This window comes from Shimazuella soli (assembly GCF_022511585.1).
Classification (GTDB): Bacteria; Bacillota; Bacilli; order Thermoactinomycetales; family Thermoactinomycetaceae; genus Shimazuella; species Shimazuella soli.
On record NZ_JAKWBN010000001.1, the window covers coordinates 687,861 to 802,662 of the forward strand.

General features: G+C 38.8%; 128 protein-coding genes, 2 riboswitches and 1 other annotated feature (2 of these 131 only partly in view). Of the genes, 86 read left to right on the top strand and 42 right to left on the bottom strand.

What is annotated here, in order from left to right:
* Together MK805_RS03710 and MK805_RS03715 are read left to right on the top strand one after the other, a co-directional pair.
* On the top strand, window positions 1-1,134 hold the final stretch of the coding sequence (locus MK805_RS03710) for a DEAD/DEAH box helicase family protein (protein WP_240873846.1). It extends 2,229 nt beyond the left edge of the window; only the last 1,134 of its 3,363 coding nucleotides appear in the window; its start codon lies off the left edge, out of view; the stop codon is at window positions 1,132-1,134.
* Between the two features lie 589 nt (window positions 1,135-1,723).
* The gene (locus tag MK805_RS03715) at window positions 1,724-2,203 is read left to right on the top strand and encodes a phosphonate C-P lyase system protein PhnG (protein WP_240873847.1); all 480 of its coding nucleotides are present in this window, start codon (window positions 1,724-1,726) and stop codon (window positions 2,201-2,203) included.
* 206 nt (window positions 2,204-2,409) lie between these two features.
* Here the strand turns inward: MK805_RS03715 and MK805_RS03720 are convergent, their stop codons facing one another.
* Window positions 2,410-3,249, bottom strand: coding sequence for an SDR family NAD(P)-dependent oxidoreductase (locus tag MK805_RS03720; protein ID WP_338057479.1), 840 nt, complete (start codon window positions 3,247-3,249; stop codon window positions 2,410-2,412).
* A gap of 110 nt (window positions 3,250-3,359) precedes the next feature.
* Here MK805_RS03720 and MK805_RS03725 point away from each other — a divergent pair, with 110 nt between their 5' ends.
* Window positions 3,360-4,334 (top strand): helix-turn-helix transcriptional regulator, encoded by a 975-nt coding sequence (locus MK805_RS03725; RefSeq protein ID WP_240873849.1) that lies wholly within the window; start codon window positions 3,360-3,362, stop codon window positions 4,332-4,334.
* Between the two features lie 175 nt (window positions 4,335-4,509).
* Here the strand turns inward: MK805_RS03725 and MK805_RS03730 are convergent, their stop codons facing one another.
* The 4 genes from MK805_RS03730 to MK805_RS03745 form a co-directional block, all read right to left on the bottom strand.
* Window positions 4,510-4,710, bottom strand: a complete 201-nt coding sequence (locus MK805_RS03730; protein ID WP_240873850.1) for a hypothetical protein — start codon at window positions 4,708-4,710, stop codon at window positions 4,510-4,512.
* A 62-nt stretch (window positions 4,711-4,772) separates the two neighbouring features.
* Window positions 4,773-5,153, bottom strand: a complete 381-nt coding sequence (locus MK805_RS03735; protein WP_240873851.1) for an SHOCT-like domain-containing protein — start codon at window positions 5,151-5,153, stop codon at window positions 4,773-4,775.
* Between the two features lie 12 nt (window positions 5,154-5,165).
* A complete protein-coding gene (locus tag MK805_RS03740) occupies window positions 5,166-5,534 on the bottom strand; it encodes a DUF2089 domain-containing protein (protein ID WP_240873852.1) in 369 nt (122 codons plus the stop codon).
* 245 nt (window positions 5,535-5,779) lie between these two features.
* Window positions 5,780-7,003 (bottom strand): serine hydrolase domain-containing protein, encoded by a 1,224-nt coding sequence (locus MK805_RS03745; protein ID WP_240874271.1) that lies wholly within the window; start codon window positions 7,001-7,003, stop codon window positions 5,780-5,782.
* A 449-nt stretch (window positions 7,004-7,452) separates the two neighbouring features.
* Between MK805_RS03745 and MK805_RS03750 the strand changes: the two genes are divergently transcribed.
* Window positions 7,453-7,962 (top strand): endonuclease domain-containing protein, encoded by a 510-nt coding sequence (locus MK805_RS03750; RefSeq protein WP_240873853.1) that lies wholly within the window; start codon window positions 7,453-7,455, stop codon window positions 7,960-7,962.
* Between the two features lie 86 nt (window positions 7,963-8,048).
* Here the strand turns inward: MK805_RS03750 and MK805_RS03755 are convergent, their stop codons facing one another.
* Window positions 8,049-9,356, bottom strand: coding sequence for a helix-turn-helix domain-containing protein (locus tag MK805_RS03755; RefSeq protein ID WP_240873854.1), 1,308 nt, complete (start codon window positions 9,354-9,356; stop codon window positions 8,049-8,051).
* Between the two features lie 377 nt (window positions 9,357-9,733).
* On the opposite strand from MK805_RS03755, the gene MK805_RS03760 reads away from it, so the two are divergent.
* Window positions 9,734-10,069, top strand: coding sequence for a hypothetical protein (locus MK805_RS03760; RefSeq protein WP_240873855.1), 336 nt, complete (start codon window positions 9,734-9,736; stop codon window positions 10,067-10,069).
* 156 nt (window positions 10,070-10,225) lie between these two features.
* Here the strand turns inward: MK805_RS03760 and MK805_RS03765 are convergent, their stop codons facing one another.
* A complete protein-coding gene (locus tag MK805_RS03765; protein ID WP_420833050.1) occupies window positions 10,226-11,437 on the bottom strand; it encodes an MFS transporter in 1,212 nt (403 codons plus the stop codon).
* 293 nt (window positions 11,438-11,730) lie between these two features.
* On the opposite strand from MK805_RS03765, the gene MK805_RS03770 reads away from it, so the two are divergent.
* Complete coding sequence (locus MK805_RS03770) at window positions 11,731-12,312, top strand: TetR/AcrR family transcriptional regulator (protein ID WP_240873857.1); 582 nt, start codon at window positions 11,731-11,733, stop codon at window positions 12,310-12,312.
* Window positions 12,313-12,359: 47 nt separating this feature from the next.
* On the opposite strand, the gene MK805_RS03775 is transcribed toward MK805_RS03770, so the two are convergent.
* The 3 genes from MK805_RS03775 to MK805_RS03785 form a co-directional block, all read right to left on the bottom strand.
* Complete coding sequence (locus MK805_RS03775; RefSeq protein ID WP_240873858.1) at window positions 12,360-12,671, bottom strand: helix-turn-helix domain-containing protein; 312 nt, start codon at window positions 12,669-12,671, stop codon at window positions 12,360-12,362.
* Window positions 12,672-12,678: 7 nt separating this feature from the next.
* Window positions 12,679-13,179: a hypothetical protein gene (locus MK805_RS03780; RefSeq protein WP_240873859.1), complete on the bottom strand. Its 501-nt coding sequence runs from the start codon at window positions 13,177-13,179 to the stop codon at window positions 12,679-12,681.
* Window positions 13,180-13,400: 221 nt separating this feature from the next.
* Window positions 13,401-15,056 (bottom strand): YndJ family transporter, encoded by a 1,656-nt coding sequence (locus tag MK805_RS03785; protein WP_338057473.1) that lies wholly within the window; start codon window positions 15,054-15,056, stop codon window positions 13,401-13,403.
* A gap of 342 nt (window positions 15,057-15,398) precedes the next feature.
* Between MK805_RS03785 and MK805_RS03790 the strand changes: the two genes are divergently transcribed.
* The 8 genes from MK805_RS03790 to catA all read left to right on the top strand — a co-directional run bounded on the left by MK805_RS03790 (window position 15,399) and on the right by catA (window position 21,218).
* Window positions 15,399-16,214 carry a polysaccharide deacetylase family protein gene (locus MK805_RS03790; RefSeq protein ID WP_240873860.1) on the top strand — a complete coding sequence of 272 codons (816 nt, stop codon included), beginning with the start codon at window positions 15,399-15,401 and terminating at the stop codon, window positions 16,212-16,214.
* 223 nt (window positions 16,215-16,437) lie between these two features.
* The gene (locus MK805_RS03795) at window positions 16,438-17,334 is read left to right on the top strand and encodes a restriction endonuclease (RefSeq protein WP_240873861.1); all 897 of its coding nucleotides are present in this window, start codon (window positions 16,438-16,440) and stop codon (window positions 17,332-17,334) included.
* Between the two features lie 176 nt (window positions 17,335-17,510).
* On the top strand, window positions 17,511-18,059 hold the full coding sequence (locus MK805_RS03800) for a TVP38/TMEM64 family protein (RefSeq protein ID WP_240873862.1): 549 nt from the start codon (window positions 17,511-17,513) through the stop codon (window positions 18,057-18,059).
* 44 nt (window positions 18,060-18,103) lie between these two features.
* The gene (locus MK805_RS03805; RefSeq protein WP_240873863.1) at window positions 18,104-18,373 is read left to right on the top strand and encodes a hypothetical protein; all 270 of its coding nucleotides are present in this window, start codon (window positions 18,104-18,106) and stop codon (window positions 18,371-18,373) included.
* Window positions 18,374-18,459: 86 nt separating this feature from the next.
* Window positions 18,460-18,975: a hypothetical protein gene (locus MK805_RS03810; protein ID WP_240873864.1), complete on the top strand. Its 516-nt coding sequence runs from the start codon at window positions 18,460-18,462 to the stop codon at window positions 18,973-18,975.
* Between the two features lie 129 nt (window positions 18,976-19,104).
* Window positions 19,105-19,929: a slipin family protein gene (locus MK805_RS03815; RefSeq protein WP_240873865.1), complete on the top strand. Its 825-nt coding sequence runs from the start codon at window positions 19,105-19,107 to the stop codon at window positions 19,927-19,929.
* Between the two features lie 105 nt (window positions 19,930-20,034).
* Complete coding sequence (speD, locus tag MK805_RS03820) at window positions 20,035-20,421, top strand: adenosylmethionine decarboxylase (RefSeq protein WP_240873866.1); 387 nt, start codon at window positions 20,035-20,037, stop codon at window positions 20,419-20,421.
* A gap of 146 nt (window positions 20,422-20,567) precedes the next feature.
* Window positions 20,568-21,218 (top strand): type A chloramphenicol O-acetyltransferase, encoded by a 651-nt coding sequence (catA, locus tag MK805_RS03825; RefSeq protein ID WP_240873867.1) that lies wholly within the window; start codon window positions 20,568-20,570, stop codon window positions 21,216-21,218.
* 42 nt (window positions 21,219-21,260) lie between these two features.
* On the opposite strand, the gene MK805_RS03830 is transcribed toward catA, so the two are convergent.
* Window positions 21,261-21,851 carry a dienelactone hydrolase family protein gene (locus MK805_RS03830; RefSeq protein ID WP_240873868.1) on the bottom strand — a complete coding sequence of 197 codons (591 nt, stop codon included), beginning with the start codon at window positions 21,849-21,851 and terminating at the stop codon, window positions 21,261-21,263.
* A gap of 226 nt (window positions 21,852-22,077) precedes the next feature.
* Between MK805_RS03830 and MK805_RS03835 the strand changes: the two genes are divergently transcribed.
* Window positions 22,078-23,124, top strand: a complete 1,047-nt coding sequence (locus tag MK805_RS03835) for an alpha/beta fold hydrolase (RefSeq protein ID WP_240873869.1) — start codon at window positions 22,078-22,080, stop codon at window positions 23,122-23,124.
* A 22-nt stretch (window positions 23,125-23,146) separates the two neighbouring features.
* Window positions 23,147-23,749: a TetR/AcrR family transcriptional regulator gene (locus MK805_RS03840; protein ID WP_240874275.1), complete on the top strand. Its 603-nt coding sequence runs from the start codon at window positions 23,147-23,149 to the stop codon at window positions 23,747-23,749.
* Window positions 23,750-23,793: 44 nt separating this feature from the next.
* Here MK805_RS03840 and MK805_RS03845 read toward each other — a convergent pair whose 3' ends face one another.
* Window positions 23,794-24,276, bottom strand: a complete 483-nt coding sequence (locus tag MK805_RS03845) for a PH domain-containing protein (RefSeq protein ID WP_240873870.1) — start codon at window positions 24,274-24,276, stop codon at window positions 23,794-23,796.
* Window positions 24,277-24,416: 140 nt separating this feature from the next.
* Complete coding sequence (locus MK805_RS03850) at window positions 24,417-25,340, bottom strand: DMT family transporter (protein WP_240873871.1); 924 nt, start codon at window positions 25,338-25,340, stop codon at window positions 24,417-24,419.
* Window positions 25,341-25,461: 121 nt separating this feature from the next.
* Here MK805_RS03850 and MK805_RS03855 point away from each other — a divergent pair, with 121 nt between their 5' ends.
* The gene (locus MK805_RS03855; protein WP_240873872.1) at window positions 25,462-26,310 is read left to right on the top strand and encodes a LysR family transcriptional regulator; all 849 of its coding nucleotides are present in this window, start codon (window positions 25,462-25,464) and stop codon (window positions 26,308-26,310) included.
* Window positions 26,311-26,380: 70 nt separating this feature from the next.
* Here the strand turns inward: MK805_RS03855 and MK805_RS03860 are convergent, their stop codons facing one another.
* Genes MK805_RS03860 through MK805_RS03870 form a run of 3 tightly spaced genes read right to left on the bottom strand, consistent with a single transcriptional unit; the run spans window position 26,381 to window position 28,828 of the window.
* Entirely contained in the window at window positions 26,381-26,668 is a 288-nt protein-coding gene (locus MK805_RS03860) for a hypothetical protein (RefSeq protein WP_240873873.1), read from the bottom strand.
* Window positions 26,669-26,679: 11 nt separating this feature from the next.
* A complete protein-coding gene (locus tag MK805_RS03865) occupies window positions 26,680-28,074 on the bottom strand; it encodes a radical SAM protein (protein ID WP_240874282.1) in 1,395 nt (464 codons plus the stop codon).
* A complete protein-coding gene (locus MK805_RS03870; protein ID WP_240873874.1) occupies window positions 28,031-28,828 on the bottom strand; it encodes a prolipoprotein diacylglyceryl transferase in 798 nt (265 codons plus the stop codon). The genes MK805_RS03865 and MK805_RS03870 overlap by 44 nt, the downstream gene beginning before the upstream one ends.
* Window positions 28,829-28,972: 144 nt before the next feature.
* Window positions 28,973-29,048: a sequence feature (ribosomal protein L21 leader region), on the top strand.
* A gap of 12 nt (window positions 29,049-29,060) precedes the next feature.
* Here MK805_RS03870 and rplU point away from each other — a divergent pair.
* The 5 genes from rplU to obgE all read left to right on the top strand — a co-directional run bounded on the left by rplU (window position 29,061) and on the right by obgE (window position 32,139).
* Complete coding sequence (gene rplU, locus MK805_RS03875; protein ID WP_240873875.1) at window positions 29,061-29,372, top strand: 50S ribosomal protein L21; 312 nt, start codon at window positions 29,061-29,063, stop codon at window positions 29,370-29,372.
* 1 nt (window position 29,373) lies between these two features.
* Complete coding sequence (locus MK805_RS03880) at window positions 29,374-29,700, top strand: ribosomal-processing cysteine protease Prp (protein WP_240873876.1); 327 nt, start codon at window positions 29,374-29,376, stop codon at window positions 29,698-29,700.
* 25 nt (window positions 29,701-29,725) lie between these two features.
* Complete coding sequence (gene rpmA / locus MK805_RS03885) at window positions 29,726-30,034, top strand: 50S ribosomal protein L27 (protein WP_240873877.1); 309 nt, start codon at window positions 29,726-29,728, stop codon at window positions 30,032-30,034.
* 85 nt (window positions 30,035-30,119) lie between these two features.
* The gene (locus MK805_RS03890) at window positions 30,120-30,824 is read left to right on the top strand and encodes a Spo0B domain-containing protein (RefSeq protein ID WP_240873878.1); all 705 of its coding nucleotides are present in this window, start codon (window positions 30,120-30,122) and stop codon (window positions 30,822-30,824) included.
* A 4-nt stretch (window positions 30,825-30,828) separates the two neighbouring features.
* Window positions 30,829-32,139 carry a GTPase ObgE gene (gene obgE, locus MK805_RS03895; RefSeq protein WP_240873879.1) on the top strand — a complete coding sequence of 437 codons (1,311 nt, stop codon included), beginning with the start codon at window positions 30,829-30,831 and terminating at the stop codon, window positions 32,137-32,139.
* A gap of 52 nt (window positions 32,140-32,191) precedes the next feature.
* Here obgE and MK805_RS03900 read toward each other — a convergent pair whose 3' ends face one another.
* Both MK805_RS03900 and MK805_RS03905 read right to left on the bottom strand, forming a co-directional pair.
* Window positions 32,192-32,356: a hypothetical protein gene (locus tag MK805_RS03900; protein ID WP_240873880.1), complete on the bottom strand. Its 165-nt coding sequence runs from the start codon at window positions 32,354-32,356 to the stop codon at window positions 32,192-32,194.
* A gap of 214 nt (window positions 32,357-32,570) precedes the next feature.
* Window positions 32,571-33,047 carry a low molecular weight protein-tyrosine-phosphatase gene (locus tag MK805_RS03905; protein ID WP_240873881.1) on the bottom strand — a complete coding sequence of 159 codons (477 nt, stop codon included), beginning with the start codon at window positions 33,045-33,047 and terminating at the stop codon, window positions 32,571-32,573.
* 123 nt (window positions 33,048-33,170) lie between these two features.
* On the opposite strand from MK805_RS03905, the gene pheA reads away from it, so the two are divergent.
* Together pheA and ilvE are read left to right on the top strand one after the other, a co-directional pair.
* A complete protein-coding gene (gene pheA, locus MK805_RS03910; RefSeq protein WP_240873882.1) occupies window positions 33,171-34,043 on the top strand; it encodes a prephenate dehydratase in 873 nt (290 codons plus the stop codon).
* 71 nt (window positions 34,044-34,114) lie between these two features.
* Window positions 34,115-35,014: a branched-chain-amino-acid transaminase gene (gene ilvE / locus MK805_RS03915; RefSeq protein WP_240873883.1), complete on the top strand. Its 900-nt coding sequence runs from the start codon at window positions 34,115-34,117 to the stop codon at window positions 35,012-35,014.
* Window positions 35,015-35,067: 53 nt separating this feature from the next.
* Here the strand turns inward: ilvE and MK805_RS03920 are convergent, their stop codons facing one another.
* Genes MK805_RS03920 through MK805_RS03930 form a run of 3 tightly spaced genes read right to left on the bottom strand, consistent with a single transcriptional unit; the run spans window position 35,068 to window position 37,748 of the window.
* The gene (locus tag MK805_RS03920; RefSeq protein ID WP_240873884.1) at window positions 35,068-36,060 is read right to left on the bottom strand and encodes an ABC transporter permease; all 993 of its coding nucleotides are present in this window, start codon (window positions 36,058-36,060) and stop codon (window positions 35,068-35,070) included.
* On the bottom strand, window positions 36,044-36,961 hold the full coding sequence (locus tag MK805_RS03925) for an ABC transporter ATP-binding protein (RefSeq protein WP_240873885.1): 918 nt from the start codon (window positions 36,959-36,961) through the stop codon (window positions 36,044-36,046). Before MK805_RS03925 ends, MK805_RS03920 begins: the two co-directional genes overlap by 17 nt.
* Before the next feature lie 16 nt (window positions 36,962-36,977).
* Window positions 36,978-37,748, bottom strand: a complete 771-nt coding sequence (locus tag MK805_RS03930) for a GDSL-type esterase/lipase family protein (RefSeq protein ID WP_240873886.1) — start codon at window positions 37,746-37,748, stop codon at window positions 36,978-36,980.
* A gap of 154 nt (window positions 37,749-37,902) precedes the next feature.
* On the opposite strand from MK805_RS03930, the gene MK805_RS03935 reads away from it, so the two are divergent.
* From MK805_RS03935 to yajC, 15 genes are all read left to right on the top strand, one after another.
* Window positions 37,903-38,409, top strand: a complete 507-nt coding sequence (locus MK805_RS03935; RefSeq protein WP_240873887.1) for a LysM peptidoglycan-binding domain-containing protein — start codon at window positions 37,903-37,905, stop codon at window positions 38,407-38,409.
* Window positions 38,406-39,374 carry a phosphotransferase gene (locus MK805_RS03940; protein ID WP_240873889.1) on the top strand — a complete coding sequence of 323 codons (969 nt, stop codon included), beginning with the start codon at window positions 38,406-38,408 and terminating at the stop codon, window positions 39,372-39,374. Before MK805_RS03935 ends, MK805_RS03940 begins: the two co-directional genes overlap by 4 nt.
* 58 nt (window positions 39,375-39,432) lie before the next feature.
* Window positions 39,433-40,290, top strand: a complete 858-nt coding sequence (locus MK805_RS03945; protein ID WP_240873890.1) for a nitrilase-related carbon-nitrogen hydrolase — start codon at window positions 39,433-39,435, stop codon at window positions 40,288-40,290.
* A 1-nt stretch (window position 40,291) separates the two neighbouring features.
* A complete protein-coding gene (locus MK805_RS03950; protein ID WP_240873892.1) occupies window positions 40,292-41,146 on the top strand; it encodes an NAD+ synthase in 855 nt (284 codons plus the stop codon).
* Window positions 41,147-41,184: 38 nt separating this feature from the next.
* Complete coding sequence (locus tag MK805_RS03955; RefSeq protein ID WP_240873893.1) at window positions 41,185-41,940, top strand: YebC/PmpR family DNA-binding transcriptional regulator; 756 nt, start codon at window positions 41,185-41,187, stop codon at window positions 41,938-41,940.
* A gap of 153 nt (window positions 41,941-42,093) precedes the next feature.
* Entirely contained in the window at window positions 42,094-42,702 is a 609-nt protein-coding gene (locus tag MK805_RS03960) for a class I SAM-dependent methyltransferase (RefSeq protein WP_240873895.1), read from the top strand.
* A gap of 72 nt (window positions 42,703-42,774) precedes the next feature.
* Complete coding sequence (locus MK805_RS03965; RefSeq protein WP_240873896.1) at window positions 42,775-43,779, top strand: polysaccharide deacetylase family protein; 1,005 nt, start codon at window positions 42,775-42,777, stop codon at window positions 43,777-43,779.
* 74 nt (window positions 43,780-43,853) lie between these two features.
* The gene (locus MK805_RS03970) at window positions 43,854-44,726 is read left to right on the top strand and encodes a YitT family protein (RefSeq protein WP_240873898.1); all 873 of its coding nucleotides are present in this window, start codon (window positions 43,854-43,856) and stop codon (window positions 44,724-44,726) included.
* Between the two features lie 82 nt (window positions 44,727-44,808).
* Window positions 44,809-45,360, top strand: a complete 552-nt coding sequence (locus MK805_RS03975) for a hypothetical protein (protein WP_240873899.1) — start codon at window positions 44,809-44,811, stop codon at window positions 45,358-45,360.
* 26 nt (window positions 45,361-45,386) lie between these two features.
* Entirely contained in the window at window positions 45,387-45,860 is a 474-nt protein-coding gene (gene ruvC / locus MK805_RS03980) for a crossover junction endodeoxyribonuclease RuvC (RefSeq protein WP_240873901.1), read from the top strand.
* Window positions 45,861-45,878: 18 nt separating this feature from the next.
* Entirely contained in the window at window positions 45,879-46,463 is a 585-nt protein-coding gene (ruvA, locus tag MK805_RS03985; RefSeq protein WP_240873905.1) for a Holliday junction branch migration protein RuvA, read from the top strand.
* Between the two features lie 5 nt (window positions 46,464-46,468).
* Window positions 46,469-47,473, top strand: coding sequence for a Holliday junction branch migration DNA helicase RuvB (gene ruvB, locus MK805_RS03990; protein WP_240874284.1), 1,005 nt, complete (start codon window positions 46,469-46,471; stop codon window positions 47,471-47,473).
* A gap of 43 nt (window positions 47,474-47,516) precedes the next feature.
* Window positions 47,517-48,545: a tRNA preQ1(34) S-adenosylmethionine ribosyltransferase-isomerase QueA gene (queA, locus tag MK805_RS03995; RefSeq protein ID WP_240873906.1), complete on the top strand. Its 1,029-nt coding sequence runs from the start codon at window positions 47,517-47,519 to the stop codon at window positions 48,543-48,545.
* Between the two features lie 82 nt (window positions 48,546-48,627).
* Complete coding sequence (gene tgt / locus MK805_RS04000; RefSeq protein ID WP_240873908.1) at window positions 48,628-49,764, top strand: tRNA guanosine(34) transglycosylase Tgt; 1,137 nt, start codon at window positions 48,628-48,630, stop codon at window positions 49,762-49,764.
* 12 nt (window positions 49,765-49,776) lie between these two features.
* Window positions 49,777-50,151 carry a preprotein translocase subunit YajC gene (gene yajC, locus MK805_RS04005; protein ID WP_338057474.1) on the top strand — a complete coding sequence of 125 codons (375 nt, stop codon included), beginning with the start codon at window positions 49,777-49,779 and terminating at the stop codon, window positions 50,149-50,151.
* Between the two features lie 15 nt (window positions 50,152-50,166).
* Here yajC and MK805_RS04010 read toward each other — a convergent pair whose 3' ends face one another.
* A complete protein-coding gene (locus MK805_RS04010) occupies window positions 50,167-50,547 on the bottom strand; it encodes a TIGR04086 family membrane protein (protein ID WP_240873911.1) in 381 nt (126 codons plus the stop codon).
* Window positions 50,548-50,681: 134 nt separating this feature from the next.
* On the opposite strand from MK805_RS04010, the gene MK805_RS04015 reads away from it, so the two are divergent.
* Window positions 50,682-51,365, top strand: coding sequence for a DUF421 domain-containing protein (locus tag MK805_RS04015; RefSeq protein WP_240873912.1), 684 nt, complete (start codon window positions 50,682-50,684; stop codon window positions 51,363-51,365).
* Here the strand turns inward: MK805_RS04015 and spoVB are convergent.
* The gene (gene spoVB / locus MK805_RS04020) at window positions 51,362-52,921 is read right to left on the bottom strand and encodes a stage V sporulation protein B (protein WP_240873913.1); all 1,560 of its coding nucleotides are present in this window, start codon (window positions 52,919-52,921) and stop codon (window positions 51,362-51,364) included. The genes MK805_RS04015 and spoVB overlap by 4 nt on opposite strands.
* 146 nt (window positions 52,922-53,067) lie before the next feature.
* Here spoVB and MK805_RS04025 point away from each other — a divergent pair, with 146 nt between their 5' ends.
* The 6 genes from MK805_RS04025 (at window position 53,068) to MK805_RS04050 (ending at window position 59,363) form a co-directional block, all read left to right on the top strand.
* Window positions 53,068-53,355 carry a post-transcriptional regulator gene (locus MK805_RS04025; protein WP_240873915.1) on the top strand — a complete coding sequence of 96 codons (288 nt, stop codon included), beginning with the start codon at window positions 53,068-53,070 and terminating at the stop codon, window positions 53,353-53,355.
* Window positions 53,356-53,509: 154 nt separating this feature from the next.
* Window positions 53,510-54,742, top strand: coding sequence for a protein translocase subunit SecD (secD, locus tag MK805_RS04030; RefSeq protein ID WP_240873917.1), 1,233 nt, complete (start codon window positions 53,510-53,512; stop codon window positions 54,740-54,742).
* The gene (gene secF, locus MK805_RS04035; RefSeq protein ID WP_240873919.1) at window positions 54,732-55,631 is read left to right on the top strand and encodes a protein translocase subunit SecF; all 900 of its coding nucleotides are present in this window, start codon (window positions 54,732-54,734) and stop codon (window positions 55,629-55,631) included. Before secD ends, secF begins: the two co-directional genes overlap by 11 nt.
* A 99-nt stretch (window positions 55,632-55,730) precedes the next feature.
* Window positions 55,731-58,040, top strand: coding sequence for a single-stranded-DNA-specific exonuclease RecJ (recJ, locus tag MK805_RS04040; protein ID WP_240873921.1), 2,310 nt, complete (start codon window positions 55,731-55,733; stop codon window positions 58,038-58,040).
* A 4-nt stretch (window positions 58,041-58,044) separates the two neighbouring features.
* Window positions 58,045-58,557 (top strand): adenine phosphoribosyltransferase, encoded by a 513-nt coding sequence (locus MK805_RS04045; protein ID WP_240873922.1) that lies wholly within the window; start codon window positions 58,045-58,047, stop codon window positions 58,555-58,557.
* Window positions 58,558-58,715: 158 nt separating this feature from the next.
* Window positions 58,716-59,363, top strand: a complete 648-nt coding sequence (locus tag MK805_RS04050; RefSeq protein WP_240873923.1) for an FMN-dependent NADH-azoreductase — start codon at window positions 58,716-58,718, stop codon at window positions 59,361-59,363.
* Between the two features lie 52 nt (window positions 59,364-59,415).
* Here MK805_RS04050 and MK805_RS04055 read toward each other — a convergent pair whose 3' ends face one another.
* On the bottom strand, window positions 59,416-59,571 hold the full coding sequence (locus MK805_RS04055; protein ID WP_240873926.1) for a hypothetical protein: 156 nt from the start codon (window positions 59,569-59,571) through the stop codon (window positions 59,416-59,418).
* Window positions 59,572-59,680: 109 nt separating this feature from the next.
* Between MK805_RS04055 and MK805_RS04060 the strand changes: the two genes are divergently transcribed.
* From MK805_RS04060 to MK805_RS04080, 5 genes are all read left to right on the top strand, one after another.
* Window positions 59,681-60,964: an anti-phage deoxyguanosine triphosphatase gene (locus MK805_RS04060; RefSeq protein WP_240873927.1), complete on the top strand. Its 1,284-nt coding sequence runs from the start codon at window positions 59,681-59,683 to the stop codon at window positions 60,962-60,964.
* 115 nt (window positions 60,965-61,079) lie between these two features.
* Window positions 61,080-61,340: a hypothetical protein gene (locus MK805_RS04065; protein ID WP_240873929.1), complete on the top strand. Its 261-nt coding sequence runs from the start codon at window positions 61,080-61,082 to the stop codon at window positions 61,338-61,340.
* 159 nt (window positions 61,341-61,499) lie between these two features.
* Entirely contained in the window at window positions 61,500-62,279 is a 780-nt protein-coding gene (locus MK805_RS04070; protein WP_240873931.1) for a transporter substrate-binding domain-containing protein, read from the top strand.
* A 112-nt stretch (window positions 62,280-62,391) separates the two neighbouring features.
* Window positions 62,392-63,072, top strand: a complete 681-nt coding sequence (locus MK805_RS04075) for an amino acid ABC transporter permease (protein ID WP_240873932.1) — start codon at window positions 62,392-62,394, stop codon at window positions 63,070-63,072.
* A 12-nt stretch (window positions 63,073-63,084) separates the two neighbouring features.
* The gene (locus MK805_RS04080; protein WP_240873933.1) at window positions 63,085-63,831 is read left to right on the top strand and encodes an amino acid ABC transporter ATP-binding protein; all 747 of its coding nucleotides are present in this window, start codon (window positions 63,085-63,087) and stop codon (window positions 63,829-63,831) included.
* A 358-nt stretch (window positions 63,832-64,189) separates the two neighbouring features.
* On the opposite strand, the gene MK805_RS04085 is transcribed toward MK805_RS04080, so the two are convergent.
* Both MK805_RS04085 and MK805_RS04090 read right to left on the bottom strand, forming a co-directional pair.
* Entirely contained in the window at window positions 64,190-65,011 is an 822-nt protein-coding gene (locus tag MK805_RS04085; RefSeq protein ID WP_240873935.1) for a YqhG family protein, read from the bottom strand.
* Window positions 64,999-66,711 carry a DEAD/DEAH box helicase gene (locus MK805_RS04090; RefSeq protein ID WP_240873937.1) on the bottom strand — a complete coding sequence of 571 codons (1,713 nt, stop codon included), beginning with the start codon at window positions 66,709-66,711 and terminating at the stop codon, window positions 64,999-65,001. Before MK805_RS04090 ends, MK805_RS04085 begins: the two co-directional genes overlap by 13 nt.
* 233 nt (window positions 66,712-66,944) lie before the next feature.
* Window positions 66,945-67,048, top strand: a riboswitch (glycine riboswitch).
* A gap of 145 nt (window positions 67,049-67,193) precedes the next feature.
* Here MK805_RS04090 and gcvT point away from each other — a divergent pair.
* The 3 genes from gcvT to gcvPB are packed head-to-tail and all read left to right on the top strand — an operon-like array spanning window position 67,194 to window position 71,088.
* On the top strand, window positions 67,194-68,294 hold the full coding sequence (gene gcvT / locus MK805_RS04095; protein ID WP_240873938.1) for a glycine cleavage system aminomethyltransferase GcvT: 1,101 nt from the start codon (window positions 67,194-67,196) through the stop codon (window positions 68,292-68,294).
* Complete coding sequence (gene gcvPA / locus MK805_RS04100) at window positions 68,291-69,640, top strand: aminomethyl-transferring glycine dehydrogenase subunit GcvPA (protein WP_240873939.1); 1,350 nt, start codon at window positions 68,291-68,293, stop codon at window positions 69,638-69,640. Before gcvT ends, gcvPA begins: the two co-directional genes overlap by 4 nt.
* Window positions 69,637-71,088: an aminomethyl-transferring glycine dehydrogenase subunit GcvPB gene (gcvPB, locus tag MK805_RS04105; RefSeq protein WP_240874286.1), complete on the top strand. Its 1,452-nt coding sequence runs from the start codon at window positions 69,637-69,639 to the stop codon at window positions 71,086-71,088. Before gcvPA ends, gcvPB begins: the two co-directional genes overlap by 4 nt.
* A 14-nt stretch (window positions 71,089-71,102) precedes the next feature.
* Here gcvPB and MK805_RS04110 read toward each other — a convergent pair whose 3' ends face one another.
* Entirely contained in the window at window positions 71,103-72,632 is a 1,530-nt protein-coding gene (locus tag MK805_RS04110; RefSeq protein ID WP_240873941.1) for an MDR family MFS transporter, read from the bottom strand.
* A 212-nt stretch (window positions 72,633-72,844) separates the two neighbouring features.
* Between MK805_RS04110 and MK805_RS04115 the strand changes: the two genes are divergently transcribed.
* Window positions 72,845-74,251 (top strand): MATE family efflux transporter, encoded by a 1,407-nt coding sequence (locus tag MK805_RS04115; RefSeq protein WP_240873942.1) that lies wholly within the window; start codon window positions 72,845-72,847, stop codon window positions 74,249-74,251.
* 109 nt (window positions 74,252-74,360) lie between these two features.
* Here the strand turns inward: MK805_RS04115 and MK805_RS04120 are convergent, their stop codons facing one another.
* Complete coding sequence (locus MK805_RS04120; RefSeq protein ID WP_240873943.1) at window positions 74,361-74,798, bottom strand: Dps family protein; 438 nt, start codon at window positions 74,796-74,798, stop codon at window positions 74,361-74,363.
* Between the two features lie 134 nt (window positions 74,799-74,932).
* On the opposite strand from MK805_RS04120, the gene MK805_RS04125 reads away from it, so the two are divergent.
* The 5 genes from MK805_RS04125 to MK805_RS04145 all read left to right on the top strand — a co-directional run bounded on the left by MK805_RS04125 (window position 74,933) and on the right by MK805_RS04145 (window position 78,658).
* Window positions 74,933-75,730 (top strand): lipoate--protein ligase family protein, encoded by a 798-nt coding sequence (locus MK805_RS04125; protein ID WP_240873944.1) that lies wholly within the window; start codon window positions 74,933-74,935, stop codon window positions 75,728-75,730.
* 63 nt (window positions 75,731-75,793) lie between these two features.
* Entirely contained in the window at window positions 75,794-76,537 is a 744-nt protein-coding gene (locus tag MK805_RS04130; RefSeq protein ID WP_240873945.1) for a metallophosphoesterase, read from the top strand.
* Window positions 76,538-76,628: 91 nt separating this feature from the next.
* On the top strand, window positions 76,629-77,084 hold the full coding sequence (locus tag MK805_RS04135; RefSeq protein ID WP_240873946.1) for a hypothetical protein: 456 nt from the start codon (window positions 76,629-76,631) through the stop codon (window positions 77,082-77,084).
* A gap of 90 nt (window positions 77,085-77,174) precedes the next feature.
* Window positions 77,175-77,636, top strand: a complete 462-nt coding sequence (mntR, locus tag MK805_RS04140; protein WP_240873949.1) for a transcriptional regulator MntR — start codon at window positions 77,175-77,177, stop codon at window positions 77,634-77,636.
* A gap of 65 nt (window positions 77,637-77,701) precedes the next feature.
* Window positions 77,702-78,658, top strand: a complete 957-nt coding sequence (locus MK805_RS04145; RefSeq protein WP_240873950.1) for a patatin-like phospholipase family protein — start codon at window positions 77,702-77,704, stop codon at window positions 78,656-78,658.
* Window positions 78,659-78,711: 53 nt separating this feature from the next.
* Here the strand turns inward: MK805_RS04145 and MK805_RS04150 are convergent, their stop codons facing one another.
* The 3 genes from MK805_RS04150 to MK805_RS04160 all read right to left on the bottom strand — a co-directional run bounded on the left by MK805_RS04150 (window position 78,712) and on the right by MK805_RS04160 (window position 81,189).
* Entirely contained in the window at window positions 78,712-79,767 is a 1,056-nt protein-coding gene (locus MK805_RS04150) for a coiled-coil domain-containing protein (RefSeq protein ID WP_240873952.1), read from the bottom strand.
* A 167-nt stretch (window positions 79,768-79,934) separates the two neighbouring features.
* The gene (locus MK805_RS04155; RefSeq protein ID WP_240873953.1) at window positions 79,935-80,201 is read right to left on the bottom strand and encodes a hypothetical protein; all 267 of its coding nucleotides are present in this window, start codon (window positions 80,199-80,201) and stop codon (window positions 79,935-79,937) included.
* 19 nt (window positions 80,202-80,220) lie between these two features.
* Entirely contained in the window at window positions 80,221-81,189 is a 969-nt protein-coding gene (locus tag MK805_RS04160) for a DUF1385 domain-containing protein (protein WP_240873954.1), read from the bottom strand.
* A gap of 119 nt (window positions 81,190-81,308) precedes the next feature.
* Between MK805_RS04160 and aroQ the strand changes: the two genes are divergently transcribed.
* The 10 genes from aroQ (at window position 81,309) to MK805_RS04210 (ending at window position 90,090) form a co-directional block, all read left to right on the top strand.
* A complete protein-coding gene (gene aroQ, locus MK805_RS04165) occupies window positions 81,309-81,749 on the top strand; it encodes a type II 3-dehydroquinate dehydratase (RefSeq protein ID WP_240873955.1) in 441 nt (146 codons plus the stop codon).
* A 2-nt stretch (window positions 81,750-81,751) separates the two neighbouring features.
* Complete coding sequence (locus MK805_RS04170; protein WP_240873958.1) at window positions 81,752-82,822, top strand: M24 family metallopeptidase; 1,071 nt, start codon at window positions 81,752-81,754, stop codon at window positions 82,820-82,822.
* Window positions 82,823-82,843: 21 nt separating this feature from the next.
* Window positions 82,844-83,401: an elongation factor P gene (efp, locus tag MK805_RS04175; protein ID WP_240873959.1), complete on the top strand. Its 558-nt coding sequence runs from the start codon at window positions 82,844-82,846 to the stop codon at window positions 83,399-83,401.
* A gap of 201 nt (window positions 83,402-83,602) precedes the next feature.
* Complete coding sequence (locus MK805_RS04180; RefSeq protein ID WP_240873960.1) at window positions 83,603-84,430, top strand: HAD family hydrolase; 828 nt, start codon at window positions 83,603-83,605, stop codon at window positions 84,428-84,430.
* Between the two features lie 50 nt (window positions 84,431-84,480).
* The gene (locus MK805_RS04185) at window positions 84,481-85,734 is read left to right on the top strand and encodes a PTS ascorbate transporter subunit IIC (protein ID WP_240873963.1); all 1,254 of its coding nucleotides are present in this window, start codon (window positions 84,481-84,483) and stop codon (window positions 85,732-85,734) included.
* A gap of 31 nt (window positions 85,735-85,765) precedes the next feature.
* Window positions 85,766-87,085, top strand: a complete 1,320-nt coding sequence (locus tag MK805_RS04190; protein ID WP_240873964.1) for a glucose-6-phosphate isomerase — start codon at window positions 85,766-85,768, stop codon at window positions 87,083-87,085.
* Between the two features lie 84 nt (window positions 87,086-87,169).
* Window positions 87,170-87,279, top strand: a riboswitch (TPP riboswitch).
* Window positions 87,280-87,338: 59 nt separating this feature from the next.
* Window positions 87,339-88,328, top strand: coding sequence for an ABC transporter substrate-binding protein (locus MK805_RS04195; protein ID WP_255724462.1), 990 nt, complete (start codon window positions 87,339-87,341; stop codon window positions 88,326-88,328).
* Between the two features lies 1 nt (window position 88,329).
* On the top strand, window positions 88,330-88,626 hold the full coding sequence (locus tag MK805_RS04200) for a thiamine-binding protein (protein WP_240873968.1): 297 nt from the start codon (window positions 88,330-88,332) through the stop codon (window positions 88,624-88,626).
* Complete coding sequence (locus MK805_RS04205) at window positions 88,613-89,368, top strand: ABC transporter permease (protein WP_240873969.1); 756 nt, start codon at window positions 88,613-88,615, stop codon at window positions 89,366-89,368. The genes MK805_RS04200 and MK805_RS04205 overlap by 14 nt, the downstream gene beginning before the upstream one ends.
* Complete coding sequence (locus tag MK805_RS04210; protein ID WP_240873971.1) at window positions 89,365-90,090, top strand: ABC transporter ATP-binding protein; 726 nt, start codon at window positions 89,365-89,367, stop codon at window positions 90,088-90,090. The genes MK805_RS04205 and MK805_RS04210 overlap by 4 nt, the downstream gene beginning before the upstream one ends.
* Window positions 90,091-90,205: 115 nt before the next feature.
* Here the strand turns inward: MK805_RS04210 and MK805_RS04215 are convergent, their stop codons facing one another.
* Window positions 90,206-90,808, bottom strand: a complete 603-nt coding sequence (locus tag MK805_RS04215; protein WP_240873972.1) for a DUF2238 domain-containing protein — start codon at window positions 90,806-90,808, stop codon at window positions 90,206-90,208.
* Between the two features lie 97 nt (window positions 90,809-90,905).
* Here MK805_RS04215 and MK805_RS04220 point away from each other — a divergent pair, with 97 nt between their 5' ends.
* Window positions 90,906-91,376: a GNAT family N-acetyltransferase gene (locus MK805_RS04220; RefSeq protein ID WP_240873973.1), complete on the top strand. Its 471-nt coding sequence runs from the start codon at window positions 90,906-90,908 to the stop codon at window positions 91,374-91,376.
* A 1-nt stretch (window position 91,377) separates the two neighbouring features.
* On the opposite strand, the gene MK805_RS04225 is transcribed toward MK805_RS04220, so the two are convergent.
* The 4 genes from MK805_RS04225 to MK805_RS04240 are packed head-to-tail and all read right to left on the bottom strand — an operon-like array spanning window position 91,378 to window position 94,659.
* Window positions 91,378-91,833, bottom strand: coding sequence for a DUF441 domain-containing protein (locus MK805_RS04225; protein ID WP_255724463.1), 456 nt, complete (start codon window positions 91,831-91,833; stop codon window positions 91,378-91,380).
* Between the two features lie 57 nt (window positions 91,834-91,890).
* Window positions 91,891-92,601: a 2-phosphosulfolactate phosphatase gene (locus tag MK805_RS04230; RefSeq protein ID WP_240873974.1), complete on the bottom strand. Its 711-nt coding sequence runs from the start codon at window positions 92,599-92,601 to the stop codon at window positions 91,891-91,893.
* Window positions 92,598-93,368 carry a phosphosulfolactate synthase gene (gene comA / locus MK805_RS04235; protein ID WP_240873975.1) on the bottom strand — a complete coding sequence of 257 codons (771 nt, stop codon included), beginning with the start codon at window positions 93,366-93,368 and terminating at the stop codon, window positions 92,598-92,600. Before comA ends, MK805_RS04230 begins: the two co-directional genes overlap by 4 nt.
* Before the next feature lie 40 nt (window positions 93,369-93,408).
* Window positions 93,409-94,659 (bottom strand): MFS transporter, encoded by a 1,251-nt coding sequence (locus MK805_RS04240; protein WP_240873977.1) that lies wholly within the window; start codon window positions 94,657-94,659, stop codon window positions 93,409-93,411.
* Between the two features lie 122 nt (window positions 94,660-94,781).
* Between MK805_RS04240 and MK805_RS04245 the strand changes: the two genes are divergently transcribed.
* Complete coding sequence (locus MK805_RS04245) at window positions 94,782-95,177, top strand: CD1247 N-terminal domain-containing protein (RefSeq protein ID WP_240873979.1); 396 nt, start codon at window positions 94,782-94,784, stop codon at window positions 95,175-95,177.
* 441 nt (window positions 95,178-95,618) lie between these two features.
* On the opposite strand, the gene MK805_RS04250 is transcribed toward MK805_RS04245, so the two are convergent.
* Complete coding sequence (locus MK805_RS04250) at window positions 95,619-96,128, bottom strand: hypothetical protein (RefSeq protein WP_240873980.1); 510 nt, start codon at window positions 96,126-96,128, stop codon at window positions 95,619-95,621.
* A gap of 444 nt (window positions 96,129-96,572) precedes the next feature.
* Here MK805_RS04250 and MK805_RS04255 point away from each other — a divergent pair, with 444 nt between their 5' ends.
* The 10 genes from MK805_RS04255 (at window position 96,573) to MK805_RS04300 (ending at window position 104,215) form a co-directional block, all read left to right on the top strand.
* Complete coding sequence (locus MK805_RS04255; RefSeq protein ID WP_240873984.1) at window positions 96,573-97,868, top strand: helix-turn-helix domain-containing protein; 1,296 nt, start codon at window positions 96,573-96,575, stop codon at window positions 97,866-97,868.
* 129 nt (window positions 97,869-97,997) lie between these two features.
* A complete protein-coding gene (gene spoIIIAA, locus MK805_RS04260) occupies window positions 97,998-98,957 on the top strand; it encodes a stage III sporulation protein AA (RefSeq protein WP_240873992.1) in 960 nt (319 codons plus the stop codon).
* Complete coding sequence (gene spoIIIAB / locus MK805_RS04265) at window positions 98,945-99,463, top strand: stage III sporulation protein SpoIIIAB (protein WP_240873994.1); 519 nt, start codon at window positions 98,945-98,947, stop codon at window positions 99,461-99,463. The genes spoIIIAA and spoIIIAB overlap by 13 nt, the downstream gene beginning before the upstream one ends.
* Window positions 99,464-99,475: 12 nt before the next feature.
* Window positions 99,476-99,682: a stage III sporulation protein AC gene (spoIIIAC, locus tag MK805_RS04270; protein WP_160802473.1), complete on the top strand. Its 207-nt coding sequence runs from the start codon at window positions 99,476-99,478 to the stop codon at window positions 99,680-99,682.
* A gap of 16 nt (window positions 99,683-99,698) precedes the next feature.
* The gene (gene spoIIIAD, locus MK805_RS04275; protein ID WP_240873997.1) at window positions 99,699-100,088 is read left to right on the top strand and encodes a stage III sporulation protein AD; all 390 of its coding nucleotides are present in this window, start codon (window positions 99,699-99,701) and stop codon (window positions 100,086-100,088) included.
* Between the two features lie 11 nt (window positions 100,089-100,099).
* Window positions 100,100-101,290 (top strand): stage III sporulation protein AE, encoded by a 1,191-nt coding sequence (gene spoIIIAE / locus MK805_RS04280; protein WP_240873999.1) that lies wholly within the window; start codon window positions 100,100-100,102, stop codon window positions 101,288-101,290.
* Window positions 101,291-101,294: 4 nt separating this feature from the next.
* Window positions 101,295-101,915, top strand: a complete 621-nt coding sequence (spoIIIAF, locus tag MK805_RS04285) for a stage III sporulation protein AF (RefSeq protein ID WP_240874001.1) — start codon at window positions 101,295-101,297, stop codon at window positions 101,913-101,915.
* A gap of 11 nt (window positions 101,916-101,926) precedes the next feature.
* Entirely contained in the window at window positions 101,927-102,508 is a 582-nt protein-coding gene (gene spoIIIAG / locus MK805_RS04290) for a stage III sporulation protein AG (RefSeq protein ID WP_240874003.1), read from the top strand.
* 13 nt (window positions 102,509-102,521) lie between these two features.
* Window positions 102,522-103,082, top strand: coding sequence for a SpoIIIAH-like family protein (locus tag MK805_RS04295; protein WP_240874005.1), 561 nt, complete (start codon window positions 102,522-102,524; stop codon window positions 103,080-103,082).
* A gap of 179 nt (window positions 103,083-103,261) precedes the next feature.
* Complete coding sequence (locus tag MK805_RS04300) at window positions 103,262-104,215, top strand: hypothetical protein (protein ID WP_240874006.1); 954 nt, start codon at window positions 103,262-103,264, stop codon at window positions 104,213-104,215.
* Window positions 104,216-104,266: 51 nt separating this feature from the next.
* Here the strand turns inward: MK805_RS04300 and MK805_RS04305 are convergent, their stop codons facing one another.
* Window positions 104,267-104,467 carry an alpha-crystallin domain-containing protein gene (locus MK805_RS04305; protein ID WP_240874008.1) on the bottom strand — a complete coding sequence of 67 codons (201 nt, stop codon included), beginning with the start codon at window positions 104,465-104,467 and terminating at the stop codon, window positions 104,267-104,269.
* 370 nt (window positions 104,468-104,837) lie between these two features.
* Here MK805_RS04305 and MK805_RS04310 point away from each other — a divergent pair, with 370 nt between their 5' ends.
* Entirely contained in the window at window positions 104,838-105,347 is a 510-nt protein-coding gene (locus MK805_RS04310) for an SRPBCC domain-containing protein (protein WP_240874009.1), read from the top strand.
* 265 nt (window positions 105,348-105,612) lie between these two features.
* Complete coding sequence (locus MK805_RS04315; protein ID WP_240874011.1) at window positions 105,613-106,074, top strand: NUDIX hydrolase; 462 nt, start codon at window positions 105,613-105,615, stop codon at window positions 106,072-106,074.
* A 99-nt stretch (window positions 106,075-106,173) separates the two neighbouring features.
* On the opposite strand, the gene MK805_RS04320 is transcribed toward MK805_RS04315, so the two are convergent.
* Window positions 106,174-106,725, bottom strand: a complete 552-nt coding sequence (locus MK805_RS04320; protein WP_240874013.1) for a TetR/AcrR family transcriptional regulator — start codon at window positions 106,723-106,725, stop codon at window positions 106,174-106,176.
* A gap of 468 nt (window positions 106,726-107,193) precedes the next feature.
* A complete protein-coding gene (locus MK805_RS04325) occupies window positions 107,194-110,199 on the bottom strand; it encodes a hypothetical protein (RefSeq protein ID WP_240874015.1) in 3,006 nt (1,001 codons plus the stop codon).
* A gap of 386 nt (window positions 110,200-110,585) precedes the next feature.
* Between MK805_RS04325 and MK805_RS04330 the strand changes: the two genes are divergently transcribed.
* Both MK805_RS04330 and MK805_RS04335 read left to right on the top strand, forming a co-directional pair.
* Window positions 110,586-111,986: a hypothetical protein gene (locus tag MK805_RS04330; RefSeq protein WP_240874016.1), complete on the top strand. Its 1,401-nt coding sequence runs from the start codon at window positions 110,586-110,588 to the stop codon at window positions 111,984-111,986.
* A 19-nt stretch (window positions 111,987-112,005) separates the two neighbouring features.
* On the top strand, window positions 112,006-112,404 hold the full coding sequence (locus tag MK805_RS04335; RefSeq protein ID WP_240874018.1) for an Imm1 family immunity protein: 399 nt from the start codon (window positions 112,006-112,008) through the stop codon (window positions 112,402-112,404).
* Between the two features lie 175 nt (window positions 112,405-112,579).
* Here MK805_RS04335 and pepF read toward each other — a convergent pair whose 3' ends face one another.
* The gene (gene pepF, locus MK805_RS04340) at window positions 112,580-114,373 is read right to left on the bottom strand and encodes an oligoendopeptidase F (protein WP_240874020.1); all 1,794 of its coding nucleotides are present in this window, start codon (window positions 114,371-114,373) and stop codon (window positions 112,580-112,582) included.
* Between the two features lie 191 nt (window positions 114,374-114,564).
* On the bottom strand, window positions 114,565-114,802 hold the 3' portion of the coding sequence (locus MK805_RS04345) for a hypothetical protein (RefSeq protein WP_240874022.1). It continues 56 nt past the right edge of the window; only the last 238 of its 294 coding nucleotides appear in the window; its start codon lies beyond the right edge, outside the window; it ends in the stop codon at window positions 114,565-114,567.

A 114,802-nucleotide genomic window follows, 5' to 3' on the forward strand; every position in this document is an offset into this window, starting at 1 on the left:
ATTGAGTTTTTCCGGGTAAATGAGAAGGGTATTGAAGGAAAAATAGCTCCAAGTTTGAGTGAGCAAATATTTGCTTTAAAAGTCGATATAATTAAAGAATTACAGTCATTGGATTATCAAGAAGAAGACTACATTGCCTATCGTAATGAACTCATCGATGATTGTATTCAACATCTTAACGAACTAAATGAAGACCATTTTCGTGTTCGTCAACAGATTAAAAACATTCATCATTTTAAATATCGAACAAATTGGAATGCATTAACCTCGATCGATGCACATAATTTGAAAAAATTTGTTGCGCCACTCATTCTTACGAATAAAGGGGAAGAACTACAGAAAAGGTTTGATCTCATAACCTATGGTCTCAAGTTAGCTAGATTGCAAGGAGTGAAAAACTTACGAGCTCATCGTGTAATCGAGATTGCAAAGGATTTATCCAAGATGGGCAGTATTCCACAAGTTGTAGAGCAAAAAGAGATCATCAAAGAAGTTCAGACTCCGGAATTTTGGCAAAAAGCAGATATCTTTTCATTAGAAATAGTACGATTATCCATGCGTGATTTGGTTCGGTTTTTAGAAAGAGAGTCCCAACAAATTTTTTATACCAATTTTAAAGATGAAGTCTTAGAAGTACATGAAGGTAAGGAAATTCCAGGAAGCTTTCAATTTAAAGCGTATCACCAGAAAGTAAATGAATACTTACAAGAACATCAAGACTTGCTTCCTATCTATAAAATTCATCACAATAAAGCTTTAACCAAACAAGATATACAGACACTGGAAAAGATTTTATGGGAAGAACTAGGGACAAGGAAAGATTACGAACGAGATTTTGGGAAAACCCCAATTGCAAAATTAGTGAGAAAAACAATTGGTCTAAACCAATTAGCTGCAAATGAAGCATTCTCTGAGTTTTTATCAGATGAACAATTAAATGCTAATCAAGCCCGCTTTGTCAAACTAATCATTGATTATGTGGTGAAAAATGGCTGTTTGGAAAAGAAAGTTCTCCAAGAAGAACCTTTTCGAACACTGGGTAGTATCGTAGAACTATTTAAGGGTAACGAAGAGAAAGTCAGAAGAATTATTTCTACGATTGATTGGATAAATGGAGATCGTGAAAGAGCTTAAAGTGTATACAATCCTACTATAAATATTACTAAATCCCCACAAACAAGAAATTTTTTGTGGGGTAATTTTATATTTCTATTTGAACTTTAACTCACATTATAAGACCTATCAATTAAGTGTTTAGCCTTATTAAAATCATCTTTACTTGAAATCGTAACCACTAAGTCACCTGTGATACGGTTGCCAATATCATGAACATCACGGGTAAAGCCATGTAATCTTTCATTGTTGCAGTTTGGACTAATATGCAACGGTTTCCTATTTTAGCTAATATTGAAAATATAATCACATTATGGTTAGATAAAAGTATGTCTGTTTTGATCTGAGGGAAATATGTGCTCCTCGCTGTGGAACATGATGTTCTCGGCTTGAGTTGAGCTGCATGTTTGCTCGATCGCGTTATCGTGAAAACAGCTGCCTTTGGCAGGAACCAGCGATAGCAGCGCAGGTAGAGGGCTTTTGCTATCCCTGCACAACATTTAACTTTTCGTCTACCTAGGGTAGACACTGTGGACGGTAGCCAGTGTGCCAAGCATCTGGCCGTGTGCGACGTGACTGATCTCCCTTTATTAAAAGGGGGAAATAATGTATGGAAAAACAAACGAAAGTTGTTGACCAACAGTCATGTCAAGAAGTAGAGGGAATAACACACCTGGTAAAAACGATCGAGGCGAAAGATGCCAAAATCGACTCACTGCTCGCTGATAAGAATGAGTGGGAGAATCGGGCACTTGAAGCCGAGGCTCAATTGCAATTGACTGCACAGGAACTCGCTGCAACAAAAGTCGAGTTCCAACAGCAGCAAGCAGCAACAAATGAGTGGGAAAACCGGGCCATCAAAGCCGAGGACGCATTAGCAAAAGCGAACTATGGTAAATGGTGGAAATTAGTGTTACATTGGGTTGGAACGATGATCCTGACAACCATTGTTGGGAAAGCAATCGAAAACGGTTCTACCCAAACAATAAATAAGATCGCACCGCTGTTTCCAGTCGATACGATCTTATCCATCCCCTACGAATACGCGGTTCAGGCCTGGCAGCTAGTAACCCGTATATTCGTAGGTTAACACATATTTGACGGGGGATCGGTCACGTCGCACGCGACCTGATCACCGTCCACACTAATTTTATAAGAAGCAGAGATTACTGTCAAGAAATCTATTGGAATATATTGGTTTACAATGTAATTAGCAACCTTTGCACTATTACCCATACAAAGGCTGCTTTTTTGTTATTAAACTTTCTTTTGAGAGAGTAATGCGTAAAATAGCGACTATATAGTAAATGGAGGAATGTACCGGCCGTCGATGTCCGTAAATCCATATTCCTTTGCTAGATCGCCAACCTTTAACACTTGCCCGCTCTTGTCCATGATTTTTGGATCATTTGCTAAGGCTGTGATAGCACGTCCGATATAATGAGGGCTTTCTGTATTTTTCAATGCATCGATTTCCTGCCAGTGCTGTTCATCCGTTTGAAAGCCTAATAGTACGAGTTCTGTTCTCATCCATCCCGGTGAAACAGCCACTACAGGGATATGATCTTGTTTTAGTTCGATAGACAAGCCGTACGCCATGCGGGTTAGTGCGTTTTTGGCTAGATCGTAATAAAAGGTTCCAGTGTATTTATCTTGATCCCAAAAAGTCGTATGGACAATGAGTCCATGTTGCTGCTCACGGAGTAATGGAATTGCAAAATAATTGGTTGCAAGTTGCGCGCGAACGCCGGCAGTAAACATGGTATCCCATTGTTTTAATGAAAAATCCCAAAAAGGTTTGGCCTTTGCATCACTCCAAAGATCGTGTCCGCCCCATACGTTATTCACTAAGATATCGAGCTTGCCTTGTTCGCTGCGAATTTGGTTTATCACTGCTTCTGTTTCTGCGTCATTGGTATGATCACAACGAACAGCGATCCCTTTCCCGCCTGCTTCTTCTATTTGGGAGACGGTATCATCAATTGTTCCAGGCCAGTTGTTTGTGGAAGATCCTTTGCTACTGCGTCCCGTAACATAGACGGTTGCTCCCGCTTTCCCTAATTCGACAGCAATACTGCGCCCTGCTCCTCTGCTTCCTCCTGTTACAAGAGCAATCTTTCCCTCTAATGGCTTCATGTAGTCAATCCTTTCAAGTGAGATAGCTTCATCATAACGAAGAATTCTTGACAACTTGTGTCATATTTCATTAAATATATACACTTCATCTCTATAAAAAGGAGAGTAGTATGAGAGGCGATCGACTGATATCTATTCTTTTGTTATTGCAGTCACAAGGCCAAATGACAGCCAGAGAATTAGCAGAGCGATTAGAGGTTTCCGAACGAACGATTTACCGAGATATGGAGGCCTTAAGCGGAACGGGTATTCCTGTTTTTGCAGAGCGTGGCAAAAATGGCGGCTGGTCATTACTAGAAGGTTACCAGACAAATTTAACAGGCTTAAAAGAGTCCGAAATACAAGCCTTACTTGTTTCCCCATCGGTACAATTGCTTGACGATCTGGGTTTAACTCATTCTTCTCATGAAGCCAGAAACAAACTTATTGCCTCGCTGCCTTTTCGTTATCGAGAAAGTGCCAATGAGGTATGGAATCGAATTCATGTGGATACAAGTACATGGCGGCAGCAGCGAGAAAAAATCGAGTCATTTGAAGTCCTGAAAAACGCGATATGGAAAGAAAATAAATTAGAATTACATTATCAGAGGGCAGACGGAAAAACGAGTATTTTGCTTGTAAAACCCTTGGGATTGGTAGCCAAAGGGAACCGGTGGTACTTTATCGCTTCTAAAGATAATGATGAGATTCGAACTTACCGAGCATCACGGATTCAAGCAGCGAAACCTGTAAAGGAAACATTTGAAAGACCAAAAGACTTTGATCTAGCGGGGTATTGGAGGGATGCCGTAAAAGACTTTGTAGAAAACTTGCCAAAATATGAAGTGCGGGTGGCGGTCAGTCCGTCTATCTTACCGAGACTGACATTTACCGATCGATTTGTGCAAATGGTGGAAAGGGAAGATAGAAATGAGGATGGTTGGATATCTGTGAAGCTTTCCTTCAACACCGAAGAGGAAGCAAAGGGGTATATATTAGGGTTTGCAAATCAAATGAAAGTACTGGAGCCTAGAGAATTACATGATAAAATTGTTGAGATGGCTGAAGCTGTTGTGGCGTTTTATAAACAAGGGGAGTTTAAATAAAACATAAATGAAATGGAACGGAATGTATCTTTATCAAACAGACAACTGTTGTAAACTGCCAACACTTGAAATGACACAAATGAACGGCAATAAACTGTACCTTATCGTATGAAGGGTACAGTTTTATGTTGGCTGCCTGCTGTATCTTACTTGATTGTTCTTCCGAAAATCGCTCCTATAAGCGAATGACTACTCCATTCCCATCTTTATCTTCGATATCGACTATTGTTACACCCTTATATTTCTTTAGTTCGGAGAGGACAGGCTGAAGAGTCTGCTTGTCCAACAAAGGAATAGGGAAGGTGATGTTTTTTGTTCCTTTGTTTATCGCTCTCCAAAGCCATTTGCTGCAAAGAACCAAGCTTAATAGATGCAATGTGGAATATGGGAGAGGGATGGTATAGCGTTTTTTTTCCGCTCGAATGACTACCTTTATCATTATTCGATTACAACTAGCACAGTGTCATTATTCGCAGAGGTAATATCTACAATTTGTCCTTCTGCTTCGTTTTCTATGGCATGGATTAACAAATCCATATCGATCTCTTTCACATATTTTTCGGACTCGGGGAATTTTTCTGCGATATGATGACCTGCTTTTAGTATTGTTTTCACAAGATTAAGCGGTATGTTGATGTTCACTTTGTCCCCCTCAGCAGAATTGACTCTGATTCTCAGCATTTTTTTCAAATAGCTTGCATGAGACGAAGCGTTTGAAGGTTTTTCATCCTTTAGCAATTCGATCAGTTCGGCACCTTTTTCCGCTGTGATTTTCTCCTCTTGTACCATTGTCAATATTTTAGCGATCTCTTCTTTCATCTTGGCTCACTCCTATCCTTTTTTTAACATCTCCACTGCTTCTTCTGGGCTGATATCCCCTTTTTCCAGTAAAGAGACGATTTCTTTTTTGTTTACATCATCTTGTTTCTTTTGTGGTGAATGTCCTAAAACCGCTATAATTTCATCCAATTTTCCACGGACGGTAGGGTAGGAAATACCTAACGCTTTTTCCACTTCTTTGATATTGCCGCGGCAGGTTAAAAAGATTTCAATAAAGTGAAGCTGTTCTTTTGCTAAGGTAGCTAATTTGGAAAGCTGAAATTCATTTTCGATCGTAGTGTGACAGTGTGTACACTGTAGACGTGTGATTTGCAGCTGCTGACTGCAAACCGGGCAAGTAGTAATCATTGGAAATGCCATATCGGTTCTCCTTTCTTATTCACATTATATAACGTAATATTGATAATATCAATATTAAAATTGATATATTTAATTATTTTTATTCATTTGATTAATTTTGTTGTTAATCGGATGAACGACATCTGATTTGCTGTCCTGATTTTCAAATCTAAACCTTCATTAATAACATTTGAAGGTTTAGATTTTACATTATACAGTGAAGAAGAAAGTCATTTTTATTGAGCATGATTCTAACTCATTCCGCATTAGTCTTCGATTGCCTGATAGACCGTGCTCCAGAAGTCATTGATAAGATGCATGGAATCCAGGGTAGAAAACCCGACCTGAGTTAGCAGAATTCCGGTGAGTTGGTTGACCCTGTCTGCGTAGACAGTGGTGCCGGTACCGCCGTCCCAGCCGAACTGACCGATAGGCGCGTAGTCACCGCGATAGGTGCGCACCGCCATTCCAAAGCCCCATCCGCCCTGTAAACCCTGGCCGGACGTTAGGTGGGCGATGTTTCTATACATAGTGTCCCGTGCAGCTTGTTGCTTAGATGTGAGGCAATTGGTGGTCATCAGCTCGACTGCTGGTTGGGACAAAATTCGTTCGCTTCCGTGCATCCCGTTATTCAACAACATTTGAAAGAAGGCGTGATAGTCGTCGACAGTGGAGACCAGCGCACATCCTTGGAACGCCGGAGGCTGACTTGCTCTTCCGCCTGCTGCCTCGTCCCAAATAAGGAACTCTCCAGTCTGCGGGTCGGGTCCGTAGAGGGGCGGCAGTCGATCGATTTTGCTGCTGGGCACATGGAAACCGGTGTCTTTCATCCCCAGCGGATCGAGGATGCGTTCGCGCAGGAACGTTTCCAATGGCTGCCCCGTGACCCTAGCGACAAGCACGCAGAGTACCTCGTTGCTGAGGTCATACTGCCATCGCTCTCCGGGCTGGTACGACAGAGGCAGCTCCCCAAGGCGACGCATCCACTCGTCTGGATCGGGTGCCGGTCCGGACGCCACGCTTAAGTCTGTTTTCTCGAAGATCGCGGCTCTGATCGGGGAGCTCATCAACTCGAAATCCATTCCAAGCCCAAATGTGGAGGTCAACAGGTCTCGTACGGTGATCGGACGCCGTGCCGGCACAGTCTCGTCTAGCGGACCATCGGGCCGTTTCAGCACCTGCCGGTTGGCTAGTTCCGGCAGCCACTCATCCACCGGGTTGTCCAGCCGCAGCTTGCACTCATCGAGTAGGATCATCATCGCCGCCATCGTAACCGGCTTGGACGTCGACGCCATCCGGAAGATCGTATCCCGACGCATCGGAGTGCCACCATCATGGCGCATCGTGCCAAGCGCTTCGACGTGTGTCTCACCGTTTCGGCTGACTAGGGCGACGAGACCTGGAATCTTCCCTGAATCGACATGCCGTGCCAGCACGTTGCGGATTTTTTGTAGTCCTGTTCTGGAGAACCCTTTGTTGTTTTGTCTCATTATGAATTTTTCCTTTATTCTATCGATTTCAGAATTTATATAATTTTCCGATATAAAATTTTGCATTTGTTTCCCTCTCTTTGCTTTTTCATTAGTTCTATGTTTACCAATGTTCTTTTCTTTTATTGGTCCAGGTTTACCCTTGAATCTGATGTAGCAGATCATCGCAAAACCATCAACATCATGGTTCCGTGAGTCGTCCTCATAACTGAATAATTACTTCATTTCCATACTTATCTTCCACATCGGTTCTCCTTTCTTAATCGCATTATATAACTACTCATTAAATATATCAATATTCAAATTGATAATATTAATTTATTTTATCATATATTTTATAAATCTAATTTTATTGATTAATATATCCTTTTTTATACTGAATCCTTGTCATTTAACATAAAAATAGACCGAATATATAGTATTATGAGATAAGGAGGTGTAACATTTAATTGAATAAAGAGAGTAAAGTGTATAAAAAGTATAGAGTTATACGAAGAAAGTATATTGAATTCAAGCGTTCTGTGAAAAGTAAAATGAAAATTCCCTTTTACCCGTTTTTAGCAGTAAGATTTTTATACGAGCAATGGAAGCTGGGACATGCTCCTTCGCTTGATATGCTGATGTTTCAAACCGACAGCCCGCTGGAGAGGATGCTTTACTATGAGCTGCGGTATTTCTACAAAGGGCAAATTGCACCACAACATCCCTTAGGACCATACTGGATTGACTTTGCGATTCCAAAACATAAGTTAGCACTGGAATGTGATGGGTATCCATATCACTCAAGTGAAAAAGCACGTCTGCATGATCGAAATCGAGATGCTTATATGAAACGTGTCGGCTGGAAAGTGATGAGGTTTACTTATAAGGATTTATGTAAGGAGAATATAGCCCAGACGATGCAACAAATACATGATTATACGATGAGAGCGACGCCAAAGCAGAAAAAAGCAAATTAGGTCAGACAAAATAAAGAAAGCCATCAGACATTTCGTTGTGTTCTGAATGGCTTAGTTAACTTTTTTCATTTAGTTATGGAGGTTCACTATCCAATGTTTTCCCCTCCTTTAAGTAATAACAGTTTTTGTACTTCTTCTAGTGAGCGGATATATCTATCCTTCTCACCAGCTTTTTTCCAACAATCTGCCAAATGTACGAGGATTACTTCAAGATAGTTTTCTAAATGATAATCTTTTGCAAGATTTTTTGCTTCTTCATAGTAAAGAACGGCACTTGGGAATTTACGTTGGTTTGATTCAAAATCAGCAAATGACATCAAAGCAAAGCAATATCTTGGTGCATCTTTTGATTGTTTTCCTTCTTTTATTGCTTTTTCAAAGTAATCTCTCGCTTTTTCTACTTGTTTTTGTTTACTATAAAGTAACCCAAGGTGTGTGTAAGTGGAAACAAACAAGTTATTTCCTTCGATTTTCTTTTTGATTTTGAATTCAAGAGCTAGTAAATATATTTGCTCTGCATTTCTATAGTCTTCTAGATTAGTTAAAATGTTACCCCAAGTGGTAAGAAGCTCTACAGCTCTTCGATAACTTTTATTTTTACTAGCTAACCTGTAACCTTCGACAGCATATTTTATTGCTTTATTAAAGTCTTTTTTTCGGTTTAATAAAGATGCTTTGATTTCGTACATATTTAAAAGTACTTCTAAACCAGAGAGCTCAGCATACTCGTCCCACAGTATATCTAAGGTATGTAAGGCATCATCAATCCGATTTAATTTTTCGAGATATATCACTTTTCCAATCATCAAGAAAAACTTAATTTCGGCTCTTTCACCATTGGAATCATATCCATCTAACCCCAACTGAACATAATGTAGTGCAGCTTTTAGGTCATTTTTCTGAAAAAAACTAATCCTAGCCAGTTCCTTATAAGCAGAAGCGATGAGATTAGAGGTAAAATCTTTTTGCTTGGCAGCTGTTTCCACTACTCTCTCCAAATACTTGCGGGAACGATCCCAATTTTTCCGGTTAAAATAATACAAGCCTTTGAGAAAGTATACTGTACTTAGCATTTCTCCTTGTTTTTCTAACTTGCGCAGTTCGGCAAGCAGGGAGCTGTCTTCCAAATGGAGTTGAATTTTGGATTCCAGTAAAGATAAGTGCATCTGAAGTTGCGAATGTGATTTTTGTTGGTGTTCCACGAGATGAGGAAACTGTGCTGGTTGAATCCCTAGTTTTTCACAATAACGATGTAGTTTGCTTTCTTTGACACTCTTGCCTTGCTCGATAAAACTTATGGTAGCGGAAGAGAGACCTTTTTCCACAAGATCGGCGATTCGTAAGCCTTTTTCTTTGCGTATAGCGCGCAGTGCATTTCCCATTTGCCTTGACATGCTGATAACCCTCCTGATTCGGTTACCCAATTTTATTGTAAATTTTTTTAAAAAATTTCGCCACCTTTTGTTAAAAACCTTCTTTTTCTTCCATATCTTAGAGTTTGGATTCTTATTTTTGGGAAGATATTGCTCGCTTTTGGTTTGTTTGTATCTATATTTAGAAAGGAAAATGGATGTTTTCTCTAAAAAAGGTAAATTTGCAAATTATTTTCTGAATATTGTACAATGCAATCAGCTTGTTTTTAGATGGTTTATGAGTCCGCCTTAACTCTATTCATTTGATTGTTCTATCTGTTTTTCGGAATTTATTTTTTTAGAATATTCCATATTTGGGTAGAGTGTTACGGTTGGAAGCAAAAGAAAGGGGAACAAAAATGGCACTAAAACTAATTGTAGAAGGTTGCAGAGACAAGGTGAGAGAATTCGTGGATTTCCTTAAGATCAGCCCGCATTGGCGGCTTTATAGCGGATCGAAGTTGTCATTGGGGAAAGAAGAGATGAGGATTGATTATTACTTTGATAAACAGCCGCAAAATAAGCTTTCTCTAACGGATAAACCGATCAGTAAACTCACTCTTCAAAGCAGTGATGGGAAGAGAATAGAGATCACATTACTTGGAGCACAGATAGTGGAGATGTGCGAAGGGATCACTTATATTCATGGGACAAACTATGATATCTATGCTGGGAAAGCAAAATCTATGGATTGATGGTGATGTTTTGTATAACAACTTAAGATAGAAGTGGAATGATATTTTTATAAAGTTTTTGTTTTAAAAACGCTATTCTTTCCTTTTTTTGAGTCAGATAGAAAGAATAGCGTTTTCTAGTATAAGGAATGAATTATAAATTTTTGAATTTATAATTCATTCCGTTGATTTTCGTGTAATCATCCAAAATAAGAGGGCGATGATACTAAAAGAAGCTCCCAAAAGACAGACACCATCCCATCCAAATTTATCATACATAGTAGTGGAGGATATGGAACCTAATGCACTGCCGATGGAATAAAAAGTCATGTATGCAGCAGTAAGTCTGCTTCTTGCTTCAGGGCGTAGGGCTAAAATAAAACTTTGGTTGGTAACATGTACAGCTTGTATTGCGAGGTCTAGCAGGATGATACCAATCACTAATGCAAATAGAGAGTAGTTTAAAAGGTCGATGAAAACCCATGAGGAAACTAATAATAAAAGAGCGATTCCTGTGGTTCTTTGTCCTAATCCTCGATCTGCAAGCTGTCCAGCTTTCGCAGCTGCAATAGCTCCAGCTACTCCAGCGATGCCAAAAGCTCCAATAATCGTATGGGAAAGAGAGTGCGGTGGTGCACTCAGAGGCATCACCAAGGAAGTCCATAAAGTACTAAAGGCAGCGAATATAAATAAGGCTAAAATGCCTCGAATAAGCAGAATTTTTTCCTCAGCAAATAATAAGAGAACAGAGCGCAATAACTTCGGATAAGGCAAAGGAGATTGTTTATATGTTGTATTTGGCAGTTTTTGTGAAAGCAAGATAGCGATCAAAAACATAAGGACAGCTGAAGTAAAGTAGACTGCACGCCACCCTCCTAAATCTGCAATAATACCGGAAATGGTTCTGGCTAATAGAATACCTATCACAATTCCACTAGTCACAAAGCCCACGATACTTCCGCGTTCCGATGGAGAAGATAGAGTGGATGCATATGCAACGATGGTTTGCGTAATCGTCGCTAGTACCCCAACGACAGCGATTCCGAAGAAAAAGATAATTTCAGAAGAGGAGAAGCCGATGACTACAAGAGTAGCACACATTAGTACCATTTGACTGAGAATAAGACGACGAGGGTTAATCAAATCCCCGAGCGGGACAAGGAATATCAGGCCGACAGCGTAAAAGACTTGAGTGACCGTAATCACCATCCCGATGGTGGAGGGATGAATATGAAAATCATTTGCTATCGAATCAAGCAGCGGATGAGCATAATAGATATTTGCAACAGCTAATCCGCAAGCGATCGCTAATAATACTTTCCGATAAGGTGTGATAACAGATTCGGCACCGGATGTTAAAAGATTTGCCTCTGTATCTTTGTGCTTCATTCGATTCGTTGATATTTTTTTGGCAAACATATTATCTTTCTCCTTTCTAATTTTCATACCGATTGGTATGAAAATTCCCCAACAATAAATCATATTGATTTGTGTGTCAAGTGGATAGCATGCGATTAAAATGGAGAATAGGGAAGTATATTTGTCTCTAACTTGACAACAAAGTTCATTTTTGTTAAAATTTTTTGTACCAATCAGTATGTATTTTTTCGCGTATTTGAATATCTGATTAAAAAAATAGGGAAAAGGCTTAACCTGATTTGAAAATAAATGAGGGAAATAGGATGGGGCGAAAACGTGAATTTGATGAGGAAAAAGCATTAGACGCTGCGATGCAGGTTTTTTGGAAGAAAGGCTATCACGCTACATCATTGAGTGATCTGACTACAAATATGGAATTGCAGCGGCCTAGCATCTATTCAGCATTTGGTGATAAAGAAAAATTGTTTGAAGCAGCACTGCGTAACTATACAAAATTACACATTTCTCATATTCGTTCAAAACTTCAACATAACAAGTCGGTGAAAAATGCAATTCGGTTATTTTTTGAGGATTTGGTGGAAGGAGAATATCAAGGGAATCAGAACAAGGGATGTTTTTGTATCAATACCATGGTAGAACTTGCCCCGCATGATGAGAAGTTTGAGATTTTGACAAGGGAGCACCAAATGTATCTTTCTGTCCTTTTCCAGGAAATGATACAAAAAGGTATTCAATCAGGTGAGTTCCACAAAGATTTGGATGCAAAAGCATTAGCGCAAACCTTAGTTGTTTCTTTGATCGGGATTACTGTTTTGATGAAATCGCGTCCTGAACGCTCGTTTATTGATAATGCAATAACGAGTACTTTGTCATTGTTGAAATAAGATAGCAAAGAGCGACCTTGATCCTTAGGCCGCTCTTTGTCCACTGCTCAGGAATCAGATTTTTCCCCAAAATCTACTTCCACTCTTTTCATACCTAGTGTTTGCAACACTTTATCATACGTTTCACTTGTGATTCCGGGGGTTCCACCCTCGATTCTAGAGATGGTTGTTTGTGTAATAGAGTGACCAGTTACTTTTTTTACTTGTTGAGCTAGTTGGTTTTGTGTCCAGCCCAGTTGGATACGGCGGTCAAAAATAAGGTTTCTCATCTGTACAGGGAAACTTTCCATAAACTCGTTCATCTTTGGCGTCTGGTCAATAAAACTCATCAATTCTTGATGAGTGGTAGGCTTTTTCATCGCTCTATCATCTCCCTATATATTTTATAGGATTACGAATAAAATCAGCGTGCATTTGCAGGGATTTTGTTACCATTTTGGTGAATAATTTACTAGATTTTGATTTCAACATCATAGATTCGGTGCAGCAAACATACTGTATTCCGTTATGTTGATGAGTAAAAAACAACATTCGAAAAAAGTAGCTTTCTTTTTTGCTGTCCGTTGGAAAATGATCTTCATTTACTTGAAGTTCCAAGAGCGGCGGGCTGTGATCTAATCGTCTGACGATATTAAGAGTAACTAAAAATCTATTCGATTCTGTGGTCACAAATTGATAATCTTGAAATGCATCCCATTCGGGAATCCCGTGTTTCTCCATATCCCGCAAACCCAATCGAATTAATGGCAAGAGACGAAGACATGGTTTATCACCAGCATTTGCTTTTTGAGCCATGGTATAAATGGTATCTAAAGCTGGCTGATCTCCGTTATTGTTACGTAGATAAATTACTTTGGCTTTATTCATATTATATGATACAGGATTTAAATTGTCAGAAAAAATAAATCCTGATTGTTATACCCTCCTTCTTTCGAACGATATTTTTGTGCAGGAGCATAGAGAAAGATTATGCAATATTTTATTAGAAATAATCAAAAATTACAAAATTAATTTTTAATGTGTTTGGTAATTTTGCCAAAACGTAAATAGCGAAAAAGCGACAACGTAATGTAGTTGTCGCTTTTTCGCTATTTTGCAATCATTTCATATTCCAGATTAAGAACTTTCACTCCGAAAAACCAAAAGCGATGAGTCATTTGCAATCTTCCATAATCATCAACCCAAATGATAAGATTTTCGTTGAATGGGATACGGAAAGAAAAGTTTTTTGTCATGAGATAATGACCCTCGTCACCATCTCCTCCTCTTCTCGGTACCGAAGTGCATTGCAGGGAACCATTTATACCATGTTCCAGTCGATAGAACGTTGCTCGATTGCAGTTAGGTACAGGCATAGTGAAGTGCACATACCGTTCACCATCATATTCATGCTCAGAATAAATACCAGCGATAAAAGTTTCATCGGAGTCTTGATAAGAACAAATCCAAGCATTTAGTTTTCGATTCCAATATTGGTGATGGTTATTGATACTGATGATTTTACTGTCTAACTTTCTTATTCCCTCGCCAGGAGAGGGGATATTTGCTTGTTGAATTTTATTCGACAATGCTTTATGTAATTTTTCAAAGAGCCAAGCCCCTTTGGTCCAATGGGCGTGAAGAGAAATATCATATAATGATGTATTTTCCATAAAAGAGATTACTTTTGGATGGAGCTGATCAATCATAAGGTCGCTTCTTCTGTACCTTTCCAGCTTTGTTAAGATACCAGCATGGGAAACAATTTCTTCTTCATATCCATTTTCTTTTAAGAAATTTTTACCGATAAACCATGTTCCATTGATGTTGATTTGGGGGAGTTGATATAAATTTCGTCTTTCTAATGGTTTTCGGTAATACCATCCAATAAGTCCTAATGCAAATCCAAATACAATCGGAATTTGATAATAATAGACCCAACTGTTTGTTCGAATCCATGTAAGTCCTTGCAATTGGTAAATACCATTGATAACGGACAAAATGGAGGTGGCGATTAATATAATGGCAGATAGTTGTATGCAGAGAGTAGCAATAAAATTCTTTTTCTCGGTGTGGAACAAGATAAAATAACCATATGCTATCATGCACAACGTATAAATCCATAACCCTATGTTCTGAAGCCAGGAATTGCTGAGCATGCCAATTCCGATGAGCAGAGGGCTGACTATTAAACCAATAACAGCACCTCGATACAAAAGACAAAGTTTTTTATCGATCAGAAGTATCCTGCCTGTCCATCCAATAAAGAGGGTAGATAATACCGCGGTAAACTGAAAATGGAAAGTGGCGGCTTGATAAAGATAAGTGATGCTCGGATGGCTAGAGAAGCAATACATAGTGAGTGTAATGCCGCCGATGAAAGCATATAAAAAACTTGTGTCAACCGCATTTTCTTCCATGACATAATATCCCCGTTCCACAAGCCGTCTGATTCCATAACCAAATAGAGCAAATGAATAGATCAGCCAAACGATTGACAATATTTCACAGAATGCGCTTCCAATCGGAAATAACAATGCTGCTCCCATGATGATGGCAAAATATAGGTGGTATTTGGATAGAAGAGTATGATATCTGGAACTTTCTCCACTCATTCTTTTTATGGTAGGGACTAAAGCGAGTGAAGCGGGAATGAAGAGAAAAATAGAAAAGAACAAAAATCTTCCAAAGCCAGAAACCATAATAATAAATAATAGACATAAAAGGAAAGAAATTAGTGAACTTCTTAATAAGTAATTTTTCATATAAATAAATATCCTTATCCTTTTTCTGAATAGTCTACCATAAATAAAAGGAAGTAGATATGCAACTTAGTAAAAAAACATGACAAAATTTACGAGGTCTGAAAAGCAGGAAAATTCGTTTTCTCATTGGTGGTTTAATAGCGGATCGAAACTGCCGTTGAGGAAAAAACTTATGTAAAAGATGGAAAAATGGAGAAGTCTAAAAGTATAGAATCTTGGATGGTTGGCTGTTTCAAAGAATCAGGACGAATAAGTACTTTCTGTGTATAATACTATTATTATAAATAAGCTTTTGGTAGAATATTCTTAGTTCGGAAAATATCAAAATAGGAGATCTAACCGATGGTTCGGAGTTTATTAGCTGTAAGTAGTTTATTTCTGCTTTTACTTTCAAGTGGTTGTATGAATTTAGAAGCAGCAAGCCCTACTAAAACAGAAAAAACAATCATGCTATCTAATAATCATATGCAAAAAGCAGATGCTTTTCATGAGCAGCCACTTTCTCTAGCAGAGATTCAGTATGGGAAAAATTCTGTTTATTTTAATGGAAGCCGCAGTAAGAAATGGGTCGCTCTTACCTTTGATGATGGTCCAGATGATATTTATACTCCAGCAATACTGCGAATACTGAACAAATATCATGTTCATGCCACGTTCTTTTTAATTGGTCAAAAAGCAGCACAATATCCGAATATCGTAAAACAAATCGTTGCTGATGGAAATATAATCGCGGACCATTCTTGGGATCATCCTTTGTTACCAAAACTATCTAATCAAAAAGTACTATCTGAGATAGATCGTTGCAGACAACAATTGAAACAAATAACAGGTAAGGATGTAGCTATCATGCGTCCTCCTTATGGGGCGATTAAAGGAAAAAAACAAGTTATTCTAAGGGATGGATTTCAAATTGTGGATTGGGATGTGGATACACTTGATTGGAAACCCGGCAGGACTCCTGAGCAGATCCTTAATAGCATTAAAAAAGAATTAAAACATGGAAGTATTATTTTAGATCATAGCGGTGGCGGAAATCGGTCGGCAACTGTAAAGATGCTGCCTGCTCTGATTCAATATTTGAACTCCAAAGGTTATCAAATGGTAACAGTTGATCAGATGTTACACATCCCAGCTTATAAGTTAAATGAAACTAATTGATAGCAAGGTAAAGTATAGTCTCTTGAAAGTTAAATGGTCCTCGTTAGCTGAGTCTTTCATGCAAACATAGGCTGCTAAAAATGAAATTATAGTAAAGAAAAAGCGAGCTAATTACAAGCTCGCTTTTTCTAATGGATTTCTTATTATATAATATAATTCAAAAATTCAATTTAAATGTAAACTGGAATAAATAATTATCAGAAAACATAAAGGAAGTCGAAAGATGGCAATACCAAAATTTGAAGACATTTTCCTCCCATTCCTCCGAACTTTATCCAATCAAAAAGTACATACGTTAAAAGATGTAAGAGAGAAGCTGGCCAGACGGTTTCGATTGACACCAGAAGAGCGGGAAGAACAAGTATCGAGCGGGTCGAAACGTTTTGATAATCGAGTCGCCTGGACAAAAGCCCATCTGATAAAAGCATCTTTGGTAGATAGTCCAGAGCGGGGAAAATTACAGATCACCAAGCGAGGTTTAGATTTACTAGCAGAAAAGCCTAAAAAGCTAAATGTTAGAATTTTAAAAGAAAGATATTTTGAATATGCAGAGTTTCGACGGAAAATTCGGACTTCGGAAGAGGAGATGCAAACAGAGGTAGAAGAGACCAATACGCCAGAAGAAGTTTTGGAAACTGGCTATAAACAACTTCGTAAAGCATTGCAACAAGATCTCCTCGACAAAATCAAGGACTGTAGCCCGTATTTTTTTGAAAAATTAGTGGTCAACTTGTTAGTTGCGATGGGATATGGCGGTGCGCATGAGGAAAAGCTGGGATTAAGTCGTGACGGTGGGATTGATGGGATGATCAAGGAGGACAAGCTGGGTTTAGATGTGATTTATATTCAAGCAAAGCGGTGGAGTAACCCCGTTGGTCGCCCAGAGTTACAGGCATTCGCAGGAAGTATTCTCGGTCGTTCCGCCCAAAAAGGAGTGTTTATCACCACATCTCGTTTTACAAAGGATGCAGTCGATTATGTCAAACATCTTAATCAAAAGATTATTTTAGTGGATGGGGATCAGTTGACGGATTATATGATCGATTTTAATGTTGGGGTACACGAGACTGCGAGATATGTAGTGAAAAAGATTGATACGGATTATTTTTTAGATGAATAATATTATACATATCTGCGTCCCTTGACATTGTCAGGGGGCGTGGAACAGTTCGGTCGGGTTTAAAAAGTTTCTATATATAACTGGAGTAGTGAGAATGAAATTTTTTATAAAAAAGGATGTTATCTATTTTAAATCTATATAAAATGGAGGGTATAGCTGATATAAGGAGATTATAGATGCAGCAGCAGTTTGCGCAGTTTCTTTATACTTATAAAGATTTTGCTATCCTACTTAGCATTTTGATCAATGTTATAATCAGTATCATTGGTTTCATCCCAAGTGTTTTTCTTACAGCAATCAATATCAAGCTGTTTGGACTGGCAGGAGGTTTTACCTTATCTTTGATCGGGGAAGCGTTGGGAGCTTTGATGTCATTTTGGCTCTATCGCTTAGGATTCCGCAAGTTTGTGGAAGCCAAAGTTTCTTCTCATCCAAAGGTTCAGCAGCTTTTATCTGTAAGAGGGAGAGAAGCTTTCCTCCTCATTCTTTCTCTTCGTTTGATACCATTTATCCCTTCTAGTTTGGTTACATTGTATGCAGCATTAGGGAGTGTTTCATGGATACTATTTGCCTTTGCTAGTACAATCGGAAAGGTGCCTGCGTTGGTTATGGAGGTATACTCAGTAAATGAAGTGATGAAGGGTTCTTTGTTAGGGAAAGTGATTGTTGGCCTTTTGGTTTTAGGCATACTTGTATATGTTTGGAGATTGAAAAAACGCAAGTAAAGTAGAGAGAGATTTTCCTTTTACAAAGGAGTAGGGGGTACATCATGAAATACAAAACCGTTTTTTTAAAAGTTACGGATACAGGTAGAATGATCGATGAAGATTATCTGTTAGAACTAAACGAGAAAATACCAGATCTAGAAATAGATGCAGATATTTCTTTGCCAGATAATGATTATTATGTGATGAATAAATTTTATGACCTTCTTCTTGATGACGAAGAGGATGAGTGGGTATTTACGACTTACTATGGTGTAATCGATCAGGATAGCTGGGACGACAAATCACAAAATTCTTCAGCAGCTCCTATATAGTATTAGGAGGGCTTTGGCAAATTTTGCGCTTTTTCTAAAACACTCTTATAATAAATAATAGAAATTAAAAAATGGAGGATGTTTCGTTGTCCAAAAAATCGAACGCTACTACATCCATGAAACAAAATAGTAAAGTGGAATACCAGTTTAAGAAGAGTGTTTTTTTTCCTTGGACAAAGGTAAAGATGAGTTTAGCCAACAATCAGCTTCAGGTTATAGATAGAAAAAGGTTACTATGGATGATTCCTATTGGACAATATAACGAAAAATCATATCCTCTGCAGTATATTTCAAAAGTAGAGGCGAAGTATGGCTTTGGTTTGTATGCATTTCTTGCAGGTATATTGCTTCTTTATTTTTACCTCACTATGGTAGTTAATAGTTTGGTCACAGATGTTATCGTTGGACTTGTATTTATCTTTGTGTTTTCTTTTTTTCTCATTTCTGGATTGTATTGTCTCTCAAAAGGACTAAGTTATAAGCTATATTTGATAAATAATGAAAAAAAGAAACAAGCAACAACCATTGATATTTCCTATTGGGAAAAAGAAAAATTGCAAGAGTTTGTGAATGAGATCAACAAAGCGATAAAAAAACATTGAGACGAGCCCTCTTTCTTTGAAGTGGGCTCAATTATTTATATCACAAAATTGTGAATAATTATGAGTTGAAAGCCTTTTCTTTATATTATCATGAGAGTATACCACTTTAAGCATAAAGGAGTTGACTGTATGTACACCCTACTTTTGCCGCTTGTGATTATTATCCTCTTTTTTATCTTCATTTCCTTACGAGTGATCCAACAATATGAACAAGGTGTAGTGATTCGTCTAGGACGCTATGCTCGTTCTTTAAATCCCGGTGTGAGATTTGTATTCCCATTGTTTGAGTCGGTCAAAAAAGTAGATATGCGGATTCGAGTAGAAAATGTAGAAAATCAAGATATTATTACAAAAGATAGTGTCCCAGTAACAATCAATGCTGTCGTTTACTACCAAGTAGTGGATGCTCAGAAAGCACTCCACGGGGTAGAAAATTATAAGAAAGCGACTTCGACTGTGGCACAAACCGTGCTCCGCTCTAATTTAGGAGCGCATACGATGCAAGAAATGTTAACAGAACAGAAAAAGTTAGATGATCTATTGCGAAAAACATTAGATGAATCCACAGAACCATGGGGAATTAAAGTTACTGGTGTAGAGATACGGTCGATGGATCTTCCAGAAGGGCTGCGTCGTGCGATGGCAAAAGAAGCAGAAGCAGAACGTGAGCGAGTAGCCAAAGTTATTACTGCCAAAGGGGAATTCGAAGCTGCTGAAAGATTAGCAGATGCAGCTAAAGTCATTAGTCAACATCCTGTCGCTATGCAATTGCGTACTCTACAAACCATGACAGAAATCGCCGCAGAGAAGAGTAGTACCATTTTATTTCCATATGAAATGGCTAGTTTGGCCAGCTTATTTCAAAAATCATCACAAGATGAACCGACAACACTATCGGATGTCATCCAAAAAAATAGCAAATTAAATGATTTTGATGATCTAATGGAAAACTAGATGTTCAAGTACCCTCGGTGTAATACAACGAGGGTGCTTTTTCTGTGACTTACGATTCAAAGGTAACAGGGCGTAGGAAATCGTCGCTACAACCACGGAGTATGGGTGTCGCAAGAGTTTAATACGTTCGGCAGGGAAGTCGTGTTGGACGTCAAGGGTGTCGACTTTCAACTCCTCAACAATGTGAGGGAGTTGGAACAACAGTTAGTCGATGCGGCTGAGGAGTGTGATGCCACGGTTGTAGGAGTGCTGCCTGTGAAATTCAACCCGCAAGGTGCTACTGTTGCCGTGGTGCTGTCCGAGAGCCACTTGACCATCCACACATACCCTGAAAAAGGATTTGCAGGGCTCAACTGCTACACATGTGGCAGCTCAGTCGATCCGGAGCTAGCGATCCGATACCTGATCGAGGTGATGAAGCCGAACTCGTATTCTGGAGTGCTGATCTATAGGGGTCAGGAAGGGCCTTTGAAAGTGGTCCCATTTGAATAGGCGATGAACTTTGAAGGGACTGGTGCTGTCTTCGGTGGTGCCAGTTCCCGACTTTTCATATTGGAAATTCAAAGGATGAGGTTGTTGGTTAAAGCAGTGGATAAAAGCCTCCTAATCTAAAACAGAAAGGCTTAGGAGGCTGACATATGAAATTTCATGTGATCGATAGAGAGAACTGGGAAAGAAAACCTTATTTTGAGCATTACTTGACCCAAAAATGTACGTTTAGTTTGACTGCTAATATTGATATTACTATTCTGCTTGAACAACTTTGTCAGAGAAAGCTCAAGTTTTATCCTGCTTATCTCTATATGATCAGTAAGACTGTAAACGCTCATATTGAGTTTCGAACTTGTTTTAATGGTGAAATCCTTGGATATTGGGATGAGATGCTACCATGCTATACCATTTTTCATCAGGATGATAAGACATTCTCTGCGATATGGACGGAATACTCCGATGATTTCTGTATGTTTTATAAGAACTATGAGTCGGATAGAAAAGAATATGGGAATCGTCAAGGTTTATTTACAAAAGAAGGTATGCCTCCAAATGGTTTCCCTGTATCGATTGTTCCCTGGACAAGTTTTACAAGCTTTAACCTCAATATAAACGGGAATGATGATTTTTTACTACCTATCGTTACGGGAGGGAAGTACTTTCAGCAAGACAAGAAGACTTATCTTCCTCTGTCTTTACAGGTACATCATTCAGTTTGTGATGGATATCACGCTAGTAAATTTATCGAAGAGTTTCAAGAACTAGCCAATAATTGTCAACAGTGGTTAAGGGTCTAAAGAAACGGACACTCTTGATATACATGGGAGTGTCCTTTTTTACTATGTTCCCATCAATTCTGAAAAAAATTCAATGGCTCGATCCGTTTGATTTTTCGCTTCGATTTCTTGATACACTGGGTTATAGGGATCAGCAAAACCGTGAGACGCAGGAACTATGTTGATTTGAATGTTTTCTAGGGACATAAGTTGTTCGCTCATCTTTCTTACATCAAAACTTTGCTCTTTTTCTGGATAGATTAAAAGAACAGGGCAACCAGGCACTTCTTCTATATAATTGCGTATCCTTGATCCATAAAAGCCAACAAATCCTTTCACTTTTTTATTTCGATGACTGACTCGCCAACCAACTGTTGCTCCTATACTGTATCCCCAAAGAAGAAATTGCTCATATTTTTCATCTAAAGTATGAAGAAAGCTGTCTATCCGCTCTGTAGCTTGATCAAAGCCAACTTCATTTACAAAAGAGGAGTATGCTTTATCATGCTCGGAATAAGGATATGTTTGTTGGTTTGTAAGAAATGAAGGTGTAAACACAGGCAGGCAGAACGTGTGATGTAGGTTTTGTCCTGCCTTTTGGATAAAAGTATTCACTCCATATATTTCATGCAGGCAGATAATTGCTGTTTTCATTTAATGACCCTCTTATTTTTTCTTTCTATTGTATCAAATATAAAAAACCTTAAGGCCAAGTGTGACAGATGATAGAGTTAACAATGTACATTTTATAAAAATTAGTTGATCTAAAAAATATAATGAGAAAAAGTGTTGACATTTTCATCTGACGGGCGTATTCTGTACTTATAGATGAATGAATAATTCATTCATTACAAAATGCACAGAAAAGAGGAAAACAACAATGAGTAATCTATTCGCTTCTCTGATCTTCCGTAAACGAAATCAACGGAAAAATGAAAGACTTTTGCAAATCCATACTCCAAACGGCATAGAACAGAACAACTTTATTACCATAAATGGAATCGAACAGTGGGTATCGATACGTGGAGAAAATCGCGATAATCCAATTTTGTTTTTTGTTCATGGTGGACCGGCTTCGAGTTACTCTATTTTTAGTCCATTGCTGCGATATTGGGAAAAACATTTTACTATCGTTCAATGGGATCAGCCAGGGGCAGGGATGACATTTAGTCGAAATGGTGTAGAAAGAACTGGGAAGCTTTCCTTTGAGCGACTCGCAACAGATGGGATTAAGGTGGTAGAATATGTTCTGGAGGAACTCAGACAAGATAGATTGATTTTGGTAGGCAGCTCAGCCGGTAGCTTGACAGGAGTAATGATGGCAAAACGTCGTCCTGATCTCTTCCATGTTTATGTCGGTACAGATCAAAATTCACCAGACCCAAATCACATTGGTTATCAGGCGATTATCGAAGCACTCACCAAAGCCGGTGATAAAAAAGGATTGGAGTTAGTCGAGAAAATGGGAGCTGATCCTGCGAATTGGAATCAAAAAGATTTGGAAAAACGACATCAACATGTGATTAAAGCGATTAAAAATGTCCCTAATATGATTATGGATTTAGTATTACCTGCAATGTTGGCCTCTCCTATGCATTCATTTCGGGATATCCTAGACTATTTCAAAGGGATGAGCTTTTCTTCTCATGCGTTATTTAACGAATTAATTCATTTTGATGGACATCAGTTGGAAAAAGACTTTGAACTTCCTGTCTTCATCTTCCAAGGAGATAGCGATATTATCACCCCTACGGAGACAGCACGAGCGTATTTTGAGGCATTGAAAGCACCACATAAAGAGTTTGCTCTTATCAGACGGGCTGGTCACCTTGCTTGTTTTGCCCGACCCGAACAATTTTTAGAAGAACTTATCACCCGTGTTTTGCCATATGTAAAACAGAAACAAGGGATAAAAAAAGCCCAATAAAGAAGAAAGGAATCGATTGGATGTGTCACCACTTAACAAGCAACAATTGGAGCAAATAAGAGATGAACGTCAAGAACAGATCAAGCAGGCTGCGTTAAAAGTTTTTGCTCGAAAAGGCATATCTGGAACCAAAATGAATATGATTGCTGAGGAAGCTGGAGCCAGCGTCGGATTAGCTTACCGTTATTTTAAATCAAAAGAGGAGCTTTTCACGATTTTGGTTCAAGAATTATTGGAGAGTGCAAGTGAGGAGATTGATACCACTGAGTATTTACCAGGTACCCCCTTTGAACAGATTCAAGCATTGACGCAAAATATGTTGGATGAAAACCGTTATGCTTTTATGTTTATATACCAAGCTCGAAAAGCAGAAAGTGTACCTGAGAAGGTAGAAAAACTTTTGGAGCAATACTCTGCTGATGCCTTGTTGGAACGATTGGTGCCTATTTTTGAAAAAGGGCTGCAATTGGGACAGTTCAACGAAGGCGATGCAAGACAACTGCTCTCTTGGTATTTACTTGTGATAAACCAACTTCTCACCCAAGAAAACGGACATAAATCTTATGGAATGCCAAATGCAGCGTTTTTGATGAGAATGATACAACACCCCTCATATAAAGCATAAAACAGAACGATCTTTTGGAACGTTCTGTTCTTCTTTTTGCTTGTCTAAAAAGAGTTGATGGGTTTGTATTTCTCGATTTCACTTAGTATTACGTTCACGTTTTCATTCAACATTTTGACAGGGATAGTTCCAATGATGGATTTGTCTTTCCCCTTGATACGGATGAGTTTTGTTCTATTAAATCTATTATATCGAATCTCTTTGATCTGTTCCCATGGAGTAAAAAGTTGTTTGCTTTTTAAACCTAAAACAGTTATTCCTTCATCTGTAATAGTAAGCAGGGGTTCAGTTACATTTAAATAGTTGAGATGAATACGTAGACTGATGAAGGAGACAATACTCATTATCAAGAAGAAACAAAAAGGGATAATCAAAATCCATCTTTGACTTTCCATCGTATTATTGAGATTTACTAGACCAACCAATGCACTAAGTATAAATAAGTCAATGACACTCATTAAGATTGAAAGGAATAAGCTCGATATCAACATTCGAATCCTTTTGCTTCGATTTTGAAAGATTTGCATGTTCTGTCTCTCCCTACACATTCCCTTGTGTTTATTTATCCTTTAAATAATAATCTCTATTTTAGGGATCTGTCTATATCAGAGTTCACCGAATTAAAAGAAGACTTGAACTCGTAAGGTTCAAGTCTTCTGATGCGTTTTCAAGAAGTGGTTGTTTGGGACAAATGGGAAGTAGATAGGGTATCGGTTGGCTGAATTGTTTGTTTCTTAGCAGGTCTGTTAACAAGATAAATGCCCACCCCAATAAAGACTGCACCAAATCCTACATACCAATGAAGTACTTCATTTAAAATGAGCCAGCCGCCAATCGTACCAATTAAAGGTACAAGGAATAGAAATGAACTGACTTTTGCTGGGTCATTATTTCCGATTAAGTAGAACCAAGTGACAAATTGGACGATGGAGCTCATGATGATCAAGTAAATCATCACAAATAGAAGCTCAGGAAGAGCTACAGCATGAATGTCAAACATGGGTTTTTCTAAGAACATACTGGCGATGAGCAGAAAAATGCCCCCAAAGCCCATCTGATAGGCGGTCATTACCCATGTATTTATTGTTTTTCCCCAATGCTTGATCAACAGGGTAGCAGTAGCCCAAAAAATCCCTGCTAACAATGCAATTAAGTCACCTGATTCAAATTGCAACTGCATACCTTGGGTTAAAAATACACCGGCAAATCCCAAGAGGACACCAATCCATTGTAGGGCTCTGTATCTTATTCCCAACAACAAAAATTGGATGATAACTAACCAGATCGGATTGGTGGAAGAAAGGATGGATGCATTGCCGGATGTGATTGTACGCATGCTGAAGTAGATCATCCCTAAAACCAGCGTGCTTTGAAATAATCCGATAATAGCTATTTTCATCCACGGTACGAATTGCTTTGGATGTGGTAATTTCCATATAAAAGGTAACATGAGGAGAAAAGCACCCAAAAAACGGATACTCAAAAGTAAATAAGGAGAAGAAAATGCTAATCCCATTTTGCCAATTGGATAATTTAAACCAGCTACTAAGGTTGTAATTAAAATAAAAAAAATAAAAGAAGATCGCTTCATGAAAATCCCTCATTCCGTATTGGTTATGATATAATCCTATATGTATATAATCATCATGTAAAATGATTTAATTTGATATATATAATCAAAAAAAGTGATATCAAAGAAAGGAGGAGACAGAATGGACAGCAAAGACCTTCGGATTTTTCATACAGTAGCACAAGAGAAGAGCATTACAAGAGCTGCAGAAGTTTTAGGTTATGTCCAGTCCAATGTGACTGCTCGTATCCGTCAATTGGAAAAAGAAGTGGGGATACCTTTGTTTTACCGGAGTAAAAAAGGGATGATTTTAACAAAAGCAGGTCACAATCTATTGGAGTATTCCGGAAAAATCATTCATTTATTAGATGAAGCTTTAAAATCTGTTCAATATACTGCTGCCCCTTCGGGTCCCTTAGTGATTGGTGCTTTGGAAACGACAGCTGCTGTGCATATGCCGAAATTACTGAAAGCATTTTTGCATCAATATCCAGAAGTGAAATTATCTTTGTGTATTGGTCATACGAATGATTTAATGGAAAAAGTGCTGGATTATCGTTTGGACGGAGCTTTTGTCAATGGAAAAGTGGATCATCCAGATTTGGAGCAAGTGTTGGTATTTAAAGAGGAACTGGTTTTGGTTTCGGAGAATTCAACAGCAGAATTATCTGATTTAATGTCAAAACCGATGCTTTTTTTAGGAAGAGGATGTTCGATGCGTGATCGTCTGGAGCAGTGGATGGAAGAAGAAGGAATAGAAGATACAAATATCATGGAATTTGGGACGTTAGAGGCTATACTAGGAGGGGCGTCTGCAGGTTTAGGTGTTTCCTTGCTTCCAAAATCAGCGGTGAAAATGATGGAAGATCAAGGACTAGTTTGTACACATCCTATCCCAGATCACTATCGACACTCTCATATTTATTTTGTCTATCGAAAAGACTTATTTCAAACATGTGCATTCGAAAAATTTCTAGAGCATATTGGTTAAATTAATCATGTTTTTATTTCTGTGAATAAAAACAAACGGCATAGTAGTATGCCGTTTGTTTAAATAGTGGTTATATTACGGAGTTTAGTACCATAAAGCAAGAAAAGAAGGTCAATAAAATAATGACTGCTGCGGATAGTAAAATTCCTTGTACTCGTTCTTTTACTTTGAAATGAATGATTGTATATATCGGTACTAGGATAATGAGATTAAGGATAGAAGAAATACCAAAGCAAATTCCCCAAGATTTTTCTTCTTGTCCGAAAAAGAAATATAACCCTACAGCAATAACGAGATATGGAATGAACGGAATAAAAAACCATTTCTTGAACTCATTTTTCCGGTACTCGGATGACATCATTTACCTCCTTAAAGTTGCTGTAGTTCTTTTAACTTTTCCTCTTTTTCATCGCGATAAAATAGATTGAAAGTATCAAAAGGGATGATTCTTCCATCTGGATGAGCAATATGAACACAAGACTTTTTCACGGATCTGACATCTAGATCGTATGCATCCATAAACTGCATGATTATAACGCGAAACACATTGTCATATGCAATTTCTTTTGGAGCACTTACCAATGGTAAACAACAGAGTAGCTGTTTTAAGGAAAGTGCTGAAGTATGGGGAGAATGGTTGGTAGAGAATAGTTCAAAGATACGGGCTTTTAATTCCTCATCTCGTTCAAAAACAATGGTATTTCTTCCGCCTTGAAGCAAAATATTTGGATCGATCAAACGAGTCAATGGTATGGGTTCATCTTCTGTTTTAAGCGCGTAGCCCATCGCTAAACAATCTGGGTGACAGGGAACAGGAAGCATGTCTTCATTTTGAAAAAGTTCGGATTGATCAATAATCATTTGTCGTACTTCACTAAGTGTTAGGCGATCAGTAGCTGGATCATAATCTTGTAGGCGACCAGCTGCTTGAATTGGTTGGAATGTAACACCACGAACCGCTTTTTGACTTAAGCCGTATTGGATGATTTTGCCGATTTCTTTATCGTTTAATCCTTTTTTCAAAGTGACGACGAGGGTTGTAGATAAATTAAATTCATTGAGATGATCGATTGCTTTTTTGCGAACTTCTCGTAAGTCTACTCCTCGGAGTTCTTTTAATGCTTCTTTTTCAAAGCTATCAAATTGCAAATATATTTCAAATCCTGGTAAATAGGCGGCAAGTCGTGCAGCAAATTTGCGATCAGCAGCAATTTTTAATCCATTGGTATTTACCATAATGTGTTTAATCGGGCGGGTTTTTACCATGTCTAAAATCTCAAAAAAATGAGGGTGAGTAGTGGGCTCCCCTCCACTAATTTGAACGATATCAGGTTCTCCTTCATTTGCAACGATTGCGTCGAGCATTTTTTCGATCTGCTCTAAAGAACGCCATGTTTGCCGTTTGGGAGAAGATTCTGCATAGCAGATAGGACATTCTAAATTGCACTGATCAGTTACTTCTAAAAGAGTCAAGCAACTATGTTGTTCATGATCTGGGCATAAACCGCAATCATAAGGGCATCCATATTTAATAGGAGTATTCCAACGTTGAGGCATTTCAGATGGTTTGATAAATTCGCGACAACGCTTGTAATATTCAATATCAGTAGAGATAAGGACTTTTTCGGGGCCATGGTCTTTGCATCGTTTTAGCATATATACATTGTCATCTTGAAATATAACCTTTGCTTCTACTTTTTGTAGACATTTGGAACATACACTATTGGTTAGTTCGTAAAACAGATATGGACGGTTTTTTGGCATCATTATGCTCCTTCTCTATTTTCCATTTCCCCCACTGCCAAAGCTTATAGCAGTAGTAAATCAAACCGATAATACAAGCCAGTTGAATATTATTCAGTCCTAGATAAGGATGTGGAGTGGGTTTGATAAAATCCACCACAAGCCTCCATAATAAATAGCTCGTCATAAACAATTGAAATAATAAGCCATCAGGAAAAGCGAATTGTTTTTTTAATAAGAAAAAACAAAGTGCGGTTATCATGAGAAAAGCAATTTCATATAGCTGGGTAGGATGACGTAGGATACCATCACCAAAGTCAACGCCTGTCCACCATGTGGTAGGTGTACCATACGTGTGGTCCGACAATCCAGTTAAAAAGCAACCGATTCTGCCAATGGACATTCCCATCAATAGTGGAAAAACCATATCATCTCCAGTTGATTTTGTTATACCAATTTTTTTTTTGGTCCATTCCACACCAATTAACCCACCCAGTAACCCACCTACAATTGTTTTTCCTTCCATTAAGTATTGGAAGTTATCCCAAAAGTGCATGGTCTTTGCGGGATCTTCTAGTAAGCAGAGTACTTTTGAACCAATCATGGCACCGATTGCAGCACCAACTACAACCCACATGGCCTGCATCGTTGTCAGACGTTCTTTGCTTCGAGTATAAAGGTAAATGCGAAACCCAATAAAATAAGCAAGGGATTCCATGAGAAGATGAGGGTGGATGGAGAATGGACCAATGGAAAACATAAAAGGGAATTTCATTTTTTGAACTCCTTTTTTGTGTGTTACATTGAAAATTATATCATTTCTTATTTCGATTTTGATGAGAAATAAATGTCTATCATACAGGTGTAATCTGAAATGATGGATGTTTTCATTGACTCTTTCACCTGATCCGTGGTATCATATTGTCTGTTACCGCACAGAGTAGGGTTTAAATGGATCAGTTCCTCCCTCACTTTTGGCGAGTCTTCATGATAGAGGAGGTTAAAAGATGTACGCATTGATCGAAACAGGCGGCAAACAATACCGCGTAGAAAAAGATAGTGTGCTCTTTATTGAAAAATTGGATGCAGCTGAGGGAGATACCGTTACCTTTGATAAGGTTTTGCTTATTTCCAATGAAGGAAATGTACAAGTAGGTAGCCCTGTAGTGGAAAATGCAAAAGTGACCGGTAAAGTATTGAAACAAGGACGGTCCAAAAAAATTACCGTCTTTAAATATAAGCCTAAAAAGAACTACAAGAAAAAGCAAGGCCATCGTCAACCATTTACACGTGTTGTAATCGAATCTATCGAAGCGTAAGATGATTCGCATTCAGGTAAAGCGAAACCAAGCTGGTCTTGTAGAGCAAATAAAGGTAACCGGTCATGCTAACTTTGCAGAGCACGGAATGGATATTGTTTGTGCTGCCGTTTCTGCTGTGACTATCGGCATGGTAAATGCGATGGAGCAGATAACAGGTGTCACCGTTCATCAACCCGATGATGGAGAAGGCAAAGTAGATTGCCGTATACCTGATGATTTGCCTACAGAGGAAGTACGTACACAGCTCGGTCTTCTCATGCAGGCGATGGATTTATCGCTAAAGGGTATCGCAGATGGATACCCAGAGTATGTTCAATACAAATAAAATGAAAAGGAAAGAGGTGTAACCTATGCTACAGCTTAATCTACAGTTGTTTGCTTCTAAAAAAGGGGTAGGATCGACAAAGAACGGTCGTGATAGCCGATCCAAACGTCTAGGTGTGAAACGTGGAGACGGTCAATTCGTACTCGCTGGTAACATCTTGGTTCGCCAACGTGGAACAAAGATCTATCCAGGAACCAATGTTGGTCGTGGTGGAGACGATACACTATTTGCGACTGCTGATGGTGTTGTGCGTTTTGAACGCTTTGGAAAAGATCGTAAACGTGTAAGCATCTACCCAGTTGCCTCTGAAGAAGTAGCAGCAACACAAGCGTAATAACATTGTAAAAGACAGGAGTGACACTCAGACATTCGTAGTGTCACTCTTTTTTTATCTTATACAAAGAAAAGGAGCGATAGGTTTGCCGCGTTCTGCTTTTTATTTGCTAGTTCCAATGATTGTGCTTGTAGTATGGGGATTGACTACGATGGATGTTGTGTGGTTTTTCACCATGACTGTCGTCTTTGTACTCAGTTTGTTTTTTTATATTCGAGCGACAAAAAAAGAACAACAGCAACAAGAAGCGGAAAAAACAAAGCGATTGCTCAGTAAAATTCGGCATGATCTGATGAACCATGTGCAAGTGTTGATGGGATATCAGATGATGAATCGTGTTGATAAAATAAGCGAATACTTAGATCGTTTAGCAAAACAGGCGATGGTAGAACGGGAAATATCAGAGTTGAAAGATGAAGAGTTAGCGGTTTTCTTATTGACCTTGGCTCATCACTTTCCACAGTGGGAATGGGAAGTTCAGAAATTACCAACCTATGTGGAACAGCCCACGAAAACAAATGAACCAATTGTAAATTGGTTATCCACATGCATTGAATGGTTAGCAAAAATGGGAGAGAATAAATACGATTGGCAAAAGGTTGTTTTGCAATTATCAGGGGACACGCGAACAAACTTTTTTTCATTTCAAGTATACGATGCAGAAAATAACCTTCTTCCACTTCATGTTCCAGCTGGAGAATGGACAAACTTAAAAAATCAGTTTAAGCAATTGCAGTTAGAGATGGAAAATCAACAACGATTAATATTACGTACAAGTGTGAGTAGGTGAGAAAGTGTTTGTCGATAAAGTCAAGATTTTTGTCAAAGGCGGCGATGGAGGCAATGGTATGGTTGCTTTTCGCCGTGAAAAGTATGTAGCAGAAGGCGGTCCATGGGGCGGCGATGGCGGTCGAGGCGGAAATGTCATTTTTGAAGTTGATGAAGGACTTCGTACCCTTGTCGATTTTCGTTACAAAAAGCATTTTAAAGCGGATCGAGGCGAACATGGACGAAAGAAAAACCAACATGGTGCTGGTGCAGAAGATATGGTGGTGAAAGTTCCTCCTGGTACAACCGTTCGTGATGCGGAGACTGGGGAATTGATTGTGGATTTGACTTCTCATCACCAGACTGCAATCATCGCTAAAGGGGGGCGTGGTGGAAGAGGAAATGTGCGTTTTGCTACTTCTGTAAATCCTGCCCCGCAGATTGCGGAAAATGGAGAACCTGGCACAGAACGATGGGTAGAATTAGAGTTAAAATTATTAGCAGATGTCGGGCTTGTTGGATATCCAAGTGTGGGAAAATCAACGCTTCTATCGGTTGTTTCAGCAGCAAAGCCAAAGATCGGTGCTTATCATTTTACGACGATCATTCCGAATTTAGGTGTGGTTCGTGTGGATGATGGTCGAAGTTTTGTTATGGCTGATTTGCCAGGATTAATCGAAGGGGCTCACCAAGGAGTGGGTCTTGGCCATCAGTTTTTACGTCATATTGAACGTACCAAAGTCATCGTCCATGTAATCGATATGGCTGGATCAGAAGGCCGCGATCCATATGAAGATTATTTACAAATCAATGAAGAAATCCGCCTGTATAAACATAACTTAGAAAAAAGACCGCAAATTATCGTGGCAAACAAGATGGATTTGCCAGAAGCAGCAGAACAACTGGAGTTATTTCGAGAGCAGATAGGTGAAGATGTTCCCGTTTATCCTGTATCTGCGATAAGTAGAGAAGGCCTGAAAAAAGTCTTATTTGCTGTTGCAGATTTATTGGAGAAGATGGAAGAAGAGGAAGTAGAACAAGAACAATCGGAACAGATTTCAGCAGAGATGGTAGTGTACAGAAGTGAAGGAGAAGAACCGGCTTTCACCATTCGCAGAGAAAATGAAGTATATGTTGTAGAAGGTCATCGTATTGAGAAATTGATCAAGATGACGAACTTTCGCTTCCATGACAGCTTAATGCGATTTGCCAATACCATTAAACAAATGGGTGTCGAAGATGCGCTTCGCAAGCGAGGAGCCAAAGAAGGCGATACTGTGCGTATTGGAGAAATGGAGTTTGAGTTATCGGATAGTTTAGATACAGACACGGAATAAAGCGGGCGGCCGGGCGGCCCCATCTGTCGATGGGTCGTCCGGCCGTCTCTGGTCACTTCTGGGGTTCAGAAGGTAGGTACTCGTGGCGGGTGATGATGTCACAGATTGCACTGTGCGAGTCTTTCTTTTTCGGAACTGAAGAAGCACGTTTTGCCTCATCCAGATCCTTGTGAGCTTGGGCGGTTACTTCGAAGATTCTGTCATCCTTCACAGACATACCAGTCTCCTTTGACCAGAGGTTACTTATAACATTAAACTATTTTTGAGTGTACTGCCAGTCATTATTAGAAAAAACATAATTATCTTTTTTTTAGTTCTAAAATCTTTATTCTTATGTAAACTAGAAAATGTATTTAAGAGAAATGATTTTAGTAAAAAAGAATATAAATAAAAACAAAAGCGGTATCATCCGCTTTTGTTTTTTACATATCTTATACTAATTGGTGTCGATATTGCGTTCTGATTTGTTCAAGCAATTCGTGACATCCAGAAGAAATTAAGTCGTAGGTTTCATCAAAGTCGCCAGTAAAATAAGGGTCTGGTATTTCTTTATAAGTCGAATGAGGAAGAAAATCGACAAATCGATATAAGTGAGGGCAAGGACGTCCACATAAACGTGTCAAATTTTTAAAGTTACTGTTGTCCATTGCTATGATAAAGTTAAAGTGAGTAAAATCAGATGGAGCTACTTGTCGTGCTTCCATCCCTTTATGAGATATACCAGCTTGATCCAGTTTGGTGCGAGTGCCCACATGAGGAATATTTCCGACGTGCCAATCTCCTGTACCCGCTGAATCAATATGAATTTTGTCTTGCAGGCCTGCTTCTTTGACGTAATGACGAAAAATTGCTTCAGCCATTGGAGAGCGACAGATGTTACCCAGACATACAAATAATACGGATATCATGCTATTTCTCCTTAGAAAAAATAAATTCATGTTTAGTGTAACATAAGTACTGAATAATTGGACAGCCCATGAAAGTTCATTGTACAATCGAGAAATTAAATAGGAGTCAGGAGAAAATTATTCATGTTAAAAAAAATAGGTTACTTAGGACCGATCGGCTCATTCAGTCATGAAGCGGCAGAGTCCTTGTTTCAATCGAACATATATGAACATACACCATTAGCCAGTATCCCTGATGTGATCAGCAGTGTTGATAAAGGTTCTGTGGATTTGGGGGTTGTGCCAGTAGAAAATGCAATAGAAGGCTCTGTCACAGCTACACTCGATTGGTTAGTCCATCAGGTCGATTTGCCGATCATCGCCGAATTCCTTTTCCCTATCTCGCAATGTATCTTAACTCACCCAGAGCAAATCCATACACCAGAGAATCAAATTACAAAAATTTTGTCGCACCCGCAAGCAATTGCTCAATGCCGTGTTTATTTGAAAGAAAAGTACCCACAAGCAGAATGGGTGTTTACGGAAAGTACTTCCCAAGCAGCCGCGCTTGTTGCAGAATCTCCGAGTGAACCGTGGATTTGCATTGGTGCAAAGCAGGCAGCAATACTAAATGGATTAGAAATTTTAGAATCACATGCGGAAGATCACCCGAATAATGTGACTCGTTTTATTGTTATCAGTAAGAGTGTGGAAACATGGAAAAAAGATTCGAAGCAATATAAAACAAGTCTTCAAATCACTTTACCGAGTGATTATCCAGGTGCTCTGTATCAAGTGCTGGCATCTTTTTCTTGGCGTAAAATTAACTTAACTCATATTGAATCAAGACCAACTAAAACGGGTCTAGGAAATTACTTTTTCTTGATTGATGCCCAGTTGCCAGTTGATCATGTGCTTTTAAAAGGAACAATAGAAGAAATAGAAGCGATTGGGTGCCAAACGCGTGTACTTGGCTCCTATCCATGTTTCTCTTTTTTGGAGCAAGCTATTCATTGACAAGTAGGGAATTGCAAGCTTATACTTTACAGAAATCTAAAAAATAATTAAAAATTATGGGAGGAACAGAAATGGAAAGCGAACGTTGGGTATTTATCAATGGAGAGTATAAACGTAAGGCGGAAGCTATGGTTTCAGTCTTCGATCATGGCTTTTTGTATGGAGATGGAGTGTTTGAAGGAATTCGTGTGTACAGCGGAAATGTTTTTCGTCTGCATGAGCACATGATCCGACTCTATGAATCCGCCAAGTCTATTCTCCTTGATATCCCTTATACCTTAGAAGAACTGGAAGCACATGTGGTAGAAACCGTTCGCAAAAATCAGTTGTTGGATGCATATATTCGCCTTATTGTCTCAAGAGGAGAAGGGCCACTTGGTCTTGATCCAGCAGAATGCATCGGTGCCAATGTAATCGTCATTGTTGATAAAATTCGTTTGTATCCACAAGAACTTTATGATAAAGGGCTTTCAGTCGTAACGGTTCCTACTCGTCGGAATATTCCTGATGCATTAAATCCACGTGTAAAATCACTCAATTATTTAAATAATATTTTAGCGAAAACAGAAGCGAAGCAAGCTGGAGCTCAAGAAGCAATCATTCTTTCTAGTGATGGATATGTAACAGAAGGTTCTAGTGATAACATATTTATGGTAAAAGATAATGTTCTTTATACTCCTCCTTGTTATTTGGGAGCTCTTAAAGGTATCACGAGACAATCAATTATTGATATTGCTGCGGAATTAGGTTACCAAGTGAAAGAAGCGCCATTTACTCGCCATGATGTATTTATTGCAGACGAAGTACTACTTACCGGAACGGGTGCTGAAGTTATTTCTGTTGTACAGGTTGATGGTCGTCCGATTGGTGATGGTGTACCAGGTCCTGTGTTCAAAGATTTAATAACACAATTCAGAAAACTGGTAACCTATGACGGTATCTCTGCATTTCCTTCTGAAGTTAAACTATAGAATACTAATAAAAATCCTCACACGTTCGATGAGAAAAACGTGTGAGGATTTTTTTAATTCAACACATCTCGTCTGGAGAAAACAACAAATGCAATAATAATAGCCACAATGGACCAAATAGCGAGGATTGCTAAGGAGAAGGGAAGACTCATCCCTGAGATGAGGATCGGTTTTCCCGCCAAGTAATCAGTCAATCGTAGATTGATAAAAACAAAGTACCGCAAACTCTGCCAAGTGGGTGCTAATTGAGTCAGTAAGCTGCCGGAGATAACTGCTGCCAGCATTACCCCCATACTCGTCGCTGTGTTCCGAACCAGCACAGACACCATAAAAGAGATCGTGCCGACAGCGAGCGCAGAAAACCAGGCCAGTCCAAATGCATAAATAATATATTTCCATTGCGGAATAAGATGAACTTGATTGGTAATCAGTTGATTCCCTTGCTGGATAAACCCACTTAATACAGGTAAATTCCAGCCTTTGTATCCAAAGATAATACCAGATATTAGGTAACTCAATAGCCCTGTGATCAACATGACCAGCGAAATACTCAAGATAAGTGCCAAATATTTGCTAAGAAGCACTTTCCATCTGGCTACAGGTCGGGTCAGCAATACTTTTATCGTACCATTGGCATATTCAGAAGAAACTAAATCCGCTGCTAAAATGACGACGATCAGCGGTAAAAATAAGGCAACTGCTTCTTCCATAAATTTTCGTACGAACGTAGGTGCACCTGGAGCTGTTGGGTTGATATTGTTTTTTAAGTAGTACTTTTGTTGATCGATGGTCAATCGTGTCCATTTTTTCCATTCTTCCGGTATTCGACTAGAGGTCAACTGATTTTCATTGTCGACAATTTGTTGCTGCAAAATTGCTTTCCAATCCGATGTTCCGATTTGTTTAATGGTAGTTTGTACCGTCACATATTGAGCGTATGTAAAAATGGGGATTAACACTGCTAAAATCAATACTACTACTAAAAAGCGTTTTTTACGGAACATTTTTAGCAGTTCATTATAGACGAGTTTAACCAATTCCTTCACCACCGGTCATTTCCAAAAATATATCTTCTAATGTTTGATTCATTGGGCGTATTGCACTGACCTGAATATTAGATGCCAGTAAGAGTTGGTTGGTCTCGGCGATTTTTTCTACAGGCATATGCACCATCACGCTTTCTTTTCCTAGCTGCTCTACATTTCTGATATAAGGTAGTTCAGAAAATTGTTTGATTGCTTGGGGTATTGGGTTTAGTGACCATTCTACTTTGCTGTCATCACCTACTAATTGTGAAACAGCAGCTGTCTTTAATACTTTTCCATGGCTTATAATAGCAACGCGTTCACAAAGAAGCTGAATTTCGTATAGGATATGGCTTGAAATGAAGATGCTGATAGATTGTTCTTGCGCAAGTCGACGTATAAATGCTCGAAGCTCACGAATGCCTGCTGGATCTAAGCCATTTGTAGGCTCGTCTAAAATTAGAAGTTGAGGATTTCCTAATAAGGCTTGAGCGATTCCTAGCCTTTGTCTCATGCCAAGGGAGTATGTTTTTACGGTTTCATCAATTCGTTTCTCCAATTCAACTAATCGAACTACTTCATCTATGCGATCGTCATCAATGTTATCGATCATTCGAGCAAAGTGCTCCAAGTTTTCTCTTCCTGTAAGGTAAGGGTAAAGTTCTGGATTTTCAACGATGCACCCCACTTGCTTGATTGCCTCTAAAAAATGTGTTTGTAGGTTATGTCCTCCAATGACGATAGAACCCGATGTTGGTTTGATAAGACCCACTAACATTCGAATGGTAGTTGTTTTACCGGCGCCATTGGGTCCGAGAAAGCCAAAAATTTCACCAGGGTTTACGGTAAAGGAGATATCATCGACGATTGTTCTTCCTCCAATTTTTTTGGTAAGGTGTTCAACTGATAAGACTGGTTTCATCGGGAAATCCTCCTTTTTATGGTATTACTGGGAATACACGATCTGCGATTCGCTGATAACCGGTGTCATTTGGGTGGAAGTGGTCGCTGGATAAAAACTGTTTATTATGGATTTGAAATAAATCAAAAGTAGGAACAACAATGATTTTTGAGTAGTTTGCACTAATTTTTAACAGCGCACTGTTCCAGTCGGCAACTAATTCAGATGTCATTTTTTCATTTTCTAACCCTGCAAATGGATTGTAAATACCCATAACAATAACCGTCGCTTTTGGATTCAAATTTTTTATAGTGCTTAAGATTTGTGTCATATTTTTCTTATATTGAACTAAGCTTTTTTGTGCACCTGATATGTCAATATTTTCTAGTTGACCACTTCCTCGAAAGAGATCATTGTTTCCGATCGTGATGGTGATCCAATCAGCCTTTTTTATAAAATTTTGTGTCTCTATGTCTCTTATCTGCTTTACTAACTGTGGCGAAGTTTGCCCACTTACAGCAAGGTTTATCATACTCAGTGAAGAGTGATTTTTTGATTCCATCATCTGTTTGAGTCGACCTATATAGCCTTTTCCTGTCGAATCTCCGATTCCTCTTGTAAGTGAATCTCCCAAACCGAGCAGTAGTCCGTTTTTACTGACGGACACATTTTCTGATGGGGCAGTTGATTTAGCTGTTTGGATTTGAGGTAAAAGTATCTCTTTTACTCCCAATACAAATCCTGTAATGAGAAATACGGTGCAGAGTACCGCCGCTACATAGACAAGAAACATCGTCTTTTTCCGCATACAAAATCTCCTTTTTCTAATGGGTCCACTGAAGTATTGTACCGTTTATTTGTCTTTAAAAAATCATACCTAAGTCTTATTTCAAAAATCAAAAAGCAAAATTAGCCCACTTCCTGCATAGGATGTAGATATATGCTTTTATAGGAGGCAAAACATGAAAATCCATATTGTTCGACAAGGTGAAGTTTTTGAAGAGCTTGTACAAAAGTATAATGTGCCGTTTGAGAGATTATTAGAAGCAAATCCTGATCTAAATGGAGAAGTTTCGTTAGAACCAGGAAGTAAAATCAAAATTCCCACAGGCAAGATACCTCTTTCGATTCCAAAAACAGAGAGAGAAGAAGTATCAGTAGATGAGCTTACTCCTATTTTTTTGGAGCCTGTGCCGCTCGAAGAGACAGAGCTAAGTTGGGAACTGGATGAAGATGAATGGGAGGACCTGGAAGACGAGTTTGATGAGGAGGAGTTTTCGACAGTAGCAGCACCATTTGCTCCGATATTTCCAACACAACCCGGGTTTCAACCATATTTTTCAACGTCCGGTTTCGAACCGATGCCCTTTTTACCCTATCCTGTATACCAGCCTCCTATTTACCCTCCGATGTCTTATCCGCGAGCTAAAAAAGCGAAAAAAGAAAGCTCTTCTACGGTATACGGATGAATTTTAAACCAAATATAAAGCAGTTGTCATTAGGATTACAAATGAACATCTCTGAAATAAAAGAATATCGAAACTATTGGCTTGTTATCGGAGAAACAGGGAAATGGGTGGCAAAACCAATAAGGGATGGGCAACACCATGTTTGGTGGTCAGATGTCGAACAAGAGCTTCGCAATAAAGGATTTCATTTTTTTTCCCAATCGAAGCAAGTAGGGCGTTGGCTCTTATCCGAATATATTGAAGGGGAATGTCCCACTTATAAAAATAGAGAAATTGGTATCCCTTTGATGCAGACACTTGCTCAGTTTCACACACATGGTCAAAAGTTAAATACGCCGCCTACTGCACAGGCGGCGTATCTTTTATCCGATCGTTTATTTGACAGGCTACATGATTTTTATCATCATTTAATTCTGCGTGAGGATAGACCTGAAAAACTGGTTCATCTGATTTCTGAGTATGGTCCTATTTTTTATCAACAGGCAAATGAGACTTATCGTACACTATGTGCATTGGGCTTACCTTATTTAGCTCTGTCATCAAGAGACGGGCATATGTTGAGTCATCGGGATTTAGCAAATCACAATTGGATCGTTGATCGTAACCAACAAGTATGGTTAATCGATTTTGAAACGGCTGAGTACGACTTGCAAATCGGAGATGTTTGGCAAATATGCTCCCGAATCATGACAGAACATCAATGGGATATTCATTTGTTTCAAGAATTAATTTGTTCTTATGAATCTGTTAAACCATTAAAAGACTGGGAAACACAAATACTGGCTTGTCTTTTTCGGTTTCCAAATGAGTTTCTAAGAGAGACAATTGGTATACTAGAAAAGAAAGCAGGTTATAACGAAGATCAAACGATCCCCTACATTGAGAAGATCGCTTCTGATTATCCGATCTGGTTACAAAGAGTGGGGCAGATAAATACTTGGTTCAGGAAGAGAAAGACTCAGTAGATAGTGGATTATGTTATGATGGTAGAGACAGGCGCTCAAGGAGGATGAAAACAACAAAATGAGAGTAGGATTAGCTCAATTTCGTCCCACATTAGGGGATTTACAGCGGAATTTAGATCTTCACTTGGATTGGATTGAAAAGGCCAAACAAAACCAAGTGGAGTTACTTTTGTTTCCGGAATTAAGCTTAACAGGATATAGTTTGTTAGATCTTACCTATGATGTAGGTCGATCTGTTTACAGTGAAGAAATCAGTAAGCTAGTCGCTCGCTCAGAGAGTTTGGATATTGTATTTGGTTTTGTGGAATTAAGTGAAGATCACGTCCTGTATAATTCTACCCTTTATGCAAGTAAAGGGAAAATTGTACATATTCACCGAAAAGTCTATCTTCCAACATACGGCATGTTTGATGAAGGCAGGTATTTTGGACGCGGAGAAGTTTTACGAAGTTTTCCAACGCAGTTTGGTCAAATGGGTATTCTTATTTGTGAGGATATGTGGCATTCATCAACTCCGTATTTGCTTGCTCAAGATGGTGCGCAAATGATTCTGGTTCCTTCCAATTCCCCTGCCAGATCCCTCGACCAAAATGAAGTTGGCTCGCAGTCTTTTTGGTATGCCAACTTGGAGAATCAAGCTGCTCTTGGAGGTTTGTTCATCCTGTTTTGCAATCGGGTAGGGACAGAAGATGGAGTCAGTTTTTATGGGGGATCTGCCATTGTAAATCCTTATGGAGATGAGGTTGCTCGAGCAAATAGGTTAGAAGAACAATTGCTTTGTGCAGATATCGATCTGGATGAAGTTCGTCGTTCTCGATTTGAAACACCATTATTGCGTGATGAGAATTTGGATCTTACCATCAGAGAGTTAACTCGTATTCGCCAGAGGCGGTTAGAACAAAAGAGGTGGACTTAATATGTCAACACAATTAGAAGAACAATTACTTGCAGCTCCTTACTTAGCATTGGATGCTCCTCTGGCAGTGGAAATACTCACAGCAGCATTGAAGGAGGAAGTAGAGAAGGCAGGATTTCGTAAGGTTGTTCTCGGTTTATCTGGTGGGATAGATTCCGCATTATCTCTCTACTTAGCTGTGCGAGCATTTGGTAAAGATAATGTTATTGCAGTCTGTATGCCTTATCGAACAAGCAGTGCATCTAGTCTTACCGATGCAGAAGAAGCGATTTCCGATACTGGAGTTCAATCATTGAAAGTCGATATTAGTCCTCAAATCGATGCCTACTTTGAATTCATGCCAGATGCAACTTCTCTTCGCAAAGGAAATAAAATGGCACGTGAGCGTATGACGATTTTATATGATTTATCTGCTCATTTTGGGGCTTTAGTAATTGGGACAAGCAATCGGACAGAGTTATTACTCGGTTATGGAACGCAATTTGGAGATTCTGCATCTGCTGTCAATCCATTGGGAGACTTGTATAAAACGCAGGTGCGACAACTTTCCAAATTTATCGGTGTTCCACGTTCTATTTTAGAAAAAGCTCCTAGTGCTGATTTATGGGAAGATCAGACGGATGAAAAAGAGCTTGGTTTTTCTTATTTTGATGTCGATCGATTGCTGTATCATTTACTCGATCGCCGTTTAACGAAAGAACAATTGTTAGAACAAGGTTTTTCCAATCCATTGATCGAACAGGTAACACAGCGGATTACACGTAATCAATACAAACGAAGAATGCCTCTCATTTTAAAGATAAGCAATCGAACGGTTGGTGTCGATTTCCGTTATCTTCGTGATTGGGGTTTATAAAATATCTCTAGATAAAAGCAAGTAGGAGAGGGGATAACATGGCAGGACATTCAAAATGGAAAAATATTCAACATCGAAAAGGAAGACAAGATGCAATAAAAGGAAAAATATTTGCAAAGCTGAGTAAAGAAATATACGTCGCTGCTCGCAGAGGAGATAAGGACCCAGCAAACAATAATCAGTTACGGTTAGCAATAGCAAAGGCAAAATCACAAAACATGCCAAATGATAACATTGAACGTGCGATAAAAAAGGCAGCTGGAGAAGGCGATGGAAGTAATTACGAATCCATTATGTACGAAGGTTATGGTCCGGATGGAATCGCAGTTTTAGTTGAAGCTCTCACAGATAATCGAAATCGAACAGCAGCAGATGTGCGATTTGCATTTACCAAACGTGGTGGAAACTTAGGGGAATCAGGTTGTGTATCTTGGATGTTTCATCGATATGGTGTCATTGAAATAGCAAAAGAAGAGGTCTCTATAGATGAAGAGGAAATGGAGCTTCTATTGCTTGATCTAGATCCAGAGGACATAGAAATTACAGAAGAATCCTATATTGTATATGTCAGTCCCGATCGTTTAGAAGAAGTTCAGGAACAGTTACAGAGCACTCATCATATCTGCCTTTCTTCCGCAGATGTAATGATGATTCCGGAAAATAAGATTCATGTTAAAGGAGATACTATTAAGAAAGTGCTGGATTTGATTGAGACATTGGAAGATCATGACGATGTGCAAGCAGTTTTTACTAATTTTGATGCGGATGAAGAGGAAATAGAAAAATTCAGCTAGTTCTTCTTCTTATGGACTTAGATCACTCCTAAAAAAGAAGTGATCTTTTTTATTTTCCATCGACAAATGATTGAAAAAAATCGTATGATGGTAAAACCATATGAACCGATGGGTTTAGGTTATATTAAATGGGGAATCCAATGAGGTGGTCATATGAAACAAACTGTCCATGATAAAATTCGTTTTTTTTATTCTTTCCTTCAATCCCCAAAACGTATTGGAAGTGTTATTCCCAGTTCTTCTTATCTTGCCAGAGGGATGTTTCGATCTGTTGATTTTTCTCATATAAATTCGATTGTTGAACTTGGGGCAGGAACAGGAGTTTTCACTAAAATAATCGCAGAGAAGCTTCAGCCTTCTGCCAAAGGTCTTGTGTTTGAACAAAATAATAAAATGCGGAATAGGCTAGAGAATACCTATCCGAATTTAAATTTCTATTCCAATGCTACTGAATTGACAGATGTTGTAAAAACGTTAGAAGAAAAAGCGGTTGATGTCGTCATATCAAGTCTTCCATTTGCAAACTTTTCCCAGGAAATAAGAATGCAAATAGCACATGATATATATAAGGTATTAAAACCAAACGGTATGTTAGTGGCATTTCAATATTCCAGACAAATGAAAGCCGTTTTTGAATCATTGTTTTCAAATGTATCCATAACTTTCGTTCCTTTTAATATACCTCCAGCTTTTGTTTTTACTTGCATCAAAGTCCATCAATCATTCAAGAAAAAAGCTGTCGAAGAAAATCGTTTATGGTAAAATAGCGTTGTTCGAGGATTCGTGGATTTTTTGTAAGATTCCTCACGGATGGGTTTTGGGGAGTGATCGAAATTGTCTTTTTTTGGTCGACTAGCATGTTTTATTTTGTCGGTGGCAATTGTTTTGTCTGGTTGTTCCAATGAAGAACCTGTTAAAGCGCAGAGTAAAGAAAAGTCAGTCAAGTATACCGCCGAACAGTTTAGTCAATCGATGAAACTTACACAAGCAAAATCTTTACCAGTTCCACAAATTAATATTTCCGAACTAAAACAAAAAGAAGCATTAGAAGTGACAAAAATGCAGTACCAGACATCTTTTTATCGGGGTTCTAAATATAAAAAACAGGTAGCCCTAACTTTTGATGATGGACCTGATAACAATTATACGCCGAAGATTCTGGATATCTTAAAGAAAGAACATATCAAAGCGACCTTTTTTGTGGTTGGGACCATGGCCAAACGCTATCCTTCTTCACTCAAACGGATTTACGATGAAGGGCATGTGATTGGGAATCATTCTTGGAATCATCCGGTCTTGTCTAAATTGCCTGCACCAGCTGTTATGAAGCAAATCGAAGATACAAATAATGTAGTGACAAGTGTTATTGGCAAAACTCCTATTTTGGTCCGTCCGCCATACGGTGCTTTGAATAAGAAATTGGAAAGTGTTGTTGGTAAAAAAGGCTTTAAATTAATTTATTGGGATGTAGATACACTGGATTGGAATCATCAATCTCCAGATAAGATTATGGCAACGGTGAAAAAAGAATTGAAGAAGGGGAGTATTATTTTACAGCATTGTGCTGGTGCACAGAGCATTCAAGCAACAGTAGATGTATTGCCGAAGCTTATCGCTTATCTGCGCAGTCAAGGTTATGAGTTTGTTACGATTGATAAAATGCTCCATACTCCTGCATATACCAAAACTCCTAAATTGGACCCCAAAAAACCGGTTGCCAACATAAAATCAGAATCGACGAAAAGTTTAAATCATCAGAATAAGTCACATGAAAAAGATTTCCCTTCTGATAAAAAATTCAAGCCAGATAATAAGATGCAAACAACTCCTATGAAGTAGGGGTTGTTTTTTTACATTTATAAGTACTTTTTTATTTCTGGGTAAAAATACATAGATGGAAAGGGGTTTTGCACGTGAGTAGTTCCACTCATAAACAAGTATCTTGGACTTTGCTGATCAAACGTATTATTTTCATTGTCATAGGAGCTGTTTTAGTAGCATTTAGCTTAGAAATGTTAATGGTTCCAAACCGAGTTATTGATGGTGGAGTAGTTGGTATATCCATCATGTTATCGTATTTAACTAATATCAGTCTTGGTCTTTATTTATTTATCTTAAATCTTCCATTTTTTTTATTTGGATACAAGCAAATAGGGAAAACATTTGCGATCTCTACTTTATTTGGAGTTTTGGTGATGTCAATTGGAACGGTTTTATTTGCACACCACAAACCTGTTACCAATGATCCTCTGCTTGCTGCAATATTTGGAGGGATTATTCTTGGTATTGGTGTTGGCTTAGTCCTTCGATACGGCGGTTCACTAGATGGAACAGAAATTTTGGCAATATGGATCACAAGACGGATTCCATTTTCGATTGGTCAAATTGTTATGTTTTTTAATTTGTTTATTCTTGGAAGTGCAGGTTTCGTTTTTGGAAGTTGGGATCGAGCGATGTATTCGTTAATTGCCTATTTTATTGCCTTTAAGACCATAGATACAACAATTGAGGGCTTTGATGAAACAAAGTTCGTTTGGATCATCAGTGATTTGTATAAAGAGATAGCAGATGCCATATTACATAATTTAGGAAGAGGAGTAACTTTTTTAAATGGGGAAGGTGCATACACAGGTGATACAAAACGAGTCATTTTTTGCATCGTTACGCGTTTAGAAGAAGCGAAATTAAAATCAATTGTTCAAGATATAGATCAGGATGCTTTTTTCGCAATTGGAAATATACATGATGTTCATGGGAAACAATTTGCCAACAATGAAATTCACTAATGGGTCGGTTCATAGACAGGTTGGGTAGGATGGTCTAAAATGGGAAGAAGCCACCACATAGAGAGAAAGGTAAGGCAAAACCATGACTACCCAACATTCTTTTTTACAGCATCTACTCAAATTATTGCTTCGATATCACCGAAGATTGGGATTAAATCAACAACAGTACGTATTGTTACATAGTTGTATTCAATTTGATGATATGGATGTTCTTGAAGAAGTTACGGGTCTATCAGAGGATCAGATTATGAAATCATTGACGGAGTTGGCAAATCGAAAAATAATTGCTTTTACTCCGGATAAAAATATTGATCTTGAATACCTCCATCAGTTGTTGAACATGGTTGAACAAGATAATATCCCTTTCCGTGAAATTCTTATCAAAGAATATGTGAGTGAAAAAAAACATAAGACAGGACATGTTGGTCAAGTAGAGCTAGTTCCAATGAACAGTGGTATAGCAGTTCGGCTAAGAAATGGTACTTTTTTAACGATTGCTCGATTGCGGGAATTAGCTGAGGAGTTTGAGTTATTTGCAGGCTCCATCAAAGAAGAAGAAATATGGAAAGTAAATTTGCAGTTATTGTCTCAAATTCATCGGGAAAAAGATGAAGCAATAGATAAAATTGTATGAAAAAGAGGAGCATAAGGAGTAAAATTGTGAAAATAATTGGAATTGATCCAGGAATAGCCATTGTTGGTTATTCCGTTTTAACTAGACGGGGAAATAAACTCCACCCAATAGACTATGGTAGTATAGAAACACCTGCTGGCATGCCGACACCAAAACGATTGAAAGAAGTATATGATGCAGCGAAACATTTATTTCAACTTCACCAACCTGATGTAATAGCAATTGAAAAGCTTTTTTTTAATCGTAATGTTACCAATGCATTTACGGTTAGTGCTGCTCGAGGGGTAATTATGCTTGCAGCAGAAGAGTGTGACATTTCTATAACCGAGTACACACCTTTGCAGGTTAAAATGGCAGTTACCGGATTTGGAAAAGCGGAGAAGAGTCAAGTACAAAAGATGGTTCAACGATTGCTTCATCTCCCAGCGGTCCCAAAACCAGATGATGTAGCAGACGCACTAGCTATTGCAATTTGCGAAGTACATGCCGGATCGAGATAAGGGAGAGTTGAGATTGAGATGATTGAACGATTACGCGGGGAAATTTTTTTAGTAGAGAGCGATTATATTGGAGTTGATGTTCAAGGTGTGGGCTATCAAGTTTTTGTAGTAAACCCGTATCAGTTTGAAGAAGGGACTACTAATGTAGTTTATATCCATCATGTGGTGAGGGAAGATGCTTCATTGCTTTATGGATTTTCTGTTCAGGAAGAGAGGAATTTGTTTCGTTCTCTGTTAGCCGTATCTGGAGTTGGCCCAAAAGCAGCTTTGGGAATATTATCCGCTGGTACACCTGCACAAATTGTATCAGCTATTCAAGCAGAAAATGTTGCATTTTTAACAAAGCTTCCAGGAATAGGAAAGAAAACAGCTGCTAGATTAATCCTGGATCTTAAAGATAAATTAGCGCACTGGATGCCAAAAACACTTGAAATTCCCACACAAACTGTTGTTTCTGAATCCAATGACCGGGAAATCGTAATCGACGCGCTGATGGGACTAGGTTATGATGAAAAGGAAGCAGCACAATTAGCAAACAACAGTTTTGAGGAAAATCAATCAGTAGAAGCTTGGATAAGAGCAGCATTGAGACAAAAGGGGTGAGTGATTTGGAGGAGCGGATTATTTCCGCTAAATTAGCCATGGAAGAAGAGCAAGTGGAATTTAGTCTTCGACCCAGGTTTTTACGAGAGTACATAGGGCAATCTCATGCAAAAGAAAATCTGAAGATTTACATTGAGGCTGCAAAACAACGAAACGAATCACTCGATCATGTTTTATTGTATGGCCCTCCTGGACTAGGAAAAACGACATTATCTCATATCATAGCAAATGAAATGGATGCCAATATCCGTACTACTTCAGGACCTGCAATTGAAAGACCAGGCGATTTAGCGGCAATTTTAACAAATTTAGAAGCGAATGATGTTTTGTTTATCGATGAGATTCACCGGCTAAATCGATCAGTAGAAGAAGTATTATATCCTGCGATGGAAGATTTTGCACTCGATATTATCATCGGTAAAGGTCCAAGTGCAAGAACGGTACGACTTGATTTGCCTCCATTTACACTTGTAGGGGCGACGACAAGGGCGGGTTCTCTGTCTGCTCCACTTCGCGACCGATTTGGGGTTGTTAGCAGGCTTGAATTTTACACGGAGGAAGAGTTATCCTTAATACTGCTTCGAACTGCTGATTTGCTCCAAGTCGGGATGAACGAGGAAGGTGCAACTGAATTAGCTACTCGTTCTAGAGGAACTCCGCGCGTTGCAAATCGATTGCTTAAACGTGTACGTGACTTTGTACAGGTCGAAGGAGATGGATTTATCAGCAAGGATGAAGCAGTAAGCGCATTGGATCGGATGCAAGTGGATAAAATGGGTTTAGATCAATTGGATCATCGATTACTCAAATCGATTCTCACTCATTTTCGAGGTGGACCAGTAGGTTTGGAAACCATTGCAGCAACCATTGGAGAAGAAAGTCACACCGTGGAAGACGTAGTAGAGCCTTATTTGATGCAACTAGGTTTTTTAGAACGTACTCCTCGTGGAAGAATGGTTACGAAACAATGTGCTGATTACTTAGGTATGAAATGGCCTAAGTCTATGTAAAAAACAGGGGCTTACGCCTCTTTTCTTTTTGGAGTTGATCACGATGGATGTATCTATGTTTGATTATGATTTGCCAAGTGAACTTATTGCCCAAAAACCGATAGATGATCGTACAGCTTCCCGTCTGATGGTTGTCGATAAAAAGTCAGGTGAATTAGAGCATGCTACGTTTCGAGATTTGCCTTCCTACCTGCAAAAAGGAGATTTATTGATTTTGAATAACAGTCGTGTCCGGAACGCTAGGCTCCTTGGAGTAAAAATCGAAACAGGTGCAAAAATTGAGTTATTATTATTAAAGCCTCTCGGCGATGATCGATGGGAAGCGCTAGTAAAACCCGCTAAACGTATGAAACCTGGGGTAATCGTGCAATTTGGCAATGGGGAACTCAGAGCGATTGCAGTTTCTCCAACGGATATGGCTGGGGGATGGATTTTTCAACTAGAGTATGAAGGAGATGTGGAACAATTATTTCAACAGTTAGGGCAAATGCCGCTACCTCCTTATATTCGAGAACGTCTAGAGGACAGTGAGCGGTATCAAACTGTTTATTCGCAAGAAATCGGTTCTGCCGCTGCCCCTACAGCAGGTCTCCATTTTACCGAAGAATTACTTCAGGAATTGGAGGCAAAAGGAGTTGAGATTGGTTATGTGACTTTGCATGTAGGTTTAGGGACATTTCGGCCAGTAGCAGTGGAACAAGTGGAAGAACATACGATGCATGCGGAATATTATGAGTTATCTCATGAAGTAGCTCAGATGATAAAAAAGGCTAAGCAAGAAGGCCGGAGAATCGTTGCTGTTGGAACCACGACCGTTCGTACGTTAGAGACAATTGGCAGTCATTCAAATGGAATTAGGGAAACGAACGGCTGGACAGACATTTTTATTTATCCAGGTTATAAGTTTCAAGTGGTAGATGCCATGATCACTAATTTTCATCTTCCCAAATCTACTCTGTTAATGCTTGTAAGTGCTTTTAGCACTCGAAATATTATGATGCAAGCATACAAGAAAGCAGTAGAAAGGGAATACCGCTTTTTTAGCTTTGGGGATGCCATGCTGATCAAGTAAAATGGTGGTTGAGCAGCAGAAGCTTTGGTGTATAATGGATATTGTGTATTTCAACAAGTGATGGGAGAAAGGAACAGGAACATTGGCTGTTCGTTACGAATTAATTAAAGTATGTAAGCAGTCTGGTGCAAGATTGGGAAAACTACATACTCCACATGGTACTATAGAGACGCCTATTTTCATGCCCGTCGGAACACTGGCTACCGTGAAAACGATGAGTCCGGAAGAGTTAGCCGGGATGGAAGCACAGATTATTTTAAGTAATACATACCATCTTTTTTTGCGCCCAGGTCATGATCTAATTGCAGAGGCAGGAGGACTCCATCGCTTTATGAATTGGGATCGTCCCATTTTGACAGATAGTGGTGGTTTCCAAGTCTTTAGTTTGAGTAATCTTCGAAAAATTTCCGAAGAAGGGGTAGAATTTCGTTCTCACCTGAGTGGAGAAAAATTGTTTTTGTCTCCCGAAAAAGTGATGGAGATCGAAAACGCACTCGGAGCTGATATTATGATGGCATTTGATGAGTGTGCACCTTATCCTGCGGAGAGAAAGTATGTGGAAGATTCCGTAGCATTGACTTATCGTTGGGCGAAACGCTGCAAGGAAGCACATAAACGTCCGGAAGATCAAGCACTCTTTGGGATTGTACAAGGTGGAATGTATGCCGATTTACGAAAACAAAGTGCAGAACAATTAGTCGAGCTTGATTTTCCTGGCTATGGTATCGGCGGATTGAGTGTAGGAGAATCCAAAGAACTCATGTATGAGACATTGGAAGTTACTACTCCGCTTTTACCAGTGAATAAACCGCGTTATTTGATGGGTGTGGGTTCCCCTGATGCATTGATCCAAGGCTCTATTCTTGGAGTGGATATGTTTGATTGTGTCCTTCCTACGAGAATAGCGAGAAATGGGACAACGATGACAAGCCAAGGCAGACTGGTGATTCGTAATGCAAAATATGAACGGGATTTTGGACCGCTCGACCCAGCTTGTGATTGTTATACTTGTCGCAATTATTCTCGAGCATATTTACGTCATCTGATCAAATCAGATGAGACGTTTGGGCTAAGATTAACAACCTACCATAACCTTTATTTCTTATTAAACTTAATGAAGCAAGTAAGAGAAGCGATTATGGAAGATCGATTACTTGATTTTCAAAAAGAATTTATGATCCAATACTATGGATCACTAAATCCAACAAAAGCGTTTTAGGGAGGAAACTTAATGACCAGTTCTACATGGAGTATTGTGTATATCGTAGTGATGTTTGCGCTACTTTACTTTGTATTGATTCGTCCACAAAATAAACAGCGTAGAGAACAAGCACAACTGCTCTCTGCTTTGAAAAAGGGAGATAAAGTAGTTACAATTGGTGGACTTCATGGTTCTATTGTTGATTTAAATGAACAGAGAGTAACTCTAAAAGTTAATGATACTACTAGACTTATATTTGAGCGTGGGGCGATCAAATCCAAAGTTTCAGAAGATACTCAAGCAGCATCTGAGAAAAAAGAAAAAGTAGAAGAAACACCTGCTGCGACTAAAGAAGTAACAACCGAACACGCAGAAACAAAAGAAGAAGCGAAAGAGTCCAAATAGGCTCTCTCGCTTTTTTTATCTTGATGTATTTACTCCAAAGATTCCACCTAAGGCACCGATTCCAAATGCAAATATTCCAAAGACAAGTGGATCTACTCGCATACTAGTGTCAAATGCAAGAAATGCAATCAACCAAATAAATAAGGTATAAATAATCCCTTGAAGACCACCGTAATACCAACCCTTTTTTCTTGAACGTTTCCCTGATACAAAGCCCGCAGATAAGAGAGCAATTGCATTTATACAGAAGGTAATGGGCGGTAAGCTACTCGTTTCCAGGCTGGTAAATCGGAGAAACAAAGCAGTAATCAGAGATAATCCGACAATAAAAGCCCATAGTATCATTTGTCCTGCTACCATTGGTGAATGCCATCCAGTACGTAAGATATCTTTCATTAGGCTGGAACCTCCTAGATCTTCTTGGTACAACCTATGGATAAAAGGTTTCTTTTATGACATTTTTTCTCATAGAATTTCGGGGGTCAGGTAAAAATAGTAAACGACATGAGTGGAAAAGGGAGCAATTTACTATGCTGAGCTTAATCCTCCGAACAACTTTTATCTACTTTTTTATTTTGTTGATGATGCGTTTGATGGGAAAAAGAGAAATAGGTAAATTATCTGTGTTTGATCTGATCGTCTCTTTTATGCTCGCTGATCTATCTGCAATGATAATAGAAGATAAAAAATTAGAAATTATTAATGGAGTTACTCCAATCGTTACAATAGTTGCACTTCAAATTTTACTCTCTTTTATCATGTTGAAAAATAGAAGTGTTCGCAAACTTATTGATGGAGAGCCGACGGTCATTGTGCAACATGGTCAAATATTGGATAGAGTGATGGCGAAAAGTAGATATAATTTAGATGATTTAATGATGCAGCTGAGAGAAAAAAATATATCCAATATCAGCGATGTGGAGTATGCCATCTTAGAGAGATCAGGAAAATTAAGTGTTTTTCCTAAAACAGAAAAGACAGCAGTGACAAAAGAAGATCTGAAACTAAAAAATCTAAAAGCTTTTCATCCACCTATTCCCGTTGTACTTGAAGGAAAAGTATTAGAAGATGGCCTACAACAGATCGGTCAAAATCGTTTTTGGTTAAAAAAAGAACTGCGTAAAAAAGGCTACAAAGATTTGTCAGATATCTTTTATGTCAGTGTGAACAATGAAGGTAAATTATTTATTGATGCAAAAGATAAAAAACATTAGCTAGGCAATACTTTGGCAATCCATTTACCTACATAAGGAATTCGATTTACATCCGTCTTTCGTACAAGACTGAAAAGTAACAAGCAAATAAAATAGATACCAAAACTGCTAATACTAGTTAAAAATACTTTTTGCAGCAAGGGTGTACCTTCTTTATGGATCAAATAATAAGCAACTGAACCCATTGTAATCACCGAAAAAGTTAGTTTCGAAACAGGTCTCAGGTGTAGAGAAATCGGCACATATTTTAAAATGCTGATAAAGTGAAGTCCTGTGACCAAAATAATTCCTATATTAATAGCAATAGCTACTCCATTAATACCTAAAGAGGGCCTTGAAGCGAGCAAAAAGATAAGTGGTATCTTTAAAACCGCACCAATAATCGAATTTCGCATGGCAATATTTGCTTTATCTAATCCTTGCAGGACTGATGCAAATGGACCTTGCAAATAATGAATAAATGACACAGGTGCGATGATATAAATCATATGGGCGAGCTCTTTTTTATGGTAGAGTAATATAGACAATGGTTCAGCTAAAATCAGAATAAAAGCGGTACAAGGAGCTCCGATTAAAAGAGAGAGGCGAATGGCTTGTTGTAGTCGATGTTCGATGAGTTTTGGTTGATTTTGAGCAGCTGCTTCACTTATAGCCGGAACCAGTGATACGGTTAAGGCATAGGTGATAAAAGTTGGAAAGAAAATGAGAGGTATTGCCATTCCTTCCAAACGACCGTAAAGAGCAGTGGCGGCAGATGTAGCAATTCCAGCAAGAGCAAGACTCTGCGCAACTACAATTGGTTCTAATGCATAGGAGAGGGAACCTATTATTCTACTTAGTGTAACTGGAACAGAAACACGTAAAACTTCTTTAATGCTTCTCATTAGATGTTTTGGTTTTTGAAATAAAGTGAGAGGTACATATTTTTCATCTCTACGATAACAGATATAAATGTAGATCATCCCTACAAATTCTCCTACTACCATCCCTAACATTGCTCCAGCAGCAGCATATGCAATTCCAAATGGCAATAAATATTGTGCTAGAAAAATAACAGTAAATATTCTTACTGTCTGCTCTGCGATTTGGGCAATTGCATAAGGGCTCATATTTTGTCGACCTTGAAAATAACCTCGAAAGATCGAAGATATAGCGATAATAGGGATAACAGGTGTTATCGCTAACAGAGCATAGATGGTCCTGCCATCTGTGAGCAGTACATGTGCAATTTTAGATGCCCCAAAAAAGATAGAAATGGCAATGATTACACTGGTGATCAATACGATAAAGATTGATACAATAAGTATTGCTGGAACACGATCTTCTTCTCCGCGTGCTTCCGCCTCTGAAACCAATTTTGATATAGCTACCGGAATACCTGCTGTAGTAACTACTACAGCGAAGATTAAAATAGGAAAAACCATTTGGAACAATCCCATTCCCTCATCTCCAATAATGCGAGATAAGGCAATGCGATATACAAAACCTAGTATTTTAGTGATAAATCCAGCCCCAACTAGGATAATGGTTCCATAGAGAAAACCTTGTTTGGTCATAAGCCTCCCCTTCTCGTTCACAGATCCTTTGTAAAATTTGTATGCCTTGTCCGCTGGTTCCATGTCTGAAAGTTATCCATTAGCAGGAAGCGACATGATAGATGTCGAATTTTTGCGATAGTAGATAGAGTGAAAGGATGAAGAAAATGGCAAAAGCATTAAGAGCCGTGAGTATGAAACGAAACCGTACCGATGTCGAATTATTGACAGAACAAGAATTAAAAGGTTGTATAGAAGATTTATGTGATAGCAAAGCAGCTGAATTTCGTATGTATGGGTATGAAGATGTGACTGGAGAACAAATTTGGGCGTGTGTATCAGAAGGATATCGCCGAGGTTGGCCGAGATTAAATCGTCTTGTAAATGATATTATGTCTTTAAAAGCAAATCGGTTCATGAACTGGCTGATGTTAAGTGTTTATAAAGCTGACTAGCCCAAAAATTCATGCGACTCGCTTGAGTCGCTATTTTTCGTACATAAGTAAAAGTATATTTTTGTATGTTTGACAACGTTATTCTTCTGCTGGGATAATGGGATTGTAATTTTTTGCAGACCATGTTTTTATGAGAGATGAAGGAGTATGAAGGATGAGAGTAAAACGCGGTAAAATAGTGATATTTGTCCTCCTTACCGTAATCATTCTCGGAACTGTTTTGTCCACAACCGAAACAATCTGGGGTAGGATTACCAAAGGATTAGATTTACAGGGAGGATTTGAAGTACTTTATCAAGCTGCTCCCCACCAAAAAGTAAATACAGATATCTTGAGTCAAACAGCTAGTGCGATCCGAAATCGGATTGATATTTTAGGAGTTACAGAGCCGGATATAACCATTGAGCCCCCCAATCGAATCCGTGTACAAATCGCCGGAGTCAAGGATCAGAAAAGAGCTCGTGATATTATTGGAAAGCCAGCACAATTGACTTTCCGTGACCCTACTGGTAAGAAAGTGTTACTGAAAGGAACTGATTTAAAACCAGGTAGTGCCAAAGTGGGTTATGATCAGAACAATCAGCCGCTAGTAGAAATTCAACTTACGGATGCTAAGAAATTTGAGGCGATTACTCGTAAATACATAGGGCAACCAATGCCCATCTACTTAGATGAAAATGAGTTGAGTGCTCCGACTATCGTGCAAGCGATACCAGGGGGACGAGCTACTATCAGTGGACAAGAGACCGTAGAAAAAGCCCAAGATTTAGCAAGTCTCTTAAATGCAGGAGCACTGCCTATTAAGCTCACAGAGGTTCAAAGTTATGCAGTAGATGCAAGTTTAGGGGAAGAAGCATTGAAAGATAGCTTGAAAGCTGGTGCCTATGCGATTTTGGCTATATTTATTTTTGTAATCGGTTATTATCGCTTACCAGGTTTAGTAGCCGTTATTACTTTGATCGCATATGGTTATCTTGTGCTGTTGGTTTTTGATGCGCTAAATATGACCTTAACCTTACCAGGTTTAGCAGCATTTATATTAGGAATTGGGATAGCAGTTGATGCGAACATCATTATGAATGAGCGAATAAGAGAAGAACTGCGGCATGGAAAGAGCGTCCGTGCTTCAGTGAAAACGGGATCTAAACGTTCTTTCCTAACGATTATTGATTCTCACGTGACCACGATTGTTGCATCTTTGTTGCTCTTTTACTTTGGAACAGCTGCGGTAAAAGGATTTTCTGTATCCCTCATGGCTGGGATCATCGTAAGTTTATTAACAGCAGTAGCATTATCGAGAATTATGGTAAATTTATTGGTTCAATCTAATCTGATGAACAAGCCAAGCTGGTTTAATGTGAAAGAGGATGAGATTAGTGACTTATAGCATAGATTTTGTAGGAAAACGGAAATTGTTTTTTGGTATTTCGATTCTCCTGATTATTGCAGGAGTAGTATCTTTGTTTGTACAACAGTTAAATTTGGGGATTGATTTTGTAAGTGGAACGAGATTGGATATTTCCATGGATAGAGCAGTGAATATTGATGAATCCAAAAACATACTTACCAAACTCGGATATCAAAACCCTAATGCACGAGTAGGTGGGAAAAAATCAGATATACTCATTTTTCGTACTTCTAAAACGATAACTCCTGCCAAAGTAGCTGAAATAACCTCTGCTTTTAACAAAGCATTTAAAACAAAAGTCAGTGTTCAATCGCAAGTTGTAGATCCTATCATTGGTCGCGAATTGGCGAGAAACGCAATTATTGCTACTTTGCTTGCCTGTGTGGCTATTGTTATTTATGTGTCTATCCGATTTGAACACCGATTTGCTATAGCAGCTGTTATTACGTTGTTTTATGATGCTCTATTCACAATTGGTATCTTCTCCATTTTTCAAATTGAGGTTGATGTTGTATTTATTGCAGCTATCCTGACAATTATTGGATACTCCATCAATGATACAATTGTTATCTTCGATCGAATTCGTGAAAACTATAATCGTCAGCAGCCTAAAAAATGGGACGATCTAGCATCTATGGTCAATGAAAGTATTCAACAAACGCTGGTTCGTTCTATTAATACAGTTGTTACGGTTCTCTTAGCAGCATTGGCTTTGGTTCTTTTAGGAGGAGAGAGTATTCGCAATTTCTCCCTAGCTCTCATACTAGGTTTGGTTTCGGGAGCATATTCTTCCATTTTTATCGCAAGTCAAATATGGGTCGTATGGACATGGAAATCTATCCAAAAGAAAGTGTCATCCTCCGCATAGAGTTGTTTGTTTCAGCTTTTAGAAGGAAAATGATCGGTAAAGATAAACCGCGAACTTCGCGGTTTTATCATTGTTCAAGAGAAGAGAGGAGGTAGAAAGTTGCTACATCCCAAATCCAGATGGAAAATGACGCCAGTAGCTGCTGAGGAAATTCAAATATTAGTAGATGAACTTTCTTTGCATCCTTTGGTAGCTCGTATTTTGATTCGAAGAGGTCTACGAGAAAAAGAAGAAGTCAAACAGTTTTTACAGCCTTCCTTGGCCTCTTTGCACGATCCCTTTCTGCTACATGATATGACGAAAGCAGTAGAGAGAATCAGAGCTGCTATCCAAAATCAAGAACGGATTAGAATTTATGGTGATTATGATGTAGATGGTGTATCGAGTACAAGCTTGATGCTGCATGTATTTGAAGCACTTGGAGCACAAGTAGACTATTATATTCCAAATCGTTTTCAAGAAGGGTATGGGCTGCACCAAGCAGCCATTCAATTAGCCAAAGACGAGGGAATAAGTTTAATGGTGACAGTTGATACAGGGATTAGCGCCGTGGAACAAGCTAAATTTGCTAAATCGATCGGTTTGGATCTCATCATTACGGATCATCATGAACCTTCTGCTGTGATTCCAGAAGCAGTAGCTGTGTTAAATCCCAAAAAGCCAAATTGTTCCTACCCAGATAAACAGCTTGCAGGAGTGGGGGTAGCTGCAAAATTGGCTACAGCCTTGTTAGGAGAAGTTCCTACCCGTTGGCTCGATTTAGTTGCATTAGGCACTATTGCCGACCTAGTTCCCTTAAAAGGGGAAAACAGGATATTTGCTTCTTTTGGTTTAAGCTGCATGAATTCACAGACAAATATTGGATTGACTGAATTAATGGCAGTTTCGGGAATCGAGAAAAAAGTAAATGCTGGACATGTAGGTTTTTCTCTAGGGCCTCGCATCAATGCGATTGGAAGGCTTTCTTCAGCTACAGAAGCAGTAGAATTGTTAACAACCAATGATAGAACACAAGCTAAGCAGTTGGCGATGTTACTAAATGAGAAAAACATGGAACGTCAGGCATTGGTAGATGCTGCCACAACGGAAGCAGTCGCCCAAGTAGAAGCAGATAGACAATTACATCGCAAAGTAATCGTAGTATATCAAGAAGATTGGAACCTAGGAGTAGTAGGGATTGTTGCATCCAGGCTAGTAGAGACATTTTATCGTCCTACTATTGTACTAGGAAAAGATCAGAAAACAGGTCTTCTGAAAGGGTCTGCAAGAAGTATTCGTGGATTTCATTTGCATCGAGCATTGACAGAAGTCAGTGAATTGCTGTCCACTTATGGTGGTCACGAAATGGCCGCAGGGATGGCTTTATCAGAAAAGAATTTGCCGCATTTTCATTCCAAGCTTACAGAATTAGCCGAAGAATGGTTGACAAGTGCAGATTATATAAAAGAAACGCTGGTTGAAGAAAAGATTTCATTAACAGACGCAAATACGGTATTAATTGATTCATTGAATCAACTGGAGCCTTATGGTATGGGTAACCCGGTTCCTTTGTTTCAAATAGAAGGAGCAGAGGCTTATCGATTAGACTGGATGGGTGGCCAATCTAATCATCTCAAATTACATTTAAAAGATGATAGTGGAAATAAATTGGAAGCAGTTCGTTTTCGTTGTAGTGAACTAGCCGGCCAATTAACGGTTGGGGCGAACACTCAAATCGTAGGAGAATTGCAAGTAAACGAGTGGAATGGTAAAAGAAAAGCGCAAGTTTTAATACGAGACTTGGCTATTCCTCACCTGCAAATATTTGATTGGCGTACCAATCGAAAAGAAGCTAGAGTCGCAGAGTTGGCTGGAAAAGCAGTATTATGTATTTGTTCGAGCAAAGAGAGATATACCAACTTAGAAGATGGACAATTGTACACATGGGATGATGTTATTCCCCATGATCTTCCATTTGCTCATCTTGCCCTCTTGGATGCACCTCCATCCGTTGCAAGGTTTAGAACAGTAATTCAAAGTTTAAAAAATATGGAACGTATCTATGTTTGTTTTGGCGATGAAGATATGGTATACCGCTTACCAGTTGTTCCCGGTCGTGAGAAATGTAAGCTTATGTATCAGACACTTTGGGCGAAACGTTCTACTCGTATCCCAATGCAAGCGAGTATTGATGCACTGAGTAGACGACTTGGTATATCTGCTAGAGTTATTCGTTTTTTAATGGATGTTTTTGAAGAATTAAATTTTATTGCCATTGAGAATGATCAAGTAGAAGTTTTAGCTAATCCAGCAAAGCGTGATTTATTAGAATCCAAAATATATCAACAAGGAAGAGATCAAGCAGAAGTACTTCAAACTCTTATCTACTCCTCTTTTCGTGAATTGAGTAAAACAATAAAAGGAGCATAACGAAATGAACTTAAAGGAAATAATTCGTGTTATCCCGGATTTTCCTCAGCCGGGTATTCGCTTCAAAGATATTACAACTCTGTTGAAAAATGGTCCTGCTTACCAGTCCATGATCAATCAGTTAGTAGACATATATAAAGATAAAAAAATCGATTTAGTTGTAGGGCCTGAAGCTAGAGGTTTTGTCATCGCAGCACCACTCGCTTATGCGTTAGGTGTTGGATTTGTACCTGTTCGTAAACCAAATAAACTTCCGCATGAAACGATTGAAGTTACATATGATCTGGAATATGGTCAAGACTCTCTTGTCATGCATAAAGATGCGATATTGCCTGGTCAGCGAGTGCTTATAGCAGATGATTTATTGGCTACAGGAGGGACCATTGCAGCGACACTGGAATTGGTGAAACAACTAGGTGCAGATGTGGTAGGAGCAGCTTTTTTAATTGAGCTGACTTATTTAGATGGTCGAGAAAAACTAGGGGATATTGATATACAGACATTGGTACAATATTAGAAGTGAGGTGCGTTTTTATCACCTCACTTTTTTCTATACTGTTTGTTGACATATTTACCTGCTGTCTTACCTACATAATTCACACTTTAAGAGGGAAGCCTAATCGCAGCAATATAAATCGTTTACGAATATGATGTGAATTTCGGAGGTAATTTTAGATGGCAAAATTATTATATATCACAGCAAATCCAAAACCAGTCGAGGAGTCTTTCAGCCTGCGTACCGGAAAAGCTTTTCTAGAAGAATACCAAAAAGCAAATCCTCAGGATGAAGTAGTCCATCTCGATATTTATAATTTAGATATTCCGATGATTGATGCAGATGTATTTAGTGGATGGGGAAAACTTTCAAAAGGGGAAGACCTAACATCCGCCGAAAAAGCAAAAGTGGAGCGAATTGCTGAAATCACAGATGAGTTTGTAGCGGCAGATAAATATGTATTCGTAACACCTTTTTGGAACTTCCTCTTTCCACCAAAATTGAAAGCATATATCGATGCAATTTGTATTGCTGGGAAAACATTCAAATATACGGAAAATGGACCAGTAGGATTACTTGGTGGCAAGAAAGTGGTGCACATCCAAGCACGAGGTGGTTTTTATTCCGAAGGACCTGCGAAAGAATTGGAATTTGGAGATCGCTATCTTCGTACAGTGCTTAATTTCCTAGGAGTTACAGATGTTCAAACGGTTGTTGCTGAAGGAATGGCATTTGACCCAAGTAAAGCCGAGGGAATTGTTGCGAAAGCAATTGAAAAAGCGAGAGAAGTTGCAAGAAGTTTTTCTGGTAAAACAGTTCGAGCATAAATAAATAAATAAATAAATAAATAAAAAGTACAATCCATGGGGTTGTACTTTTTTACTTTTGTTGAGATAAAATGAGTAGTAGCAGTAGAATAATAAAAACAATCGTCACAATAAAATCTTGTTCATTGGAAAAAGGATGGAAGTTTTTAAATATCGGGAGATCCACTTTGGGAAAATCCCAATGAGCATTTCGGAAATCTTCGGACACGTTATGAAAAAAATCCATTTCATACTCCCTTCGACAATCTTCTGCTTTCATTTAAATAGTAGAAAAAAGCACAAGTATTTGCAACTTTCTTTGAGATGGAGCTGAAAAAATGATTATTTCTTCCGACTTAACGAATAGATGTTATACCCAAGATGATTTAGCAAGAAGGCAGTCTACCTTCACTTCTCCCCTTGAAACAAGAGATCCATTCGAACGGGATTATGGACGAATCGTACATAGTGCTTCATTTCGTAGGCTTCAAGCTAAAACCCAAGTAATAGGTTCAGAAGCAGGGGATTTACATCGTACAAGATTGACACACTCTTTGGAAGCAGCACAAATAGCTCGCAGTATTGTCATTTTTTTAAATGCACATGATCCAAAACTAGGAGCTGATTTTTCTCTTGACGTATCTCTACTTGAAGCAGCAGCATTAGCTCACGACCTTGGTCATCCCCCTTTTGGTCACCATGGCGAACAGGCTTTACATGATTGTATGTATCGTTATGGAGGATTTGAAGGAAATGCTCAGACATTTCGTATCTTATCTCGCATAGAAGGAGATAAAGTCGTAGGTTTAAATTTAACACGGGCACTTTTGTATTCTATTGTAAAATATCCTATCATTCTTGATGACGCGATTAGCAAAAGTACCAATAAAGAACACCCGCCAAAGGCTAATATTTATAAAGTAGACGAAGAGGCTTTCCATTGGATGATGGAACCACTAACACAAGAAGAAAAAAATTATTACATGGAAACCAAGACAACAGAGGAAGGATTCCAAAAGACAGTTCGTAAATCATGGGAGTGTTCTTTATTAGAACTAGCTGATGATATTGCCTATGTAACCCATGATGTAGAGGACGCGATCAATTTAGGGTTCATTCATTCTTCTACTTTGACGCAAATATTATCCTCATTTCCTGGATTTGAAAAGCATTTTTTGAGAACTGATCACTTTAAATATGATTTAAAACAGTTAATATCTGCGATGATTTCTTATTTTGTCTTCGGTGTAGAGCTAAAAGAAAACGAAATAGATGCGAATTCAGCTCGATTGAAGTATCGAGTAGAATTAATGAAAGAGCGATTTGAGTTGCTTCGTATCCTAAAACAATTAGTAATCGATGAAGTAGTGTATTCACAAACTGTACAAACGATGGCTTGGAAAGGTAGATTTGTCGTGAAGCAGTTATTTGAAGCAATGATGAACGAACCAAATTTACTACCGCATAATGATCGATTAACGATCAAGAAAGGGATATCTACCGCGGAAAAAGCAAGAGTGGTCTGTGATTATATATCAGGCATGACTGATTCGTATGCAATGAAAATGTATCAACAGCTATTTGGAAGAGGAGATGGGGCACCTTTCATTCCACATCTCTAGTCTAAATTCCTGCTTGATAGGGAAATTACAAAATGGTATTATTTGGATGGGAAAAGAAGGAACAGAATCTCTTTCTAGATTTTGTAAGTTTTTCTTTACGGTAAGGAGTGTTTGCATGAATGAGTTGCATGACATTATCCGAGTTCTCTTAGAGAGTGTAGACCGGCGTTATGAGTTGCTGGAAAATCGATATAGCAATCAAACACGCGAGATAGAAAAGAGAATGGACCGATTAGAAAATCAGTATGAAGAAGAATTTTATCGACTGAACCGAGAGATACGATATCTTCAAGAAAGAATTCATGATGTGGAAACCCGATTGCTGTATATGCAAAACAGTGAAAATCTACCAAATTCAAATCGAAAACGCTTCTAAATGGTTGAATAGATAAGAGAGCAATATTATCTTATCTATTTTTATTTTGATTCAAATCCGACTTATCAAGTTGGTTTTATTGACTTAAATTTTTAGTCATGTATAATAATATTAGTTTTGAACATGCTTTTACTAATAAAGGTAAGAGGAGTCGGATGTATGAAGCGTTTAAAATGGGTTGCTCCCTTTCTATTGGCTTTTCTATTCATAGCAGGTTGCAGTGTAGGTACCACCAACGACAGCTACACAAAAGTAAAAGAAAGTGGAGTATTGGTAGTTGGGACAGAAGGAACTTATAAACCTTTTAGTTATCATGATGAAAAAACAAATGCATTGACGGGATTTGATGTAGAAGTAGCTCGTGAAGTAGGAAAACGTTTAGGGCTCAAAGTCCAATTCAAAGAAATTCCTTGGGATGGCATGTTGACTAGTCTCTCTTCCAAAAAAATAGACATGGTGGCAAACCAAGTAGGAATTAAACCAGAGAGGCAAAAGAAATTTGATTTCTCTATTCCTTACACAGTATCTTATGCACAAATCGTGGTGAAAAACGATAATCAGACGATCCATTCCATAAAAGATGTAAAAGGCAAAAAAGCAGGTCAAACCACAACAAGTAATTACGGAAAGATGGCTCAAGATGCTGGTGCAACTATTGTTCCTTATGAAGATATGATGAGTGCGATGCGTGATGTAGCAGCTGGCCGAATTGATTTGAGCATGAATGACCGCTTAGCAATTGCTCAAATGATGAAGCAAACCCATCTTCCTCTTAAAACAGTGGGGGAACAAGTGGAGAAATCTTCTTCTGCTCTAGCGTTTCCAAAAGACAGTAAAAAATTGGTAGATGAAGTAAACAAGGCACTCGAAGATATGAAGAAAGATGGTACCCTTGCTAAGATATCAAAAAAATACTTTGGCATGGATGTATCAAAATAAGAATGATAAACGGAAAAGTAGCTTATTGGTAAAGCTACTTTTCCGTTTATCTGCAATCTTTCATGAGAAGAATAAAAGGGTAGTTATATAGTTAGAGGGGACGAGAAACGAATTGGGTGGAATACAGTGGAATAATTTATTTGATTTCCAGTTAGCGAAAAGCTCTGCATGGTTTGTTCTGCAAGGGTTAAAATATACGATTATTATTACACTGATTACGATTGTTATTGGATTAGTAATTGGATTAATTGCCGCTTTGATGAGGATGTCTTCCACCAAAATTTTACGCTATCCAGCAAGGGTTTACATCTCTATCATTCGGGGGACACCATTGTTGGTGCAATTGTTTATTTTATATTTTGGCTTGCCCGTGATAGGAATCAATTTGTCTCCTTTTCTTGCGGCGATTATTGGGCTTTCTTTGAATGTGGGCGGATATTCTGCTGAAACTTTTCGGGGCGCACTGCTTGCAATTCCTAAAGGTCAGTGGGAGGCAGCTTATTCGATAAATATGACATATGGACAAGCATTAAGACGAATTGTGATGCCTCAAGCACTCCGAGTAGCACTGCCATCTCTGGCTAATACGCTGCTCAGTTTGGTGAAAGATACTTCCTTACTCTCAATGATCACTGTCCCAGAGATGCTCTATCAAGCCAAAATTATTGGTGGCAGAGAATTTGATTACCTTACCATGTATATTTTGGTTGCCATTTTTTACTGGATTGTATGTACCATACTTGCTTGGGTTCAAGATCGCTTAGAAGATCGATATGGGAAATTTACGAAATAGGAGGAAAGGCAGATGATTCAGGTTTCCAATCTGGTAAAACGTTTTGGCGATCAAGTAGTTTTGCAGGGGATAGACGTTGAGGTAAAAAAAGGAGAAGTTCTTGCCATTATTGGTCCGAGTGGATCAGGAAAGTCAACTTTTCTAAGGTGTTTAAATTTATTAGAAAAACCAACATCTGGAACTGTTCGAATTAATAATGCTGTCCTTTCCTTCCAAGAAAATAAGAAAGTAGCAGACAGGGAAGTAAGACAATTACGAGGGAAAACGGGAATGGTATTTCAAAGTTTTCATCTCTTTCCACATATGACAGTAAAACAAAATGTGATGGAAGGTCCGATTCAAGTAAATGGTATATCACCCAGTAGAGCAGCGTCACAAGCTGATCAGCTATTAAGACAAGTAGGTTTACAAGAGAAACAAGATGCTTATCCTGGTCAGTTATCTGGCGGTCAGCAGCAACGGGTAGCCATTGCCCGAGCACTAGCAATGGAACCAGAAGTTCTTTTGTTAGATGAACCAACTTCTGCATTAGACCCAGAACTCGTTGGAGAAGTATTAGCAACCATTCGCCAACTTGCTATAGGAGACCAGACAATGTTGATTGTGACCCATGAATTATCTTTTGCTAGAGAAGTAGCTGATCGAATTATTTTTATTGACCAAGGGCAGATAGTAGAACAGGGAAAGCCAAAAGATATATTTGAAACACCACAAATGGACAGGACAAAGCAATTTTTGGAAAGATTTAGTCAGTTGTGATTACCGTCATATATTAGTATGATTATGATAATCGATAGTTTGAAAGGATCGAGAAAAAATGGCAAATACACAGACAACGACGCGAACGAGTTCCCCGCGTGGTGGTTTCTACGCTGCGGTTGTGATCCTTGCGGCGTTGATGTGGGTTCTGTACCAAACCCTTTCGACAGCTTGGGTATGGTTTGCCATGATTCTTGTCTCTGTCTGTGGGATTTGTGCAGTCTGGTTTGCTATACTGGACCGCCAAACTTTGCAGAGGCAACAGGGATGAGAAGAGGCTCGGACCCCCCCGGTCCGAGCCGACGATATAAATGTAAGAAACGATAAATTATAAGGCTAAGCATGTAATTGCTTAGCCTTATTGATTTTGCAATCCATTTTCTAGATAAAAGAGACCTGCGGAGACTAGGTCTACTTCGATTCGTGGATGGTATTGCCAAATACACTCTCTTTGACGTGCTGTTTTAGCAGATTTCTGTTCATCCGTCTGTTTTGCTCCGTCAGGAAAATATGCATTTACTTGTTCTAATTCCTCATTCAGCCGCTTATGGGCATCTTCCGCCCATTCATGATCTTCCTCTGTTAATTCTTCGGTAAGGAAATATTCGATTTCACCTACAGCTTCTTGTATCGTCATGCGCGGGCTTAATGTATATCTCTTTTCTGGAAGCTTGAGTGTCCATTTAAAACAATGAAGTTCATCTGCGAAATCGGTTTTAATTTGGCCTGTTTGCAAGTTGATACCATAAGACGATACTCGATCTTTTTTCTGATCACAGACATAGGAAACTAGATAATGCACAGATAGCCATGGAGTGTAGCCTTTTGATTGGGAAGAAAACTGGGACCACCCTGAAGGTTCTTGGTAGAGACGTACAAATTTGCCTTGCTTTTGAGCGGATCTCAGCAGTTGTCGGAACCTAGGTGATCCATAAAAAAGATACTCGGCTCGTCTATCTTCAGGTGGATTTTCAGGATCAAAAACAAAGCAGAGCTGCAAAGGATTAGCCGGTAAATTCATTTTTTCTACATACATCCAATAATAGGGGCGATTGACCAAATCTTTATCTGCTTCTATGGATAATTGAGTATGCAGATAAGAAGGAGTCGATTCCATAATTCGGCAACCATTGGCTTCTAGGTATCTTTCGGTAAAATTTCTCAGTGCTATTTGGTCCACAGTAACTCCTCTTTCTTAGCTCTCTCCTGAAGGTGCTCTTCTTTCGCGTTTTGGAAGCGAGCCCCAATTTGACTGAGTTGATTTCGAATTTCTTCATCTGTCTTACTTTTCATCATAATGTCCATTAGATTTTTTTCTAAGGAAGTGTCCTTTTCTAAACTCTCTAAAATGGTTTCCAGCTCACCGATAACGGATTCAAAGAGGGCAATTTTCTCATGAAGCAGCCATATGATATGTTCTTCAATTGTTCCGATGGTAGCAAAATTATAAATATGGACATCATTTTTTTGACCTAAGCGGTGAACGCGTCCAATGCGTTGTTCTACCCTCATCGGATTCCAAGGCATATCATAATTGATGATATGGTGGCAAAATTGAAGATTGATTCCTTCTCCACCGGCTTCTGTTGCGATCATGACTTGTGCTCTTTTTTGAAAAATCTCCATCATATAATCTTTTTTATTTCGATTAAATCCACCTCGAAACGGTACCGCATGTATTCCTTTCGATGCTAATGCCCGCATCAGCATTTCTTGTGTTGCACGATATTCGGTGAATAAGATTACTTTATCGTCAATACTGCTGATTAAGTCAACTGCTGCTTCTACTTTGGAAGAAGTCGTTACTGCACGTAATAATTGAATCAAATGATTTACTTCTGGAGGTATAGAAGCTTCCTCGCCATTTCCTTTTTGGAATAATTTAAAAAGCGTCAAAAAGACTGCGTCGCGGCTGCTGCATACTTCTTTTTGTAAAACGAGCAAGGATAGCATACTCTTGAGATCATTGGCAGATGAGTAGCGATCTCTGACAAAATTGCTCACCCCTTTATACAATGCCTTTTCTTCTGGAGTGAGTTCGATTGGGATTGTTTGGACAATCCTTTCTGTGAGAGGCAGGTTGCTTTCTTTACGTCGATTACGGATCAAGACACGACTGATCTCTTGACGCAGTTGATCTTCATTTTTTGCTAAGCGTTTTCCGGCAACATAATCTTTGTTAAAACGAGATTCGTTGCCAAGTTGACCTGGCTTTAAAAGAGAAACCAGGTTATATAGTTCCTCCATTTCATTTTGTACTGGAGTTGCAGTCAATAGTAAGCAATATTTCTTTTGCATTTCACTGATAAACTGCCAATTTTTTGTTCGGCGATTTTTTAGCTTGTGCGCTTCATCCACAATTAACAGGTCGTAGGGCTGACTAAGAACTACTTCCCGGTGAGGATCACGTTTCGCTGTATCCATTGAAGCAACCACTATATCGTATTTATCCCACATCCATGCTTTTTTTTGAGCGACTGCTGGGATTTGAAACTTTTGATTTAGTTCTCTTGTCCATTGTAAAACGAGTGAGGAAGGTACAAGGATCAATACTTTTTGGACTAAGCCGCGAATGAGATATTCTTTTAGAATCAATCCTGCCTCGATGGTTTTACCTAGACCGACTTCATCAGCAAGAATTGCTCTGCCTCGCATTTCTTGGATGACCCGTTTGGTGACATCGATTTGATGAGGAAGCGGCTCTATTCCTTGAAGTTGATCCAAACATAAAAGGGTGTCAAATTCAGGTACAGCAGTGACTTTGGCCGCTTCGATTGCAAGCTGAAAACGATCCCAGTTTGCCCATCCAGAATCGGTTTCAACTCGGTCCTGGAAAATAGGTAACCATTCCCGATGGAAACGAATAGGAGGTGTATTCATTTCTCTCCTCCATTTAAATAATTAGTATCTGGTGTAGTATGAGTTGTTTTTTGGTAAATAATGCATGGTGAAGGAAAATAGTGAGAAACCATGTGCTTTAAACTCTATTGGAATGATAAGAAGATATAGTATTTGGCATAGAAATGAAAAAGACGTACTTTCTTATAAATAAAGCATGCAAATGATCGGTTTTTATGGCAAAATGGAGGAGACAAATACATAACTTTTGACGGTTGAGGACGAGAGGAGAGACCAACCCACAAGAAATGATTGGTTGGCGCCGAAGGAGCAAACCTTTACAGGTGAATCTCTCAGGCAAAAGGAGGCTCGTCGGACGTCACTCTGGAGAGTGCTCTATACGAGCCACCAAAGGGGCATGTCCAAATAAGGACAGAACTTTCAGGTATCAAGGACAGAGGAATTCTTTACAAGATAAGGAATTTCTCTGTTTTTTTTGGTGAAAAGTGATATGGAGGTGCAAGATGACAACATTAAAACGTACTCCCCTTTATTCGGTTTATCAGCACCAAGCTAAACTAGTTCCATTTGGTGGTTGGGAGATGCCGGTTCAATTTTCCAGTATTAAGGATGAACACGAAGCAGTTCGAACACGAGCTGGATTGTTTGATGTTTCCCATATGGGAGAAGTGGAGATTACGGGAGAGGATGCAAAGAAATTTATAAATCGCGTAACCACCAACAATATTCATAAATTGACGGTAGGCCAAGCTCAGTACACCCTGTTTTGTTATCCAGATGGTGGAACAGTTGATGACTTATTAGTGTATCAGACGCAGGAAAATGGATTTTTGCTCGTTATCAATGCATCCAATATCGATAAAGATATTGCTTGGTTGAAAAACCAAATCCAAGATGATCAAGTTCAGATTGTAGACTGCTCTGAAGAAACGGCATTACTAGCATTGCAAGGACCTTTTGCAGTGGAAATTTTACAACGGTGTACGACTTTTGATCTGGCTATTTTGTCTCCGTTTCAATTTGCAAGGAACATAGATATATGTGGGATCCGTACTTTGGTCTCTCGTTCGGGCTATACAGGCGAAGATGGTTTCGAACTATATGTACACGCAAAGGATGCAGAAAAACTCTGGAAACAACTTCTTCAAGCAGGTGAGGAATATCAGTTAGTTCCCTGTGGACTTGGAGCGAGAGATACATTGAGGATGGAAGCCGCATTGCCACTTTATGGGCAAGAATTATCAGCCCAGATTTCTCCTTTGGAAGCAGGATTGGGATTTGCTGTGAAGTTAGACAAAGGAGAGTTTATTGGGTCAAATGCTTTACTTGCACAGAAAGAAGCAGGAGTAAAGCGGAAAAAAGTTGGAATTGAAATGATCGATAGAGGAATTCCCCGAAGTCACTATTCCATTTATGTAAAAGATCAATTAGTAGGAGAAGTAACATCTGGAACACAATCGCCATTGACCAAACGAAATATCGGTTTAGCTCTGATAGATTCAGATTTTGCTCAGATGGACCAAATAGTGGAAGTAGAGATCAGAGGAAAACGAGTAAAAGCAAAGATTGTACCAACGCCATTTTACAGGAGGGCAAGAGGATGAAACAACGTTATCTACCAATGACAGAAAAAGATCGTACGGAGATGCTTGCAACTATTGGGGTAGATACAGTAGAAGATTTATTTCATGAAATCCCTGCTAGTGTTCGTTTTCAAGGGGAGATGAAAATACCCGCTCCCATGGCAGAATCCACATTAGTTCGTCATATGCGACAATTAGCAAGTAAAAATATATCCACCAATACACATGCTTCTTTTCTCGGTGCAGGGGTGTATGACCACCATATTCCAAGTGTAGTGGGGCATGTTATTTCTCGATCTGAGTTTTATACCGCTTATACTCCTTATCAACCGGAGATCAGCCAAGGAGAACTTCAAGCGATTTTTGAATTTCAGACGATGATCGCAGAGCTTACAGGTATGGATGTAGCCAATTCCTCCATGTATGATGGTCCAACTGCCCTTGCAGAAGCAGCAAATCTCGCTTCAGGAGTCACAAAGAGAAAACAAATTCTCATCTCTCGTACCGTTCATCCAGAAGCTCGAGAAATTCTTCAAACCAGTTCTCATGGATTGGGTCTGGAAATCATTGAAATACCTTATAAAGATGGGATAACAGATATTTCAGCATTAGAAGAATTAGTGAGCTCCCAAACAGCAGCGGTCATCGTCCAATCTCCTAATTTCTTTGGACATTTGGAAGATTTGACAGCAATGGAGAAACTAGCTCATCGGGATAAAAGTTTATTGGTTGTAAGCAGCAATCCCAATTCACTAGGGATGTTAAAACCGCCGGGCCAATATGGAGCAGATATCGTAGTTGGTGATGCACAACCTCTTGGTATTTCAGCTTCTTTTGGAGGACCACACTGTGGATTTTTTGCTACTACCAAAGCTTTGATGCGTCGTATTCCCGGTAGAATTGTTGGAGAAACAGTAGATGAAGATGGAAATCGCGGCTTTGTCTTGACCTTGCAAGCGAGAGAACAACATATTCGCCGTGACAAAGCGACATCTAACATCTGCTCCAATCAAGCTCTTAATGCCCTTGCAGCTTCTGTCTATATGAGTGCAATGGGGAAAGAGGGAATGCAAGAAGTGGCGAGACAAAATTTCCACAAAGCACATTATGCAAGACAAGAATTAAGTAAGATCGATGGCGTGGAAGTAGTTTTTTCTACACCTTTCTATAATGAGTTTGTCGTTCAATTATCCAAACCGATCAAAGAGATCAATCATAAATTGCTTTCTTATGGGATTATTGGTGGTTATGATCTCGGCACTTCCTATCCAGAATTAGCAGACCACATGCTCCTTGCGGTTACAGAAGAGAGAACAAAAGAAGATATTGCAGCGCTATGTCAGGCATTGGAGGAATTATTGGTATGAAAGCACACAAAGCCCTCATCTTTGAATTGAGCCGAACCGGACGAATTGCCCACAGTTTGCCAGTACTCGATGTCCCAGAAGTAGAAGCGTTACCAAAGGAATATACACGAGAAGAAGCAGCAGATTTGCCGGAAGTGTCCGAACTCGACCTCATGCGTCACTATACCGAACTGTCGCGGAGAAATCATGGGGTAGACAATGGGTTTTATCCACTGGGTTCCTGTACAATGAAATACAACCCAAAAGTGCATGAAGATGTTGCAAAACTATCAGGCTTGGCGAAAATTCACCCTTATCAAGCAGAAGAAACGGTACAAGGAGCCTTACAGCTCTTGTTTGAGTTACAACAAGATTTAGCTGAAATAACAGGTATGGATGGAGTCACCTTACAATCAGCAGCAGGAGCCCAAGGGGAATGGACCGGATTGATGATGATAAAAGCTTATCATCAAAGTCGAGGGGAAGGTTTGCGAAACAAAGTTATTGTCCCAGACTCTGCACATGGTACCAATCCTGCTAGTGCAACAGTTGCCGGATTTGAGACCATTACTATTCCATCCAATGAAAAAGGTCTCGTAGATGTAGCTGCACTTCAAGAAGTATTGGGTGAAGATACAGCTGCTTTAATGCTGACGAATCCTAATACACTTGGACTCTTTGAAGAAGAAATCGTAGAAATTGCTAGGCTTGTGCATGAAGCAGGTGGTTTACTCTATTACGATGGGGCAAATGCCAATGCTATATTAGGAATTGCGCGGCCCGGTGACATGGGCTTTGATGTTGTGCATCTCAATTTGCATAAAACATTTACGACACCACATGGTGGAGGAGGTCCTGGAGCAGGTCCAGTTGGAGTGAAAAAAGAATTGGTTCCCTTTTTGCCAAAACCTCTAGCTGCAAGAAGAGAAGATGGAACCTATTATCTTGAAACCAACTTACCTGATTCTATTGGTAGGGTCAAAGGATTTTATGGTAACTTTGGTATTTTAGTACGAGCTTTTGCTTATATTCGGACGATGGGTGCTGTAGGTCTTCGCCAAGTATCTGAAAATGCGGTACTAAATGCGAACTATATGAAAGCAAGATTAAAAGATTATTATGATCTGCCTTTTGCAGGAGTTTGTAAACATGAGTTCGTTCTCTCAGGTAACCGTCAAAAGAAATCGGGTGTACGCACCTTAGATATAGCCAAACGATTACTTGATTTTGGTGTTCATCCACCGACTATTTATTTCCCGCTCATTGTGGAAGAGTGTTTGATGATTGAACCTACAGAGACAGAGAGTAAAGAAACACTCGATCACTTTATCGATACCATGATCCAAATCGCCAAAGAAGCAGAAGAAACACCTGAAATCGTACAAGAAGCACCTCATCATACCTTAGTGAAACGGCTCGATGAAGTACTTGCCGCTCGTAAGCCAAAACTGAGATGGATCCGAAATTAAAGAAACAGCCGGAATTATGATTCCGGCTGTTTCTCCTTTTGAAGAGAAGGAAAGTACAAGGTTGACAAAAAGGTTAATACTGCAAAAACACCAACACCCCAAAACACAGTATGAAGGGCAGTTTGCAGCCCATTTTGAAGTAAGTGCAAAGCTTTCTCACTCAGTTGTCCTTTTTTGATAGGGTCTAATAAAATATTAGCTGCATCGATCGAGGAGAGTTTTAGATTGCTTGCATGATGCTGATCTAAGTAGTTTTTCAATTGAAGATTGAGAACTCCCCCAAGAATTGCAGTTCCTAGTGTTGTGCCAACCGATCGCATAAACATACTAGAAGCAGTTGCTACCCCTCTCATTTCCCAACCGACACTGCTTTGAATGGAAATCGTAAAAGTAGAAGTAGCAAAACCCATTCCAACTCCGATTACAAATGATCCTATCCCAGCCCAAATAGGTCCTTTATTTGGATCGAGGGTAATAAAAAAGAGAGAGCCCAAAATAAGAAAAATCCCGCCAAGAATAGCAGTGTAACGGAAACCTATTCTAGAAAACAGTTTTGCGGTAGCACTTGCGGCGATTGGCCATCCTACGGACATAGCTGTTAGGGCAAATCCAGCAACAAGTGCAGAAGAACCCATGATTCCTTGAACGTAAGTTGGTAAGAAACTTGCCAATCCGATCATCGATGCACCTGCTAATAGAGTGGATACATTGGCTACTGCGATCAGTTTATTTTTCCATAAAGATAGCGGCATCATGGGAGAAGTAGCCCTTGTTTCCCACCAGAGAAAGAATATCAACGTAATGGCAAATACAAAAAACAAAGAAATAGTAGGTTTAGAGATCCAACCCCAGTTAGAACCACCCTCAATCAAAATAAGCATCAAAGCGGAAATGGAAATGGAAAATAGGCTTGCACCGAGGTAATCAATCGATGGTTTTTTCTTTTCCACTTTTTCATGTAAGTACAGTTGAATCCCAATTAAACTGGCGATGCCAAGTGGGATATTAACCCAGAACACCCAAGCCCAGCTGACATATTGGACAATCAATCCGCCAGCAAGGGGACCCACAACGGAAGAAATACCCCAAACACTAGATAAATAGCCTTGAATCTTGGATCTCTCTTCTAACGAATACAAATCACCGACTAAAGTTGTTGCAATCGGCATCACTGCTCCTGCACCGATTCCTTGGATAAATCGATAAAAAATGAGCAATCCCATCGAAGTGGCCAATCCGCATAATAATGAGCCTACTAAAAAAATGGCTGTTCCAATCAAAAATACTGGCTTTCGCCCAAATAAATCAGACAGTTTTCCATATATAGGTGTCGTAACTGACTGCATCAGCAAAAATGCAGAGAAGACCCAGCTATAGGCAGAAAAATTGCCTAGTTCTGCTACTATTTCAGGTACAGCTGTTGCTACAATCGTGGATTCGATGGATATCATAAACATCGTGATAAGCAAAAAGACAAAGACACGCGTTCGTTTTGTTTTTTTACTGGACTCTGAAAAGGGTTCTGTATGTGTATAAGATGTCATGGTCCTGTAACCTCGTTTCCTTTGGTCTTGCGAAAAGACATATCAATATTCTAACCCTTTATCATGATATAACATTTCTGGCTTGTAAAAAAATAAATTTCTATATATATAAAATTATTTTGACCGGAATTTTATTTGCAATTGAACTTTCTGATATTTAAGATAAGTGTAGATAGAGAAAACACTTACTTCGTGGAGCGACAATGTTTTGGTTGGGCATTTTCCAGTCCGTATGGACTTACCGAGTAAAGAAGCTAACGGTGTATCCCATCCTCCAAACTGCCAAATGGGGCAGTGTGGACAGCTTTTCACAGCTAGCATATAGCATGGTCAACATGCTTTTGCTGTCACACCTGGGTATTGCGGCGATTTCTGCTGTATCAGCAGTACTGATTGTACAGCTTTTTTGCTACGTTTTCGACGGTGCCATCAATGAAGTAGCTCGTTCGTTGATCGGACAGTCAACCAGTGAGAAGAAAAAAGAGCTCCCAGAAAGTCTGGAGAAGCAGAAAAAGCTGGTTGACAGCTGTGATCAAGAAACGCTGCTCGTCCAAACGGTAAGTATCAACGTTGTGGTGCTCACTGTGATCCTTGGGATTTTGGTGGGTGGACTGGCTGTTGCTTTCCCAGTGCAAATTCTGCAATTTTCTGGTACAGAGAAGGCAGTAGCGGTTTATGGTGCTGCCTACTTCCAGATTGTTGGGGGATGCTTCGGATTGACCTTTCTCGTATCGGCCATGAAGTCCATTTTCCAAGGAACCAAGCAAATGGGAATCAGTGCTACCAGTGGTGTGATGGGGAACATCACCCATGTAGTGGCTGGGTCTCTCGGGGTATATCTTCTAGGATTTGGTCTTGAAGGTGTCGCTTGGGCAACGATTTTGGGGCGCATGGTAGAAATCGTTTTCTTGTTGTACAAGCTCCGTAAGGGAGTATTTGCAAGAAAATTGGAGTTCGCTGGGTCGATTTGGGAAGTCCAGAAGTACCTCCTCAAAAAGGCATTTCCGAAGATGGAAAATATGCTGATCTACCGTGTGAGCATGGGGGTTTTCTGGCATATTCTCCAGGGATATGGAGAAGTGACACTGCCAGCCAAGCGCATTTCTGATACGATCAGTGATATTGCCTTCGCCTTTCTTGCAGGACTAGGAGCGGCCACAAATTACCATGTTTCCAAATCTTATGGGAACGGTGACTTCTCCTTGATCAAGCGGTACACATGGAGTACGATCAAGTTTGTCGCGGGTGTTGTTGTCGTGGTGGGGACTATCCTTATTCTCACGGGAGAGAGAATCGCATCATTCTTTTTCTCCAACAATACCCAAGTAGTGGAACTGACAGGGACATGGATCATCGTTCAGATGTTCAACGAACTGGTTTCACTTCCGACTATGATCGTATCGGAATCATTGAATGGCGTACAGGCGACCAAAATCTTTCGAAAGAGTGGCCGCTGGTCCAACTTTGCGTTCCTGGCTTCTCTTTGGATCGCACACTTGCTGGGTGCAAGTCTCCTTACTGTCATGATCTTGGATTCAGGGTTCTGGTTCATGCAGATGGCCATTCTCACTCGATACTTTTACTCTGGTGGATGGGAGTTGCCCAAAAAAACCAAGTAGAGTACAGACCCGCAGTCTGTACAAATGGTTGTCTCGTCCACACAAAGACCCCCAGAGCAAGTGATTCGCTCTGGGGGCAGTTATTTTTTATGGGCAATTGGAGCAAATGTTATCCAAGATATGCTCCTAACATCCAGTTATGTTTTTCAATTTTGGTAAGTACACCAGTTAAAATATCGGCAGTTGGATAATCTTTTGCTTCTTCAGCTGCATGAATTGCTTCGCGCAGCTCGCTGGTTAATTGTTGAAAGTCACTTACCAATTGGTGCACCATTTGATCAGTTGATTCATTTCCACTTGCCTCTTTCAAACTCGCTTTTGCTAAAATATCTTGAAAAGTAGCAGCCGGTTTTCCGCCAATTGCCAGGAGGCGTTCTGCTAGTTCATCGATAATTACATCTGCTTCTCGGTATAACTCTTCGAATTTTGCATGTAATTCAAAAAAAGTACTTCCTTTTACATACCAATGATAGTTGTGAAATTTGGTATAGAGTAGGCTCCAATTTGCTACTTGTTTATTTATTGCGTCCTGTACGGATTGGTTCATCTGATCTATCTCCTTTTTACATACGGATATACTAGCTATACCCACAATGATTTCTTCTGATTCTTGATCTATTGGTACAGGAATAGTATTTTTTGATATACTCTGATCAATGAATTAAAGGAGAATTGGTAATAATGCTTTGGAGATATATCCCTTATGAGACAAAAGACCCTTATTGGAATATGGCGATCGATGAAGCAATCCTGATTGCGCATCGAGAAAATCGAGTTCCTCCCACCTTACGTTTTTATGGATGGAGCCCTGCGACTTTGAGTATTGGATATTTTCAACGATCCTATCGACAGATCGATCATGACAATATAAAAAAATGTAACTTAGGTTTTGTTCGCAGAATAACAGGTGGCAGGGCTGTATTTCATGATCGCGAATTAACTTATAGTGTTATACTTTCTGAAAAGAACGAACTTGTTTCTTCCTCTGTTCAAGAAACATATCGAAAATTAAACCAAGCTTTTACAGCAGGATTAGAAAATTTAAAGTTAAGTCTAACTACAGAAACACCAAATTATTTAGAAAACAATACATCAGCGGCATGTTTTGATGCTCCAGGTTCCGGGGAATTTTTAATTGAAGGACGAAAAGCGATTGGGAGTGCACAAACTAGGCAGCAAGGAGTTTTATTACAACACGGAAGCATCTTACTCGATTTTGATTGGGAGACATTCGATAAAATTTTTTTATTTCCAAATGAAGAAAGTAAAGCACAGCTAAAAAGTAGAATGGGTACTTTATCTCAACTTTTGAAAAGAGATGTGAATTTAGATGAAACCATTCGTGCTATTTACTATGGTTTTGAAGAAGGATTAGGAATTACTTTTCAAAAAGATAATCTTACAGCATATGAATATGACCTAGCAAAAAAACTCGTAGCGGAAAAGTACCGCACGGAGGCTTGGAACTTTAAGAGATAACGGATAAACGGAATCATACAATTATTATGACATTCCTATTATAATGGGGAAACTTAGAAAGGATTGGAAAAACGAGTGGCTATTTATGCAATAAGTGATCTTCACCTTTCTTTTAATAAATCTGTAGATATCGATCGAATAAATCCAGAAAATGATATTACAAAACCTATGGAGCTTTTTGGGTGGGAAAAACATTATGATCGTATCCGAGATAATTGGAGAAAGCTGATAAAGGATACAGATACGGTTTTGATTCCAGGGGACATTAGCTGGGCATTGAAGCTGGAGACAGCAATGAATGATTTGCAATGGATCGAGCAGTTGCCAGGTCGCAAGGTTCTCTCTCCTGGAAATCATGAGTATTATTATCACAGCAAAAATAAAATCAGAAAAGTTCTCCCTTCCAATATGGAGTGGATAGATGCAGATTATACAGTGGTGGAAGGTAAAGTTGTCTGTGCAACAAGAGGTTGGACACTGCCAACTGATCGAAACTTTAATGAAACAGAGGATCGAAAAATTTATGATCGTCAAATCGGTCGTTTGCGTCTGTCGCTAGAAACAGCAGTTGCCAAACAGTCTGGAAAAGATATCATTGTAATGCTTCACTATCCTCCTCTTAATAAAACTGGAGGTAATTCTGGATTTTGGGAATTAATGAAACAATACAACGTAAAATATTGTATTTATGGTCATCTTCATGGAAAAGCAATTCATGAGGCAGTAGAAGGCTATATTGATGGAATCCAGTTGAAATTAGTTTCTTGTGACGCCTTGCAATTTTGTCCGATAGCGATTATGGAGTAAAGAAACACTACCCTTCTTTTTGAACAATCCCAATCAATTCCCACTATTTCGCATAAAGTAAAGGTATTAGAAGAAGGGTAGGGGAGTTTCGATGGCTTGTACAAATACGAATATTCTTGCTAATGGTGGATTCCGCCAAGGTTTAGCCCCATGGACAGGAATCAATATAAAACGTGTCGCCAATCCTGTATATAAAGGTGATGCATCCGTTTTACTTCAAAACGGTAGCGTGTTGAAACAGAAACAACCTATCACCATTCAAAAAGGTTGCGCGTATTATTTTTATTTTCGTTTGCTTAATGCAACAACTGGCGGTAGGACAGCAAATTTATTTGCGACTGTAGTGTATCTAGATAGAAATGGAAAAATTCTACGATCCACACCTCTGCAAATATTACTCCCAAAGGCAAGTAAACTAGCCTTTAAACCTTATTTTGATATTGTTCCTCCACCGCCTTCTGCTACTAGAAGTGTTGCTGTTTCTTTCTCTGGGGTAAAAGGGAAGATATTTGTAGATTATATCCGGCTTGCAGCTCATACTGTATAGTGCGATTATTTTGTCTTACGATGGAACCCTTAATTGTGTTAAAATAATAAGTACTATTTATAAAAAGAAGTTTCAGGGGGTATTGCTTACATGCCAACGCCTAGCATGGAGGATTATCTGGAAAATATTTACAAATTAATTGATCAAAAAGGTTATGCTCGTGTTTCCGATATCGCAGAAGCGTTGGAAGTGCATCCCTCATCGGTTACCAAAATGGTACAAAAGTTAGATCAAAACCAGTATTTGGTTTACGAAAAATATAGAGGTTTAATGCTTACAGCAAAAGGGAAAAAAATGGGTAAGCGATTGGTACATCGGCATGAACTATTAGAGCAATTCCTTCGTATGATCGGAGTAAAAGAAGAATTCGTCTATGAAGACGTTGAAGGTATAGAACATCATCTCAGTTGGAATTCCATTACTTGCATTGAGAATTTAATGGAGATAATCGAAAAGAATAACACAATAAAAGAGCAACTACAAATGGCACCTAAAACTGAGGATTATGAGGATTTGGAAGACCTTAAATCTCAGGAGAAAATCATCCCCTAGACAATTCACATTCTAGGGGATTTTTTTCTACATATATTTGTTATAAACATAGGAGGTGTGAAAGCATGTGGGCAGATGCCGTTTTTGAAGGTGGGGGAGTAAAAGGAATTGGTTTGGTCGGTGCCTTATGTGTAGCAGAAGAAAAGGGATATAAATGGAAACGAGTCGCAGGAACATCTGCTGGATCTATACTAGCAGCACTTTTGGCAGCTGGTTACTCTGGACAAGAATTATATGAAATTATGATCAATAAAAATTTTGCTGATTTTTTGGCACCTACTTGGTATGACTATATTCCCTTTCTTGGCCCTAGTGCAAGACTTTGGTTTAAAAAAGGGCTTCATCCAACAAATCGATTGGAAAAATGGCTTGAACAATTATTAGCGCAAAAAGGTGTATGCACTTTTAAAGATTTTGAAAAAAAAGAGACGAGACTTCATATCATCGTTTCCGATATTACTTTAGAAAATCTTCTTGTCTTTCCTCAAGATTTAGCAGTATATGGTCATGATCCTTCTCATTTTTCTGTTGCTAAAGCAGTTAGCATGAGTTGTAGTATCCCTTTTTTCTTCGAACCAGCTCGATTAGAAAATAAAGAAATTAATAAAACTTGTTATTTAGTAGATGGAGCTGTTTTAAGTAATTATCCCATTTGGTTGTTTGACTCCGATAATCCTGAGTGGCCGACATTTGGCTTTCGTTTGACTTCCGATGATCCTCCAACGGGACATAACATCGATAGTCCGCTCTCTATGTTTAAAGCACTATTAGAGACAATGATGGATGCCCATGATAATCGCTATATTCGAGAACAGGATCAAGTTAGAACCATTACTGTACCTGCCCTAGATGTAAAATTAACTGACTTTTCAATAGATATGAAAAAGCGGGAGGCGTTGTTTCAATCTGGCGTTAAAGCAGCGGAAAACTTCTTTACGAAATTCACCTTTTCTGGATATTTGGAAATGCGGAGCAAAGCAGACTTGGCTGATGACTCTAGGAGAAGACGCTTTACAGGGTAGTGAGAAAAAAGTCTGAGTTCAAAAATAAGAACTTAGACTTTTTATAATTAAATTTATTTATTGTTATTTTTTTCAGGCAGTAGAGCAGCAAATTTATCAAATGCTTTGGACTCATTCGAACTAGCGACCATTTGAATTCCCATTTCCTGAATTCGTTTATAAGCTTCATCAAGTTTTGCTTGTAATATATTATTAGCGTTTAGGGATGTTTCTAATTGGGCTTTTAAGTTATCTCTTTCGGCTTCTAGAATGCGTTTATCAGCTTCTACTTCTTTTTTCATCGCTGCCTCACGGATTGCAAGTACTCTTTTGATTTCTGCACTCGCTTTTGCATCTGCTTCTGTTTTTACTTCTTGAAGTTTCGCTGGGAATGCTTCTACTTCTGCTTCTAATTTGTCTACTTTTTGTTCGCGCTTTTCTACTTCTGTTTGGCGTTCATCCAATGATTTTTTATATTCAGCGAGTTCTGCGTTTTTGTTTTCTAATTCTTGTTGGAATTCTTTTCTTTTAACAGCAAGCTCATCTGCTAATTTATCGTTTTCGATTTTTTGACGTCTTGCAAAGTCATAGGTAAACTCTTCATTTTCGCGCTTTTGCTTTTGGGCTAATTCTTTAGCTTGCTCTTTTAGTAATTGTTGATGTTCTTCTGTTTTTGTTTTAATGAGAGTTTCGATTTCAGCTAGTTTATTTTCTGCTGCTTCTCGAGCATCAATTAACTCATTTTCTTGAGCTAATTTTAATTCCTGATGAGCATCTACTAGGGCAGCTAATGTATTAGCTTGTTTTTCGATTCCAAATAAATCTTTAAGTTCTGTCTCTTTTAGAGCGATTGCATCCTTGATGGTTTGCAGATTTTTGGATTCTGTTGCGATATCTTCGCCGATTTTTCCTAGTACTTGATTGATGGATTTATTGAGATCAATAATTTTGTCTTCCATGCTTACTTCTACAAGGGTATCAGCTTTTTTTATCGTTTCCACTGCTTTTTTTTGTGTTGTTTCTTGTTCTGCTTTTAATTTTCCTTTTTCGAGATCAGAAATTCGTTTTTCTGCTTGGCGGAGTGCTCCAAGAATAGTTGCTTTTGTATCTTTCTCTGTGATTTTACCCATGATGTCGCTCCCTACTAAAATGGAATCATATGTACGCCTTTTTAATATAGTACAAACATTCGTAAAAGTCAATTTGTGGATTACCAAATTGTTGATTGTTTTGTTACAAATTATTAAAACTCCTATGAAGTAGAGGATCAGCTCTAATTTCATAGGAGTTTTATGATTTAACTGCTTTTTTTCTTCCCATCAATCACACGAAACGGGTACTTTTTACGCTTTTTTCCCTTTGTCGCTAATTTTGGTTTCCTACCCGGTGTAGAAAGCTTATAGAGCCATTTTGGTGGAAATTTATAGAGATAAATAACTGCTGCTACAAATGCTAAAAATACAAGGGTTGGGACAGTATTTTGAATCAGCTCAGCCACTAAAGCAATACCGATAAACGAAAATATTAGCCAGGTAACCAGTTTATTTGAGGTTTCCTTTTTCATGGATTTCGCATCCTTTCGCTTAGGTTTGGACAGATTCAGTAACCGTACTAGAGAGTTGTTTTTTTTCTACATATGCTTCATCTAATTCACGCATGCGCTTAAAAGCAGCAATTGCAACTTCTACTTGATCATCATCAGGTTCACGTGTGGTTAGTTTTTGTAACCAGAGACCAGGATAACCTAAATATTGCAAAACAGGGATGTTGCGCGCAGAATTGGTTAATTTTAACACTTCAAAAGATAAACCGATAACAAGTGGTAAAAGGAGTAATCTCGTTAATACTCGGTCCCATACGGAATCATAAGTGAAGAAGGAATACACGATCACTCCAACGATAACAGTGAAAATCATAAAACTACTTCCACAGCGATAATGTAAGGTAGAATATTTTTGAACATTTCGTACAGTTAATTCTTCTGAATTTTCATAGGCACTAATCACTTTGTGTTCTGCTCCATGATACTGAAAAACTCGTTTCATGATGGGGGTTCTTGATATTGCCCATAAGTAACTGAGCAGTAGTATGGTTTTAATGCCGCCTTCAATCAGGTTTTGCAGAATCATACTTTTGACATAGGGATCGAAGATCCAACTAGCAAGTGCAGCTGGTAATAAGGTAAAAATAACTTTCCCAGCGATCAAGGAAAGTACACCGATGATTGCTACACCAATCATCATTTCCATTTTTCCTGTCTTTTTTGTTTCTGCTTTTTCAATCGTAGTTCCTTCTTCATCTTGTTCATACATTTCAGTGGCATATTGGAGATGCTTGGCACCGCTTGCACTAGCTTCTATTAACGAGACAATTCCTCTAATCAAAGGGATGCGTTTCAACATATTAACCCATGGTATATGTTTCTTTTCTAATTCTAATGTTTCTATCTCACCGTTTTTTCTTCTAACTGCAGTTACTTGTGTATTTCGTCCTCCGAACATGACTCCTTCAATGACGGCCTGTCCACCATACGGGACAATTTTATCAGGCATAGATACACCACCTTAAAATGAACATCCTCATTAATTTCTCCTATTGTACCATATTTACCTAGATTAATAGAGGTGGTGGCAATATGATAAGATATGGAAGAGACGAAGGAGGAAAATCAATGCCACGCATTTTGGTTTTACATGGTCCTAATTTGAACACATTAGGAAAGAGAGAGCCTGAACATTATGGGTCAGAGACATTGGAAGATGTCAATAAGCGTTTAGTGGAAAAAGGTCGAAAATGGGGTTGTCAAGTAGATACCTTCCAATCTAACATAGAGGGAGAGCTGATCAACCAAATTCATTCATCTGTCGATACATATGATGCTATTATTATAAATCCTGGTGCTTATACGCATTATAGTTATGCAATCTTTGATGCGATTGGGGCAATTTCTGTCCCAGTGATTGAAGTACACATATCTAACATCCACACTCGAGAACCATTCCGCCATACTTCTGTTATAGCTCCAGCTTGCAAAGGTCAGATCGTAGGGTTTGGAACCAAAAGTTATGATTTAGCTTTGTTAGCAGTTCGAGAGTGGCTAGAAGGAGAATGAAGATGAATCAGCGAGTTGTTCGATTACAAGATGTAATGAGGCAGAAAGGAATAGAAGCTCTACTCCTCACAAACCGACGCAATTGTTATTATATAAGTAATTTTACCGGATCATCTGGTGTGATACTTCTGACAAAGGATGATGCTTATCTACTTACGGATTTTCGCTATTTGTCACAAGTGAAAGAACAATCACCTGATTTTACTGTCGTTGAACATCTAGGGAATCAAATGTATCCAAAAGTAGCTGAAACCTGTAAGAGTTTAGGTGTTTCTTCTCTTCATTTTGAACCAGAATATCTTTCCTATGCAGAGTATCAAGAACTTAGTACAGCTCTTGGGCAGATTGCTTTAGAACCTTTAGGAAGTGTAATGGAACAGATTCGAGGCCAAAAAGAAGACAAGGAATTATCATGTATTCAAAAGGCAATACACATCGCAGAAGATTCTTTTCGTCAATTGCTGACAGAACTGAGACCTGGAATGACGGAAAAACAGGTTGCTCTTCGATTGGAATGGCTAATGCGTGAACGTGGTGCAAGCGGGGTATCTTTTGATATGATAGTAGCTTCTGGAATCCGTTCCGCTCTGCCGCATGGGGTAGCTTCTGATAAATCAATAGAGAAGGGCGATCTGGTAACATTTGATTTTGGATGTTATTATCAGGGATATGTTTCTGATATTACACGTACTATTGCAATCGGTCATTGTTCGAACGAACAGCGAGTAATTTATGAGATAGTCCTCGCTGCGAATGAGAAGGCAATCGAAGGGATTGTACCAGGAATACAAGCAAGGGACGCAGATGCGATTGCACGTGATTTTATTGAGCAAGCTGGTTATGCAGATTGTTTTGGTCATGGAACTGGTCATGGTATCGGACTGGATATTCATGAGTTTCCGCGACTTGGAATGACAAGCGAAGATATTCTTCTTCCAGGGATGGTTGTCACAGTTGAACCAGGTATTTATTTAAAAGATCGATTCGGTGTGCGTATTGAAGATGATATTTTGATTACTCCAGAAGGAAACAAAGTATTAACGAGTTTACCAAAAGAATTAATTATTTTGTAAATGAAAAGGTGAATGGGCAATATGATTAGTGTAAACGATTTTAAAACGGGTCTCACGATTGAAATTGACAACGATGTATGGTCTGTAATTGAATTTCAGCATGTAAAACCAGGAAAAGGAGCAGCGTTTGTACGCTCTAAACTGCGTAATTTACGGAGTGGAAACATCCAAGAAAAAACTTTTCGTGCTGGCGAAAAAGTGCAAAAGGCTTTAGTTGAAACTCGTCGGATGCAGTATTTGTATGAAAGTGGCGGCGAGTATACATTTATGGATAATCAAACTTATGATCAAATTAGTCTTCCAGAAGAACGTTTGGAGTACGAACTTAACTTTTTACAAGAAAATATGGAAGTCCAAATTGTTTCTTACAAAGGAGAAACAATTGGGGTTCAACTGCCAAATACAGTAGAACTTGAAGTAGTAGAAACAGATCCTGGTATCCGTGGTGATACCGCAACTGGTGGAAGTAAACCAGCAAAATTATCGACAGGGTTCACTGTACAAGTTCCTTTGTTTGTGAACGTTGGAGATCGTCTCATTGTGGATACTCGAAGCGGAGCCTATGTCTCAAGAGCATAAGTGAAAATTTTTATATTTGGAAGATCACGTGCAAGCGTGATCTTTTTTTTGGATAAAAAATCGAAATACAAAGAGTTTGTTATAAATTTTACAAAAAATTATTTATTTATTTAATAAAAAAATACGAATGATATGGTATGATCTTATTCAATAGTTCGGGATTCTTTTTTAGTTTCTATCACAACTAGAAAGAGTGATCACATGATTCGTTTATTTGTAAGCGATTTAGATGGAACCTTATTAACGGATGAGAAGACGGTGAGTAGGACTGATCAAGTAGCACTGCAAAAATTAAAAGATGCTGGAATAGAAATTTGTCTAGCAACGGGAAGAAATAGAACAGAAATAGAGCAAGTGATGCAACATTTAAAACTTCCTTACTATCAAGTCACTCAAAATGGAGCCGAAGTTTATGGAGAAAATGGACAACTGTTGCACTCAAGCCAATTTCAGCCTCAAACAGCTTTGGTACTATTTCAACTGATCCAATCTTTTGGAATATTTGTCCCAATTATAATAGATGCATTTTTAGGAAATAATCTCTCGGATTTGAAACGAGTTATTCCATTCGAACAAAAATCTCATTTTTCATATGAAGATGATGATGTATTTAAACATGTTTCTGGATTGGACAACAAAATAGGCGTAGAGATTATGCCCATTAAATTTTCCTGTTTTGGAGATGTTAGGCTGCTTCGTTTATTGGAAGCCGAAGTTCATAAACAACTTCCAAATCAATTGAATAGTTTTTTGGTGGATAAAGATTGCCTCGATTTTATGCCTCTTTATGTCCATAAGGGTGCAGGATTACAGCTGATACTTGATCATCTTGGCTTGTCAAAAGATGAGGTAGTTTGTATAGGTGATTCGGAAAATGATATATCCATGTTTGATTTGATATCAAACAGTTTCGCAATGGAGACAGCTAGTTCTCATGTTCAATCCAAAGCATCAAAAACCGCAAGTTCGGTGGCAGATGCAGTGGAATGGACTATTTCATATAGCGGGAAAAATATGATTCAATTATAGAGTTTTATATTTTGAAACGGATTGCGTAGGATCTTAAAGGAGTATACAGCATGATAAAAACAATAATAGATACGATTGGAAACCCTTCTATTTTGATTGGAGTATTTGCGCTTGTTGGGTTATCCTTGCAAAGAAAGTCTCTTTCAGAGATTGTCTCTGGTACATTAAAAACAATTATGGGATTTATCATGATAGGAGCTGGAGCTAATGTTATTGTTGGCTCCCTTGATATCTTTGGGAAAATGTTTCATATGGCTTTTCATATTACGGGTGTAATTCCTAGTAATGAGGCAGTAGTATCGATGGCACAAAAATCATTTGGAGTGCATATGGCCCTCATTATGGTTTTGGGAATGATCATAAACATCATACTTGCCCGTTTTACAAAATTAAAATATATTTTTCTCAGTGGTCAGCATTCTCTCTTTATGGCATGTGTGTTAAGTCTTGTACTCACTACTAGTGGATGGAAAGGAATTCCCCTCATTGTAATCGGTTCCATCATAATGGGCGTATGGATGGTTCTTTCCCCTGCATTACTGCAATCTACTGTGAGAAAAATTACAAAATCAGATGATTTTGCTATTGGACATTTTGGATCGATTGGTTTTCTTATTGCTGCATTCATTGGGAAATTTCTTGGAAATCGCAAAAAAACAACAGAAGATATTTCCGTACCAAAACACCTTGGATTTTTGAGCGATAGTTCTGTTGCTGTTTCTTTGACTATGACCGTTTTGTTTATTACGATTGCTTTGTTTGCTGGTCCAGGAATGGTAGAAAAGCAATTATCAAATGGAACAAATTTCCTTGTTTTTTCCGTCATCCAAGCGATAACATTTGCAGTCGGCGTTTACGTTGTGATGGCAGGAGTAAATTTACTTATATCCGAAATTGTCCCTGCATTTAAAGGGATTGCTGAAAAAATCGTTCCAAAAGCAAAGCCGGCATTAGATTGCCCTACTCTTTTTCCATATGCGCCCAATGCCGTAATAATTGGGTTTATTATGAGTTTTTTAGCAGGGATAGTCAGCATGTTTCTCTTTCCTCTGTTAGGACTAGCAATGATTGTACCAGGTTTAGTGCCACACTTTTTTTCGGGTGCGACCGCAGCAATTTTTGGAAATGCGACTGGTGGTCGAAGAGGTGCTATATTAGGTTCTTTCGCCAATGGTTTGTGCATTAGCTTTATACCAGCATTATTAATACCATTTCTGGGTAATTTAATTTCAAATACCACCACTTTTGGTGATACTGATTATGGTGTGATTGGTATTATTTTAGGTTATGTTATGATGAAATAGGCTTTTAGATTTCTATTATGGAGGGTTTTGGATGAGTTCCATTCGTTTTGATTATGGGCATGCGCTTTCCTTTATGGAAGAAAAAGAACTGAGTCAATTAGCAGCTGAAGCAGAGTTAGCAGAAAGAAAATTACAGGGTGAAATAAAAGAAGCCGCTGGAGCAGACTTTCTTGGCTGGGTGAAATGGCCAGAGACATATGACAAAGAAGAGTATAGTCGTTTAAAAGAAGCAGCAAAACGAATTCGGGAAAACTCAGATGTTTTACTTGTGATAGGTATTGGTGGTTCCTATCTTGGAGCTCGTGCTGGAATTGAGATGCTGCACCATCGTTTTTACAACCAACTATCAAAAGATGTTCGCAAAGGTCCGGAAGTCTATTTTCTCGGTCATCATTTAAGCAGTGATTATGTACAAGATCTATATTCTTTGCTGGATGGAAAAGATGTTAGTATCAATGTTATTTCCAAGTCAGGAACAACTACAGAACCAGCAGTAGCATTTCGAATTCTTCGGGAATATATGGAGAAACGTTATGGAAAAGAAGAAGCAAGCAAACGAATCTATGCAACCACAGACCGAGCAAGAGGGGCATTAAAAACCTTGGCAAATGATGAAGGATATGAGACATTTACGATCGATGATGATATTGGTGGACGTTACTCGGTTCTCACACCAGTAGGTTTGCTTCCATTAGCTGTTTCTGGATTGGATACCGATGCAATGCTAGCAGGTGCTGCCCAAGCGATGAATGAATATGCAACAGCAGATTGGAGTAAAAATAGCTGTTACCAATATGCGATTGCTAGACAAGTGTTATATCGCAAAGGTTATACAACTGAATTATTCGTTACATACCAGCCTGCTTTGGCTTATTTTGCTGAATGGTGGAAGCAATTGTTTGGGGAGAGTGAAGGGAAAAACCAAAAGGGAGTATTTCCTGCATCTGTTCAATTTACAACAGACCTTCATTCTATGGGGCAATACATCCAACAAGGTTTGCGTAACCTATACGAGACCGTACTGTTTGTGGATAAATCTGAGCACCAGATCACGATTCCAAGAGATGATCAAGACTTGGATGGGCTAAATTATTTAGCAGGAAAACCGATGGATTTTGTCAATGAAAAAGCGTTTGAAGGAACACTGCTTGCTCATACCGAAGGCGGCGTTCCAAATCTCGTTGTTCGAGTCCCAGAACTGTCCAGCTATATATTTGGTCAATTGGTCTATTTCTTTGAGAAAGCATGCGGGATTAGCAGTTATTTGCAAGGAGTAAATCCGTTTGATCAACCAGGAGTAGAAGCATATAAACAGCACATGTTTGCTTTACTTGGTAAACCAAAGAAATAATCGATGTGGAAACCTCTATCCCAAATAGAGGTTTCTTTTTATAGACAATTACATCATAAAAATATATAATCCATTTGAAAACGGAATATAAACCAGGGGTGCTGGAGAATGGCCGGCTGAGATAGTACACTGATGTACTGACCCTTTCACCTGATCCGGATAATGCCGGCGTAGGAAGGATATTTTTTTGTGCGCAATTTTGGCCATCCTTGATCAGGATGGTTTTTTATTTTGCTCAAGGAGGATATCTACATTGCATTGGAAAAAACTATTTATTTTTGGATTTATTGCAGTTTTATGTTTGGGATTAGCAGCTTGTTCATCTGAAAAAACAACAGCAAAAGATGTGACGATTGTATTGGACTGGACTCCAAATACTAACCATACCGGCTTATATGTTGCTCAGGTGAAAAACTATTTTAAAGAAGCTGGATTAAATGTACACATTATTCAACCGGGGAAATCGACAGCAGAACAACTGGTGGCCTCTGGAAAAGCAGATTTTGGCGTTAGTTACCAAGAAGGGGTAACGCAGGCAAGGGTTGCAGGTGTACCTATCGTCTCTATCGCAGCAGTGCTGCAGCACAATACTTCTGGGTTTGCTTCGCTTTCTACTTCTGGGATCAAAAGTCCAAAAGATTTTGAAGGGAAGACATATGGCGGGTTTGGTTCGCCGGTAGAGAAAGCGATGATCCAATCTTTGATGGAAAAAGATCGAGCGGATGTGAACAAAGTAAAAATTACAAACGTTGGTTCTATTGATTTCTTTACAGCTCTTAAACAAGGAATCGACTTTTACTGGATTTATTATGGATGGCAAGGGATCGAGGCAGAGCAAAAGGGAGTCAAGCTTAATATGATTTATCTAGCAGATCAAAACAAAGATCTCGATTACTATACCCCTGTCTTGATCACTTCAGAAGCAAAAATAAAACAGGATTCAGGGGTGGTAAAAGCATTTATGCAGGCAGTCAGTAAAGGATATCAATTTGCGATTACGCATCCAGACGAAGCAGCAGATATTTTAGTAAAACAAAATCCTGCTTTAGACAGTAAACTTGTTCATGAAAGTCAAAAATGGCTTAGTCCTCGATATCAAGCAGATGCTCCTGCTTGGGGAGTACAAAAAGAGTCAGTATGGAGTGGATATGCCAACTGGATGAAAAAACATCACTTATTAGAAGGAAATTTTGATCCGAAAAAAGCATACACCAATGAATTCATTCCACAAGGAGGCAACTAAGATGAACACCTTGCTGAGCATTCAGATACTGCCACAAGATAAAAATCGCTCCATCTCTATCTCGCTTATTGAAGAGGCGATTGGCATCATTGAGGCTTCGGGACTGCGTTATCGTGTAGGAGCATTGGAGACTACTGTGGAGGGGGATTGGGAGGACTTATTAAACTTGATTACCGCGATGAACCAAAGGGTTTTAGAATTGGGCGCTTCACAGACGATGTTTCAAATTAAAATCTTACACAAACCTGAAGGCATAACCATATCTGCTCTGACACATAAATACGATGATGAAACGTAGAATACTCCCTCTTGTACTTTCGATTGTTGTGCTTTTGTTTATATGGGAAATCATCTCCATCATTGGTGATTTTCCTGTTTGGCAATTGCCCAGCCCTTATGTAGTAGGATTAGAGCTCTGGCGATCTTGGACAAGCAGTGAGTACCTCTTGCATGTAAGAGCGACATTTATCATTGCATGTTTCGGCTTTATTCTTAGTATTTTGGTAGGAGTTGGGGTGGCTGTATGGCTCTATTTTTCTACATTCTTAACAAGAATCGTCACTCCGTTTCTGCTTTTTAGTCAAAATGTACCGATCATTGTGTTAGCACCATTGTTAGTGGTTTGGTTTGGTTTTGGCATAGAGGCTAAGTTACTAGTCGTCATTTTAGTTTGTTTTTTCCCGATCACGATTGCATTAGTAGATGGATTTGAACAAGTTGATCGTAACTTACTGAGATATTTGGAAATGTCAGGAGCTACAAAGTGGGAAAAATTTCGACACTTAGCTTTTCCGTCTGCGGTTCCAGTCCTTTTTTCCAGTTGTAAATTATCTGCGACGTATAGCGTAATGGGAGCAGTTGTGGCGGAATGGCTGGGAACCGAGCGCGGTCTTGGAATGATCATGACACAAGCAGCGAATTCATTTCGGACAGACCGTGTCTTTGTGTCGATCATTACCATAGTCGTATTGAGTGGATGTTTTTTCTTTTTGATCAGCTTAGTAGAACAGTGGTGGAAGCACAAGAGGAAATTAATATGAGTGATTTAACAGTAAACAATATTTCCTTTCATTATCCGGAACAAGAAGTTTTATTAAAAAATGTTTCTTTTGAAGTATCATCAGGGACTTCGGTCAGTATTTTAGGGCCTTCTGGCAGTGGAAAGAGTACATTGTTTTATTTGTTAGCTGGCCTCTATTCACCTACAGCCGGAGGGATGAAACTGGGAAAACATGAACTGAAAAATAGTGGAATGGTAGGATACATGCCGCAGGACAGTTCCTTGTTTCCCTGGAAGACTGTGAAAGAAAACATACTTCTTGGGCATAAACTAGCGAGAAAGAAACATGCTTTTTCTCTCGATCATTGGTTAGAACGGGCTGGATTGGTCCAAGTAGCCGATAGTTTTCCTCATCAGTTATCAGGTGGTATGAAGCAGCGAGTTTCCTTTTTACGGGCCTTAGCTAGCGGACACAACGTTATTTGTTTAGATGAACCATTTGCTTCTTTGGATGCATTAACCCGTACCAAAATGCAAAAATGGTTAGCTAGCCTGATGGCTGATGATCAAACGTTTTTGTTGATTACCCATCAAATTGAGGAAACCGTCTTGCTCTCTGATCGGATTCTCCTGTTTATGAATGGTTTACAAGGAAGACCAAAAGAGATCATCAACCCTTTCCCTCGACCTGTTCGCTTTGAAGTGCGAAAAACTTCTGCATTTTGGGAGTTTGTCCAAGAGATTGAGATACAGCTTGAATAGCAGACTTATGTTTTGAAGGTTTCTTGCAGAGAACTATTTCTTTTTGAAGACTAACGGGGAGTAATTTTCCACGTAAATAATGAATCTCCAATAAATGATAAAGAGCATGAATTCATCATGCTCTTTGCTTTTTTATAAACACATAGAGTAGGAAAAACATAGAAGCGACGATCGATCCCACTAAAGCAATTTGCATATCGTGTTGAGCATCCCATAGATCACCTTGTAAACCTAGAAATAGAGCACCTTCTTTCGGTGCGACGAAGGATACCACCCAAACCTCCATCAGTTCATACATACTGCTTGCAGCAAGCAGGCTTATATTTGCAAAAATGATTGCAGATAAACGGCTGATTGGATGAAAAAATCGTATGATTTGATAGATAGGTAAAAGAAAACAAAGCCCAAAGGAAAAATGTACAACTCGGTCATAATAAGCGCGTTTGAAAGAAAGCCATTTGTCTAGTGGAGTATGATAAGAGTAGTGTGCGCCAATCGTATGAAGGATGAGAAAGAAAGTAATAAAGGTGTAACTACTGAGAGATAAAGGTATTTTGTTATAAAATGAATATAGAAAAAGGATAAATAAAAAAGGAAGGATGTTTTCTATCGCCCAATTTAATCGATTTACAGGGGAAATAGCGAGATATAACCAAATAAACAAAAAAGTAACAAATAAAAAAACTACCCAATTATCTTTGGATGTATTTTTTGTCATGTGAATACCTCCAATGGAGTGTATTCCTATCGTATGCTTATTTGTTAGAAAAAGGGTAGTTAGAAGCGGATATATGAAAAAAATAGAGGGGAAATTCATGCTTATTCGAACAGTAGAATCTAATGATTACAATCCTGTGATCTCTGTCATAAATGATTGGTGGGATGGACGTCATATGGCAGATATGTTACCCAAGTTATTTTTTGATCATTTTCAAGATACAAGTTTTGTCGTGGTAGAAAACGGAGAATTAATTGGCTTTTTGATCGGAATTCTATCTCAGTCTCGAAAACGGGAAGCTTATATTCATTTTGTTGGAATACATCCAAACTATCGAAAAAAAGGATTGGGTCGGCAATTGTATGATCTATTTTTCCAAACTGTGAAGAAAAAAGGTGTGGATACGGTTCGCTGCGTAACTTCTCCTGTTAATCAAAATTCAATCGCCTACCACACAAAACTAGGTTTCACGATGGAAAAGGGAAGTATTGTCATAGATAACATGGAAGTACATAAAGATTATGATGGTGAAGGACAAGATCGAATCCTACTAGTGAAAAATATATAATTCACTTAGCAAAATATTGGAAAACTTTAAGCAAAAAAGCGGTGATCCCTGCTGCCATCAGCGGACCAACAGGGATTCCACGCAAAAATACAATACCAACAATGGAACCTACCACTAATCCGATCACCAGTTGAGGATCTAACTTCAGTAAGTCCAAGCCTTTTCCATTCATATAAGTTGCCAGAAGTCCACCGATTAAAGCAAACAAACCGGGAAGAGTAGTAAAAATTTCTCCGATATCTTTTATGGTAACTTTGCCAGATGCAAAAGGGACCAATACGGCGATTGTTAGAAACAGCAAGCCAAACTCCAGACCCCTTCTTTCCACACCAGGGAAAAATCGCTCCAAATGAATCAGCTTTAAAATGAGCAAAAAACTTGCTGCTGTTGCGATAATAGGAGAACGTCCAATTAGGCCTGTTACAATGAGCAATACAAGTACTAGGTCTGAGTTCATAATAAAATGCCCCTGTTCCATAAGTTATGTTATCAACTTATGTACAAGCACGGTAACTTATGATTTTAGGGAAATAACTCCTTGATGGACCATGGGAACAACATCATAGATATCAAACTGCAAACAATCCTCCACATCCGTCCATTTGTCCAAGTGTTTGAGACGCCTTGAGGATTTGCTCTGTTTTAATACAGCAAAATCGTTTCGCTTTATCTCTAGAAAACTAGCTGCTAATAAAAGTCCAGCATCATCAAGCGAAACATCATATTGTTGGGAAAGAATGGAGGCGAGATAACCGGCAGCTGCACTGTCCTCTAGTGAAAATTCTCCTCTCGTACCGGAACAAAAGATCACGATATCTTTTTGAAAACTGGCAGCTTTTTTGGCACATGCAGAACTATTGACAAAAGCTCCGATCAGTAAATGGTCAGCTGGTTTGGAAAGTACAATTGCTTGGGTACCATTGCGAGTTCGAAAGGCGATAGATTTATTGCGAATATAGTTATTCCGATATTCATAAGGTGAGTTTCCAAGGTCAAATGACTCCGGTTTTAAACCATTATCTTCACCAGCGATAATTTTGTCAGTGCCTTTGAAAGCAAGCGCCTCTTCTATTTTTCTCACGGGGATAATTTCTTTTGCTCCATGCGCTATAGCAGTAGTAATGCTGGTAGTTGCACGGAGAATGTCTAAAACAATCACCGTTTTTCCTTGAAGAAGCTCTGTGTAGTCTCGTTCTTCTGGATAAAAGATAATCGATAGTTTCATGTGTAATCCCGCCATAATGTTAGTGTGTCTGCCCGTAAACCTTGGCGCAGTGCCTCGACAGATAATGCATCTGCAGGTGCGATATTACCTAAGTTTACATTGCAACCTGCTAGTTCCATTAGAGTAACTTGCTGTCCTTTTTTAGGAGTTTCCCAGATGCATTTGTTGTTATCGATCATTTGCAGTACTTGTTTGACGTAAGAAGTATCTACCTCACCTTGTTTGTTATATATGCCGATGTTTTCTCCTGTTTCCCGTCCCTCTACAATGACATAAGATGCACCTGCGTCAAGGTCTTTGGAAAATTGGTGCACAAGAGATGACAACTCAGTTGTACTGCCTGCTTGCTTTTTTCCTATTTCGGTAATAACATGAAATTGTTCTTTGATTGCAGACTGGATGAGGGATTGGCGTTCTGATTGGTCATAATCTACTATTCCACTAGAAATTTCCACCCATTCAAAGCCGAGTACCTTTAGCCACTGAAGATAAGCATTGTTTTTTTTCTCTAAGTAAGCTACTTCAAAGAATGTACCACCTGGGTAAAGGTGAACACCGTATTCTTTTGCCATCGCAAGTTTTTGTCTAGTCACTTCTTCTGGTGTAATGGCCAATGTTCCAAAACCTAATTTGATAAAATCAATATGATTCGCGGCTAGTGAAAGTAAGTCTTTAAAAGCCCCAATACCAAGCCCTTTATCCATCACCATCGTTATTCCATTTGCCCTCGGTTTAAATGAACGATCTGGATTTCCCCAACTCCTCATATTTAACCTCCCCTTTTTCTACATTTTACCTTATTCTTTCTTATGAAGGATGTAATTGTTTTTTAACTACCAAAATACGAGAACGGTCTTCTTTTCCATGAATTCGTTGTGGACGATGGATAAGAAAAAAACTGAGTAAAAGTGCTAAACCAATAAATGCTGCTGTTCCAAAGTAAAGAAGGAAAGGACGATCTGCCAGCGCTCCAAATATAGGAGGACCCAAAGCAACACCAAAAAAGCGGACACTGCTGTACAAAGAGGTGATAATTCCTCTTTCTTTCAAACGAATAGCAGAAGTGATCATCATGTTCAAACATGGTAGGACAAGACCTGCCCCGATTCCAACTAATGCAAACAAGGCTACCAAGAAATATGGGTTTTTTACCCATGGAACCACAATCAACGGAAGACAGAGAAAAAACAAACCAAATAATATCATTTGTTTCATTTTACCTATTTGATCTTTGATATGGCGTCCTGTGACGAAAGATGTAATACAAAGAGCTAAAAGCGGAACAGCGAGTACTAATCCCTTTTTTATGCCAGTTAAGCCATAAGAATTTTCCAATGCATCCGATAAAGCAAATAAAGCACCGAACATAGTAAACATGGTTATAGCGCCAACATAAAAAGCCACACCCAACCATCTTCCATGCTGCTGGAAGTTGGTTTTCACTTGATGGAGATACGTTTTTAAAGATGTAGTATCGTCTACGGCTTGTTCCTTTACAAGCCAGATAAGGGCAAGTGCAGTGGGAATACATAAGACGGGAAATACAAAAAACATCGCATACCAACTAATAAGGGCAATGACAGATCCTAAAATGGGACTTAACACCTTACCCATTCCATTTGCTGCTTCGATTGTGCCTAAAGCTTTACTTCTCTCCGCTTTGTCAAAAACATCACTGGTGAGCACCATTGCGATGGGGGCTGTTCCTGCTGCGCCTATCCCTTGGACAACTCTTGTCCACAGCAGCAAGCTAAAACCAGCGTTCGTAATCGCAACTATTCCAGATAAGACACCACCTAAACCATATAAAATCAAACTAAAAATAATCACTTTTTTTCGACCAATTCGATCCGCTAAAAATCCAGCGATGGGAATCATACAGGCAGCAGGAAAAGAAAATAAAGTAATTAAAAGTCCAACCTTTGAAGAACTTATTTCATACACACCTTGAATACTAGAAAAGACAGGAATAAGCATCGAATTACCTAGAACCATAATGATGGGAATACTACAAAGTGTAAGTAAGGTTCCCCAGCCAGCTTTCTTTGTCGTTGTCATAGACGTGCACCTCTTAGACCATTCGTTTATTCTATTTTTTGGATAAAGTCATTTTATATGCATCATAAATCTGTATTTGGCGAAACTATTCCTATCCAATAAACGAAAAGGGATGGTAAGCCATGTATGATCGTCTTCGTAGAGAAATATCTTATGTGGAAGGGCTGCTAGAAGGATCAACAACAGGTAACAACCCAGATGCTAAAGCTCTTATCAGACTAATTGGTGTAGTGGACGAATTAGTAGAAGCAACCCAAAAACTAGATACTCGTCAAGCGGAGTTAGAAGAATATGCGGAAGCAATTGATGAGGATTTAAATGACTTGGAACTTTTATTTTATGACGATGAAGATGATGATAATTATTTGATTACATGCCCGGAATGTGGAGAAGACGTAGCAGTTGATTTAGATGATTTGGAAGACGATGAAATTGACTTGCTCTGTCCAAACTGCCATACTACATTGACGATTGAAGATGCAAGTGATGCTGAAGAAATAGAGAAACTAGAAGTGTAACACTTTTGCGAGCACTGCTTATCAATTCGAATTTGAGCAGAAATTCATATCTCAGACAGTGTTACGTGAACAATTCCATTTATTATGGGCTAACGGGATTCTTCCAAAGATTAAGGAATAATTTCGTGGTAATTTTGGACATTTGTTGAAGTGCGAATCTCTTATCGAAATAACATCTCTTATATACTACTCTTTTGCATAGTAAAAAGACTTGAGGAAAGATAACTCAAGTCTTTTTTATATCGTTTTTTTGTTTCATCATATACCAATAACTTGCTATAAATTAAGATTAAGAATAATGGAGTTCACAGAATGTAAATAGAATAATTTTGGTTATTAGTGGGGGGACTCATTTGATCATTAGCAAATGAGTCCCTACAACAGCAGAACATCCCTCCTTAGAGTGGACTTCGTTTTGGATGCTGATAAGAGGCCAGTCCGTTAGGACTCGTAGTAGGTTGCTCCATAGCCGAAGGCGCTTCGGGTGATGGGACCTTGAATGTGGTAGTTGGCGGTCCTGTAGTCTCCGGCCGTAACGGGAGGCAGGTCACCCTCCATATGGAACAACCGAAGCACCCCATCTTCTTCGATCGTCAAACCGTTACGGATGGGATTGTATGCCCCGTACTCCATAAGCCATAGATCTTCGTCCCTGCGACCCAGAACCAGTTGGTCTTCGCCCTGTCCCTCGATTTGGAAACGGTGCAGTTTCGGCTCGTTGATGGACATGCCGGTGATGAAGTCGACAGTGAGTTTCAGACCTGCGACGGTCAGTTCCTTTGCACGTACCGCACTCGGTTCCCACCCGGTGGACGGGAGGTTCATGAGGAGGGATACCTTCTCTGCGGTGATCCATCCCCTGTTGTACTTGATCTCGACCGTTCCGCCGGGGCGGCTGACGTGCTCGAAGTTCACACCGACGAGGTCCACGACGGGGAGGTTTTCGGACATGACTTCAGTCCTTCCCAGAGGAGTTGCTGTTGTTAGAACTACATTTGTAAGTATACAGAATTATTTTATAAATAAAAAGGTAAAAAATACAATTTATAAATTTTTTTACATATAGAAACTATTATGGGAATCGTAAAAAGCATAAGTATAAGGGGTTCTTTTATGGTAATAAATCAAGCAGATTATAAAAGGAAAATGCAAATCTTATTGAAAGATTTAAGTTGCTATTATTCGCTATACCATCATGATTTCTAATTAACATAGATAATTCTTTATATAATGAACGTTTTTAATTACAAAAATAGAAATTCTTCTGTAATTATTTTTAGTGTTTTCAGAATACAGGGAAATATGATACAATACTGTTGAATTGGACTATCCGTAAATAAAATTCCACATGAATAAAATCATGAGAATTGTTCTATAGAAGAGAGGGAAGATGAAATGGTATTTGTAGATTTAAATTTAGTAGGAGAGGCTATACGAAACTATCGAAAAGAAAAACGGCTTCGGTTAGAAGATTTGGCAGATGAGAATATATCTGTATCTACAATCAGCAATATTGAACGTGGTTTTGCTCACGTGAAACAAGAAAAAGTAAATTATTTGCTTCATAAGTTAGGGATCGATGTTTCTGATCTGACCACTTTAGAGCAAAATCTTCAAAAGAAAGATGAGTATATATCGATACAGCTAACGGCATTGGAATCGTGGATTGTTTGTGACGAAGAATCGAAAGCGCTTACAGAATTGAACAATATTAAATTGTCCGATCATCATCCACTGGCTTCACGGATTTTTTTTCTCAAAGGGAAATGCCATCTTCGCTTGAAAGAGTGGAAAAAAGCTATTCATGCTTTTTATGAATCAATTAGACTCAGTCGTCTGCAAATGGAAGCAAGCCCCATGGAAGCTGCATGCTATGATGAATTATCCCGCGCAGCTTATTGTCAAAATGATGTGAATCAGGCCACAGCTTATGTAGAAAAAGGGCTTGAGCTCATACAAGAGAATTCGGATATTAAGCTTTCTTTGATTCGCAATAAAGCACAGTATTTATTTAAGCAATCAAAAGAGGCAGATGCATTGAAATTGATCAAAGACAATTGGATTCACTTAAGTGGTTTAACGCAAATGGACTTGATTCTTGATTTTTATCAAATTCGTGTAAAACTACTTATCATTACAGGATTATGGGACGAAGCTCTTGCTTACGCTGAGGAAGGAATTCATTTAGCCAAGCAGAACAATCAGTATCATCCCCTTTGTGTCTTGTGGGGAGAACTGGGAAAAATTTATATGAATCAATATCAGTATGATTTAGCTGAAGTTTGTTTTCGAACCTCTCAAGTGTTTGAATTTCATATAAAAGACAAATCCGCATTGATATCTACTTATACCTTTTATGGGAAATTACTTCAAGAACAAAAAGAATATCAGATGGCGAGTGTATTGCTAAATAAAGCAATTCAACTCGGTTCAAAATACAATGAAGTGGAAGATGTTGTGCGTGCCTTTTTAGCAATAGGACAAGTTTGTCTAGTGACTAAGGATACGAAAGCAGCTATGGAGTATTTTCATAAAGCCAGAGACATGGCAACAGAACATCAACTTCCTATTTTGGCCTATGAAGCTATTTTCGAAGTTGCAAAAGTGTATCAGGAGTTAGATTCAGATAAGTTTATTGCTTGTACTGTTGAAATGTATGAAATGAAAATGGCGATGAATAACAGGCTATAGGATGCTAGTGAGATAGATAAAAACTGCTGGAGTGATTCTAGCAGTTTTTTTTATTAGTTAAGCATAAAGGAAACAAGCCTACCATAAGCATGATGATAAAACAGGTTTGAGTGGGAATTGAGGTGTGGTATGGACTTAAAACCAATCTATCAAGTATTGCCTCTATCCATTCGGAATCGAATTCAATCGCTTCCCAGAACAATTCTATCAGGATTAGAAGAAGTACGAATTCGCCAAGATCGTCCCTTAGAGGTAATAGCAGCTGGAAAAACATGGTTTGTTAGTAGTAATCAGCAATTAAAGCTTGATCCCCGTGACAGTGTTCTTCCCACCCGTGAGGAATGTCATAAACTACTCAATTTAATCAGTAACCATTCGCTTTATGCATTGGAAGAAGAGCTTCGGCTTGGCTATATCACCGTAGAAGGAGGACATCGAATTGGCTTAGCTGGGAAAGTGGTTACAGAAGGTGGCAAAGTGAGACACGTTCGAGATGTAACAGCTTTTAACATTCGAATTGCTAGACAAATAAAAGGTGTAGGCAAGGCTCTGCTATCTAGCATAGTCGACCAAGATCGAATTAAAAACTTGTTGATTGTCTCACCGCCTGGGTGTGGAAAAACGACATTACTACGTGATTTAGCTCGTCTTGTAAGTATAGGAGAAGGGTGTAGTGCAAGAAAAGTAGGGATTGTGGATGAAAGATCTGAAATAGCAGGATGTGTAGCGGGTGTTCCCCAACATGATATTGGACCTCGTACAGATGTCTTGGATGCCTGTCCAAAAGCAGAAGGAATGATGATGTTGATCCGATCTATGTCTCCAGAAGTTTTAGTAGTAGATGAGATTGGTAGAAGAGAAGATGCTGATGCTATTCATGAAGCTATTTATGCGGGTGTTCATCTGTTCACCACCGCTCATGGCAGTTCTATTCAAGAAGTACGCAAACGACCTATTTTACGTGAATTAATTGAGGAAGAAGTCTTTGAACGTATCGTCGTACTCAGTCGTCGTTCTGGTCCTGGCACGATTGAAGCCGTATATGATGGAAAATGTCAGTTAATACGGAGTACAACGTGCTTAAGTTAATCGGGAGTATCTTACTACTTCTCGCTACTACTGGCATTGGGTTTGTCTTCGCCGGGAAATTAGCTGCCAGACCAAAACAAATTCGACGCTTGATCCATGCATTAGCTATTTTAGAAACAGAGATAGGATATGGAAGTAGAAATTTGGCTACTGCTTGCAGTCATATTGGGAAGCGAAATCTAGAGAACATCAGTGAACTGTTTCATCAAATGTCGCTGCGTCTTACCACGATGGATGGGGCGGCAACATATGAATGTTTGAAGTTAGCTGTGCAAGATTGGTGGCCTACTACTGCAATGAAATCGAGTGAGAAAGAAGTGTTTTTGCAGTTTTGTAAGACATTAGGAAAATCGGATCGTCATGATCAACTTGCTCATCTAGCTCTGGTAAAACAAAACCTGCAAGTAGAAGAACAAAAAGCTAGAGAGGAGCAGATCCAGTATGAAAAGATGGTTCGAACTTTAGGTGTCCTTACAGGAGCGCTCCTGATAATTCTGCTGTACTAGGAGAGGGTCCGAATGCCTTATAATGTCGATACAGTTTTTCAAATAGCTGGAATCGGAATTATCGTCGCTATGATACACACTGTCTTGAAACAGATGGGTAAAGAAGATTTTGCTCATTGGGTAACATTGTTTGGTTTTGGTGTGGTGCTTTTTATGATTGTCATGTTGTTACAAGATTTATTTACCACGATAAAAAATGTCTTCCTGTTCCGATCGTGAAGAGGGGGAGGTCTGCTTGGAGATAATCCAGGTTGTGGGACTTGGGTTAATTGCCACCTTCTTGGTATTGATCATCAAAGAACAAAAACCTGTCTTCGCCTTTCTTTTAGCTACTTTTACGGGCATCATTATTTTCATCGCTTTGGCTGGGAAAATAGCAGAAGTAATAAAAATTTTAGAACATTTGGCCGTACAAGCTCATGTGAACCAATTATTTTTGACGACAATCTTAAAGATTATTGGCATTGCGTATATCACTGAGTTTGGAGCGCAAGTGACACGAGATGCAGGTCAAGGTTCGATTGCTAGTAAGATTGAGTTATCCGGCAAGATATTAATTATGGTCATGGCAATTCCGATTATCACTGTCATTATCGAAACAGTAATGCAGGTTTTACCAACATGAGGAGGATCGATATGGTAAAAATGTTTCGCATCCTCCTACTCGTTGTTTTTTTTCTACATCTGGGTACCAGTATTGTTTTTGCAACGGAAAATGCACAAGCAACCGAAAGCAACGAAAATCTCATTCGCTCTCAACTCAATAAGATGCAGCTAGCAGAGGTAGAATCGTTTTGGTCGCAACTGCGTTCCAGTTATGGTCAATATTTTAAAGAAAAAGATTTACCCAGTTTAATGGAGCTACTAACGAATCAAAAATCGTTTACGTGGAAAAGTGTGCTGATGGCCTTTGTGGAATATTTTTTTCATGAGGTTCTGCAAGGTGGAAAATTGTTGGGAAGTATCATTGTGCTGACTGTATTTAGCATGATTCTTGCAACTTTGCAGACTGCTTTCGAACGAAATCAAGTGAGCAAAGTAGCATATGCCATTGTTTTTATGGTGCTAATTGTATTAGCAGTAGATAGTTTTTCGGTTGCCGTCGCAGCTGCTAAGCATGCGATCGGTGGAATGGTTAATTTTATGTTAGCGTTAATTCCACTGTTACTCGCACTACTGGCAACGATGGGAAATATCAGTTCAGTCACATTTTTTCACCCACTCATTATTTTTATGATTCATGTGATTGGAACAGTAATTTATACCGTAGTGTTGCCTCTTCTTTTCTTTTCGACCATCTTGCATATTGTCAGCAGTCTTTCTGATAAATATAAGGTAAACCAGCTAGCAGATTTACTTCGCAAAGTAAGTGTAGGGGTTTTAGGGGTCTTGTTAACACTGTTTTTAGGAGTTTTATCTGTACAAGGTGCTACTACTGCTGTAACAGATGGCATAACTGTGCGTACAGCAAAATATATTAGTGGTAACTTTGTCCCAGTAGTGGGACGAACAATTGCAGATGCGACAGATACGGTTGTGGGTGCATCCTTGTTGGTGAAGAATAGTGTAGGACTAGCAGGAGTGATCATTTTATTATTGATCTGCGCTTTTCCAGCTTTAAAAGTCTTAACACTTAGTTTTATCTATAACTTTTCAGCTGCAATCATGCAACCACTCGGGAATAGTCCGATCATTGCAAGTTTAACGACGATTGGCCGAACTTTGCTCTATGTGTTTGCAGCGCTAGCAGCAGTAGGATTGATGTTTTTCCTAGCAATAACTATTGTGATCACTTCTGGAAATTTGTCCATGATGATAAGGGGGTAAGGTGATGGAGTGGATGAGTGATTGGATCAGACAAATTATTTTGATCATATTTATCGCTACCTTTATCGACTTACTTCTCCCGAGTTCATCCTTGGAGCGTTATGTCAAATTGATCATGGGTTTAATCATCATTGTTTCGATTCTTCAACCCGTCTTACAATTAGTACTCCATGAAGATAAATGGTTGAAGGTTTCGACATTACTAGCTCCTGCCTTAGATATGGATCAGTATACGTCTTTGAGAAAAATTCAGGAAAACAGTTCAGAGTTAACTCGTGTACAACAAGAAGCCATAAAGCAACAATTTCAAAGCTCTATTACCTCTTGGATTGAAAAGCAAGTAGCACAAAAATATCACGTAAAGGTGGTGAGCGCCAAAGTAATTGCAAATATAGACCAAGAGACACCCGTTATTCAAAAAATCGAAGTAAAAGGTGTAAAAACTGGGGAATCGCCCGCTTCAGAAGTCGTAAAATCGATTGAGCCTATTGAAATTAGCCGAGATATGAAAAAAGAAGAAATGTCAAAACAAGATGCAAAAGTCCAGCAAGAGATCCAATATTTTATCGGGAGTGCTTGGAATATTGATACCAAACAGGTTGCGGTGCAAATTCAATGCAAGTAGGAGTGAAGGACATGCTCCAAAAGTGGTTACCAAAGCAAAAAAAGTGGCATTACCTCATTTTAGTTGGGTGTGTAGGAGCTGGTATTCTTCTCTTTTCTTCGTTCCTAACTACTCAAGAAGAAGATGCAATTTCAAATCCGCTGTCAACAGGTAAGACTTCAGTCAAACCTACCAATGGACTGAAACAGAATGGGATGCAAGATTATGAGGAACAGTTTGAGTCAGAACTCTCTGCCATTTTGAGCAAAGTAGTTGGGGTAAGTGATGTATCTGTAGTCGTAAACCTTGATTCTACCGAAGAAGAAGTAGTTCAATCGGATACGCGGGAATCAGAGCAAACAACAAATGAAGCAGATACAAAAGGTGGATCTCGATCCGTGAATCAAAACAATGTAGACAAAAAAACTTCTGTTTATCGGACAAACCAAGGAGAGCAGCCAATTGTGATCAAACGACTTAAACCACGAGTAAGAGGGGTGCTTGTAGTAGCTCGAGGTGTGGAAAATCTGCAAGTACGAGCATTGGTAATCGAAGCAGTGCAGCGTATATTAGATGTTCCATCGTATCGAATATCTGTTTTACCAAGAGGTTAAGGAGGAATAGATAATGACAATGAATCGTCAAACCATGTGGTTGGTAACCATGTTGACACTGATGGTAGTATTATCTGCTTACTATATTGTGACTGGTCCAGATCAACCAGCAGGTCCCGCAATCCAGAGTATTGATGAGATGGGGAACGTGAAAAGCGATCAAGTGCAAGTGGATATCAAATCATTGGAAAAACCAGTAGCAGTGAAAAAAGAGACAAGTGAAGCAAGTGATTATTTTGTCAGTTATCACATGCAACGAAATGCAACACGAGAAAAACAATTAGAAGGTTACTACCAAGTTCTGATGAACCCTACCTCTACAAAACAAGAACTAGAGACAGCAAACGCCAAAATCGAGGCGATGAACAAGTTAGATAAAGCAGAGACCACTCTAGAAGAACAAATAAGAGAAGCAGGATTTCAAGATGTGGTTGTAATGCAAGAAAATGACCATGTCAATATTATCGTTCAAAGCAAAGATTTGAGTCGCAAGAAGGCAGTAGAAATCATCACAATGGCTCAAAAACAAATGCAAGTAGCTGCTAGCCAAATATCCGTAGCCTATAAAGCGTAAGAAGCGTTGCCCATAACGCTTCTTTTTTCATACATTTTTTACCTAATGCTTCGTTTTTTTACTCAACTAACAAATTGGAGGTCTTCCGTATAATGAGACTTAATTTTCATAATTTATTATCTCCGTAAATGGGAATATATAGTATTATAGTAGTAGTATATGTGTGAAGGAGGGAAGCTATGGAGGAGAAAAAGGATTCGATGAATAAATCATCAAATGATAAGTTAGCCAAATGGTTGAAGTTAACATCACTTGGTCTCATCTGTACGATTGGCGGCATTGTCATTTACCAGTATACTCAGACCTATGCCCAATCTTCTACAGTTAAGCCGCAAATACAAACGAACTTAGTTGAAAGTCCTGTTGTTTCCAAAGATGTGAAGAAGGAGATAATGGATAGTCTTCCATCACAAAGTGTAGAGAAGGAATTGGACGCAGGTCCTATATCTTACGAAGATACCGAACAACCATCTAGCAATGGTAATCAAGCTTCGATACCAGAGCCAAATAATCAAAGCTCAGAAAAAGTAGGACCAACATCAAATTCTTCTACAGCGACCTCTTCTAAACAAGCATCAACACCCGATGTAAAACCAGGGGGCTATGCAAAGAGCATTGTACCTAAAACAAAACCAAAGCACTCAACTTCTAAACCAAACCCAAAATCGAAACTAAAACCAGAACCGAAACCGAAACCAAAGCCGAAACCAAAACCAGAACCAAAGCCAGAACCGAAACCAAAACCAGAACCAAAACCGAAACCAACACCTAAGCCAAAACCGAAACCAAAACCAAAACCAGAACCAAAGCCGAAACCGAAACAAAAAAAATCTTGCGTTACATTATATGAGGATATTCATTTTAAAGGTTCATCGATAACATTTTGTTCAAATGATAAAACTCTTGTGAACAACAAAAGTAAACATTTGAAATATGGCAAAAAGAATTGGAATGATGTTGCATCTTCCATTAAAGTTTCAGGTAGTGGCAATGGAATCATTTTTTATCAGGATATCAAATTCGGTGGACGCAGCTGGAAGTTGAAACCAGGAGAAAAATTGTCTAATCTTACTAAGTACAAGCTTGGTAAAGGCACATGGAATGATGTTATCTCATCCATTGAGATTTTATAAGATTTACAATAAAAAAATCCGATCTCTATTTTTAGGAGATCGGATTTTTTACTACATTCCGCTTGTGTTCTTCATTCTTCGATAATGACAAACAGTTTGTCCATTTTCAAATTTGATCGTCATTTGATTGTTTTTCATTTGAATATCAAGATTCTCCTCACGCTTACCCGCAGTAAACTTATATTTGTTTTTACCTATTTCTTCATAAGTAAAGTTGACCGGATGTAGATTGCTTGATTGGAAGGCATTCACTCGATTATCTTCTAGGAAAAAGATGGTATAAAAACAAGGATCCTTTTTTTCAGACCAATTAACTACCCAGTTTCCTTCCAGGTTTGAGCTAGTACAACCTGTTATGAAACAAATGATGATCAATAGAGCCAGTGTACAATTTTTGATAAATACCGCCTCCCATTTTTTGATGGATTAATTCTTCTATTTATACTTTGTCGGCTTATCCTACAATTCCTGCAATGCAACAAGCGCAAAATAGTTGAAAATATGCTTTTTTGAGATAAATATTCCTTGACAAGAATATTCCTGTTAGGTTATATTTGATACAGAAGGAAATCAGTGATATTGGGTAAACTGATAAGGAAAGAAAAAATATGGGAGGCAATGTATGTCTAACAAAATGGTATCTAAAGTAGAAGGAAATGTACTGACATTAGAACGGGTTTTTGATGCACCACGGGAATTGGTATTTGAAGCATATTCGGAAGCAGAGCATTTAAAACAATGGTGGGGACCTCGTGGTTGGACGCTTACGGTTTGTAACATCGATTTTCGCCCAGGTGGTATTTGGCACTACTGTATGAAGTGTGAGGATAAAAATCAAGGTGATTTCTATGGGATGGAATCCTGGGGAAAAGCAGTATATGAAGATATCATAGCAGCGGAAAAAATTGTTTATACCGATTATTTCTCAGATGCAGAGGGAAATGAAGCAGAGGGCATGCCTTCCAGTAACATTACATTATTGTTTATCGAGCAAGATGGTAAAACAAAACTTGTGACCAAAGCAAAGTATGAAACACCTGAAGCATTGCAATCCGTTATCGATATGGGAATGGAGCAGGGTATTTCGGAGACCATGGATCGCTTGGAAGAACATTTGCAAACACTATCTTAATTGTTATGATTGTTTTGTTTTATAGTAAGACGGTATTTTTTAGAGAATAAAAAGCTTAAAAGACTCAAGATATCTTGAGTCTCTTTGTGATATTTTGGTACTAGACTCCTAACTTTCTGGATCACCTTCATTTTACAACTCCGCGTCCAGAACAAATAGAACAGAGTGTCCGGCTATGGAATCATGCTTCAAAGTGAGATAGTGGACAGAATAGGCATAGTATTGGTAAAATAACCATTTATTAGCATTCTGGAGATGATGAAAAATGAGTACAGAAAGATTCACAGCACCTGTAACCATCCATTTGTTTTTTATAAAAAATGAAGAAATACTTCTTCTTCGTCGTTATAACACAGGTTATGAAGATGGAAACTATAGCGTGGTGGCAGGTCATCTGGACGGTGGGGAAACAGTTAAAGAGGCTGCTGTTCGCAAAGTGAAAGAAGAAGCTGGTGTAGATGTGACAGAGGAAGATGTTGAAGTTATTGGTGTTATGCATCGGAGAGAAGCAGATGAAAGAGTGGATTTCATTGCGGTTGTAAAAGATTGGAGTGGGGAAATTCAAAATTTGGAACCACACAAATGTGATGATTTGCGATTCTTCCCTTTAAACAATTTGCCTTCTAATGTCATACCGTACATCTTAAGAGCTATTGAAAATTATAAAGAGAATCGTTGGTTTGATAGTTTCGGTTGGAAAGAGAAGAAATTTGTGTTCCGTTCATAGTACATAAAGGGAGGTTTATAAAAAATACAAAAGAAGGAGCCCATTAAAAGAACTCTTTCTTTTTTATTATATAAAAGAGATTAGGACCATTTTAAATTCTTATATGCTTTTGTTGCCATTACGGATATATTCCCTAATTGTTTTGTAAATATGAAATAACTCTTTGCTTTTTATAGGTGGAATTAAATGCTGTGCTCCAATAAATAAGGTGTAATAGATCTTAGCCAACAATTCTGCGTCCACACGATCTTTATACACATTTTCACATAATTCCTTAACATAATTTATTCTACTTTCATCAACCCGTTGTTGATAAGAGTGAATGGTTTCATCATGAGATGCCCAAGCGCGAATTTTCATTTCGATTGTACTATCTACCAGACTGGTGACAAGTTCCGTTAGCCGATCGAGTTTATTTCGGGGACTTTCTCCTTCTTTACTTAATTCAATTATTCCATGCGTTCTGTCTTCTTCGTAAAGTTGCATGAGGGAATGGATATAATCTTGGCGATTTTTGAAATGGTGATAAAATGATCCTTTTGTAAGTTTTAATCTACGGCAAAGTTCATCGATTGTTAATTGCTCAGGTCCTGCCTCTTCAAGCACAGCAAAACCTTCATGCAACCATGAAAGTTTGGTTTTATTATTCATTTCTTAGCTCCTTTCGGATCAATGTATCATACCTGAAGGTATGTAGGAAAGAGTAGTGAGTTTCTATATAGATTTACTTAAGTACTCATTTAGTGAAATAGGTACTTTGGAGGTATTAAAGTATATGTATTGGATTGACAGGGTGTCTTGTTTATACACTCTCATTTTACTTACGTTTCTCGTCGTACCTTTCATCTATCTTCGTTTGTAAAATGATTTGTCGATAATTATTAACATCACCATACATAACAGTATGGTGATGTTAATAATAAACATATATTTTGACTCTCTATGAAGATAACAAAGGCTAACACCACAGATAAACAAAGATACCAGTAATAGATATATTTAAAAAAAGTCCTAGTTACTTTCTACATCTATCCTCTGTTAACTCTTTTTAGAGAAAAGATATTTTGATTTTCAAATTATATATTTTAGATGTCACTGCTAGGTGGAAATAATGACCTACTAGGATTTTTTTACATCTTTTTTCATCTTATTGATGGTCGCAATAACATCCTGCACATCTGCTTGGAAGCTTTTCATCGAGGAAGTCATGTTATTTGCTTGTAAGCCTAGCTCTTGTTGCATTTTTCGGATTTGTTTTTCAAATGAATCAAACTCTTCCCTCAAAAGTTTGTTTAACTTATCTGAAGCAGCAAAATCGCTTATATTTTCAACATCTGTATTACTTTCTATAAAGTTTAACTGCCGCTGTAATTCATTTTCTACTTTGGTAGCTGATTGAAGTACATCTGTAAATTTTCCGACGAAAGTGGCTGCAAGGTCAATTTTTGGTGGTGGAGTGATGGAACGTTCTTTGTTTACACTTGCCAGTATTTTTTTAATTTGGTTACGTAAAATTTCTGGGTCAAGGGATTCTGCTGAGGATCCACTTGTATTTACTCGATCTAGAACTAAATCGACCTTTTGTGTTCCGAAAGTACCGTTTCCACCAACAGGCATGTCAATTTTGACTTTTATTGGTTTATTCATTTTATTTGCTTGGATTCCTTCTGCACGAAGCTTATCTGCAATTTGTTTTCGGACGCTTTCCATTACTTTTTGTGTTTCCGCGGCAGTATCAGGCAAATGTTGTTTAAGATTACCTGTAACTTTTACCTGTAAGGATTTTTCGCCAATGGATCCCATACTGCCGATCGAACCCATTTGGTTCAAATCTATGACAACTGAACCCGAGTTCGCAACCTGATTTTTGAAGTCAGCCAACACTTTTTTGCCTAAAGCATTTTTATTTTGTATTTTTTCAAATTGTTTTTGAACAGCTGCCCGATCGGTTTTTGGTTTCTGTATAGTTGCTTTATCTATTGTACTCAGCTTTTTGTACGCTTGTAATCTGCCATCCACTTCTGATTGTGCTTCTCTCCATCGCTCTACGTTTTCTTCACCAAATTTTTGAGAAAGTAACTTGTGTTCCAAGGAACCTGGTGGTGGAACATTTCTAGGCATTTGCCTTGCCATTTCCCGTGATAGGGTGTTTTCTCCAATTCTACTCAATGCTGCTGTATTATTTTTCGCAAAATCAGGTGCTACTTCTCCAAGCTTTGCTTGTCCTTCTGAGGTTGTTACATCAATACCACATGTATTACGAACATAATTTGCAAACGCAGCGTCTTCTGGGAGTAATCCATCCACTCGATCTTGGTAAGCTCTTTCAGCCGCTTTTTGCTCTTTTTTCTCTGCTATGGAATCTTTTCTTCTTTCAGCAACTCTGTTGAGAGCTTTGTATCCTTCTTGCTCAATTGCTCCTCCAACGCCTTTTCTAGCTATTGCCAATCCACTTCTAGCTACTATTTGATTTCCTGTTACAGCACCTGTGATTGCTGTTCCATAGCCAAGTGCTTTTGCCCCATAGCCAAGCGCTTTTTTCCCATAGCCAAGCGTTTTTGCCCCATAGCCAAACGCTTTTTCCCCAGTTCTTTTAATGAATCCGAATCCTTGTTCTGCTTCGTTGGTAGTGCCTTGGAGAAATATACCGTTTCCGAGTGGGATATTGGATAATTTGGTACGCAATTCGCTCAGTGCTATCTTCAATCCGACGAACAAGCCGATAGCTAGTAACCAGATATTTAGAAATCCTATTTCATCTGTTTTAGAAGAAAGAGCTGTTACCATAATGATGTAAACAGCAAGAATGATTGTATAAAATACTTTCATAAATAAAGCTTGAATCATCGACCAACCCCACGTGGCTGCTTCCTTCATTCCATATCCTGGCCATAAACTGATTAACAAATAAACGGCTGCCAGCAAACCCCTGCCAAGGGCAATAAACTGCCAGATAATCGTCAAAAAGGCAATATAGACAAAACAAATCATTGCGATAAGAGAAAATACTATAATGATGATGGAATTGCCAAGACGCTCTGGAGCTTTATCTGCGGTCATCCACTTCATCTTATCTCTAAGAGCGCATTTTTTAGGTTCCTCAATCTTCTTCATTTCTTTTATGGGCTTTTCTCCAATTAAATTGCGCATACCGTTTGGTAATTCAATACAATTACCGGTTTCGACCCATTTATCATAGGTGTCTTGCAATACTTCGTTTCGACTTTTCCCTAGGGGTGGATTTAATACGTTTTCCCAAGGAATCTGTTTAGCGAGTTCAGGAGAACCGAAGTTAATAAGCATATAGGGTAAATCGATAAAAATACCATCGAGACTCTCTTCCATGATATCCAATGCCATTTTTTTACGATCTTTAGCACTGGATTTTGCCAAATTTTTTGATATTTTCTTTTGGATCTTCTTATCCATTAAACCAGTTAAAATCGTAGTGGAAACATCTGCGCTAGCATTGCTAACATCTCGCAAAAAATTTGGTAATTTCATAAAAATAGAAGTAGATAGTGCAATAATAAGGATGGAGTTAAGAAGGGTCGTCCATAGCATTGTTTTTTTTCCAGAAATCCAGTAGTAAACCATCCAAGCTACTGCAACAGAAGACATTAAATATATCATAGGGTCCCAAATGGATGTTGCCAAACTTTCCATTGCTGATTTATATGCTGTTAAAATGTGAGTAATAATGACCATATTGAAACCCCAAGAAATCCATTTTACAAAAAAGGAAGCAGCTATAAGATATAGTTGCCATAGCAGCGCATTTAATGTGTGAAATAAGAAAGACGTATTAAGATAATCTTCAATTGGAATCCCTATTTGTTTTAGCAGGCTTTTCTTTGTATCTTTGAATGAAGTTTTGTAGTCAAGGATTAAAGCAGATCTCCCATACTTTTGAAACATAGATTTGCTATTTTCATCCTTTTTTTCCTCTGGAACTATATCCCCTGAATTCGGCAGTAATTCGTCATCTTGTTTATCGGCAACATTGGAAGTACCAATACTTCCAACTCCATCATTTGGATTAGCAGCATTAGAGGGAGAGGGGATGAACAGCATGAGAACTAACATGCATAGAAAAACGGACATAAACCTCTCGAATCGTTTCATAAGCATACTCCTTCTCTAATCAAAGTCAGATTAATCAAATGCTCTTACTATTTCACGGTCTCATGTTTTAATGGAATAGAAGGGAAATTTAAAATTTTTGATCTATAGCCATATCTAAAATAGCGTATATTTCACTCTATCTAACAACTATTCTGAATTTTAAATTTCGATATATTTTTGCATTGGTTATCTTTTAAATACAACATACCATACTGTATGGTATTGTACAATAGGAATTCTGATTAAAATGAAAATTATTCCTTTTGGGAATAACTAAAATGATATAATTAGGAATAAAGGATAAGAACCCCAAATATTTTTTGATTTATAAATTTGGTAGGAACTACCATTTTCTGGCGTAAGATCTATCTGTAAAGGAGGATTTGATGAATAGGAAGAAAATTTTCCAGCGTATTGCACAGTTTTCGTGTATTTTGGTTCTTGCTTTTAGTTTATTAGCAGGATGTACTTCGGCAGCAGACAAAGTTGCATCAACAAAATTTGTTCCTTACACGCAGAGTCAGATTGATTCAACGACCTTCAACTACAACTTTCTTAATCTTGTGAATCAAAGATATGCCATAGATCTTAATGTTCGATTTCCTGTAACGCTTTCCAACTACCAAAAAATTAGTGAAGAGCTTCAGAAGAAGGTACTTTCTGGAGAGCTCAAACCCGATCAAATTCAAAATGAATATGTAAAAATAGTAAATAATCAACTGATTGACTTTGCAAACAAGAAACAAAAATATATGCAAGACATAAATAAAAAAGCTCTTTTGTTACAAGGTGACATAGGAAAGTTACCTAAGAAGGATCAACTTGTAGCAAACCAGGTGTTAAACGATTTCATTACGGCTACCAGCGATGAAATCAAAATGTATCGCTATTTACCAGAGCTTTTACAAAGCAGCGTAGATATTGGAAAGAAAACTACGAAAGCAAATAAACCCCCCAATACGGTAAGCAAAATCTTTTGTATTACGCCAGTGTATGCAGAAGGTAAAAGTGACACTTGTCAATGTTCAGTAACTACGGAATACCTCTCTCCCCAACTAAAGAAAATCACCACCACATGTGTTTGTAAAATCTATATCGAATATCAAAAAAGAATCAAAAAAGTTATTAAGGATCAACAAAAATTTGCAAAATCGCTGGCTAAATTTCTTGAGTATGTAGAACAAAATGTGAAACCAACAGTAATAGGCAAAGGAAAATATCAGACCAAGGATGGTGCGATTATACAAGGGCAAGTAATTAAAAAAGTGAATAATGTACCTAAAATACGCCCTGCTCCTGAAAAAATGGACTTGAATACGGTGGCCAAAGTACGTCATGAGCTAGGGATACCCGCAATTGGAGATGACTACGTTTTAAAGGAATTAAAATACTTGAAATCCGAGCAGACAGTTGCCGTTTTAAAAGCAGATGGAGTACAAATATGGGGAAGAAATGGCTGGGGGGCTGACCAAGGTGGATACAAAGCAATGAGGACAGCTTGGTTAAAAAGCGGTGGCCAAAGAAGTATGAGTGCTACAAACAATCAAACTGTTTTCCATGCGGAAGGTGATGCTTTTTGGAATCTATACCAATACAGGAAGCAGCATAACATACTTGGCGGAACAGCAACTTTAGTGGTAGACCGCCCATTTTGTACTGCTTGTGGCGACTCGAGAGGAGTACAGCAGTTAGTTGAAGAAGTTGGGTTAGACAAGTTAGTTGTGATCACGCCATCAGGAAAAGTAACCATAACACCTAGACCCGGTAAGCAAAGAAAGGCTTGGTAAACGAAAAAGGAGTTTCTAAATGGAAAAGTGGACTTTAAACGTAGAAGGAAAATCCGAAACGATAAATAACCCTAGTTGGGAACAAATCTATCAAGTGTTAAAACGCATAGATGGCGAGGAATGTACTCAAGCGGATCTCACTTTAATAGGGACTGGATCTTTAATGGTTTGTGGTGGAGATTTGGAAGAGGATAAGAGGATTTATGCTGTAGAGTACTATCCAGAAGATGATCAATTAGGGACTAGTCAGTTGGTGAATCCACATGTTACTCCAAATGATGAATATTTATATATTACAGTGGAACAAATAGGAATAGATTTTCCAGCAGAATATTGCATTGAGTTTTCGGATGTTGTAGAAGCATTTAAGCACTTTTTTGAAAAGGGAAAGTTGAGTAGTGATCTGATTTGGGAATAGCAGATTTTATAATCTAGTTCGTTTTCATTCGCTTGTATGTATAGCCCTCACCTTTTTTATTTCATGACTTCAAAATTTTGTCCTTTTTTGCTACTAAAAGACCCCCTGAAATCAGATTAGGTTACCCAAGGAGGTTTCCAATATCTATTTTAGGGGGTATATTCCATTTTAGAGCTTATAACAATTCTTCTAACTCATCCAAGTAACCTTCGTATACATCAAATGCGGAGCGGATGGGGTCAGGTTTGGTCATATCCACACCTGCTCGTTGCAGGACTTCGATCGGACCTGCGGAACTACCAGACGACAAGAATGTCAGATAGCGGTCCACTGCAGGTTTGCCCTCTTCTAAGATTTGTTTGGCAAGTGCAGTAGCTGCACTCGTACCTGTTGCGTACTGATAGACATAGAAATCATAGTAGAAATGAGGGATTCGGGACCACTCTAAGCCGATTTGTTCATCTACGATGATGTCAGTGCCGAAGTATTTTTGATTTAGTTCATAGTAGATTTTGGTCAATGTTTCAGCAGTCAATGCTTCGCCATTTTGAGCAAGTTGGTGGATGATAAGTTCAAACTCAGCGAACATCGTTTGGCGGAAGACTGTTCCACGGAATTTATCTACTTGATGATTTAACAGGTAGAGCCGGTCGTTTCGGTCTTTTGTAGTCTGAAGTAAGTAGTCTCCTAAAATAGCCTCATTACAAGTAGACGCTACTTCTGCAACAAAGATAGAATAATCACCGTAAACATAAGGTTGTGTTTTCCGTGTGTAATAACTGTGCATGGAGTGTCCCAATTCATGCGCAAGGGTAAACATGTTATCCATACTGTCTTGCCAGTTTAACAACACAAATGGGTTTGTACCATAGGTACCAAAAGAATATGCGCCACTGCGTTTTCCTTGATTCTCATATACATCGATCCAGCCATCACGAAAAGCTTGATGCAAGGTATCACTATACTCTTTTCCTAGTGGAGAAAGCCCAGTAATGACGATGTCTTTTGCTTCATCATAAGTGATCTTTTTTGGTGTGTGCTGGATAAATGGAGTATAGAGATCATACATATGAAGCTCTTTCACACCCATTGCTTTTTTTCGCAGTTTGATATAGCGGTGCAGCAAAGGTAAGTTTTCATGGACGATCGCGATTAATTGATCGTACACTTTTTCTGGAATATTGTAACCGCTGAGTGATCGCTGACGAGCAGAATCATAGTGACGCAAGCGAGCGAGGAGATTGTGTTTCTTCACATGTGAAGAAAGGGTACTTGCAAATGTATTTTTTAACCCGCCATAGGTCTCATAGATCGCATGAAAGGTATCTTTACGAACACGAGCATCCGTGTTTTCCAAGAGTTGAATCATCCGGCCATGAGTGATCTCGATTTCTTCTCCATTCTCATCTTTGATGGTAGGGAACTTGATATCGGCATTATTGAGTAAGCCATATGTATTCCGTGACGCACCTAACACTTCACTAGCTTCTGCAAGCAGAGCTTCTTCTTTGGAAGATAATACATGTGGACGGAAACGGTCTAATTCTTCCAGTTCATAACTGTATAGTTGTAATTTTGGCTCGGTTTGTAAAAATTTCTGTATCGTATTTGCAGGTATGGCCAATATTTCTGGACGCATATAAGAAAGTGCACTGCCTGCTTCTGTCGTCAAGCTGGTAGCACGATCGTTGTATGCTTGATAATGGGAATTTGTCGTGTCTTGGTCATAACGCATACGGGCATACACAAATAGTTTGCCGATGCGCTGGGATAATTCATCTCGAGTGGAGAGTGCTTGATAAAACGTAGAAGCGGAGTCTGCAAGTTTGCCTTCAAACTGCCGCAAATTTGGAATCAATTTCTTTACAGCAGCAAATTCTGCTTCCCATGCATCATCAGTAGGGAAAATCGTTTCTAGTTTCCACTGGTATGCTTTGTCTTGTTCAGAACGTAATGGTAATTTGGACATCAAAGGGGTCCTCCTAAGGGGTGAATATATGGTACATTTACTTTATTTATTATAGCTCAACTGAGCAGCAGGGAACACATAAAAGCGACTCTATAAATAGGTCGCCTTCAATATCTATGGGTAAGCCATTCTTTTTTCGGTGCCGCACGGACGACACCTGAAACAGGTGCCGCCAGTGCAGCTGACGAAAGTCAATCGTTCAACATTTTGATGATCTTGCTTCCCATGATCTTCGCTTTCGCCTTGTTTTTGCCCCACTTGAGGAACTTAGGCAAGATCTTGGCGAAGAAGTAATAGAAGCCGACGAGACGTATCGCCCAACCATCAGTCAGCCAGTGAAAGGCTATGTCGAACCATGTCAGGACAGGGAAGTTCCAGAGAGTGAGGATGATTTTCTCCACTCCCCAGCTTTCAGGAAGTTGATCCAGC

Bases quoted from the DNA above. Each gene is read 5' to 3' on its own strand.
- MK805_RS03715 (WP_240873847.1), top strand. From the start codon at position 1,724: ATGGAAAAACAAACGAAAGTTGTTGACCAACAGTCATGTCAAGAAGTA.
- MK805_RS03720 (WP_338057479.1), bottom strand. From the start codon at position 3,249: ATGAAGCCATTAGAGGGAAAGATTGCTCTTGTAACAGGAGGAAGCAGA.
- MK805_RS03725 (WP_240873849.1), top strand. From the start codon at position 3,360: ATGAGAGGCGATCGACTGATATCTATTCTTTTGTTATTGCAGTCACAA.
- MK805_RS03735 (WP_240873851.1), bottom strand. From the start codon at position 5,153: ATGAAAGAAGAGATCGCTAAAATATTGACAATGGTACAAGAGGAGAAA.
- MK805_RS03740 (WP_240873852.1), bottom strand. From the start codon at position 5,534: ATGGCATTTCCAATGATTACTACTTGCCCGGTTTGCAGTCAGCAGCTG.
- MK805_RS03745 (WP_240874271.1), bottom strand. From the start codon at position 7,003: ATGAGACAAAACAACAAAGGGTTCTCCAGAACAGGACTACAAAAAATC.
- MK805_RS03755 (WP_240873854.1), bottom strand. From the start codon at position 9,356: ATGTCAAGGCAAATGGGAAATGCACTGCGCGCTATACGCAAAGAAAAA.
- MK805_RS03760 (WP_240873855.1), top strand. From the start codon at position 9,734: ATGGCACTAAAACTAATTGTAGAAGGTTGCAGAGACAAGGTGAGAGAA.
- MK805_RS03765 (WP_420833050.1), bottom strand. From the start codon at position 11,437: ATGAAGCACAAAGATACAGAGGCAAATCTTTTAACATCCGGTGCCGAA.
- MK805_RS03770 (WP_240873857.1), top strand. From the start codon at position 11,731: ATGGGGCGAAAACGTGAATTTGATGAGGAAAAAGCATTAGACGCTGCG.
- MK805_RS03775 (WP_240873858.1), bottom strand. From the start codon at position 12,671: ATGAAAAAGCCTACCACTCATCAAGAATTGATGAGTTTTATTGACCAG.
- MK805_RS03780 (WP_240873859.1), bottom strand. From the start codon at position 13,179: ATGAATAAAGCCAAAGTAATTTATCTACGTAACAATAACGGAGATCAG.
- MK805_RS03785 (WP_338057473.1), bottom strand. From the start codon at position 15,056: ATGAAAAATTACTTATTAAGAAGTTCACTAATTTCTTTCCTTTTATGT.
- MK805_RS03790 (WP_240873860.1), top strand. From the start codon at position 15,399: ATGGTTCGGAGTTTATTAGCTGTAAGTAGTTTATTTCTGCTTTTACTT.
- MK805_RS03795 (WP_240873861.1), top strand. From the start codon at position 16,438: ATGGCAATACCAAAATTTGAAGACATTTTCCTCCCATTCCTCCGAACT.
- MK805_RS03800 (WP_240873862.1), top strand. From the start codon at position 17,511: ATGCAGCAGCAGTTTGCGCAGTTTCTTTATACTTATAAAGATTTTGCT.
- MK805_RS03805 (WP_240873863.1), top strand. From the start codon at position 18,104: ATGAAATACAAAACCGTTTTTTTAAAAGTTACGGATACAGGTAGAATG.
- MK805_RS03815 (WP_240873865.1), top strand. From the start codon at position 19,105: ATGTACACCCTACTTTTGCCGCTTGTGATTATTATCCTCTTTTTTATC.
- catA (WP_240873867.1), top strand. From the start codon at position 20,568: ATGAAATTTCATGTGATCGATAGAGAGAACTGGGAAAGAAAACCTTAT.
- MK805_RS03830 (WP_240873868.1), bottom strand. From the start codon at position 21,851: ATGAAAACAGCAATTATCTGCCTGCATGAAATATATGGAGTGAATACT.
- MK805_RS03835 (WP_240873869.1), top strand. From the start codon at position 22,078: ATGAGTAATCTATTCGCTTCTCTGATCTTCCGTAAACGAAATCAACGG.
- MK805_RS03845 (WP_240873870.1), bottom strand. From the start codon at position 24,276: ATGCAAATCTTTCAAAATCGAAGCAAAAGGATTCGAATGTTGATATCG.
- MK805_RS03850 (WP_240873871.1), bottom strand. From the start codon at position 25,340: ATGAAGCGATCTTCTTTTATTTTTTTTATTTTAATTACAACCTTAGTA.
- MK805_RS03855 (WP_240873872.1), top strand. From the start codon at position 25,462: ATGGACAGCAAAGACCTTCGGATTTTTCATACAGTAGCACAAGAGAAG.
- MK805_RS03860 (WP_240873873.1), bottom strand. From the start codon at position 26,668: ATGTCATCCGAGTACCGGAAAAATGAGTTCAAGAAATGGTTTTTTATT.
- MK805_RS03865 (WP_240874282.1), bottom strand. From the start codon at position 28,074: ATGCCAAAAAACCGTCCATATCTGTTTTACGAACTAACCAATAGTGTA.
- MK805_RS03870 (WP_240873874.1), bottom strand. From the start codon at position 28,828: ATGAAATTCCCTTTTATGTTTTCCATTGGTCCATTCTCCATCCACCCT.
- rplU (WP_240873875.1), top strand. From the start codon at position 29,061: ATGTACGCATTGATCGAAACAGGCGGCAAACAATACCGCGTAGAAAAA.
- MK805_RS03880 (WP_240873876.1), top strand. From the start codon at position 29,374: ATGATTCGCATTCAGGTAAAGCGAAACCAAGCTGGTCTTGTAGAGCAA.
- rpmA (WP_240873877.1), top strand. From the start codon at position 29,726: ATGCTACAGCTTAATCTACAGTTGTTTGCTTCTAAAAAAGGGGTAGGA.
- MK805_RS03900 (WP_240873880.1), bottom strand. From the start codon at position 32,356: ATGTCTGTGAAGGATGACAGAATCTTCGAAGTAACCGCCCAAGCTCAC.
- MK805_RS03905 (WP_240873881.1), bottom strand. From the start codon at position 33,047: ATGATATCCGTATTATTTGTATGTCTGGGTAACATCTGTCGCTCTCCA.
- pheA (WP_240873882.1), top strand. From the start codon at position 33,171: ATGTTAAAAAAAATAGGTTACTTAGGACCGATCGGCTCATTCAGTCAT.
- ilvE (WP_240873883.1), top strand. From the start codon at position 34,115: ATGGAAAGCGAACGTTGGGTATTTATCAATGGAGAGTATAAACGTAAG.
- MK805_RS03925 (WP_240873885.1), bottom strand. From the start codon at position 36,961: ATGAAACCAGTCTTATCAGTTGAACACCTTACCAAAAAAATTGGAGGA.
- MK805_RS03930 (WP_240873886.1), bottom strand. From the start codon at position 37,748: ATGCGGAAAAAGACGATGTTTCTTGTCTATGTAGCGGCGGTACTCTGC.
- MK805_RS03935 (WP_240873887.1), top strand. From the start codon at position 37,903: ATGAAAATCCATATTGTTCGACAAGGTGAAGTTTTTGAAGAGCTTGTA.
- MK805_RS03940 (WP_240873889.1), top strand. From the start codon at position 38,406: ATGAATTTTAAACCAAATATAAAGCAGTTGTCATTAGGATTACAAATG.
- MK805_RS03945 (WP_240873890.1), top strand. From the start codon at position 39,433: ATGAGAGTAGGATTAGCTCAATTTCGTCCCACATTAGGGGATTTACAG.
- MK805_RS03950 (WP_240873892.1), top strand. From the start codon at position 40,292: ATGTCAACACAATTAGAAGAACAATTACTTGCAGCTCCTTACTTAGCA.
- MK805_RS03955 (WP_240873893.1), top strand. From the start codon at position 41,185: ATGGCAGGACATTCAAAATGGAAAAATATTCAACATCGAAAAGGAAGA.
- MK805_RS03960 (WP_240873895.1), top strand. From the start codon at position 42,094: ATGAAACAAACTGTCCATGATAAAATTCGTTTTTTTTATTCTTTCCTT.
- MK805_RS03975 (WP_240873899.1), top strand. From the start codon at position 44,809: ATGACTACCCAACATTCTTTTTTACAGCATCTACTCAAATTATTGCTT.
- ruvA (WP_240873905.1), top strand. From the start codon at position 45,879: ATGATTGAACGATTACGCGGGGAAATTTTTTTAGTAGAGAGCGATTAT.
- queA (WP_240873906.1), top strand. From the start codon at position 47,517: ATGGATGTATCTATGTTTGATTATGATTTGCCAAGTGAACTTATTGCC.
- yajC (WP_338057474.1), top strand. From the start codon at position 49,777: ATGACCAGTTCTACATGGAGTATTGTGTATATCGTAGTGATGTTTGCG.
- MK805_RS04010 (WP_240873911.1), bottom strand. From the start codon at position 50,547: ATGAAAGATATCTTACGTACTGGATGGCATTCACCAATGGTAGCAGGA.
- MK805_RS04015 (WP_240873912.1), top strand. From the start codon at position 50,682: ATGCTGAGCTTAATCCTCCGAACAACTTTTATCTACTTTTTTATTTTG.
- spoVB (WP_240873913.1), bottom strand. From the start codon at position 52,921: ATGACCAAACAAGGTTTTCTCTATGGAACCATTATCCTAGTTGGGGCT.
- MK805_RS04025 (WP_240873915.1), top strand. From the start codon at position 53,068: ATGGCAAAAGCATTAAGAGCCGTGAGTATGAAACGAAACCGTACCGAT.
- secD (WP_240873917.1), top strand. From the start codon at position 53,510: ATGAGAGTAAAACGCGGTAAAATAGTGATATTTGTCCTCCTTACCGTA.
- MK805_RS04045 (WP_240873922.1), top strand. From the start codon at position 58,045: ATGAACTTAAAGGAAATAATTCGTGTTATCCCGGATTTTCCTCAGCCG.
- MK805_RS04050 (WP_240873923.1), top strand. From the start codon at position 58,716: ATGGCAAAATTATTATATATCACAGCAAATCCAAAACCAGTCGAGGAG.
- MK805_RS04060 (WP_240873927.1), top strand. From the start codon at position 59,681: ATGATTATTTCTTCCGACTTAACGAATAGATGTTATACCCAAGATGAT.
- MK805_RS04065 (WP_240873929.1), top strand. From the start codon at position 61,080: ATGAATGAGTTGCATGACATTATCCGAGTTCTCTTAGAGAGTGTAGAC.
- MK805_RS04070 (WP_240873931.1), top strand. From the start codon at position 61,500: ATGAAGCGTTTAAAATGGGTTGCTCCCTTTCTATTGGCTTTTCTATTC.
- MK805_RS04080 (WP_240873933.1), top strand. From the start codon at position 63,085: ATGATTCAGGTTTCCAATCTGGTAAAACGTTTTGGCGATCAAGTAGTT.
- MK805_RS04090 (WP_240873937.1), bottom strand. From the start codon at position 66,711: ATGAATACACCTCCTATTCGTTTCCATCGGGAATGGTTACCTATTTTC.
- gcvT (WP_240873938.1), top strand. From the start codon at position 67,194: ATGACAACATTAAAACGTACTCCCCTTTATTCGGTTTATCAGCACCAA.
- gcvPA (WP_240873939.1), top strand. From the start codon at position 68,291: ATGAAACAACGTTATCTACCAATGACAGAAAAAGATCGTACGGAGATG.
- gcvPB (WP_240874286.1), top strand. From the start codon at position 69,637: ATGAAAGCACACAAAGCCCTCATCTTTGAATTGAGCCGAACCGGACGA.
- MK805_RS04110 (WP_240873941.1), bottom strand. From the start codon at position 72,632: ATGACATCTTATACACATACAGAACCCTTTTCAGAGTCCAGTAAAAAA.
- MK805_RS04120 (WP_240873943.1), bottom strand. From the start codon at position 74,798: ATGAACCAATCCGTACAGGACGCAATAAATAAACAAGTAGCAAATTGG.
- MK805_RS04125 (WP_240873944.1), top strand. From the start codon at position 74,933: ATGCTTTGGAGATATATCCCTTATGAGACAAAAGACCCTTATTGGAAT.
- MK805_RS04135 (WP_240873946.1), top strand. From the start codon at position 76,629: ATGGCTTGTACAAATACGAATATTCTTGCTAATGGTGGATTCCGCCAA.
- mntR (WP_240873949.1), top strand. From the start codon at position 77,175: ATGCCAACGCCTAGCATGGAGGATTATCTGGAAAATATTTACAAATTA.
- MK805_RS04145 (WP_240873950.1), top strand. From the start codon at position 77,702: ATGTGGGCAGATGCCGTTTTTGAAGGTGGGGGAGTAAAAGGAATTGGT.
- MK805_RS04150 (WP_240873952.1), bottom strand. From the start codon at position 79,767: ATGGGTAAAATCACAGAGAAAGATACAAAAGCAACTATTCTTGGAGCA.
- MK805_RS04155 (WP_240873953.1), bottom strand. From the start codon at position 80,201: ATGAAAAAGGAAACCTCAAATAAACTGGTTACCTGGCTAATATTTTCG.
- MK805_RS04160 (WP_240873954.1), bottom strand. From the start codon at position 81,189: ATGCCTGATAAAATTGTCCCGTATGGTGGACAGGCCGTCATTGAAGGA.
- aroQ (WP_240873955.1), top strand. From the start codon at position 81,309: ATGCCACGCATTTTGGTTTTACATGGTCCTAATTTGAACACATTAGGA.
- MK805_RS04170 (WP_240873958.1), top strand. From the start codon at position 81,752: ATGAATCAGCGAGTTGTTCGATTACAAGATGTAATGAGGCAGAAAGGA.
- efp (WP_240873959.1), top strand. From the start codon at position 82,844: ATGATTAGTGTAAACGATTTTAAAACGGGTCTCACGATTGAAATTGAC.
- MK805_RS04180 (WP_240873960.1), top strand. From the start codon at position 83,603: ATGATTCGTTTATTTGTAAGCGATTTAGATGGAACCTTATTAACGGAT.
- MK805_RS04185 (WP_240873963.1), top strand. From the start codon at position 84,481: ATGATAAAAACAATAATAGATACGATTGGAAACCCTTCTATTTTGATT.
- MK805_RS04190 (WP_240873964.1), top strand. From the start codon at position 85,766: ATGAGTTCCATTCGTTTTGATTATGGGCATGCGCTTTCCTTTATGGAA.
- MK805_RS04200 (WP_240873968.1), top strand. From the start codon at position 88,330: ATGAACACCTTGCTGAGCATTCAGATACTGCCACAAGATAAAAATCGC.
- MK805_RS04205 (WP_240873969.1), top strand. From the start codon at position 88,613: ATGATGAAACGTAGAATACTCCCTCTTGTACTTTCGATTGTTGTGCTT.
- MK805_RS04210 (WP_240873971.1), top strand. From the start codon at position 89,365: ATGAGTGATTTAACAGTAAACAATATTTCCTTTCATTATCCGGAACAA.
- MK805_RS04215 (WP_240873972.1), bottom strand. From the start codon at position 90,808: ATGACAAAAAATACATCCAAAGATAATTGGGTAGTTTTTTTATTTGTT.
- MK805_RS04220 (WP_240873973.1), top strand. From the start codon at position 90,906: ATGCTTATTCGAACAGTAGAATCTAATGATTACAATCCTGTGATCTCT.
- MK805_RS04225 (WP_255724463.1), bottom strand. From the start codon at position 91,833: ATGAACTCAGACCTAGTACTTGTATTGCTCATTGTAACAGGCCTAATT.
- MK805_RS04230 (WP_240873974.1), bottom strand. From the start codon at position 92,601: ATGAAACTATCGATTATCTTTTATCCAGAAGAACGAGACTACACAGAG.
- comA (WP_240873975.1), bottom strand. From the start codon at position 93,368: ATGAGGAGTTGGGGAAATCCAGATCGTTCATTTAAACCGAGGGCAAAT.
- MK805_RS04240 (WP_240873977.1), bottom strand. From the start codon at position 94,659: ATGACAACGACAAAGAAAGCTGGCTGGGGAACCTTACTTACACTTTGT.
- MK805_RS04245 (WP_240873979.1), top strand. From the start codon at position 94,782: ATGTATGATCGTCTTCGTAGAGAAATATCTTATGTGGAAGGGCTGCTA.
- MK805_RS04250 (WP_240873980.1), bottom strand. From the start codon at position 96,128: ATGTCCGAAAACCTCCCCGTCGTGGACCTCGTCGGTGTGAACTTCGAG.
- MK805_RS04255 (WP_240873984.1), top strand. From the start codon at position 96,573: ATGGTATTTGTAGATTTAAATTTAGTAGGAGAGGCTATACGAAACTAT.
- spoIIIAA (WP_240873992.1), top strand. From the start codon at position 97,998: ATGGACTTAAAACCAATCTATCAAGTATTGCCTCTATCCATTCGGAAT.
- spoIIIAC (WP_160802473.1), top strand. From the start codon at position 99,476: ATGCCTTATAATGTCGATACAGTTTTTCAAATAGCTGGAATCGGAATT.
- spoIIIAE (WP_240873999.1), top strand. From the start codon at position 100,100: ATGGTAAAAATGTTTCGCATCCTCCTACTCGTTGTTTTTTTTCTACAT.
- spoIIIAF (WP_240874001.1), top strand. From the start codon at position 101,295: ATGGAGTGGATGAGTGATTGGATCAGACAAATTATTTTGATCATATTT.
- spoIIIAG (WP_240874003.1), top strand. From the start codon at position 101,927: ATGCTCCAAAAGTGGTTACCAAAGCAAAAAAAGTGGCATTACCTCATT.
- MK805_RS04295 (WP_240874005.1), top strand. From the start codon at position 102,522: ATGACAATGAATCGTCAAACCATGTGGTTGGTAACCATGTTGACACTG.
- MK805_RS04300 (WP_240874006.1), top strand. From the start codon at position 103,262: ATGGAGGAGAAAAAGGATTCGATGAATAAATCATCAAATGATAAGTTA.
- MK805_RS04310 (WP_240874009.1), top strand. From the start codon at position 104,838: ATGTCTAACAAAATGGTATCTAAAGTAGAAGGAAATGTACTGACATTA.
- MK805_RS04315 (WP_240874011.1), top strand. From the start codon at position 105,613: ATGAGTACAGAAAGATTCACAGCACCTGTAACCATCCATTTGTTTTTT.
- MK805_RS04320 (WP_240874013.1), bottom strand. From the start codon at position 106,725: ATGAATAATAAAACCAAACTTTCATGGTTGCATGAAGGTTTTGCTGTG.
- MK805_RS04325 (WP_240874015.1), bottom strand. From the start codon at position 110,199: ATGAAACGATTCGAGAGGTTTATGTCCGTTTTTCTATGCATGTTAGTT.
- MK805_RS04330 (WP_240874016.1), top strand. From the start codon at position 110,586: ATGAATAGGAAGAAAATTTTCCAGCGTATTGCACAGTTTTCGTGTATT.
- MK805_RS04335 (WP_240874018.1), top strand. From the start codon at position 112,006: ATGGAAAAGTGGACTTTAAACGTAGAAGGAAAATCCGAAACGATAAAT.
- pepF (WP_240874020.1), bottom strand. From the start codon at position 114,373: ATGTCCAAATTACCATTACGTTCTGAACAAGACAAAGCATACCAGTGG.